Genomic DNA, 115,343 nt, shown 5'->3' on the forward strand with positions numbered 1-115,343 from the left:
GTTCTTTCGAAGAGACTTGTTGTCTACCGTAGACTTTAAGGCTATAAATAGCTTTGCCCGGGTCCTACCAATCTGCTTCAAGAAAGCGAGACAACCTTATGAAGATCAAGGAATTTGGCGTCGAGATCTGGATGAACGCCTATGAGACCCAGTGCCGCTACAACCTGGCGGAGACCTGCGTCGACTCCATAACCATCGGCCAGTTGCTGGAGTTCGGCGGCAAGACCGGGACCATCCTCGGCGAATTGCTGCCGATGAAAATGACCTACGGCGCCATCGAAGGCTCGGAGCGCCTGCGCGACCTGATCGCCTCGCTCTACGACAATCAGCAACGGCACAACGTGATCGTTACCCACGGCGCCATCGGCGCCAACGCACTGGTCTATGAAACCCTGGTGGAGCCTGGCGACCATGTGGTGTCGGTCGCACCCACCTACCAGCAGCACTATTCGATTCCGCAGAGCTACGGTGCCGAGGTGTCGATCCTGCGCCTGCGCGAAGAAAACGCTTTCCTTCCGGATCCCGACGAGTTGCGCGGTATGGTCAGGGCCAATACCAGGGTCATCGCCCTGAACAATCCAAACAACCCGACCGGTTCGCTGATGGACCGGTCGCTGCTCGAAGAGGTCGTCGAGATTGCCCGCTCGGTGGACGCCTGGCTCCTGTGCGACGAGGTCTATCGCGGTACCGATCAGCACGGCGATGGTTTCACCGTATCGATCGCCGACCTGTACGAGAAAGGCATCAGTACCGCGAGCATGTCCAAGACCTACTCCCTGGCCGGGCTGCGCCTGGGCTGGATCGTCGCGCCGCAGGCGCTGATCCATGCCGTCTCGATCCATCGCGACTACAACACGATCAGCGTCGGCATGCTCGACGATCACTTCGCCTGCATCGCCCTGGAGAACCGCCGGCACATTCTCGATCGCGCCCACGCCATCACCCGGGAGAACCTGGCGCTTCTGGAGGCCTGGGTGGAGAACGAACCGCGGGTGTCCTGGGTCAAGCCCAGTGCCGGCACCACTGCCCTGCTCAAGATCGACGTGGACATGCCGTCACGAGCGTTCTGCGTGAAGCTGCTGGAGACCAAGGGGGTGATGTTCACACCGGGCAGTGCCCTGGATATCGAGGGGTATGTGCGCATCGGCTTTGCCAATGATCGACAGGTGATGGAGCAAGGGCTGGCGCTGGTATCGGAGTTCCTCCGGGAAATCTGAGCCATCGGGTTCCAGGACCGCCAGGCGGCCCTGGAATCGTCCGCCTCACGGCAACGGATTACCCCCGGTCACCCCGAACACCTCCCCGGTGATATAGCTCGACTCCTGCGACGCCAGCAGCACGTACAAGGGGGCGCATTCGGCCGGCTGGCCGGGCCGTTTCATCGGCACCTGCTCGCCGAAATGCGGGATCTTTTCCGCAGGCTGGCCGCCGCTGGGCTGCAGCACCGTCCAGATCGGCCCCGGCGCTACCGCATTGACCCGGATACCGCGCTCGACCACCTGCTTGGCCAGGGCCTTGGTGAAGGCGACGATGGCCGCCTTGGTCGTCGCGTAGTCCAGCAGCGTCGCCGAAGGCTGGTAGGACTGGATCGACGCAGTGTTGATGATGGTCGCCCCCGCCGGCATCAAGGGCACGGCCGCCTGGCAAAGCCAGAACAGTGCGTAGACATTGGTCTTCATGGTCGCGTCGAACTGCTCGCTGCTGACCTGCCCTACGTCCTTGCGCGCCACCTGCTTGCCTGCCACGTTGACCAGGATGTCCAGGCCGCCCAGTTGCTCATGGGCCTGGTCCACCAGGCTCTTGCAGAACTGCTCGTCCTTGAGGTCGCCGGGAATGGCGACGGCGCGACGGCCTTCCGCTTCGATCAGCTTGACCACTTCCCTCGCGTCGGCCTGTTCGACCGGCAAGTAGTTGAGCGCGATATCCGCCCCCTCGCGGGCAAAGGCAATGGCCACCGCGCGACCGATGCCCGAGTCGGCACCGGTGATCAGCGCCCTGCGCCCGGCCAGGCGACCGAAGCCCTTGTAGGTCGCCTCGCCGTGGTCCGGTTCGGGATTCATCTTCGCATCCAGCCCTGGCGCCGGCTGCCCCTGGGCCGGAAACGGCGGCTGCGGGTATTGGGTCAGCGGGTTTTGCATGCTGAACTGATCGTGTTTTTTCGTCGACATCGGAACACCTCCACGGAACGGAAAACGTCAGGTTCGTGGAGGTGAGAGCGAATGCGGCCGGGGAAGGTTTGTCCGGGCCGGGATCAGTACCGACAGGCGGTCAGTCTGCGGCGTTGCGCCATTCGCGGATCTGCTCGATGGATGCCGTGACGCCGCCGCAGACCACCACCAGCACGCGCCGATACCGGCGTAGCGCTTCGCTCGGGGCATAGGCCAGGGCCAGGGCGGCGCCACAGGCCGGTTCGACCAGCACGCGGTGATCGGAGAGGAAGCGTTCGCAGGCATCCAGCGCCTGAACGTCGCTGACCACGTGGCTGATCACGTTCATCTGCTGGCTGATCCGGAACGCCTCGTCGCACACTCGCTTGGCGCCAAGGCTGGTGGCCACGGAAGCGATGCTGTCGATGCTGACCAGTTCGCCCTTGTCCATGGCCGCCGCCAGGGATGCAGCGCCGCGGGTTTCCACCGCGAAAACCGGCACATCGGACCAGCCATTGCGCCGCAATCCTTCACCGACGCCCGACAGCAGGCCGCCGCCGCCGACCGCCACGACCACGGCATCGGGCTTCATTCCGGCCTTCGCCACTTCATCCACCAGGCTGGCATGCCCCTGCCAGAGCAGCGGGTTGTCGAACGGATGGATGAAGGCATCATCGGCGCCCACCAGCGACAGCGCCAGTTCATTGGCCTCCTGCCACAGCTTGCCGTGGACGATCACCTCGGCGTTTTCCTGGCGGATCAAGCGGCGCGCGCGTTCGGTGGTGGTTTGCGGTACGACCACGGTGACCGGCAAACCCAGGCAGCGCCCGGCGTACGCCACGGCGATCCCGGCATTGCCACCCGACGAGGAGACGAAGCGGCGCTTGCCCTGGCGGACATAATGCTCGCAGGCCAGGCCGATCCCGCGCAGCTTGAACGACCCGCAAGGCTGCAGGGCGTCCATTTTCAACCAGATCTGCTGCCCGTTCGCCAGGCTCAATGGCCGCGACTCCAGCAACGGCGTATCGATATGCAGGCTCATTCGGCCGCTCCCAGGTACAAGGTGCCGCGCATGTACAGCGCGCCCCGTCCACTGATGATGATCCGGCCGTTGCCCGGCAGCTCGCAGTGCAACTGCCCCTGGCGTGCCCCGCCCTGGCGGGCGTTCAGGCGGGTCTTGCCCAGGCGCTGCGACCAGTAGGTCGCCAGCGAGGTATGGGCCGAGCCGGTTACCGGGTCTTCGTTGACCCCGACCTGCGGCCCGAACCAGCGCGAGACGAAATCGAATTCACCGACGCCCGGCGCGGTCACGGCCACACCCCGTACGTCATGACGGCTCAGTGCCGCGAAGTCCGGTTGCAGTCCTTCGACCACCTCGGCGCTTGCCACCACGGCGATGTAGTCGTCGCTGCGGTGCAGTTCCAGAATCTCGCAGCCCAGGGCCGCGGCCAGCCCCTCCGGCAGTGGCGCCGGTTGCGGATGCTTGAGCGGGAAGTCCAGCGCCAGGCGCTCGCCGTCACGGCTGACGCGCAATTCGCCGCTGCGCGTGAAGAAGCGCAGGGTCTGCTCGGTGGCGCCGAGTTCGTTGAAGAGCACCCAGGCCGAGGCCAGCGTGGCATGGCCGCACAGGTCCACTTCGGTACCCGGGGTGAACCAGCGCAGCCGGTAGTCCTCGCCCTCGGCGACGAAGTAGGCGGTCTCCGAGAGGTTGTTTTCCTCGGCGATGCGCTGCAGGGTCGCGTCGTCCAGCCAGTGCTGGAGCGGGCACACCGCGGCCGGGTTGCCGCCAAAGATGCCGTCGCTGAAGGCATCGACCTGATAGATCGGAAGTTGCATGGGATTCCTCATCCGTTGCGGATTTCTTCGAGATAGTTGTAGACCGTATAGCGGCTCACCCCGAGGGCTGCGGCGGCCTTCTCCACCGCGCCCTTGACGATGAACAGCCCGCCGTCGTGCATCTGCCGCACCGCTTCGAGCTTCTGCGCCTTGCCAAAGCGTACGCCGCGGGCACGGGCGTCCTGCAGGGCGCCGTCGATGATGCGGGTCATCAGCTGTTCCAGGTCAGGGGTTTGTGCTGGGGGCTGGGCAGGTTCCTCGGCGGTAGCCAGCAATTGCTCCAGGCAGGCCTGAGCAGCGGCGATGCCGCTCAGATCGGTGTTGACGCACAGGCTGGCGAAGGGCTCGCCGGCAGCATCACGAAAAACCACGGTGGCGCTGCGAAAGGCTTTGCCGTCGTGGCCCAGGGTCGGGTAATTGCCGATCACCACCGGGGCCTGGCTGCTCTTTTCCAGGGCGGCGTGGAGCACGGCGTCGAAACCGCGGTCATGGCGAGGTCCGGCCAGGATCGGACTGCCCACCTGACGGCCGCTGAGATGACCATTGACGATGGCCAGCACCGAGTGTTCAGGGCGCGTCAGGTCGTGCAGGACCACCTCGGTGTTACGGCCCAGTACGGTGCCAAGCATGCGCACCGTGGCGTGGAGGACGTTGAGTACCAGTTGGCGTTCGGGGGGCATGGGGAAACTGTCCGTTGCAGGCGGACAGGGAAAATATCAACACCAAGTTGATATTTCAACAGAAAGCCAGATGTGTATGTCCCCATGCTGCCGAGGCGAGTCTGTTCGTCACTTCGGATTAACAATTAATGCAGAGTTGACACGTTATACGCACGCCGGGAAATTGGTGTTGTGCGAAGTGAGTGGTGCACGGCCCATTTATCTTCGGGAGTATCTCGGATGGCTCGCTCACGCACTCTTCCAATTGCAATCACCATTGCCCTGGCTTTTGGCCCGACAACATTTGCTCTCGCCCAGCTCGGCGACGAATACGAGCCTGAGTGCAAAGAGAAGTTCGACCAGTCCTCCGCCCGTGGTAGTTGTTCAAATATGGGCGTCAGGCAGTCGCCGAAAGGCGTATGTATTCTCCAGGCGATTTGCTGGAACGTGAAACAGCAATCAGTTTCGAGCATAACCTCCTGGCAACTCGACAGCATGTCCAAGCTGGTCAATAGCGATGGCGTCCTGACTGGCGGCGTCCAGGTTGCCAATCCCGCAGGGACTCCAAGTTCGTTGCTGACTCCCTACCCCTCGGGGAAACCCTATCTTCCCCCTCCCGAGAGCCCTTGGTTTGGCAAGTAAACGACGACCCTGGATCTTCATCGCTTGATGTCAGCAATGCAGATCGGGGGGCATAGAAGTTTCTCTTTGTCATTGATGCGCCTCGTACGTTGGTCGAGCGCCTTGAACCGGGGCAGTAACGCTCTGCAATCTGTGCTGAAGCAGTCACAGACTAGGATCGTTTCATCTGGCGGCCAGATAACCGCACCAGGAACGTTCGGGTTTGCTCGGCAAACTGACCCTCGGCACGCATCAATCGCCAAGCCACTGCACAAGCCTGACTTGCGATGAGCAGTCGCTTGAACACGGCCTCACCACTTTCCGCTGCCAGCTTTCGAGCTGTTGTCCGCCTTCCTTGAGCAGTTTGAAGCCAGCGATGAACTCCAGTGAACAGACGTTGGGCGGCGATAAAGCCAATGGCTTCACCGCCGCCAACGCCTGCTGCGCACGCACTACCGAACCCTTTGGGGGCGGTGGGGCCTACTTCTCTGCCTCGACCACCTGGTTCAGCACCTTGCCGTCGATGGTCAGCGACGCCGTGTTGAACATGCCTGCGACGTAGTCCTTCGCCGCCTGCTCCTGGCGCTGGGCACGCAGGGCATCGCGCAGTTGCGCGCGCATCTCGTCGAAGGTGGCGGTACGCGCCGGCATTTGCTCGGTGAGCTTGATGATATGCAGGCCCAACGAGCTTTGCAGCGGCTCGCTGACACTGCCCACCTTCATTTTCGCCACCGTGCCGCGCACTTCCGGCAACAACTGGTTCAAAGGTTGCAGGCCGGTATCACCACCGCGGGTGTTGCTACCGGCGTCCTGCGAGTAGGACCGCGCCAGTTCGGCGAAGTCGGCATCGCCGGCCTGGGCCCGCTTGGCCAGGGACAGGGCCTGCTTGCGCACCGATTCCAGGGCGTTTTCATCCGGCACGGCAAGGAAGATCTGGCTGACGCGGTACAGCGCCGGCACCTGGAAGCCCGCCTTGCCGTTTTCGTAGGCCTGTTTCAGCTCCTCGTCGCTGGGATAGTCCTGTGGCACCGCGGTCACGCTGTTGAGGTAGCTACGCAGCACGATCTGCTCGGTCGCGGCGCGGGTCTGGGCTTGCACTTCCGGACGCTTGGACCAGCCTTTGGCTTCGGCCTGCTGGTACAGGGCCTTTTCCGCGAGCCGGGCGCGAATCCAGGTTTCCAGGGCCGGCCGGTCGTTGCTCAGTTGCTGACGCGCTTGCACCGGCAATTGTGCGAACAATGCCTTGAGCTCCTCGGCGTCGATCTTCTGTTCACCTAGACTGGCCAGCTCGGTGCCGCCCTGCCCTGCTTCAGGTACCGCGCGACTGGCCGCGACCGGGTCGGTACCCGGGCGCAGCGCCAGCCCCACTGCCAGTGCCAGGACGGCCAGGGCCCCGACTCCGGCCCAGAGCTTGCGGCTCACGACGCGCTGGCCGTTTCGGCGGCGGCCTGGGTGGCAGCAGCGTTGCGGCTGAAGTCACGCAGGTAGGTGACGAACTCCTGCAGCACGCGGTCCCACAGCAGCAACGAGCCTGCCAGATGCTGCGCACTCACGCCGTCGGCGACCACCACGTCCTGCTCCAGGACCAGGAACTCACCCTGGACCGACAGGCGCGAGAAGCGACGGGAATAGTTCCATTGGTTGGCCAGGTTTTCCGGCAGTTCGCCTTGTACGCGCAAGGCGCAGCTGAAGGTGAAGTCGAGGAACTCGCCCGTTTCCTTGCCCTGGTTGCCGAAGCGCACCGAGTAACCGATGCCCTGGCTTGCGGTCTGCAACTGCACGACCTGGTTCTGTTCGATGCGATTGACCCGGCACCCCGCGTCCTGCAGCAAGGTGGTCAGGGAATCGGCGGTTACGAACTGGATCAGGGTGGTTTCAGTCATGAATCAACTTCCTTGTGCGGTTAATGGTTTGAACTGCAAGGCAAAATTTGTAGCACATTGATAGTAGTCGGTATAGCGCGTACGCAAACCTTCCCTGCGCCGATCCAGGCTGCCGCTCATCCATTTCGTGGGCCATCGCCCAAGCGCCTGAGCAATCCGTCCTCGGTCAGCAACGGCGCGAAATAGCGCCCCTGGCCCTGAAGGCAGCCCATTTCCATCAGTAGCAGATGCTGTTCGGCGCTCTCCACGCCGGTCACGGTGATTCCCAGGCCCAGCCTGCCGGCCATATTCAGAGAGGTCCTGAGGACAGCACGATGGCGCGGGTGGTTTTCCAATTCGTGCATGAACCAGGCTGAGGTCCTGATCTCGTTGAACGGCAATTGGCACAGGCGCTGCAGCGAGCCGGCGCGGGTACCGAACTCGCCCAGCACCAGTGCGCAACCGAGCAGGCGCAAGCGAACCAGGCCTTCGAGGTGAATCATCGAGGGCTCCGCCGGGCCATCGAACACCAGTTCGAAACCGATACCCTGCCCCATCGAGCGCTGGAACTGCATCAGCGACTTGATCCTGCGGGTCAGGCTGCGATTGCCCAGTTGCTTCAGGTGCAGGGCGAAGCACATGCGCAGTACCTGGCCGCGCGACATCAAGGCCCGTTGCAGTTCCAGGCCTTGTTCAAGCAACACCACCAGCAGGTCGTCGAGCAGGCCGCAGTGCTCGACCATCGGCAGGAAGCGGTTTTGCGCCAGTGTGCCGAGGTTCGGGTGCTGCCACTGGGCAATCACGTCGACGCCGCGAATCTCGCCGTCGCCCAGATCACAGCGCGGCAGGTAGCAGGCGACGAACTCGTTGTACGACAGGCCGCGGCGAATATCCGCCTCGCTGATCCGCGCTGCCCGCTGCGGCGCAGGCAGGGAAAGCACGACGGGCTGGCGGCCGAGGTCCAGGGCCTGGCGCATGCTGCCCAGTTGCAGCGGCTTGCCGACATCGCCAAGAAAGGCCAGGCCCAGGCCGTTGACCAGTTGTGCCATGGCCCGACGTACTTCCGGGTGCAGGCCGCTGCTGACGATCACCCCGCCGATCAGCGCCGCCTGCGCTGCGCGATGGATGAATTCGAGGCCGTCCATGCCCTCCATGCGCACATCGCAGACCACCAGGTCGACCCGTCCGATGCGCTCGAGCAAGGCCAGGGCCTCGCCACCGCCGCAGGCTTCGAAGATCTCCCGGCACCCCAGCTGGCCAAGGATCTTCACTGCAATGGCGCGTTGGAACGACTGGTTTTCTAGAATCAAGACACTCAATGACTTGGCAGGCACATCCACTTTCCTCACAAAGGTCCCAGGCCTCATGGTGCTACCGCTTCGCTGCGTTTGAATCAGGCGGCTTCCCGGCAGCAGCCGGAAATTTCCTGCGTGCGCTTACGCCTGGCACACCTGTTCCAGGCGCTGGCCAAGGCTGGTCATGGCCAGGCGCAGGTCGTCCACCAACGGATCGATGGGCTGGACCGGGCGCTGGCCGTTGACCGCCTGCTCGATGTTCTCGCAGGCGCGCAGCAGACGGCGGGCCTTGATGATCCGTGCGCCGCCCTTGACCCGGTGCACCAGGTCGGCCAGCCCGCCGAGGTCGTCAGGGTGCAGCTGGACCAGGCGGGCAAGGTCGTCACGGTTGCTGACCAGCAGATCGCGCAGCAGGTCCCTGATCGCCTGGTCGTCACCGCCCGTAAGCTGGCGCAGGCCCGACAGGTCGTGGCCTGCTCCCAGTCCGCCTTCGGCACCGGGTTCGACGGTCCGTCGGCCCCTGGCACAAGGTGCCAGCCTGGCGGCCAGTTCCGTGAGATCGAGTGGTTTGAACAGGCAATCGTCCATCCCCGCCTGCCGGCAGCGCAGACGTTCCTCCGCCTGTGCGTTGGCGGTACAGCCCAGCAGCAGCGCGGCCGGCCTGGCCTTGCGCCGCTGGTCCTGGCGAATCGCCCTGACCAGGGCGTAGCCGTTCATGCCAGGCATGTTGCAGTCGGTGATCAGCACATCGAAGTGCTGGCGCAACCAGGTGCGCAAGCCTTCGTGGCCGTCGGCTGCGGTGGCCACGCGGTGACCGAGGTAGCTCAATTGCTGTTGCAGCAACAGGCGGTTGGGTGGGTAGTCGTCCACCACCAGAATATCCAGCGCGGCCATTTCCCCGGCCTCGGGCTGCGGCAGGCTGGCCAGCACCGCCGGGCAAGGCTTCAGGCGCGGCAGGTCGAGATGCAAGCGCGCCTGCGTGCCGACGCCAAGGGTGCTGCACAGCTGCATCTCGCCGCCCATCATGGCGCACAGCGCATGGCTGATGCTCAGGCCCAGCCCCGATCCGCTGCGCGCGCCCTGCTGGTTGTTGCTGGCCTGGCGGAACGGACGCCCCAGTTGCTCCAGTTCGTCGGCCGGAATGCCGACCCCGGTATCTTCCACCGAAAGGTGCAGGCCAACCCGTTCGCCGCCGATGTCCAGGGCCAGGCTTACGCAGACCTGGCCCTCGTCGGTGAACTTGATCGCATTGCTGATCAGGTTTGAGAGTATCTGCTTGAAACGCAGCGGATCGAGCAATACCTGCACCGGCCCCTGGCCGTCCATGTCCAGCTTCAATTGCAGGCGTTTTTGCCGGGCCTGGCCCTCGAACAGGCGTACCGTGCTTTCCACTTCGCGATACAGGTCGACCTGCTGCGGTGACAGGGTCAGATGGCCCGACTCGATCCGCGTGATGTCGAGAATGTCACCGACCAGGTCACGCAACCCACGTGCCGCGCCGGAAGCGACCTCCAGGGCCAGGCGGTCGAGAACGCCCTCGTCGGACTTGCGCAGCGCCAGCTCCAGCATGCCCAGCAAGGCATTGAGCGGATTGCGGATTTCGTGACTCATGGTCGCCAGGAAGTTGGTCTTGGCCCGGTTGGCCGCCTCCGCCTCGTCCTTGGCCACTTGCAGTGCATCGTAAAGTTGCTGGCGCTCGGAGATATCGATCCAGCCACCGATCAGTCCGTTGACCTCGCCGTCGCTGCCGCGATACGGCAACATCCAGTGGTAGATGGTGATGCGCCGGCCGCCCAGCACCAGCTCGCGATCCTCGACCACCGCCTCGCCGAGGGCAATGACCTGACGGTAGGCCTCGCGACAATGCCTGGCCTGGGCAGCGCCGATCAGCCATTCCGGCAGTGCCTGATCGATTACCGCCTCGAAGGAAACGCCAAGGGCGTCGAGGTAGCTGACGTTGCAGGTGATCAGATGGCCCTTGCGGTCGCGCACGTAGATCGGGTTGGGCGTGCCGTCGATCATGACCCGCATGAATTCCACCTGCTCGTTCAGCGCCTTCTCCGCCGCCTGGCGCCTGCGCACCTGGCGGCGCAGGCCGCGGATCCAGTACACCGCGAGAAACAACAGGGCCGCGGCCATCAGGAACGTCTGCAGGATCATGCCGCGGTACTTGCGCCAATAGGTGTCGGCGACGATCACCTCGTTGCGCCAGCGATTGGTCAGCTCGTCCATTTCCTGTGGGCTGATGCTCAGCAGTGCCTTGTTCAGGATCGACAGCAGCTGGTGGGCATCGCGCCGGCCGGCGAAGGCGAAATGCAACGCCGGCACCGGCAGCGCGGCACTGATCTGCAACTGTCCGCGGTAAAAGCGCGCGATGCTGTAGCGCGCGCCTATCAGGCTCACTACCGCCCCATGGGCTTCACCGCTGGCGACCCGCTCCAGGGCCTGCAGCGGGCCGTCGTTCCACAGCGGGCGAATACCCGGGTGCTGCTCGCGCAGGTAGTCCTCCAGCACGCTACCCTCGACCAGGGCCAGGCGTTTGCCCTCCAATTGGTCGAGGCTGTCCAGGCGGGTTCCGTCACGGGTTACCAGGACCAGGCTGTTGCTCAGCCAGGAGCGGGTGAAACCCACCTGCTGCTGGCGGCGCTGGCTGAATGGCAGCGCCGCCAGCAGATCGATCTCGTTCGCCTCCAGGCGCCGGGCCATGTCATAGAAACCACCGTTATCGACGATATCGAAGGCCAGTCCGCTGCGCTGGGCGATGAGGTCCAGCAGGTCGGCCGTGATACCGCGAAACGTACCGTTGTCGTCGCGGTAGCTGATTGGCAGGAACTGGTCGTCGATGGCCACCCTGACCCGCGGATTGCGGCGCAGCCAGTCCTGCTCGGCGAGGGTCAGGTCCAGTTGCTCGCGCTCGATGAACTCGCTGGTGCCGGCGTTCCAGCGTTGCAGGATGTCCAGGCGGGTCAGTTCGGGAATCTGGGCCAGCGCCTGGTTGACCAGATCCTTCAGACGCCGGTTCGCGGGGTTCAGGGCAAAACCGTAATGGCCATCCTGAAAGGGGTCGGCCGGCGTAAGCTGCAACTGGTTCAGGTAGCTCTTGTGCAGCAGGTAGCGGGTGCCCAGGGCGTCGCCCAGAAACACGTCGGCCTGACCGAAGGCCACGGCGCCCAGGGCGTTGAGCATCGATGGGTAGAAGGTTGGCAACGCCTGGGGGAACAGCTCGCGCACATGCGCCTCGGACAGATAGCCTTCGCGCAGGGCCAGGCGCACGCCGGGTTTGCGCAGGTCCGGGGCAGCGTCGCTATCGCTGCGACTGGCCAGCATGGGCCGGTTCTCCGCATAAGGGCGTGACAGCAACAGACCGCTGCGCGCTGCCTCGTCGGCATTGGCGGTGCCGAGCAGGTCGATTTCGCCGCGGTTTAGCGCATCCAGGGCGGCGCTTCGGCTGGCATAGCGGCGTACACGTATCTCCACGCCGAGCAGTTCTCCCAGCAGGCCGGCATAGTCGGCGGTCAGGCCCTCGTAATCGCGTCCGGTGGTGGTGATATCGAACGGCACCCAGTCCGGACGGCTGACGCCCACCCACAGGGTGCGTCGTGCCCATAGCCACTGTCGATCATCTTCCTCTAGCTGCAAGTGCAGGCCGTCACCGAGGCTGGAGCGGGCCAGCAGGCTCGGCGTTTCACCCCAGGCCAGGGCTGCGCCAAGCCACAGGCAGGGACCGAGCACGAGCAGCCACCTGAGGATGCGTTTTATCGGCCTGCACCCGTCAGATAAGGTCATGACGCCTGGCCAGATCGGCCAGGTCGACCTGGGAATCGACCCGCAGCTTCTCCAGCAGGCGGGTCTTGTAGGTGCTGATGGTCTTGTTGCTGAGCAGCATGGCTTCACCGATCGCCTTGTTGCTCAGGCCACGGGCCAGTTGCTGGAGAATCAGCAACTCGCGATCGGTCAGGCGTTCGATGCGTTGCGACTCGGTGGCCTGGCAGTCGTAGCGGTTAACCGAGCTCAGGGATACCTCGGGAAAGTAGGTGTAGCCGGACATCACCGCCATCACCGCCTTGCGCAACTCGGTCAGGTCGTCATTCTTCGAGACGAAGCCCGAGGCCCCCAGGCGCATGCAGCGCAGGGAGAAGTAACCGGGAACCTGGGAGGTCAATACCAGCATCTTCATGGACATGTTCGCCGCCTTGACCCGGGTGATGATTTCCAGCCCGTCCATGCGTGGAATGGAAATATCGAGAATGGCGATATCCGGTTCGTGCTCACGGATCATGCGCAAGGCATCGACGCCGTTATCGGCCTCGGCAACGATGGTGATGTTCTCCTGGCGCAGCAGCATCCTGACGCTGGCGCGAATGAACGGGTGATCGTCCACGATCATGGCTCTGTACATGAATCCCTCACTTTCTGGCGTGACGTACCTGTCGGCGGGTAATACTGAATGGCAACAAGTCGCAATAGCGTCAAAGTGCCACCACTCTGTGGCGCGCAGTATCGGTTGCCGGACAGGTACATGTGCATCGGACAATTCCCAGCTGATTGCGGGAAATTTCCGATAGCGCGCCTCAACCCTTGATTTCGATGCGTCGCCGCTCTCCTCCCTCGATCAATTCGAAGCGGTACACCCGGCCCGGCGCCCGCGCAAACAGCCGGGATACGCCGGGCCGGATATGGTGCTTGGTGGCTACGGCACATTGCTTGCCGCTGCGATCGCAGTCATTGAAGTGATCGAGCACCACGGTGGCGTTGCCCTGGTTGCTGACCCTGAACTGCGAGTCCAGCTCGGCGATATCCGTGTCGTAGCGGGTTTGCTGGGGACGGATGAACAGCAGCGACCCGTAGCCGGCCAGGATGTTGACCCCGGCCTTGAGTTCCTGCTCGTAGCGCTCGGCCTCTTCATCGCTGATGGCGAAGCCATCGCCGTGCTCGGGCAGCACCGGTACGAAGCGCAGGCGGAAGTAGCGCTCCTGCTCGCGTGCGCCGCGGTAGAGCAGGCGCACGGCCTGCATGCCTCCGGCCGGAACGATCAGCCGGGCCGGGCTGGCGATCAATGGGCGCTCGGCCACGGGCAGGTGTTCATGGGAGATTTCCCGGGCGGGCCCCTGCCCGTCATGGATGACCTCGACCACGCTGACCTTGACGAAGGCGGTGGTGTCGCCCAGGTTGCGCACGCGCTTGAGCAAGGTGCTGGTACCTCCGTCGAGGTAATCGTAGAGGCCGCCGACATTGATCTGCGGGCCAGCCTGTGCTGTGCCCGCCAGAAAGACCAGGACCAGAGTGAACAGCAGTTTTTTCATGGGAGCTCCTGAGCAAAACCTAGAAGTCGGCATCGAACACTACTGTGACATCGCCCTCGTAGCGGGCGCCGGGATAGCGGGTCATCTCGCTGACTGCGCTCTTGTCTACCTGGAAGTGCAGGCTGCCACCGCGGTTGATCGCCGGTTGCGTGGCATCCATCTGGATTGCCGTGGCCTCCCCTACCGGCAACGGCAGGCGGCTGACCAGCTGACCGTTATGCAGAATGACGCTGGGCAGGGTCAGGGCGACCTGTACCGGTACCTGGTGGTCGTTGGTGCCGTTGCGGATGGCGCATTGGCCGCCCAGCGGGTACTCGCAGCGGGTGTGCACGGTGAACGGCCCCGACGACCAGATGCGCAGCGGCAGGTCGCGGTACAGGCGTTCGGGCACACGTTTATTGTTCAGCCATTGCGTCCAGCCGCCCGGTGGTTCAAGCACCACTCGCTCGGAACCGGCCGGGAAATCGATGACGAAGGCGTGGACCACGTCCAGTTCGAAGTTGATGGTCAGGGTATTGCTATTGAGGTTGCTGACGTCGTTGCCGAAGTCGAAGTCGGCGCCCGGGCCCACCTGGTAGGTGACCTGGCCGCGGTACATGCCCTGTTTCATGCGCAGTGGCGACGGGGTCACCAGGCGATAGGCCACGCCGAAGTCCCGGACCGCCACGTTCCGCTCCATACCAGGGTTTCCGGGGCTACCGACGGGATAGCAATAGTCCGGATTCCCGGGGTTTTTCACACTCCACAGGTAAGATGCCCAGGCTCCCGTCCCCAAGGTGTACAGGTAGTTGCAGCCGCCCCGTACATAAAGCGTGTACACCGGGCTGTTGCTGGTCGTTGCAACGTACTGGCTGATGGCGAAGATTTCGAACGTCAACTGGTACGCCTCCCCCGTCAGCTCATGGGTCACCGTCACCGTGCGGCGCCCGGGAACCTTGATGTAGAATAGGTCGCGATGGTCCGGTGCACTGTGAGTGGTCTTCTTGTCATAGGTGAGCGGGATCCCGACGGTTTCCACGCCATTGCAGTAATGCGGCCAGCGCCCGCAGAACGCGGCCTGTGGCGTTGTATTGATGAACTCGTTGCCGCCACCGCGGTACTCGGCCGTGATGGTCACTTCCTCGGCCGTGGCCGGTGCGGGCAATGCGAGCAGCAGCACCAGCAGAGCGAGGCTGATCAACAGGTTTCGGGTCATGGTGGATTGGTTGCAAGGCATCAGGCGTCACCTCCCTGGGCGCGTGGGTCACGGGCAGCGAGGCTGTCGGGCGAGCAGACCTGGTCGCCGGCCAGCACGACGTCGTCCTGGCGCTGGGCACCGGTGTCGAGGCGCAGCAGGCACAGCCGCTGGCCGCCCTGGCGGACCTCCAGGGTCGGCGTCGATTCGCTCATTTCGACGGCGAAGAAGCCGTCGGCTTCGCTGACACTGCGGCTGGCATGGTTGATGACCATGGCACCGCGCAGCGGCTGGCCATGGTGGTCGAGCAGCCGCCCCAGCACGGTCACCGTGCGCATTACCCGCAGCGTGCGGTAGTCGACACCGCCACGGTTGAGGTGATAGCTCAGCGATGACGGCTGGATCACCGCCGTCGGTGCGCCTTCACCCTCGAAGTCCAGTTGCACGCTCCCGGACTTGTAGGCACTCACCGGAACGACGTTGCGCCCCGGCCTCAGAAGGCTGGTGTGGCCGTCCATGTCGTCGACCCGCAACTTCAGCTCCGGATAGTCCGATTCCACGTCGACGATCAGCCCCGCTTCGTAAGGCAGGTACTGGCCGCTCAGCGCCGCCTTGCCGCCACCGATGGCCAGGGTGCTTTCCAGGTTGAGCCCGCCGCTCACCTGGTTGTTGTAGGAGGAGTTCTGCACATAGGCGTCGCCATGCAGCGCGCGATTCTCGAACTGCGCGTTGGCAGCCAGACCGACACCGTAGCGGTCGCCGTTGAGGGTCCCGCCGACGCTGCGCAGGGTGCTGCCTTCGATGTCCTGCTGGTAGGTCAGCGACGTGTTCAGGTCACGCCCGCCATCGCGCGAAGTGCGGGTGCCGACACTGCCGGAAATGCGCCGGCCGGGGCCGCCCAGGCTCATGCTCAGGCTGAAATTGACGCCACGGTTGCGTTGGTTGCCGCTGCTGGAGTTGCCCGGGCGGTCGAACAGCGCCACCCGCCAGTTGGCATCCGAGCCCATCACCTGGCCATGATGCGACCAGCCCAGGTCAAGGGCCACGCCGCTGTTGCCGTAGCCTCCGTCGCTGTGGCTCAGGCGCACGGTCGCCGTACTCTGGCGGGTAACGCGCTGGCTTACCGACAGGGATGACTGGCGCATCTCGCGACTGCCGGACTGGTCGGGGTCGCGCCAATACTCCTCGCTGTTCTCATAGCCATCCAGGCGGCGCTGTCGCGGGTATTCGATCCAGGAGCGGTTGTGGCTGAGGACCACACTGCCCGACGCGTGGTGCCACACACCTTGCAGGTCATAGCCATTGCCGCGCTGTTCGGTATGGAACACATTGCCGAACACCTTGAGGCGGTCAAGCGCATCCCAGTCCAGCGAGGTGCCGTACTGCATCTGTCCATCGATGCGCTGGGCCGAGGCCCCGGCCACCAGGCGCGGGTGCAGCAGGTAGTTGGTGATGACACCGGCGGCCAGGCCGCCGTAGTCCTCGTCGTCCCAGTTGCTGAGCAGTTCGCTCTGCTTGCCCAAGTACAGGTTGTAGCGCCAGGGCGAGGCGTTGTTGCTCCAGTTATTGGGCTTGTAGATGAATTCCTCGTTGCGCGAAGTGACCTGACCATCCTCGACCAGGCGCACTTCTACCTCGTAGATGCCCCCCGGCAGCACGCGCGTATCGATGGCCTGCAACCCGGGCTGCACCGGCTGGCTGTTGATCAACTGGCCATTGCGGTAGATCTCGACGATGCCGGGACGGTTGGGGGTGACATAGATGGGCGTGGCGCTGGCCTTGCCGTTGTCGATCGCCAGGCTGTCGCTGCTGCCGTACATCAGGCCCAGAGTGGTGTCCGGACTGTTGCCGAGCAAGCGCGGTTGGCGACTCATGGCCTGGGCGCCGGGGGTGAAATAGCCCAGCCGGAAGAAGTTGTCCTGGTGCACGCGTTCGGCGAACAGTTCGTCGACCCGGTGCCGGGTTTGCGGCCGGTCTTCGTTGCTGCGGTCGACCTGGGCCTCGGCCACGGTGGTCCAGTTGCCGACGCTACCCTGCCCGCGCAGGGCGTAGCGGCCGACGGTTTCCTGGCCGTCGCGGCTGAGGTTGAGCTGGTTGCGCATGATCACGCCCTGGCTGCCTTGTTCGGGCAAGGCGTGCCACGCCGCCTGCTGGTCGCGTTCGGCATTGCGGGTCAGGATCGACAGCTGCGAATTGACCAGGCTGTAGTGCACTGCCACCAGGTCCTGGGGGCAGGCCTTGATGCAATTGCCCAACGCCTGCCCGGCCTGCAGTACCTCACCCCAGCGCTGGCGCACGGTTTCCGGTTCGCGGCTTTCGTGGGTTTCGGTGAATTCCAGCAGTTGAACCCGTTCGTCACGGCTCAGTACCACCATGGCTTCGCCGAGCAGGCGACCGTCAAGGTCGATGCGCACGGCAAGGGGTACATCGAAAAAGTGTTCGTCGAATTCCTTCGGCAATCCTTCGGCCTGTCGCAGGATGCCAAGCTGACTGGTATTCCCCGTCTCTTCCCTGGCGCTGACGTCGGTCAGCCAGACGGCGGCCACGCAGCAGCCCACCGCCATTCGTATGGATGTCGCAAGAGACATGTGTGATTGCTCGTCGCGGATGAAAGCATGACCGATCACCCCCGGCCCGACATGGGGAGCGCCGGACCGGGGACGATCGGAAAGGGAGGGACTGGCCCGGGTTTACTCGGCAGTGGTCTCGAACATCATGTTCACCACGCCCAGGTAGTTGCCCGGGACATAGCCTCCGGTACCTGCGGCCTTGGCAGCCACCTCGAAGCCGACGATGGCGCCGGGAGCGGCCAGTTCCTCGCTGATCACCTCGGCGGAGGTGAGGGTCAGGGACTTGCCGGCGACACTGACGTCCAGGCCGATGGTGTCGGCGCCGCTGGTGATGGTCGCCGGGTTGGTCAGGTAGGCCGAGATCGGTCCGGTGGTGCTGCGTACCTGGAGCTGCTTGCGAATCGGTTGCAGGGTTTGCTGGAAGGAGTTCCAGGCCATGTCCTGCGGCTCGTTCATCCAGTTGCCGCCTACCGGCTCGACGTAGAAGCTTTCGGTCGGGATGCTCGCGGTCACGGTGACCTGTTTCTCGATCGGGTCGGCGGCCACGGCGGTACCAGCCGCCATCATCAATGCCAGTGGGAGTGCGAGAACGCTGTATTTCATGACCAATTTCCTTGTTGGGTGGCAAATTTTCCGATCGCCCGGCGAGAGCGCCGGACGGGGCGAATTATTTGCCACCAGGGAAATGGCTTACATCAGACGTATCCCAGCGAGAGCAGGAAATTTCCCACCGTCCTCCGTTGGACGGCGATGAGGGACTACCCCCGGGTTGGCAGGAAGATGCTAAACCGCGCCCCGCCCAGTGCCGACTGCCCTACCGTCAACAGTCCGCCCTGGCTCTCGATCACCCGCCTGCTGATCGCCAGGCCCAGGCCAAAGCCGCCAGTGGCCCGGTCCCGGCTACGATCCAGGCGATAGAACGGCTGGAAGATTCGCTCTCGCTCCTGCTCGGGAATGCCGATGCCGTCATCTTCAACGCTGATCAGGCAGTTACCCTGCCCGTCCAGGCCCAGATCCAGCAACAGGCGCCGGTGGCAGTAGCGCATGGCATTGCGGATCAGGTTTTGCACCGCCCGTGCGGTCATCCGCGGGTCGAGGGCGAAACGCTGGTCGCCGCCGCGTACTTCCCAGCAGATATCCCGGCTGTCCAACTCTTCGGCAAAGCTGCCGAGCACGCTGTCGACGAACTCAAGCAGCGACACTTCCACCCGCTCGACGCTCTGCCCGGGCGTTTGCAGGCGGCTATAGGACAGCAGTTCGAGCACCAGTTCATCGAGTTCGCGGACGTGCCCGACCAGTTGCATGAGGCGCTTGCGGCTGGCCGCCGGCAGTTCGTCGTATAGCAGCACCAGGCCGAAATCCAGGCGGGTCAGCGGCGTGCGCAGCTCGTGGGACACTGCGTTGAGCAGCTCGCGCTGCTGGGTGAGCAATTGCTCAAGATCATGGGCCATGGTGTCGAACACTGCGGCCAACGCGCCGATATTCGAGCGCGGCGAAATCAGCGTACGTTCGGAGAGCTGGCCCTGGCCAAGCAACTGCGCCGTGGCCTTGAGCCGCTGCAGGTCGCGCCAGTGCGGCCATAGCCAGAGCAGCAGGCAGCCAAGCAGCGCGGCGCCGATCAGCACGGTGATGCCCCAGGACAGCAGGTTGATGTCCAACGGGTCCGGCGGATTGCGCAGGGCCACCAGCCATTCGCCGCCAAGTGGGGCGATGGCGGTCTCGTAGTAGCCCCAGTCGCCCAGGCGCACTACGTTGTCGCCGGCATCGAGACGCTCGCGTTCCGCCTCGCTCAGGCCCATTTGTTCGCGTGTGCGCAGTTCGATCGCCAGCGGTGCGAAATCCGCCGCCAGCGCTTGCGCCACCCGGGGCCATTGGTTTTCCGGGACCTGGCGAAACTGCTTGACGATCAGGCTCTGCACGCCCCGGGCCTGGTCGAGGTTGTAGGCGACGTAACGCTCGTTGAACAGGTGCAGGATGGCGTCGGGGATCAGGAAAATGCCGCCGGCGTAGGCAACGATGGTCAACAGGTACAGGCGAATCAGGATCTTGAGCATGGCCGGGCCTCAGACTTCCCATTCCACACGGCTGAACAGGTACCCCTTGCCCCACACCGTCTTGATCTTGCGCGCTTCGCCGGCGTTATCATCGAACTTGCGCCGCAGCTTGGAGATCGCCACGTCCACCGAACGGTCGGTACCGTTGAACTCGATCCCTCGCAGGTGCTGGAGGATATGGTCGCGGCTGAGTACCGTTCCGGCATTGCGGGCCAGCACCACCAGCAGGTTGAACTCGCCACTGGACAGCTCCACCGGCAGGCCGCGCCAGGTCACGGTGCGTTCGGCCAGGTCGATGCACAAGGCGCCGACCAGGATGCGATCGCTTTCCAGATGAGGCTCGGCAATGCTGCTGCGGCGCAGCAGGGTACGCACCCGGGCCAATAGCACCCGCGGTTCGCAGGGCTTGGTCACATAATCGTCGGCGCCCATCTCCAGGCCCAGGACCTGGTCGTGGCTGTCGTCGCGGGCGGTCAGCATGAGGATCGGCAAGGTCTGCGACTCGCCGCGCAACAGCCTGCACACCTGCAGGCCATCGAGGCCCGGGAGCATCAGGTCGAGAATCACCAGGTCGGGCTTGTCCCGGCGCACCTGCTCCAGCACCAGGTCACCGCGGGCGATGACGCTCACGGTGAACGCATTGCGTTGCAGGTAGCTGGCGATCAGTTCGGACAGGGCGCAGTCGTCTTCGACCAGTAGGATAGTGGGCATGGTTCGGCTTGTTCGGTGGGCGTGGAAAGTCGGCAGGATATAGAAGCGGCAAAGGTAAGAAGTTATTTCTTCACACTTTTTAACAGACGTTCTACAGAGCTTCACAGCCCGGGGCCGCGTGCCTGCGTACCATGCGACGGTCATTTATGGAAGATCCCTATGTTTCCTTCAAGCCCCGCCCGTCTGCGCCTTCTCCCCCTGGCTGGTGCCGTTCTCCTGCTTGCTGCCTGTGGCGCCGAAAAGGCCGCCGAGGATGCGCAGATGCCCGCCCCCAACGTTTCGGTGGAAACCGTGCAGGTCCAGGCGCTGGCCATCAGCAGCGAACTGTCCGGTCGTATCCAGGCGCCACGCATTGCCGAAGTGCGGGCACGGGTGGCCGGTGTGGTGCTCAAGCGTGAATACCGCGAGGGCAGCGATGTGAAGCAGGGCGATGTGCTGTTCCGTATCGACCCGGCCCCCTTCCAGGCCGACTACGACAGTGCCCGCGCGACCCTCGCCAGGGCCGAGGCCAATCGCTACCAGGCCAGGTTGCAGGACCAGCGCTACGCGGAGCTGATCGCAATCGACGCGATCAGCCGCCAGGACCGCGACAACGCCCGCGCTGCGGCGATGCAGGCGGAGGCCGACGTGGCCGCGGCCAGGGCGGCGGTGGAACGGGCCAGGCTGAACCTCGGTTATGCAACGGTCACCGCGCCGATTTCCGGGCGCATTGGGCGCGCGCTGGTAACCGAGGGCGCGCTAGTGGGCCAGAACGAAAGCACCGCGCTGGCGACCATCCAGCAACTCGACCCGATCCATGCCGACGTCACCCAGTCGACCCGCGAAATCAATGCCCTGCGCCGCTCGCTGCGGGCCGGCCAATTGCAGCAGGTCGGCCAGGAGGAGGCCAAGGTCACCCTGATCCAGGACGATGGCACGCCCTACCCGCTGCCCGGCAAGCTGCTGTTCTCGGATATCGCCGTGGACCCGGGGACCGGGCAGATCACGCTGCGCAGTGAATTCCCCAACCCCTATCTCGACCTGCTGCCGGGCAGCTTTGTCCGCGTGCGCGTCGAGCAGGCCGTGCAGCCCCAGGGCATCAGCGTGCCACAACAGGCGATCCTGCGCGACAGCGCCGGCCAGCCACGGGTGCTGGTGGTCGACGACGAACAGCGCATCGTCGAGCGTGCGGTGGTCCTGGGGGCTGCGCAGAACAATCGCTGGATTGTCAGTGACGGCCTGAGCCCGGGCGAACGGGTGGTCACCGAAGGCCTGCAGCACGTCAAGGCCGGTGACCAGGTGCAGGTCACCCCTGCCGCTTCCGTCCACCAGCCCATCGTCCAGAATTCCGGCCAGTGAGGGCCTGATCCATGCCACGGTTTTTCATCGAACGCCCGGTATTCGCCTGGGTGGTCGCCCTGTTCATCCTTCTCGCCGGCGCCCTGGCCCTGCCCAAGCTGCCGGTGGCCCAGTACCCCAACGTCGCGCCGCCGCAGGTGGAGATCTATGCGGTGTATCCCGGCGCATCGGCACAAACCATGGACGACAGCGTGGTCAGCCTGATCGAGCAGGAGCTCAACGGCGCCGATCATCTGCTGTATTTCCAGTCCCAGAGCAGCCTGGGCAGCGCTACCATCACCGCCACTTTCGAGCCCGGGACCAACCCGGAACTGGCCCAGGTGGACGTACAGAACCGCCTGAAGATCGTCGAGTCGCGCCTGCCCCGGGCCGTGACCCAACAAGGCCTGCAGGTGGAAAAGGTGTCCACCGGTTTTCTCCTGCTGGTGACCCTCAGTTCAGAGGATGCGCGGCTCGACGAGACGGCCCTGAGCGACTTTCTCGCGCGCAACGTGATGAACGAGATCCGCCGCCTGCCCGGTGTGGGCAAGGCGCAGCTGTATGGCTCCGAGCGGGCCATGCGCATCTGGATCGACCCGCGCAAGCTGATCGCCTTCAATCTTACGCCCGAGGACGTCAACGCTGCGGTTGCCGCGCAGAACGCCCAGGTGGCGCCGGGCAGCATCGGCGACCTGCCCGGCCGGCCAGGCCAGGAAATCACCGCCAACGTGCTGGTCAAGGGGCAGTTGTCGAGCCCCGAGGAGTTCGCCGCCATCGTCCTGCGCGCCAATCCGGACGGCTCCAGCGTGACCGTCGGCGATGTCGCCCGGGTCGAGATCGGTGCCCAGGAATACCAGTTCGGCACCCGCCTCAACGGCAAGGCGGCCACTGCGTTCAGCGTGCAATTGGCGCCTGGGGCCAACGCCATGCAGACCGCGACCCTGGTGCGCGAGAAGATGGACGAGCTGTCGCGCTACTTCCCGCCAGGTGCGAAATACGACATACCCTACGACACCTCGCCCTTCGTCAAGGTCTCCATTACCCAGGTGATCCATACCCTGGGTGAAGCCATGGTCCTGGTGTTCCTGGTGATGCTGCTGTTCCTGCAGAACATCCGCTACACGCTGATCCCGACCCTGGTGGTGCCGGTGGCATTGATGGGCACCTTCGCGGCCATGCTGGTCCTGGGGTTCTCGATCAACGTGCTGACCCTGTTCGGCATGGTCCTGGCCATCGGCATCCTGGTGGACGATGCCATCGTGGTGGTGGAAAACGTCGAGCGGATCATGATGGAGGAAGGCCTGCCGCCGAAGGAGGCAACGCGCAAGGCGATGGGCCAGATCAGCGGTGCCATCATCGGCATTACCGTGGTGCTGGTGGCTGTGTTCCTGCCAATGGCCTTCATGAGCGGCTCGGTGGGCGTGATCTACCAGCAGTTCTCCATGTCCATGGCGGTGTCGATCCTGTTCTCGGCCTTCCTCGCCCTGAGCCTTACCCCGGCCCTCTGCGCCACCTTGTTAAAGCCAGTGGCCAAGGGCGAACAGCATGCGCGCCGCGGCCTGTATGGCTGGTTCAACCGGCGTTTCGAAGCCATGAGCGACGGATACCAGCGCTGGGTGGTGCAGGCCATCGCCCGTAGCGGCCGCTACCTGCTGGTCTACGCCCTGCTGTTCGCCGCGCTGGTGTTCAGCTTCGGGCAGTTGCCGTCATCGTTCCTGCCGACCGAGGACCAGGGCTACACCATCACCGACGTGCAGTTGCCGCCGGGCGCCAGCCGCGAGCGGACCGAGCAGGTGGCCGCGCAGATCGAGGAGCACAACGCTGCCGAACCCGGAGTGGGCGATACCACGGTGATTCTCGGTTTCAGCTTTTCCGGCAACGGGCAGAATGCGGCGCTGGTGTTCACCACGTTGAAAGACTGGTCGGAACGGGCAGCCGGTGACGCTGCAGCGGCCATCGCCGAGCGCGCCACCATGGCCTTCAGCCAGTTCAAGAATGTCATCGCCTACTCGGTGCTGCCGCCGCCGGTGGATGGCCTGGGCACCTCGACCGGTTTCGAATTTCGCCTGCAGGACCGCGGTGGCCTGGGCTATGCCCGGCTGATGGCGGCGCGCGACCAGTTGCTGGCCGCTGCGGAAAAAAGCCCGGTGTTGGTCAACGTGCGCGAGAGCGCCCTCGCGGAAAGCCCGCAGGTACAGCTGGAGATCGACCGCAAGCAGGCCAATGCGCTGGGTGTGTCCTTCGCCGATATCGGCACGGTGCTGAACACTGCGGTGGGTTCCAGCTACGTCAACGACTTCCCCAACCAGGGCCGCATGCAGCGCGTGGTGGTGCAAGCCGAGGGCGACAGCCGCAGCCAGGTCGAGGACCTGCTGCAGATCCATGTACGCAACAGCAACGGCAAGATGGTCCCGCTGGCAGCCTTCGCCAAGGCAAGCTGGGTATCCGGGCCGGTGCAACTGACCCGCTACAACGGCTATCCGGCGATTGCCGTGAGTGGCGAACCGGCACCAGGCTACAGTTCGGGCCAGGCCATGGCCGAGATCGAGGGACTGGTGGGTGGGCTGCCGCTGGGCTTCGGCCTGGAGTGGACCGGATTGTCCTTGCAGGAACGCTTGTCGGGTAGCCAGGCGCCATTGTTGATGGCCCTGTCGCTGCTGGTGGTGTTCCTCTGCCTGGCAGCCCTCTATGAAAGCTGGTCGATCCCGACCTCGGTGTTGCTGGTGGTACCGCTGGGAATCCTCGGCGCGGTGCTGGCCGTGACCCTGCGCGGCTTGCCCAACGACGTGTTTTTCAAGGTCGGCCTGATCACCCTGATCGGTCTGTCGGCGAAGAACGCCATCCTGATCATCGAATTCGCCAAGAGCCTGGTGGATGAAGGGCATGACCTGGTGGACGCGACGGTCCAGGCGGCACGCCTGCGCCTGCGACCGATCGTGATGACCTCGCTGGCGTTCATCCTCGGGGTGGTGCCGCTGGCCCTCGCGACCGGAGCCAGTTCGGCCAGCCAGCAGGCGATCGGCACCGGGGTGGTCGGCGGCATGCTCAGCGCGACCTTGGCGGTGGTGTTCGTGCCGGTGTTCTTCGTCGTGGTGATGCGGGTGACGGGGTATCAGAAGAAGAAAGCCGGGACTGAGGGGCCTGCGGGCGAAGTGAACTGTTGAAGATGTTGGCCAGCTCCCACAGGCGCCGCGTACCCTGTGGGAGCTGGCTTGCCAGCGATTAGGCCCTCAAGAACAACACAGTTGAAACCTGCCTGCCGCCCATGGGATGGTGCCACCCTCGTCCAGCCGGAAATCCCGCTCATGACCCTCGTCCCTCCCTGCTCCATCCTCATCCTCGCCGGCGGCCGCGGCCAGCGCATGGGCGAGCGGGACAAGGGGTTGCTGGAGTGGCGCGGCGAGCCGATGGTCGCCCATCTGCATCGCACCCTGCGCCCGCTGACCGACGACCTGATCATCTCCTGCAACCGCAATCTCGACCGCTACCGCCCCTATGCCGATACCCTGGTGCAGGATGCCGAAGGCGATTTCCCCGGCCCCTTCGCCGGTGTCCTCGCGGGCCTCGCGGTGGCACGGCACAACTGGTTGCTGGTGCTGGCCTGTGATGCACCGAAAGTCGATCGCCCCTTGCTGGAGTCGCTGCTGAAGCTGGCAACCGATGCGCATACGCCGGTAATGGTCCGCCAGGACGGCCACTGGCAACCCATGTTCAGCCTGATCCCGCGCGCACTTGCACCCACACTTTCAGCCGCCTGGGAAAGTGGCGAACGCAGTCTGTCGTGGGTGTTGCGCGGCGGGCCTTTGCTGGCCCTGGACTGTGCCGGGGACGATCCCCGACTGGCCAATTTCAATACGCCGGATTGCCTGGACGACGCCGCTTCAGCGCAATCGTGAGCGGATCTGTCGGCAGGTGTCGAGCATCTGCTGCATGTTGCCGGGCTCCAGGCCAAGCTTGCCGTTCATGCAATCGAGCAGTTGCGCGGCTTCTAGCTTGAGCGCCCTGCCCTTTTCGGTCAGCAGTACCTTGCGTCGACGGCGGTCGCCGGGGTCCAGGTAGACCGTGATGAAGCCGGCGTCGCTCAAGCGACGAATGATCGGCGTCAGGGTACCAAGGTCGAACAGGGTCACGGCACTCAGGGAACTGATGGACATGTCGTCCTCGCCCCACAGCCCGATCAGCACCAGCAATTGCGGGTAGGTCACGCCATGTCGGCGCAGCGGCTCGCCATAATCGCGAACCATGGCATTGGCCGTGGAGTACAGGGTGAAGCACAGCATTCTGTCGAAATCGAAGGTAGGTTCTTCCATAGGCGTCTCTCGTGCGGTGTTCATGCAGCCACCGCGGCTTGCTCGTAGCGTGCCCGGTTCCGCAGCAGAACCAGATCCACTGGCCTGCGACCCGTGCCGGGCATGGTTGTGGTGAGTGTTGCCCGCTTCCCGCGCGCCAGCCTCGGGCAGGCGCGGCACTCGCCCGGAAACAGGCGGTGCAGGGTCGTGGTCGGGAAGTGGGGGTACGGGCTGTTCATCCTTGATGTCCGGTGGCGATGCGACCCGGGATGCGGGGGGGCATACGATGCCGCGCGATGCTGTCCTTCGATGGCGCGGACAATGGCAGGCGTCCCGGGGCCTTGTCAGTGACTTCGCGGGCCAGATTAATGCGCAACGAGTCCATTACCGAAACACCCTTCATGGGTCGCCTCATTGGTTTGTGTAAAAAGTAAAGACGCAGTTGGTCGGAAATGTCTTGAAATGTGAACTGGATCCGATTTTTCCCAAGATTGCCCCATCCGAACGAATATAGCCAGTTGCCATTGCGGCGAATAAATGACGTCAAGAAACGGCGAAAGCCCGTCTGGGACGGGCTTTCGGGGTCATAGGGAATGACTCGGTGCGTTCAGCCCAGGCTATGCCAACTGCGCTTGTCCTTGGCTAGCAGATCGTCCGCTGCCGCCGGGCCATCTTCTCCGGCAGCGTAACTGTGCACCTCGCCAGCGTCTTTCCAGGCGTCGAGGAAGGGTTGCACCGCGCGCCAGCCGTTCTCGATATTGTCGGCACGCTGGAACAGGGTCTGGTCGCCGGTCAGGCAGTCGTAGATCAGGGTTTCGTAACCGGTGGCCGGCTGCATCCTGAAGAAGTCCTTGTAGGCGAAACCCAGGGCGATGGTTTCCATTTCCAGGGCAGGCCCAGGACGCTTGGCTTGCAGGTCGAACCACATGCCTTCGTTGGGCTGGATCTGGATTTTCAGGTAGTTGGGCTTGGGCCGTTCGGCATCGCTGTCGCGAAATTGCGCGTACGGTGCCGGCTTGAAACAGATGGCGATCTCGGTGTCGCGAACGCTCATGCGCTTGCCGGTACGCAAGTAGAACGGCACGCCTACCCAGCGCCAGTTGTCGATCATCACTTTCAGCGCCACGTAGGTTTCGGTCTGGCTGTCCGTCGCGACCCGCGGCTCCTGTCTATATCCCTTGAGCTTCCTGCGCCCTTGCTTGCCCTCGGTGTATTGACCGCGTACCGAGTTCTTCAAGGCCATGGCTTTGGACCAGGGACGAATTGCGCCAATGACCTTGGCCTTTTCGCTGCGCACCGCATCGGCGCCGAAGGCGGCCGGCGGCTCCATGGCCACCATCGCCAGCAACTGGAACAGGTGATTGGGCACCATGTCGCGCAAGGCTCCGGTGTGGTCGTAGAAGGCGCCGCGTTCTTCGACACCGACGGTTTCCGCCGCAGTGATCTGCACGTGATCGATGTAATGGTTGTTCCAGAATGCCTCGAACAGACCGTTGGAAAAACGGCTGACCAGGATGTTCTGCACCGTCTCCTTGCCCAGGTAGTGATCGATCCGGTAGATCTGCTTTTCGCTCATCACGCGCAGCAGGCTGGCGTTGAGCATCTCGGCGCTGGCGAGGTCGGAGCCGAACGGCTTTTCGATCACCACCCGGCGAAAACCCTCGGTTTCGCTGAGCAAGCCGGCGTCGCCGAGACGTTGAACCACATCGGTGAAAAACCGCGGCGCCGTGGCCAGGTAGAAGATCGCATTGCCGTTGCGCGACTTGCCGATCTGCTTGCCGATGGCCTGGTAGGTGGCCGCCTCGAGAAAATCTCCGGTCAGGTAGTCGATGCGCTTGGCCAGGCGCGCCCAGCGCTTCGGGTCGAAGCATTGCGCGCCTTCGCCGGAGCCCTTGTCGCGCTCGCGCATGAAGCCCTCCAGGCGCTGGACGAATTCGCTGGCGCTGGCCGGGTTGTGATCGACCCCGACGATGCGCAGGTTGTTGTCCAGCAGGCCGTCGCGACTCAGGTTGTACAAGGCCGGCATCAACAGGCGCTTGACCAGGTCGCCGCTGGCGCCGAACAGGAACAGGGTGCAGGGTGGCGCGGTTTCGACGTTGTACTGGTTCATTCAGGACGCTCGACATGGCCGCCGAAACCGAAGCGCATGGCCGACAACAGCTTGTCGCCATAGGTACCTTGCTGCTGGCGCGAGCGGAAACGGGCAAACAGTGCACTGCTCAGCACCGGCACCGGCACCGCCTGTTCGACGGCTGCATCGATGGTCCAGCGGCCCTCGCCACTGTCGGCCACGGCGCCGCTGTAATGCTCCAGGTGCGGGTCGGCCGCCAATGCGTCGGCGGTCAGGTCCAGCAGCCATGAGGTGACCACGCTGCCACGCCGCCAGACTTCGGCGATCTGCGCCAGGTCCAGCTCGTAGCGCTGGTCTGGCGGCAATTCCTCGCTGGCCTTGCTCCGCAGGATGTCGAAACCTTCGGCGTAGGCCTGCATCAAGCCGTACTCGATGCCATTGTGGATCATCTTGACGAAGTGCCCGGAACCGGCCGGGCCGGCATGGATATAGCCCTGCTCGGCGCGCCCCGGTTCGCCGCTGCGACCGCGGGTGCGAGGAATGCTGCCGATTCCCGGGGCCAGGCTGGCGAACAGCGGATCGAGGCGTTCGACCACTGCCTGCTCGCCGCCGATCATCATGCAATAGCCGCGCTCCAGGCCCCACACGCCACCCGAGGTGCCCACGTCGATGTAGTGCAGATGACGTTTTTTCAGCTCGCTGGCGCGGCGTATATCGTCCTTGTAGAAGCTGTTGCCACCATCGATCAGCACATCGCCGGCGTCCAGCAGGTCGGCCAGTTGCGCCAGGGTCTGCTCGGTCGGCTCGCCGGCGGGCAGCATTACCCAGATCGCCCTGGGCCTGGCCAGATGGCCGACCAGGGCTGGAAGATCATTCGCGCCCTGTGCGCCCTCGACCGCCAGCGCGTCGATCGCCGTCGGGTTGCGGTCGTTCACCACCACCTGGTGACCGTTGCGCATCAGCCGCCTTGCAATGTTGCCGCCCATGCGGCCCAGTCCCACGATTCCCAGTTGCATGTGCCGATGCTCCAGTCCGAGGCAGAAGTCCTCAAGGTTAGTCCAGCATGGGCGGCGATGGTTTCACGACGAACGGCGAGACAGCGGCCAATAAAAAAGTTCCCTTGGCGGAAAAAAGAATTCAGAATCCCGCCCCGTCAAGCGTCTACGCTTCAGTTGTGTGACAAGCCATTAGTGAGGTGCCCTATGCAAACCCTGATCTCGGCAGCCCCGCCCCAGACGCTCTACGTCTCGATCCGCCGTGACGAACTGCAGCGCCTGAAGCAGGAGCGCGACGCCCTCCAGGAACAGGTCGCGCAACTGAATCTTCTGTTACAACAGGCCAACACCCACAGCGCCGCGGCCACGCGCTAGGCGCAAATATTCCAAACATTTTTCCGATTTCCAGGGGCCCGGTGCGCCGCCAGACTGCGCGCCGGTGCTGACACACAGGGTGTCAGCCACATGCCGAGGCCCCTCGATGAAACGCGCCGTACTTGCCCTTCCCCTTCTCGCCTTGTTCGCCACCCAGGTTCACGCCGATGCTCCGATGTGCGCGAGTACCAGCGAGGCCGAGATCCTGGCCCTGTTCAACCAATGGAACGACAGCCTGCAAAGTGGCGACCCACGCCAGGTCGATGCGCTCTATGCGCCCGATGCCGTGCTGTTGCCCACCGTATCGGCGGTGCCGCGCCTCGATAGTGCGGCGCGCATCGATTACTTCGAGCACTTTCTCAATGACCAGCCCAAGGGCCGACTCGATACCCGGCATGTCCGGATCGCTTGCGACAGCGCCTTGCTCAGTGGCCTCTACACTTTCGACTTTGCCCGCACCGGTGCCCAGGTCGCTGCGCGCTATTCCTTCGCCTACACCTGGACCGGTGAGCGCTGGCTGATCAGCGCCCACCACTCCTCGGCCCTGCCAGCCAGTTGAAATCAGGCCAGCAGCACGCGGCCCCAGTACGCCGCACCTGCTGTCGCCAGCAACAACAGCATCCACGCTGACACGCGCGAAACCCACGCCCTGTAGCGTTGCGCCAGGGCGTGACGCATCAGGCCGATGTACAGGGCCAGTATCCCCAGGTCGACAAGCAGCCACAGCAAGGCCAGGAGGCCGATGCTGGTGCCGAAGGACCCGGTCACCGGAATGAACTGGGGAAACAGGGCAACGAAGAACAGGATGTCCTTGGGGTTGGAGATCCCGATCAGAAACCCCTGGCACCATCCATTGGCCTTCCGGGCAGGGCTTGACTCCCCCGCCCCGCAATCGCGCAGACCACTGAAGCCCAGCCAGCCGATGAACAGGCATCCCGCCAGGGCGCCCCACTGCAACAACTGCGGGCTCAACGCCAGGGCCCCCGCCAGTACGCCCGCCGCCGCCGCCACCAGCACCAGCGACGCCGCATTGGCGCCGAGCGCCGTACGAATTGCACTGGCGGTCCCGCTACGACTGGCCGCATCCACGACCAGCAGCACGACCGGCCCGGGTGTCGCGATCAACAGGACAATGGTGCCCAGATAAGCAATCAGCAAGGTGGTGTTCATCTCATATCCCGGATCCTTTGGTCGCGTGCATTCTGGTTAGTCGAAGGTCCCTTGAAAAACGCAAAATGCGCAGGCCTACTATGACTCCAGCTCATGATGGACTCTGTTCAGTGGCCGATCGCCTGCCTCCCCTCTACGCCCTGCGCGCCTTCGAAGTCGCGGCACGCTCCTGCTCCTTTACCCGTGCCGCCGACGAACTGGCCCTGACCCAGAGCGCGATCAGCCGGCATATCCGCAGCCTGGAAAGCCATCTCGGCTGTCGTCTGTTCGAACGCCAAGGGCCACGCTTGCGCCTGACCGATGTCGGGCAAAGCCTGGCAAGGCAGCTCAATGCCGGTTTCGGCCTGATCGAGCAAGCCTGCCAGCCGTTTCGCGACGGCGCCCGGCAACTGCGCCTCAAAGCTCCCTCGACACTGACCATGCACTGGTTGCTGGACTGCCTGGCGCTTTTTCGCCAGGAGCCGGAGCCGATCAGTGTGCAGCTCGCCAGTGTGTGGATGGATCAGGACAGCGTGGACTTTTCCGGCGAGCCCTACGATTGCGCGGTATTGCTGGGAGACGGCCGTTTCGGCGAACGGGTGAAATGCCGCTTGCTGTTCGAGGAGTGGCTGATTCCCATCTGTTCACCCTCTCTGCTGGGGGATCGGGCGTGGGACGCCGCGCATCTGGGCGAATCGCCGCTGGTGCATCCCTCGGCAGATCGACGTGACTGGCATCGCTGGCTGCAGGGCGCCGGCCTGGGCGCGCAGGTGCAGCTGGACCGCGGTATCTGTTTCGATACCCTGGACCAGGGCATGGGGGCGGCAATGGCCGGGCATGGCATATCGATCGGGGACCTGGCGCTAGTTGGCCGGCATGTACGCGACGGGCGCCTGGCGCTGCCGTTCAAGCAGGCGGTGGCAACCGGGGACGGCTATTACCTGGTGTGGCCGCAAGGCAGTGCCTGGGAGCCTGCAGTGCAGAGGCTGGGGGACTTTCTGCTGGAACACCGCCCGGAGTCGGCATCGGTACAAGAACCCGGGTAACATGCCCTCATGCAAATCGACCTCTTCACCCCAGCGCCAACAAGCGCACCGCAATGGCTCGGCCAGCAGGTCGCCCTGTTGCCGGGTTTCGCCCTTGACCGGGTCGAACTCCTGCTGCCTGCCTTGCGCCAGATCGTCCTCGCTGCCCCATTTCGCAACATGATCACGCCTGGCGGCCGGACCATCGCCGTGCGCGTAACCAACTGCGGCGAGCTGGGCTGGATCAGCGATCAGCGGGGCTACCGCTACAGCCCCGTAGACCCGCTCAGCGGCCAGCCCTGGCCAGCGCTGCCACCCGTATTCATCGACCTGGCCCAGGCCGCTGCGCAGGCAGCCGGCTTTGCCGATTTCATCCCGGACGCCTGCCTGATCAACAGCTACCTGCCAGGCAATCGCCTGACCCTGCACCAGGACCGCAATGAACGTGACTTCAGCCAGCCAATCGTTTCGGTATCCCTCGGCCTGCCCGCTACCTTTCTCCTCGGCGGTCATGAACGGGCCGAGCGCACCCAGAAAGTCGGCCTGCAACACGGCGATGTGCTGGTCTGGGGCGGTGAAGACCGCCTGCGCTTCCATGGAATCCTTCCACTGAAGGACGGCACTCACCCGGTGCTGGGGTCGCGCCGGATCAACTTCACTCTGCGCAAGGCCGGTTGATGACCATTCGCCCTGCCCGTCCCGACGATGCCGTGGTGCTTCCCGCCATAGAGCGCTCGGCGGCACAGTCGTTCGCTGCGATCGCCCACCTCGCCTGGCTGGCCAGCCATGAGGTGCTCGGCGTCGAGCAGCACCTGGCCTTTATCGCCAATGGCCTGCACTGGGTGGCGGTGGATGATGAGGATCGCCCCGAGGGCTTCCTGTGTGCGAGCGCGCAGGGGCACGCGCTTCATATCGAGGAACTGTCGGTTGCCCGAAGCAGCCAGGGACGAGGCTTGGGGCGTGAGCTGATCACGCACGTCCAGGATAAGGCCGCCGCCGCAGGCTTCCAGGCCTTGACCCTGACCACCTTTGCCGACGTGCCCTGGAATGCACCCTTCTATGCCCGGTTGGGCTTCGAACGCGTGGGCGCGCATCAAACCAGCGACTTTCTTCGCCAGCAGTTGCAGCATGAGCACGCGCTCGGGCTGCCGGGGCGCTGCGCCATGGTCAAGCGCCTGTAGCCGTTACGCCTGGGTAGATTGCTGCTGCGTCGCACGCAGTGCTTCGATGCCGGCTTGCAGGTCCTTCACCTGGCTGGCCAATTGCAGCCGTTCGGCGTCGACCTGTACCAGTTGCACCGCCTGATCCTGCATCTGCCGCTGCAATTCGTCCCGGGCGCCCTGGGACTGGGCCAGGTTGGCGCTCAGGGTGCGGGTTTCGAGCACCTGCTGTTCACACTGGTCCTTGAGCTGCTGGATTTCGCGCTGGATATGGCGCGCCTCCACCAGCAAGCGTTCGTTGTCACGGTTAAGCCGAGTGGTTTCGTCCTGCTTGACGATCAGCGTCTGCTGCAATTGGCGCAGCTCGACCTGCAACTGCTGCACCTGGGCTTCGTGGCGGCGCTGATCCTGCTCGCGTTGTTCGCGACTGGCGCTGCGGTAATGTTCAAGGGCATCACGCGCATGCTGATGCTTGTCTTCCAGCGAAGCGATCTGTTCGTCCTTGTCGGCCAGGCGCACGTTCAACTCGCCCACCGCCTGGCTTAGCGTGGCATTGCGCGTGTGCTCGCTCTGCAAGGTGCTGCGCGTGGTCGCCAGTTCGGCGGACTCGGCCGCCAGCGCCGCGCCCTGGATCTGCAACTGCTGCTGCGCCGCAGCCAGTGCCTGCTGGCTTTCCTGCAACTGCGCCTTGAGCGCTGTGGTTTCTACATCGAAAGATTTCTGCGCCTCATCGATCTTCGCATCGCTTTCTTCTTTGAGTTGCTCGGCCAGTTGGCGCACCAGCCCGCTGATGGACTCGCTCAGGTCCGGCACGCTGGTGGTGGCGGGCGGCTTCTGGATGTCCAGTTCCTTCAGGTACCGATGAATGGTGGTTTTCGAACCGGTATTTCCCAGTTCAATGCGCACCGCATCGATGCTCGGGTGCTCTCCCCGGGCAAGGATCGCCTGGCGAGCCTTGTGCACTACCGCCTTGTTGATACCACCACGCGCCATATTGCATTTTCCTGCGATTTCATAATGTGGTACGTATCATGTACTTACATACTAATTTGGTCAATTTGTAAATTATGAATTTTTCAAATTAAAGATCAAATAATCACGAATTATCAGATGTCAGAGTGTTTTTGGTCGTGCCGAAGCGCGCAAAGGGTGTACCTGCGTGTCCTGCAGCCCGTCCGGCGAGATGCGCTGTTTTTACAAGCGTCCACGCTCATCGCTGCACAACACTCGCGGCTCCCACTGCTCTGGAGCCGCGAAATGCGCTTTATCTACGCCCCGCTGTTTTTCTTCGTGTTCATCTGCGCCGCCGTGATCATCGTCACCATGAGCGGCGGCTTCGTCTGGCTGCTACCGCTGCTGCTGGTGGCGATCGGCATCAGCGCCTTCTGCGAATGGCGCTGGCCTTACCGCGACCGATGGAACCGCGACCATGGCGACCGCCTGCGCGACGTGCTCCATGCCAGCGTCAATGAATCCTTGAATGTCCTCAGCATCGCGGCGATTCCGCTGATCGCTCCCTGGCTCCCCGATCTCGGCATCTGGCCCACGCATTGGCCGCTGGGCCTGCAATTGCTGCTGGCGATCCCGATTGCCGATCTCGGCATCACCCTGGTCCATTACGCCAGCCATCGTTCGGCGCTGTTATGGCGGCTGCATGCAGTGCATCACAGCGTCGCCCGCATGTACGGCTTCAATGGCTTGATGAAACATCCGCTGCACCAGTTGCTGGAGGCCCTGGGCGGCACCCTGCCCCTGCTGCTCTGCGGCATGCCCCAGGACGTCACGGCACTGCTGGCGTTCAGCATTGCCATCCAGTTGCTGTTGCAGCACAGCAACGTGGACATGCGCCTGGGCGTGTTGCGTCATGTATTCGCCTGGGCGCCGCTGCATCGCCTGCATCATCTGAAATACGGCCATCATGGCGATGTGAATTTCGCCCTGTTCTTTGCGTTCTGGGATCGGCTGCTGGGGACGGCACTCTACCTGCCGGACTATGAGCTGGCGGACGACGACCTGGGCATCGGAGATCAGCCGGATTACCCGTCGGGCTACGCTGCACAGTTGCGTCAGCCGTTCAGCGCTACCCAGGCCAGCCATCCGCCGGCCGTGTTGCCGGCGGGCCTGCGCGATGCGCTAGCCGATTACGCGGAGCGTTAAGTGACGCAGGTTGCGATCAGCGCGGATACCGAAGTGCTGGCGAATGCTGCGGGAAAGATGGGCGGAGTCGGCGAAACCGGCGGTAGCCCCGGCATCGGTCAGGCTGTAGCCCGACAGCGCGAGTTGCAGGGCGAAGCGCAGGCGTTGCCAGAGCACCAGGCGACGTACCGACAAACCCAGTTCGCCGGTGAACAGGCGTTCCAGCTGGCTGAGGGACAGCGCCGCTTCCCGGGCGATCTCGGCGGCTGGCAACGCATCGGCATCAAGTTGGCGAATGCGCAGCAGGGCCTTGGCCAGGCGCGGCTGCAAGGGGCGGCGTGGCAACGTGGCTAGTGCTGCGATCAAACGTTCGGCGTCCGGCCCGGTTTGCCTACAGAGCTGACGCAATTCGGGCAGGTCGAAGGCCAGTGGCTCGGCGTAGAGGGTCAGGGTGGGCTGGCCGGTCGCAATGATTGCATGGGGCTGGCCCGAGGTGATGGACAGCACCGGGCCGCGCGCAGGGACACCGTCAATCAGGGCCTCGACTTCGCAGCTGCGGGCGATCAGCAGTTGGTGCGGGTAGTGGGCATGGACGCCGGTCTCGCCTGCGCTGCCGGCGATCAGGCAGTAGTCGGTGGCCAGCCAGAGCTGGCCTTGCCAGGGTTTGGGCATGGGGGCTCCATGGGTGGCTTGGTGGGCAGAGTAGCACTGGAGATCGTGCATTGGCTTTCAGGACCTCATCGCTGGCAAGCCAGCTCCCACAGTGTACTGAGCTGCGCCGCCACACCTCCCCCATGTCACGCACAGTCAAACCCGCTGACACGCAGGCTCAAGACTTGCCTACCGATCGTTAGCAACACTTCCCTCCATTGCTCCGCACGCCATACCGGCGGCGCAGAGCCCTTCACCTGTCCTCGCCGACAACCAGAACAACACCCGCCGTACACGAGATCGTGCCATGACTACGAAAATCGACTTCATCTACCTTTCCGAGCAGGACATGATCCGCGCCGGCGTTACCGATATGCCGGCCTGCGTCGACACCATGGAGGAAATGTTCGGGCTGCTGTATCGGGGCGATTACCGTATGGCCGGGCCGAACAACGATTCCCACGGGGCGATGATCACCTTCCCGGAGCATTCGCCCTTCCCGGACATGCCCAAGCCCACCGCCGACCGGCGCATGATGGCCATGCCTGCCTACCTCGGCGGCAACTTCCGCACCTCCGGCTGCAAATGGTATGGCTCGAACATCGCCAACCGCGAAAAGGGCCTGCCCCGTTCGATCCTGATGTTCACCCTCAACGATGCCGACAGCGGCGCGCCGCTGGCCTACATGTCGGCCAACCTGCTCTCGGCCTACCGCACCGGGGCGATCCCGGGCGTCGGCGCACGCCACCTGGCGCGCAAGGATTCCAGGGTCATCGGCCTGCTCGGCCCCGGCGTGATGGGCAAGACCACCGTCGCCGCGTTCATGGCCGCCTGCCCGCAGGTGGACACCATCAAGATCAAGGGCCGCGGCCAGCGCAGCCTTGACAGCTTCATCACCTGGGTCGAGCAGACCTACCCGCAGATCACCACCATTCGCATCGTCGACAGCCTGGAAGAGGTGGTGCGCGATTCCGACCTGGTCACCTACTGCAGCACCGGCGAAGTCGGCGACCCGAGCACCTACCCGCTGGTCCGCCGCGAGTGGGTCAAGCCCGGCGCCTTCCTGGCCATGCCGGCGCCGTGCAGCATCGATGCCGGCATGGAGCAGGACGACATCCGCAAGGTGGTGGACAACACCGGCCTGTACGAGGCCTGGTTCGAGGAACTGCCCAAGCCTGCACACAACCATGTGCCGCTGGTGGGCGTGCGCTTCATGGACATGATCGCCGAGGGCTCGCTGCAGGCCGGGCAAGTGGAAGACATCGGCAAGATCGTCGCCGGCGACGCCCCGGGCCGCCTGAATGACGAGGAAATCATCCTGATGTCGGTTGGCGGCATGCCGGTCGAGGACCTGGCCTGGGGCACCGTGGTGTACCGCAAGGCCGTGGAGCTTGGCATTGGCGTGAAGCTCAACCTGTGGGACGAACCGGTCCTGCGCTGATACCCCTTCCCTGATAACGAGGATTTCCCCATGACCCGCATCATCAAAGTCAAAAGCGGCTCCATCTTCGAGGAAAAGGCCAGCTACTCGCGGCTGGTTGCCGTCGATAACTGGATCCATGTGTCCAATACCGCCGGGCGCAACCCGGACACCAAGCTGATTCCGGAAGACGTGATCGAGCAGGCCGAACAGGTCTTCGACAACATCGAGCGGGCCCTGGCCGCAGTCGATGCGACCCTTGCCGACGTGGTCTGCTCCCGCGTGTTCATCCAGGACCCGGCCGACGTGCCCAGGGTCATGGACTACATCGGTACCCGGTTCCGCGGTATCGACCCGGCCTGCACCGCGACCTGCCCTCCCCTGGGCTCCACGGTCTACAAGGTGGAGCTGGAGGTCACCGCCTATCGCGGCGCCTCGCAAGCCGAAGTCGTGCAGATCAATCTCGGCCAGTAACGTCCTCTATAGAGCCTCGCCCATGTCGCCCAGCATCGACCCCGTACAAACCAGCCAGCAACTGCCCGCCGCTACCGGCGTGGTGATCATCGGCGCCGGCATCATCGGCCTGACCGCCGCCCTGACCCTCGCCGAGCGCGGAATCCCGGTAGTGGTCGTGGAAAAAGGCCGGATCGCCGGCGAGCAGTCGTCGCGCAACCTCGGCTGGGTGCGCAAGACCAGCCGCCATGCCGATGACATCCCGCTGGCCCTGGCCGCAGATCGCCTGTGGACAGGGATGCCGGAACGGGTCGGTGCCGACGTGGGCTACCGTCAAGCCGGCATCATGTTCATCGCGCGCAACGAGGCGCAGATGGCCATGCATGCCAACTGGCTGAAGACCGTCGCGCACCTGGATCTCGACAGCCGCCTGCTCGGCAGTCGGGAAATCGCCGAGATGGTGCCTGGCGGCAAGGGCAACTGGGCCGGCGGGATCTTCACCGCGTCCGACGCCCGCGCCGAACCGACCCTGGCCTCCAGCGCCATCGCCAGGGCGGCGATGGCCAAGGGCGCGGTCATCGTCGAGCACTGTGCGGTGCGCAGCCTGGTCACCTCGGCCGGCAGGGTCAGCGGTGTGCTGACCGAGCGCGGCGAAATCCGTTGCGACCAGGTTTTGCTGGCCGGTGGCCTATGGTCGCGGCGTTTTCTCGGCAACCATGGCGTAGACCTGCCGACCTTGCCGTTGACCTGCTCGGTGCTGCGTACCGAACCTATGGAAGGCCCCACCGGGATCGCCGTCGGCGCCCCGGACTTCTCCTTCCGCAAGCACAAGGACGGTGGATTCATCATCACCCAACGCGGCAAGCTGGACGCCTTCCTCACCCTCGACCACCTGCTGCTGGGCCGGCGCTACCTGCCACAGCTCAAGGCCCAGCGCGATTTCCTGAAGATTTCCCTGGGCAAGTATTTCCTCGATGACCTGAAGCTGGCCCGACACTGGAAAGCTGGCGAGGTCAGCCCTTTCGAAAAGGTCCGGGTGCAGGATCCGGCGGCCAATGAAACGCTCAATGGCGATGCCCTGCGCAACCTGCGCGCCGCCTGGCCGGTGTTCGAACAGGCGCGGGTCGCCCAGAGCTGGGCCGGCACCATCGATGTCACCCCGGATTCAAATCCGGTGATCGGCCCGGTCACGGCCATTCCCGGCCTGACCCTGGCCACCGGTTTCTCAGGCCATGGTTTCGGTACTTCGCCCGCTGCGGGCCATCTTGCGGCCGACCTGGTGTCCGGAAATACCCCGATCATCGATCCGGCGCCCTACCGCTTCGAGCGCCTGGCCTGAGTGTTCACGCCGTGCCCTAGGGAATAGCGCTAGGGCCCTGGCGTAAGGGGCTGAATCGAATCACTCATTTGAAACATTCATTCATCAATAAGGGGTAACCTTGGGGAACGATGTCTAACTGACATCATCGAAGAAAGGCGCCAGCGCATCGGTCCGTCACGACAAGGTCCGACGCTGCGTGACCTGGCGGTCGTCCGGTGACTGCCAGCTTTTTCCCAAGGAGTACCCATGCAGTTCAGGCAAATGAAAATCGGCAAGCGGGCCGCCAGCATGTTCACCCTGCTCGGCCTGTTGGTTCTGGCCCTCGGCCTGGTGTCGTTGTACGAGACCCGGCAGATGGACAAGGCCTCTTCGGAGATCCGCGAAACCTGGCTGCCCTCGGTGGTCGCCATGGGCCAGGTCGGCACCGACCTGAACCGTATCCGCGCCATCACCATGCGCAGCCTGCTCGAAGACCAGCCGCAGATCCGCGCGGCGACCCTCCAGCGCGCCGAGCAGCTCAACCAGGCCTTGCAAAAGCCGCTGGACGACTATGAAAAGACCATTTTCGAAGCTAGGGATCGCACGCTGTTCGATACCTTCATGAGCGCCCGCGAGCGCTACAACAGCATCCAGGCCAGCGTGACCGATGCGGTGATCAACAACCGCATGGACAATGCCCGGCAATTGATCAACGGCCCCTTGGCCGACGCCACCGACGCCATGCAAGGCAGCCTGCGCGAACTGGTCAAATACAACGTCGACGGTGCCGATCAGGCAGCCCAACGCAGCGCCGATGCCGCCGAGGAATCCTTCCTGCTGATCACCCTGGTCCTGGTGGTGATCATGCTCGCCCTGGCCGCCATCGCCACCTTGCTGACGCGCAGCATCGTCGTGCCCCTGGCCGACGCCGTGGCTGTGGCCGAACGGGTCGCGACCGGCGACCTGACCAAGGACATCCAGGTCGTGGGCAAGGACGAGCCGGCGCTGCTGCTGGGTGCCCTGGGCCGCATGCAAACCAGCCTGCGCTCGACCCTGGCACGCATCAGCGCCTCATCCGACCAACTCGCGTCGGCCTCGGAAGAGCTGCATTCGGTTACCGAGGACACCAGCCGTGGCCTGCATCAACAGAGCGCGGAAATCGAACAGGCCGCCACTGCGGTCAACCAGATGACCGCCGCCGTGGAGGAAGTGGCGAACAATGCGGTGAGCACCGCCGATGCGTCCAAGGGCGCCGACCAGACCACCCGCGACGGGCGCGACCAGGTCAACCAGGCCTTGCAATCGATCCGCGCACTGGTCAGCGAAGTGACCAGCACGGCGGGCGACATCGAACAACTGGCGGCCAGCGCCAATGAAATCAGCCGGGTGCTGGATGTGATCGGTTCCATTGCCGGGCAAACCAATCTGCTCGCCCTCAACGCCGCCATCGAGGCTGCCCGCGCCGGCGAAGCAGGCCGCGGCTTCGCCGTGGTCGCGGATGAGGTACGAGCGTTGGCGCACCGCACCCAGGAGTCCACCGGCGAGATCGAACAGATGATCGCCGACATCCAAAGCGGCACCGAACGTGCGGTCGGTGCCATGCGCAGCAGTCAGGGACGAGCCAGTGGCACCCTGGACATCGCCCAGGCCGCCGGCGAGGCACTGGAACTGATCGCCGAGGCCATCGCCTCGATCAACCAGCGCAACCTGGTGATCGCCAGCGCGTCCGAGGAACAGGCCCAGGTGGCCCGGGAAGTGGACCGCAACCTGGTCAATATCCGCGACCTGTCGATGCAAACCTCGGCCGGGGCCAACCAGACCAGTGCCGCAGCACAGGACCTGTCGCGGCTGGCGGTGGAACTGAACGCGATGGTGGCGCAGTTCAAGGTCTGAAGGTTGACGTCCAACCCTGTGGGAGCTGGCTTGCCAGCGATGAGGCCAGACCTGACAACATACTGGTCAATGCCGGCCAAATCGCTGGCAAGCCAGCTCCCACAAGGTTCCTCGGTGCATTCACTATCCGATTTCGGCAAACCCTGCTTCCGGTAACCGGCGACGGAGCAAAACTTGCTTCATCAGCACTTTCCCGCAAAACGGTTACCGAAATGCCCAGCAGCGTTCTGCACCACCAGACCCTGGATATCGAGGAGCACGCCAAGCGTCTGGCCGGTTGGCAGTTGCGCTATGACCAGCTCACCCCCGGGCGTTTCGCCGGCCAACTGAGCGAGCTGCGCCTGGACCGTATGCAACTGGTCCGCGACCGGGCCAACCAGGCCATGGTCAAGAACGGCTCGACCTGGCCCGGAGCGGTCAGTTTCAGCATGCCCCTCGATGCCCACTCCGGAGATTTCCACTGCGCCGGCCATGCCATCAGCGGCCAGAACCTGCTGGTGGCACGCGGACAGAACCTGCCCGAACTGCGTGCCCCGGCCGGGCTCGACCTGCTCAGCGTCAGCATCGACGAAACGCTGCTTGAACAGACGCTGCACCAGCAACGGCACAGCTTCGACCTGGATGCCCTGCCACGCTGCTACCGCCTGCAGGAAGGTGGCAGCCAGACGGGCCTTATCGAGCTGTTCCAGGGGCTGTTCGCCGAAAACGCCCTGCAGGCGTCATTGCTGGGGCACCAGGCCATCCGCGACGGCATCCGCGATACCGTGCTGATGCACCTGCTCGACCTCGTCGACCAGGACGCTGTCCAGCCCCTGCCGCCGAGCGCCCGCAAGCGCATGGTCGACCGCGCCCGCGAGGTGCTGCTGGCCACGCCGGACAATCCACCCTCCATCGTCGAACTGTGCAACCGTATCGGCGCCAGCCGGCGCAAACTGCAGTACTGCTTCCAGGAAACCCTCGGTATCAATCCCCTCGCCTATCTGCGCGCCCTGCGCCTCAATGCCGTGCACCGCGCCCTGCTCGAAGACCACCCTGCACCGGTACAGGACGTCGCTGCCCACTGGGGTTTCTGGCACCTGAGCCGCTTCGCCAGCGACTATCGCCAGTTGTTCGGCGAGCTGCCTTCGGAAACCCGCCGGCGCAACCGCGGTTGTGCCGATTCCGGATAACCCGCCAGCGGTCCCCGGCCCCAGCATCGAGGCACAACAACGCCAACGACCGGGGATCATCATGTTCACCAGACCGACCACAGCGCTGCTCGCGCTGTGCCTTAGCAGCAGCGCCATGGCCGTGGAAAACGGCTCGCCCACCACACCCAATGGTGTCTACGACTTCGGCGCCGGCTTCACGCCACCACCCACTCCGACAGGCACCTTCGGCCTGCGTACCGCCTTCTACTCCGCCAATCGCCTGATGGATGGCGACGGCCACAAGGCGCCCGTGGACTTCTCCATCGACGTGCTGTCGATCGGGGCCTTCTACGGCCGCATGACCGAGCATGAACTGTTCGGCGCCCGCTACGGCTTCGCCGCCGTAATGCCGTTCTTCAGCATGAGCGCCTCGCTGGACGTACCGACGCCTTTCGGCACCTTGTCCCGGGACGCCCGGGTGTTCCGCCAGGCCGACGCCCAGTTGATTCCGCTGATCCTGCAATGGACCCCGGCGCCGAACCTGGGCATCAACGCGCAACTGCAGATCCAGGCGCCGACGGGCGACTACGACAAGGATCGCTTGGTCTCCCCGGGCCTTAACCACTGGACCTTCTCGCCGATCCTCAATGCCACCTGGATCAGTCCGACCGGCCTGGAGCTGTCGTCGAGCTTCGAGGTGGACATCAACACCCGCAACCACGCGACCGACTACCGCAACGGCGTCGAGTACCGTCATGAGTTCGCCGTCGGTCAGCACGTCGGCCCCTGGACCCTGGGCATCGGCGGCTACTACTACCGCCAGTTGAGCGACGACGATGCGCCAAATCTCACCGGTGGCAACCGCGCCCGGGTGCTGGCCGTGGGGCCGGCAATCGGGTGGTTCAAGCCGGGGATGCCGCCGGTCTGGTTGCATGCCTACAAGGAATTCGACGCGGTCAACCGCGCCGAGGGCTACACCGTCGCCCTGCGCTTAGCCCACAGTTTCTGAGGATCCGACCATGCATGCACACATCCCCCGGGTGGGCCGCGAAGGCACCGTACTGGTACTCGGCAGCAGCCTGACGATCATGGGCGCGGTGATGGTCGCGCCGATCCTGCCACGGCTGGCGGCCGAATTCGGGCCGGTCACGGCCCATGCCGAAGCCCTGGTTCCGCTGGCAATCACCGGCCCGGCGCTGGCCATCGCCCTGTGCGCGCCTTTGGCCGGCTGGATTGCCGACCGGGTCGGGCGCAAAGCCCTGTTGATCGTCGCCACCGTGCTCTATGCATTGTTCGGCGTCTTGCCGGCGCTGCTTGACGACCTGCCTTCCATCGTCGCCAGCCGCCTGCTGTTCGGGTGTGCCGAGGCGGCGATCATGACCTGCTGCGCCGCCTTGATCGCCGATTACTGGAAGGGTGAACAGCGCCTGCGCATGATCAACTACCAGGTGGTCAGCATCGGCCTGGTCGGCGCGCTGTTCTTCGTGATCGGCGGCGCGGCGGGCGAGCATGGCTGGCGCACGCCCTTCTATCTCTACCTGCTGCCGCTGCTGCTGGTCCCGGCGATGCTGCGCTGGTTGTGGGAGCCGCAGCGACAGGCGCACGCCGGGCCGGACGATCCGGCGCGCAGCGCCATCCCCAGCATAGCCCTGGGCTACCTGCTGATCTTTTTCGGCATGGCGCTGAACTTCATCGTACCGGTGCAGGCACCAGCCTTGCTGGTGAGCATCGGCGTCAACTCCAGCACCCTGATCGGCCTGGCTGCCGGGCTGGGGCTGCTGGCCAGCCTGGCCGGTTCGCTGCTGTGGCCGCTGGTGCGCAGCTACCTGGGCATTCGCGGCGGCAATGCCCTGCTACTCGTCCTGCTGGCCGCCGGCCTGTGGTGGCTGGGCGCTGCACGCAGTTACGCCGACGTGCTCTGGGCCGTGCTGATCCACGGGGTCGGTGCTGGCCTGCTGGTGCCCAATGCCATGGCGCCGGTAATGAACGCCCTCAGCGCTCGAGCCCGGGGCCGCGGCCTTGGCGGCTTCACCGCCTGCCTTTATCTGGGCCAGTTCGCCAGTCCGCTGCTGGTCATGGCCCTCGGTGCCGATCTGCGCGGCGCCCTTCACTGGCTGGCCTTCGCCAGTCTTGCCGGCGCCCTGGCCTGGGGCCTTGGCGCAACCCTGACCCGCTCCGACGCTTCCTCAACTGCCCAATGATCCGGACATCACCATGCACGACATTCAAGCCCTGATGGACCAACACGACGCCACCGGCCTGGCCGGTCTGATCCATGATCGAGAGATCAGCCGCGAGGAACTGCTGGAGGCTGCCATAGCCCGCCTCGAACAGGTCGAACCGCAACTCAACGCTGTCGCCGAAAGGCTCTATGACAGCGCCCGCTGCGCAGCCCCCGTGGACGGAGCGTTCTCTGGCGTGCCGACCCTGGTCAAGGACCTGTTCTCGCCCCTGCGCGAGGCGCGGATGAGCAACGGCTCCCTGGCGCTGGGCGAAGCGCGCCCGGGTCTCGACGATGCGCTGGTCGGCCGCCTGCGCGAGGCCGGTTGCCAGTTTATCGGGACCAGCACCTCGCCAGAGTTCGGCACGTCCTACACCACCGAATCGACCCGTTTCGGCGCCACCCGCAATCCGTGGGATACCCGGCGCAGCGCCGGCGGCTCCAGTGGCGGTGCGGCAGCGCTGGTCGCGGCGCGGGTGGTGCCCTTCGCCCATGGCAACGATGGCGGCGGCTCGTTGCGCGTGCCGGCCTCCTGCTGCGGCGTGTTCGGGCTCAAGCCCAGTCGCGGGCGCATGCCCAGCGGTCCGCTGGTGGGTGAAGGCTGGGCCGGGATGGGCACACCCCATGCGATCACCCTGTCGGTGCGCGACAGCGCCGCCTTGCTGGATATCACCGCCGGCGCGGATCTCGGCGCGCCTTATGCCGCGCCCTGGCAGGACATGCCCTTCGTCGACACCCTGCACCAGCCGCTGCGGCCGTTGCGCATCGCCCTGGTGGAGCACCTGGCACCCTGGACCAGCAGCCCGCAAGCCCTGGCGGCGGTACGGCATGCCGCGCGCTTGTGCGAATCACTCGGCCATAGGGTCGAACCGGCGCAGTTGCCGGTGCAGCCCCTGGCGTTTCTCGACCAGGTGTTCGATGTGATCGGGGCCAGTACCCGCAGCTATGTCGACCTGCTGGGTGAGCTGCGCGGCCGGCCCGTGGCGCTGGAAGAACTGGAGCCGCGAACGCGGATCATCCTGCGGGAAAAAGGCGGGATCAGTGGTGCGCAGTATTCGGCGGCGGTGGCAGGGATTCATGCGCTGGGGCGGCAGCTTGCCGGCTTTCTGCAGGACTACGACCTGATCCTGACGCCGACCTTGACCCGCGAGCCGCCGCTGATCGGCAGTCTCGACCGCTTCGACGACAGCCTCGATCTCGCCACCTTGATCGATGACTTCCACAGCTATTCGCCGTTCACCGCGCTGTTCAATGCCAGCGGCCAGCCGGCGATGTCGGTGCCGCTGTACTGGACGCCGGAAGGATTGCCGATCGGGGCGCATTTTGCCGGGCGCTTTGCCGAGGAAGGGACATTGCTGGGGCTGGCGGCGCAGTTGGAGCGTGTACAGCCGTGGCGTGACAGGGTACCGCTGGTCAACGCCCGGGAGATTGCAGGCTGGTAACGAGGATGGGCAATCACTACCATCGCGGGCCTGTTCCTTGAGTCCGCATCCATGCACTTCACCTCAAGCACCCGCAAGAACCTTGCCCGCTGGCTGCTGCGCGTTGTCGCCGACCGCAGCCTGCCCCGGCGCGAGATGCGCCAGCCCTTGCACATCGTGGTTCCGCGCTGGGATGCCAAGCTGGGCGATGCCATCGTCTCGTCGTTCTTCTTCCGCGAGGCACGCAAGCTGGGGGCACGTGTCACGGTGCTGACGGTGGCGGAACTGGTGGATCTGCACCGCATCGATCTCGGCGTCGAGCGAGTCATCACGATAGAGGCAAAGCCCTCGCTCAGGCGACTTGTGGCCCTGGCGCGGGAACTCGGCCCCGTGGATGCCCTTGTGCACCTGGTCGAACGTATCCAGCCGGCGGAGCTGCTGTTCATCCGCCTGCTGCAACCGGTCCGGGTCTACTCGCTGGATGACCCGCTGCGTTGCGTCAACCGCAAGCTGGGTAGCGCCACTGCGCAGTTGCCGGTAGCCGAGCGTTTCGCCCGGGTCCTGGCCGACCTGGGTGCTTGCGGGATCGACCGGCGCTACGTCGTGCCGCTGCCAAAGCGGCCGGTTGATGACGGTAGTGTGCGGGTGTTGTTCAATCCCTATGCCAGCCGTGCAGACAAGAGCCTCGGCTTCGACAGGGCGCTGGCGCTGGCACGAGCCCTGGCCGACGCCTGGCCGGACGTTGCCATCGGCATCCTGTGCAGTCCGCAAACCCGTACCGAGGCGGCGCGGTTGGCTGATGCCGTCGCGTGCTGCAGGGTACGGGCAATGATCGAACTCGATACCCCGCAGCTTGTCGCCGGCGCGATCCAGCAGGCGCTCGCAGTCGTGAGCGTCGATACTGCGATCGTGCACATTGCGGTGGGCCTGCAGGTGCCGCTGGTGGCGATCTATCCGTTGACGGGAGATGCCTTCAATCCGTGGTTGCCACCCGGGTCGCCTTTGGTCCGGGTGGTCTTCAGCCGCCAGGACCCCGGACATTACCAGCGTAGCGGACGCAAGGACATGAATGCGTTCAGCGATGCCGAGGTACTCGGCAGCCTGGCTGCGATAATGCCCCAGGTGACCATTACCCCAGCCCCTCGCTCTCTCCCAACCAATAACCACGGTCCTTCTCGATATGCAGGAACAACCGGGCCAGCAGGGTCCCGCCATCGAGAAACTCCTCCACTGACTGCTCCTTCACCGCCGTGCGCTTGAACCAGGTGTTGTAAAGCTTGAGCGCACTCACATCCCGGCGCAGGAAGTCTTCCACTGCGATGTCCGTGCGCCGCATTACTTCGCACCCGGCGAAGTTGTACAGCGGCCGGTATCCCGGATCGAACAGGCTTGCAGGAATCGGCACCAGCGCCTGCGGATGCCGGGCAACGATGTCCTTGATCCCGCCCGGATTGCCCCAGGCGTGGATCTGCCGCGCCAGCCCGGCACCCAGCGCCTCGGCCAGCAGCGGATTGCCCGGTCGCGCAGCGAACAGGCATTCGCTGTGCCAGTGCAGGCGCCTGCCCAGGCCGCGAGGGAACAAAACCGGGGTGGGATCGCGCAACAGCAGGCTGTCGGCATCGATCCACACACCACCGTGTTCATGCACATAAGCCATGCGGATGAAGTCGCTTTTCGCCACGATGGCCTCGATGCCCTTGTCCATGCTGAAGGCCAGCGGCTCGAAGCCCCAGGTGCGAGACAGGATCGCCGGGTCGACCCGTTGCTGAACGCTGTCCGGGTTCAGCAAGGTGAAGCGCTCGCCCAACGCGCGTCGAAGGGACACCAGGGCCAGCGCGATCCACGGCGGCATGCACTGCCCGACGGCTGTTTCCCAATAGCTGACGTAGTTCAACGACATGACATGCCGTTGGCGTCCAACGCGCCCGCTTCGGTGAGATAGTGCCGCAGCAACAGCAACGATGGCCGGCACTCGGCCTGGCGCAGGAACTCGTTGCCCAGCGCGGCCTTGTACAGGCGCAGCCAGGCGCCAACCGGCACCCTTGGCAGGAACGCCGGCAACTGCGGGTAGTTGCTGGCCGAGAACAGCAAGCGCAGGGTGCGCAGGATCGGCTGGTAGTCCGGGTTGCCCAGCAGGCGGACCAGGTTGTCATCCAGGCAACGGCTGATGACCTGCATGTTCAGGCGCTCCTCGACGGTGGCGTCGCGCAGGGCGACACGCGGGTCGATGGCCACCGGGTACAGCGCCTGGAAAGAGCGGGCGCCGGCCAGCAGGGATTCGCGCAGGACCTTGTCGGCGGTCGAGCCCGTCACCAGTACATCGTCGCCGAAGATCACATGCACCCCGCTCCAGCGGTAGAAATTCTCCGCCGGGATCACATGGTCCTGCACCAGGTTGACCCGCTCGCGCTCCTCGGTGCTCAGGCTCGCGTAGTTCTCGCAGGGCGGCGCGATGCGCGGCAACTTGACGTTGATCACGGTGGGCAAGTCCCGGTGCGCCAACTGCAGGTTGATCTCCTCCACCACCAGGTCGTAGAGCACGTTGGCCGTGGACGGCACATTGCGCCAGCCGGTGGTCATCAACACCACGTTTTCATCCTCGGCCCGTGCCTGGTGGAACAGCCGTGACCAATGCGAGCCAGGGTCGTCAAGCTGCTGCGTCAGGTAGTCGATCAGCAGGTCGGCCAGGTGGCGGATATCGGCCAGGCTGCCGTACTTGGCACGGCTGTAGATGGCCGCCAGCGGCGCCGCATCCTCGCCGCTGGCCATGTGCCGGAAGCCACCCGCGCTATCAGGACCCAGGTAGTTCAGGGCATGGCCGCCGAACACCGCGACATAGCCGTCCATATCGATCAGGCCCTGCTCCAGCAAGTCGCTGGCGAAGGCCCGCAAGCCGCCATTGACATCATGCGGGCTGGGCCAGACCAGGGCTTCTTCGTAACGCGCCAGTTTTTCGCGGGCTGGCGCGGCTGCGAAGGTTTTCCAGTCGTTTACGGGATGAGTCACAGGACAGTCCTTGTTCCGGTGGCAGGCGCCGGGTTGAAAAAATCCAGGGGCAGGTCGATGCGTCGCCGCCCTTCGAAATAACAGACGCGCTCCAGCCCCAGGGGCCGCAGTTCATCCAGCAATGGGCGGATACCAGCCCCGGCGTCTGCCGGATCATGGGCATCGGAGCCAATGGTGAAGGCTGCGCCGCTGGCAATCAGTTGCGGTAGGATCCCACGTGACGGGTAGTTCCACACACCCTGCACCTCCGTGCTCGAACCCGGCGCCAGGCTGGACTTGCGCAGGCCCGAGGCATTCAGCTCATAGGCCACGCCATGCCTGGCGAACAGCGGCAGCAACGGCTCCATGCGGCGCTGCACCTCGTCCTCGGGCACTGCACGCAGAAGCGTGTCGGCATGCCCCACGGCATCGAATAGCCCGCATTCCAGCAGCTCGTGCAAGTGCGCGAAATAGCGGTCGAGAAAGGCCTTGCCGGCCAGCCGTGGCAATTCCCAGACCTTGGCCAAAGGCTCTCCGGGCAACTCGACGTAGTGGATCGAGCCGATGGCGAAGTCCAGGTCGTAGCGATCCAGCAGGCCGCGGTTATAGGCCTGCGCACCCGGCATATGGTCGAACTCCAGGCCGCGCAGGATGCGGATCTGCCCCTGGTAAGCCTGGCGCGCCCGCTCGATATCGGCGAAATAGCGGTCCAGTTCGGACTCCAGCAAGCGGTTGTCGCGGTCAACCGTGAACGGCGCATGGTCGGTGATGGTAAGGATCTTCACCCCGGCAGCAATGGAGGCGCGCACCAGTTCATCCACGGTGCCCACGGCGTGCTTGGAGTAGAACGTGTGGCTATGGGAGTCGATCATGCGGGCACCATGCGTTCCAGAAGGCCATCGTGGTGGGCCAGCTCCCTCACCAGCCAGTACGGGTTGTTCGCCTTGCGCAGGATGGCGTGTACCGGTTCCAGACCGTCGAGCCGCGCCAGCAGTTCCTTCAGCGGCTGGCTGTACAGCGCCCGGACCAATGGCGTTTCGCGGATATGGGTGGCCAGGTGCTCCCAGCGGATCCGGTCGAAATGGATATTGCCCAGGCGCTGGTGCTCGATGCCATACAGGTACACATCGCCGTTGGGCTTCACCGTCAGGTCCATGCCGTTGGCCTGGGGCGGCGGATTGAGGCTGCCGAGGGTGAAGCGCTTGTTGACCTTGGCCTCGATGGCCTCGATGTAGCCGTGCAGGTCCAGGTAACCGGGCGGCGTGTCCGCCGCTGGATGGACCAGGTTCTTGTAGTCGATGCCGAAACGCAGCTCGCCAACCTGCAGCACATCCTCCAGCTCGTTGCGCGAAACCACGGTTGCCTCGAGCCCCCAGCGGGCCAGCTCGTCCACCAGGAAGTCGCGGGTGAAGCGGCGATCGGTGTCGATCGAGCGGAACGAAAAGCTCAGTCCGGCCGGCTGCTGCTTGCGCAGGTAATCGAGGCTGAAACCATGGGCCCGCCATTTGACCTGGGCGATGTGGTGGCTGTCCGAGCTGAGGCGGATATTGCAAGTGTCGCCGTTGCCGACCACGATGCGATTGGTAGTGTCGTAGAACGCCGCCATCCTGTCGTGGGGGAAGAAGCCGCTGGTGATGAATTCGAAGGCTTTGCCGCCCTCGGAAAGTTCGAGGATCTCGTGGAAGACCCGGGCGTTGTTCAATGGCTCGCCCTCGCCGCTGATGGAGATGCGCTTGACCTCGGGCGCATTGATCAACGCCGCAAGGTTGCTCCGGGCCAGGGTCGACAACTCCATGCTCATGCCCGATCTGTGCTTGTCGGCATACATGCAGAAAGCGCAGCCAATCCCGCAAATCTGGGTGATATCGATGTACAGCAGGTGTCCTTGCAGATCCATCTTGTCTGACTCGTTAGGGCCTGCGGCTGGCGCAGGCGGGATGATGAGGGAATTCAGCAAGGCACCAGCACCTGGAGCTGCGGGACCTGCACCGAGTCACGGTGCAGCAGTGCATGCAGCACCCGCTGCTCGCGGACGACCGCCATGTCGGGAAACTCGCCGAAGTGGTCGTTGCTGATGACGTAGGTCTCGGCATCGAACTCGGCCGCTGCCAGGACCGGATGGTCCGCACCGACCGTGCGTGGCATGACCAGCACCCGAGCCTGAGGAAAAGCCGACTGCAACGCGCTGTCAGTAAGGCCGAGCTGGCTACGGATGCCCGGGTCGAACACCAGGGTGACACCGTAGTTCAAGGCCAGTCGGGGAATCAGCGCGCGCAGCGCATCCAGCCCGATGAAACGCTGCTTGCCGCCCTCTTCGTTGAAGTAGCAAAGGTTGTTGCCATCCACCACCAGGTTGCGGATTTCGTTGTCCAGCAGACGGACGATATCGCGCAGGCGGCGCTTGAGCTTTTCTTCGTCGCGCAACAGCTTTCGCTGCTGGCCCTGGCGATCCCTGAGGACCCGGTCCGGGCTGCCCTGACCATTGCCGAAGCGCTCCTCGCAGCGGGCATGAATAATGGCCCGCTCGCGCCCTGTTGCCGCATTGGCCAGCGCATCGATATAGCACTCGGCATCGACGATATCGGTTTCCAGGGCCTGCAACTGGTCATGGGCGGTTTTCCAGTAGCGGAACACTTCGCCCGCCGCCGCTTCCCAGCGTTCGCTGGCCTGACGGACCTCTTCGCTAACACCCTGCAGGCGATGCAGTTCCTCGCTCATCAGGACGATCGTGGATCTGGCCTGCAGCGAATCGAATGCACGGTAGCGCTGCAGATCGGCCAGCAAGCGCAGCTCCAGGCGCTCGCTGTCGTCCAGGCCGCTGGCCAGGCCTTTGCGTCGCTGCTCCAGCTGGCGCAGGCGAACCTCCACCGTGTCGACCTGGCGCTTGGCAACGCTACGCTCGCTGGAGAACCAGTGCAGCGGCGACCAGCCCGCCTCTGCGGTACCGCGGGCCTGGGTCAGCTCACTGCGGGCGGCGCTCAGGCCGGCCTCGACCTGGGCGAGTTGCTCGCGCAGCACCTGTCCGTCGCGCTGCACCTTGGCCAGGCGGGAATGATTGGTTTCCTGGTCGAAGCTGTCGAACCAGTCGATCTCGGCCTGCAGGTGCTGGATATTCGAGGCTTTCTGCTCGGCCTCGCGCTTGAGGGAAGCCAGGCGCTGGGCATGATGGTTTTTGTACATGATCGTCACTCCTGTTCGATCCGTTGGCTCAGGACGCGGGCTGCGCGGCGCACTTGCCCGAGGCATGCACGGCCTTGGCCGCCAGGTTCAGGGCGACCACCGTCGCTGCGCCGGCGGCGAAGCAGATGACATTGGTCAGGAGAAACTCAAGCGGGGAAATCACCGGGTTCATAGTCAGGCTCCTTGCTGTTGATCGCGGTATCAGGCGCCCAGGCGCATACCGCATTTGCCGCAGAAATTGGCATCGGTCGCGACCTCCGCGTGGCAGCCGGGACAGGTGGACTTGAGCATCATCTTCTGGCGCATATGGCCGATCTGGATCACGCAGGGCACGGTGACCCGGTAGGCCGGGCTGGCCAGGTCGAAGGCGGTCCAGATGCCGGTGATGGCCCAGCCGAGCGGGCCGGCCAGTACCGCCAGACCGCGCCCCAGGGTACTGGAGCCGGCCAGCATCACGCCGCGTCCGAGGAGGCTGGTCATGGTCGCGCTGGCCACCACCGCCGCCAGGTTGTAGGAGGCCACGCCCGAGCTGCCCAGCGACGCGAGTCCGGCTGCCAGGGCTGCTGGCCCCATGCCGGGGCGGTAGCTCATGCCACCGAGGGACTCGAACAGGGTGCTGCGGTCCTGCTCGCTCATTTTTTCCAGGGACTGTGCGAAAACCTTGGTAATGACCGCCATCTCCATTTCCGCGCAGGAGGTTTTCGCCTTGGCCTCGGCCCCCACGTGGCCGGCCACGTCGGACAGCAGTTCGCGGTAGGCCACGCCACTGCCGCCGCGGAACAGGTTGACCAGCGAGTTGCCGCCAAAGCGGGTAAGCTCCTCGGCCAGGATCCCCCGAGCGGTTTCGTCGGCACCGCATTCCTTGGCGGCGGTCAGTTGTCGACACACCGACGAGGACAGGGAAATCCGGCCCTTGCCGCTATCGGTGATTACATCGATCAGCAGGCCGACATCGTCGCTGCTGGCACTCATCAAGACATCGGCAAGATCGGGATCGTGGATGATCGGCATTGTCGGGTTCCTCAGGATTGCGGGGTGCAGGAAGGGTCGTGCGGAGTGTTCTGGCCGACCAACGCACCGGCGATGGCGGCCAGGACCTTGCGTGTAGCGGGATTCGATATTTCGCGCAGCATCAGGGCATCGAGCGTGTGGCTGGCGCGTCGGCGCCACTCGTCGCGGGCCAAAAGACGGGCAACTTCCGGTGAGGCGCCAAGGCCCCAGGGGCGCTGGTCAGGATGGACCTTGCACTCGCGCAGGACCTTGACCACCGGATTGCTCGCCTGCAAACGCTCTTCTTCCTCGAGCTTGTGGGCCGCAGCCAGGTAGTACTCGCTGTTGCTCACGGCATTGGCCAGAAGCGACCAGTCCTGGGGACGCATCAGCAGAAAAGCCGGCGGTACGCCCAGGGCCTCGGCGAGCCGGTCGAGGGTATCGAGGTCCGGGTTGGCCGCAGGGGTTTTCAGGGCGCGGAGCGTGCTGCGGGCGATTCCGGTATCGCGTTGCATCTGTACCGAGGAAAACGGACCGGGAGCATCGGGGTCACGCTCGGTCTCGCGCTGCGCGCCGGCCACGGCGAGCACGGCGGACAGGTTGCGACTGAAGTATTGGCCCAGGGAATCAGGTGGGAGTTTTGAGTTGCCGGTGTTCATCGCCATCATCTCGCCATTAGATGGTGGCACTTTAACCGCGAGCGGCCCTATTCGATAAACAAAATGGATCACATGCACTCCATGCTATTAATTGACTGGAGCTCGCATGATCCACCCTATAGTTCAGTCAACGGCCAGAGCCCGATCCACCAGCACCTGCAGCCTGTTCCGGGAGCAGCGCTCGACCCGTGCCTCGACCCCGTAGACACGGGCCAGTATTCCCGGCTCCAGTACCTCCTGGGGTGTTCCACAGGCGACCACCTGTCCCTGATGCAGCACCACCAGCCAGTCGGCATGACTCGCTGCCAGGTTGATGTCGTGCAGTACGGCCACTGCCAGCAACCGACGCTCCAGGACCCGCTCGCGCACGGCATCCATCACCCGCAATTGGTAATGCAGGTCCAATGCACTGGTCGGCTCGTCCAGCAGCAATACCCGAGGGTTGCGCGCCAGCAATTGGGCCAGGGCGACCAACTGACGCTGCCCGCCGGAAAGACTGTCCAGGGGATACTCCGCCAGGTGCTCGATGCCCAGTCGCCGCAACGCCTCGTAGGCAGTGCCGAGCAGGTCCTCGCTGCCACTGACGCGCAATGCGGCGACGATGCTCTCCAGCACTCCCAGGGCGATCCCCGGCGGCAGTTGTTGTGGCATGTAGGCCAGGCGCCGGGACCGCTCGGCGAAGCTCAGTCGCGAGACGTCCTCGCCCTCCAGGCTGACCCGCCCCTTCATCCGCTCCAGTCCGGCGAGGGCCCGCAGCAAAGTGGATTTCCCCGCGCCATTGGGCCCGATCAGCGCGACCAGGCTGCCGGCGGGCAGGTCCGGCAGGCTCAGGTCGCGGATGACCGAACGGGCGCCATAGGCGACGGACAGTGTGTCGATCGACAAGCTCACGGTTTTCTCCCCCGACGGAACACCAACACCACGAATACCGGTACGCCGACCAATGCCGTGACAATGCCCACCGGCACGATGACGCCGGGCAGGATCAGCTTGCTGGCAATGGACGACAGCGATAGCAGCAAGGCACCGACAAGGGCACTGGCCGGCAGCAGGAAACGCTGGTCTTCACCCACCAGCAGGCGGGCGATGTGGGGCCCGACCAGACCGATGAAACCGATGGTGCCGACGAAGGCCACGGCCGTGGCCGAGAGCAGGCTGATACGCAACAGCGAGGCGAGACGCAGACGCCTGGTATCGACGCCGAAACTGCGCGCCCGGTCCTCGCCCAGGCGCAACAGGGTCAGGGCCGGTGCGGCGCGCAGGGAAAACGGCAGGAGCACGGCCAGTACCACGGCCAGGATGCCCAGTTTTTGCCAATCGGCCCGTGCCAGGCTGCCGAGGGTCCAGAACACCAGTTGTTGCAGCACGTCCTCGGTAGCCAGCAGTTGCAGCAGCGAGACCAGCGCATTGCAACTGAACACCAGGGCAATACCGAACAGCACCAGGCTCTCCACCCCTGCCCCGCGCAAACGGGCCATGGCCTGCAACAGCAGCACCGAAAGGCAGGCAAAGACGAAGGCCATGACCGTGATCTGCACGCTCGGCTCGATCCAGGCAACACCCAGCGGATAGGCGATCGCCAGCGACGCGCCCAGCGCTGCGGACGAAGACACCCCGAGGGTAAAGGGACTGGCCAGCGGATTATCGAGGATCGCCTGCATCTCGGCACCGGCCAGGGCCAGCGCGGCGCCCACCAGCACTGCCATCAGCGAATATGGCAGGCGTACGTTCCAGATGATCACCCGGTCGGTGGCGCTGAGCATCGACGGGGTGAAGATCCCCTCGAGCAAGCGCCCCAGGCCCATGCCCGAGGCGCCGCTGGCCAGGTCACCAAGGACCGACAGGCCGAGCAACAGGGCCAGACCGATCACCAACCCGGCCCGCCGCCACAGCAGACGACGGTAGCGCTGGGTGGCCAGGGCCACCCCCGCCTGTGCCATGGCGGTCATTGGGCGTCGATCCAGTACTGACCATCCAGGCCGACCTTCAGCAGTCCATTGATTTCGGCCATGGTCGCCCGGGGGTCCAGGTCGGCGAACTGCTGCGGGTGGATCCAGCGTGCCAGGGCTTCCACCGCGAGGATATTGAACGGCGAGTTATAGAAGTCATGCCACAGGCCATGGGCCTGGCCGGCCTGGATCGGGCGCAACGGCGCGAACTCGGGACGTGCGGTGATCTTCGCAAGGCTGTCGCGGGCGGTCTGCTCGCTCACACCTGCGCCCAGCAGCACGCCGGGGGCGCGGTTGCCGGTGGCGATATACACGTCCGGGTCGGCCTTGAGCACGTACTCGACGCTGACATCCCCCAGCGCGCCGGGAACCACGGCGGCACCAATGTTATGTCCGCCGACGGCCTCGACCACGCTGCCCAGGCCACTCTTGCCGGTGGTATGCCCCGGTGCCTGCCAGACACCCGGCAGCAGTTCCAGGAAGACCCTGGGCCGTTGCATGTCATTGAAGGCCGCCACGCGCTCGGTGATCTTCGCCAGATGGCGATCATAAAGGCTCAGGTATTGCCGGGCCTGGGCTTCGCGGCCGAGCAAGGTACCCAGCGCTTCCAGGCTGACCCGGGTATTGCGGATCGGGTGCACGCGGAAATCGATGAACAGCACCGGGATCCCGGCCTTTTCCAGCAGGTCGGCCACCGGGCTGTGCTGGGTCGGGCCTTCGCCGGCGATGCTGAAGATCGCCAGGTCGGGTTTCAGGGCCAGGATCTGCTCGGCGCTGACGCTCTGTTCAGAGGCCTGGCCAATCAAAGGCAGCTTGGTGATCTGCGGGTACAGCTTGGCGTAGACCTCGTAGGTGTGCGGGTCGAGCAGGCGCATATCGTTCTGCCAGCCGACTACGCGCTGGAACGGGTTATCGCGGTCAAGCAAGGCCAGGGCGAAGAACAGCCGGCCCTCGCCGAGGACAATGCGTTGCGGCGCATGCTCGACCTGGACCTTGCGTCCGAGCACGTCGGTGACTTCGACGGCGCTGGCGCTTTGGCACAGGCCGAGAAGCAGGAGCAAGCAGGATAGAAGTCGGATCACGTAAAGCCTCCTCAGTTAAAAACAAAATTCGCCAGGCTCACGCCGCCCCCTGTAGGAGCTGCCTGCGATGGAGCGCGTCAGCGGTCCCAAAACCTGCCACGCCGTATATCTGGATAACTGCGGTCTGGCAGGCGCCGAATCCGTAATCGAACAAGGCGTCGATCCGTGCTGGATGGTTGTGGGACCGCTTCGCGTTCCATCGCAAGCAAGCCAGCTCCTACAGGCGGGTGCGGCGCTTTCAGGTATCGCCCCAGCGGCGCAGCAGGTTGTGGTAGACGCCGGTCAATTCGAGCAGCGAGCCCTGGTCGGCGCCCTGCCCGCTCAGGCGCTGGATCGCCACGTCCATGTCCAGTAGCAGGCTGCGCAGGCTGTCCTCGCGCACCAGGCTTTCGATCCAAAAGAACGCAGCGATGCGCTCGCCACGGGTCACCGGCTCGACCCGGTGCAGGCTGCTGCCCGGGTACAGCACCAGGTGCCCGGCCGGCAGCTTTACGCTGCGCTCGCCAAAGGTGTCGCGGATCACCAACTCGCCGCCGTCGTAGCTGTCCGGCTCGGCCAGGAACAGGGTCGCCGAGAGGTCGGTACGCACCCGTTCGCGCACGCCCTTGATGCCGCGAATGGCGTTGTCGACGTGGAAGCCGAAGCCTTCGCCGCCGCCATAACGGTTGAACAAGGGCGGATAGATGCGCTTGGGCAACGCCGCCGACATGAACAGCGGGTTGTCCGAGAGGCGCCGCAGGATCAGGTCCCCCAGTTGCCGGGCAACCGGGTTGTCCTCGTCGAGCTGGCGATTGCGCTTGGCCTGGGCCGACTGCACGCCAGCGGTGGCCTTGCCGTCGATCCAGGGTTGCGCCAACAGTTGTTGCCGCAGGTCGTCCAGCTCGGCGGCGCTGAACAGCCGGTCGATTTCGATCAGCATCAGAAGCTGTAGTCCACGCTGGCGGTCAGGGTCCGGCCGGCACCCGGTACGCCGTACAGCTGGAAGCCGTCGAGCGAGGCGCCGACGCGGCTGTAGTAGAACTTGTTGAACAGGTTACTGACGTTGAGGTTGACCGTGGTCTGGCTGTCCACCTTGTAGCGCGCGGCCACACTGTGCAGCCAGTAGGACGGGGCCTTCTCGTGGTCCCGGGTGTAAAGGGTGTACACCCCGGACGGGCCATTGGCGTAGCTGCTGTTGTTGTTCAGGCCACCGACATACTTGTTGTCGCTGTAGCGGCGCCGGCCCACATAGTCTGCGCCGTAGCTGACACCGAGCCTGTCGGTGAGCTGGTAGCTGGTCCACAGGTTGGCGGTCAGGTCGGGAACGTTCTTGGCTTCCTCGCCCTTGTTGGCACCCTTGGTCTGGCGGCTCTTCAGCGCCGAGAAGCCGGCGTAGGCCGACCAGCGCGCGGTGATATCGCCTTGCAGACCCAGCTCCACGCCATCGACGCGCTTGGCCGGCAGCGCCCGCACTGGCGAGGTTTCGCCTTCGCTGTATTCCCAACTGTCTTCCAGCTCGGTACGGAAGATCGCGGCAGTCAGGTTCAGGCTGTCATCGAACAGCTCCCACTTGGTCCCGATCTCGTAGGTCCTGGACCTGGCCGGCTTGTAGTCCTCGACGCTGGCCGCGCCGTAGATCTGGTTGTTGGTGGTAGCGCCAATCGCCGAAGGCTGCGCTGCCTCGCTGTAGGACACATAGAGGCTGCCGTTGGGCTGCGGCTTGTAGACCACGCCGGCACGCCCGCCGATGGCGTCGTCGCGGCTGCTGCTGTTACCGGTGGCGCGAGTACTCTCGGCTTCCCAACGGTCGTAACGCAGGGCCAGCAGCAGTTGCCATTGCGGATCGAGGGTCAGGGTGTCGGATGCGTAGATCGCGGCGTTCTTCACCACGCTGCGCGGATCGCCATAACCCTTGTCGGTGTAGGTCGAGGCAAAGTGATGAGCTGGATCGGACAGGTCGAAGAACATCGAGCCATCCGGCACTTCCATGGTCTTGTGCAAGCCGCCGTAGGACTCGCGGTACAGCTCGAGGCCGGTTACCGCATCGTGATGGATGCCGCCGGTATCCAGCTTGAAACGCAGGTCGGTCTGGTTGTCGAAGATCTCGTAGCGCTTGGACAGGCCGAAGTCGCTGCCGCGCAGGATGCCGTAGCCGGTGCCGTTGCTGTTGGCGTATTGGGTGTAGGCGTTGATGCCATTGACCGGGCTCAACGGGCCGAGGCCGACATAACCAAGGCTGGCGCAACGGCTGCCGGTGCAGGTGCGGCTGCCGTCGGCATTGGCAGAGACGAAGCGGGCCGGCGACAGCACCGCCCAGTTGTCGGTCTGCTGCCAGCGCAACTGGTTGCGCAGGGTCACGTCATCGTTGAAGTCGTGTTCGACCAGGCCGGTCAGGGAGCGGGTTTCGGTGCGCTGGGTGTACAGGTCGGAATCGCCGTACCAGGCGTCGCGGGACACGCCAGGCATGCGCTTGCCATCGGTGCCGCGCTGGATCGGCACGCCGCCGTCCGGGGTGTTCTTGTCCTTCTGGTAGAAGGCATCCAGCCAGACCCGGGTGTCGGTACCCAGGCCGAAGCCCACGGACGTGGCGAAGCCCCAGCGTTCGTAGTCCACCTCGTCGCGTTCGGACACGGCGTTGTAGTGCTTCATCAGGTTGACCCGCACCGCCGTGGTCTCGTTGAGTTGCCGATTGACGTCGGCGGTCAGGCGCTTGTACTCGTCGGAGCCAATGCCAGCGGAGAGCTGGCCGGAATCACCGAGGTGGGCGCGCTTGCTCACCAGATTGACGCTGCCGCCCACCGCCGACACGCCGGACTCCACGGAACCGGTGCCCTTGAATACTTCCGCCTGCTCCAGGTTGAAGGTGTCGTTGCGGCTGGACATGCCGGCGTCACGCACACCGTCGACGGTCAAGCTCTGCTCGGCGGCGAAACCGCGGATGGAAAACAGATCCCCCCAGCCAAGGTTGCCCTCACCGGACATGAAGGTGATGCCCGGCACATTGCGCAGGACATCCTGCAGGCTCTGGGCGTTCTGCTCTTCCAGGACAGCCTTGGGCACCACGGTGATGCTTTGTGGCGCATCCAGCAGCGGCGTGGTGATCTTGCTGGAGGTGACTTCATCGACCTTGTAGGCCGATTGCTTGCCGGTGACGTTGGTGGCCGGCAGTTCGAGTGCCAGGTCATCGGCGTGCGCCGCTGGCAGGCAGGTGCTGAACACCAGGCCGACAGCAGGCGCCAGGGTAGCGGGCAAGCGCTGGGAGAGAGCGAAGGACATCGGGGATTTCCTTAAACTGAATCAGTCGCATTTGTATCGGCGGATTCTATCCATGCGTCTGACGGCACTCCTTGCGCAAATGTAATGCTTCACCCTCTTCCGTCGGTTCCAACACATTCCATTACATTTGCCTGGTCCGCCCGGTGTAAAGTCCGCCAATTCCACTTGAGAAGCATTCCGATGTCCGTCCCCGAGCATATCCTGATCGTCGATGACGACGCCGAGATCCGCCAGTTGCTCTCCACCTACCTGGAGGAAGCCGGGTTTCGCACTTCGATAGCGGCCGATGGTCGGGAAATGCGCCGGCGTCTCGATGACCAGTTGATCGACCTGGTGGTGCTCGACCTTATGCTTCCCGGCGAGGATGGCTTGAGCCTGTGTCGCGACCTGCGGGTGCGCAGCAACATACCGGTGATCATGCTCACCGCCCGGGGCACCCTGGTGGACCGCATCGTCGGCCTGGAAATGGGCGCCGACGACTACCTCGGCAAACCTTTCGATCCCCGTGAACTGCTGGCCAGGATCAAGGTGGTGTTGCGCCGTACCAATGCGTTTCCGCAGCGGGCGCGGATGGACGATGTTCGTTACCTGGCCTTTGCCGGCTGGCAGCTGGATACCAGCAACCGCCAGTTGCGCTCGCCGCAGGGTCTGGTGATCAGCCTTGGCAGCTCGGATTTCCGCCTGTTGCGTCTGCTGTTGCAGCACCCGAACCGACCGCTGAGCCGTGATTTCCTGCTCAACCATGTGTTCGATCGCGAACGCACGCCCTACGACCGCAGCATCGACGTGTGCATCAGCCGCCTGCGCCAGCACTTCAACGACGACGCCCGCCAGGGCGGCGCGCTGATCCGCACGGTACGCAACGAGGGCTACATGCTGAGCGTGGACAAGGTTGTCAGCGAATGAGGCAGTTATGGCCGCGTTCGCTGCAAGGTCGCCTGGTGCTGATCCTGGTGGGCGGCATGCTGGTCTCGCAGTTGCTGACCAGCAGCATCTGGCACGAGGTGCGCCAGACCCAGGTCCTGGAAATCCCCCTGCGCCTTGCGGCCGGGCGTATCGCCGATGTGTTGCAGGTGGCGCGGCAGCATCCGCAGCAACTGGAGGCGGTACTCGACGGTTTCGAATCTTCGCGCTGGCAGCGCCTGGAAGAAGTACCGGACCAGGCCGATATCGACCCCCTGTATGAAACCCTGCTGCGCCGGCTGGTCGCCGAACGCCTGGGCCAGCCGGCATCGATCCATGTGCTGGGCCTGGAGTTGCTGGCAGCCAATGACACCCCGGCAGGCCCATCGACCCTGTTCGACGGCGAGCAGGCCCGGGTGCGCCTGCGCTTCTCCATGCATATCCCGGACGGCCGCACCCTGTATTTCCAGGCCACGGAAAGCCAGGGCTGGAGTAGCGGCTCGATCAGTTCGCTGGTGTTCGACTACATCCTGCGCATCTACCTGGTGCGGATTCTCGCGGTAGTGCTGGTGGCCCTGCTCGCCGTGCGCCTGGCCCTGCGTCCGCTCAAGCAGATGGCCGCTGCGGCCGAGGCACTGGGGCGGGATATCCATCGCCCGCCGCTGAGCCTGGATGGACCGCAGGAAGTGCGGCAGGCGGCGCAGGCCTTCAATGCCATGCAGCGCCGGCTGATCGACAGCATCGCCGAGCGCACGCGGTTCTTTGCCGCTGTGTCCCATGATCTGCGCACGCCGATCACCCGCATGCGCCTGCGGGCGGAGATGCTGCCGGAAGAGCACCTGCGCCAGCGTTTTCGCGATGACCTGGGGCATATGCAGGAGATGGTCACGGCCAGTCTCGATTTCCTGCGCAATGCCGAGCTGGAGCCTGCGCGGGAGCCGGTGGCGATCGATGCGTTATTGCAGGGGTTGCAGGCGGATTTCGAGGATCTGGGCGGGGAACTGCGAATTCATGGCAGCGCCCGGCCGTTGCTGGCCCACCCGGGAGGACTGAGGCGCTGTTTGCAGAACCTGCTGGACAACGCCCGCAGGCATGCGCCGGGGCCGGTGGATATCGAGGTGGTCGATGAGGCGCAGCGGTTGTTGATCAAGGTCGGCGATCGTGGGCCGGGGATCGGGGCGGAACATCGCCGGCGGGTGTTCGAGCATTTCTACCAGGTGGATCCGTCGCGCAGCAGTGGCGGTCACGGACTGGGGTTGAGCATTGCGGCGAATATCGCCCGTGGACATGGCGGGTCGCTGGAAATGGCGGAGCGGCAGGGTGGTGGGCTTTGGGTAATACTGGAATTGCCGCGCTGATTTTCCGGGCCTCATCGCTGGCAAGCCAGCTCCCACAGGTTCTCTGTGCGCCTGAGTGGGAGCTGGCTTGCCAGCGATGAGGCCTTGGAAAACACCGCAGGATCCGGCTTAATGCCCACCTCCTCACCCGGGCACACCCATGCTTTCCAGCTGGCGCATCCACATCCTCCTGCTCGCAGGCTTCGCAGTGCTGTTCAACCTGCTGGCCATGCCGCTCGACCGTGCCCTGCGCCGTGCCAGCCCGATCGATGAGTCGCTGATCCTCGGCAGCTTCTGCACCCTCCACGGCGTGCAGAGCCTGCCCAACTCCCTGCTGGCCGAGCTCAAGGCCCAATTGCCCGACCTCGGCGAGCAATCGTCCGGCAAAGTGCAAAGCGGTGATTGCTGCTGCGGCCATGCCGGCCAGTCCGCCTTGCCGGGCGACTATTTCAGGCATCTGTTCCCGCGCTACTGGCCTGAAAGCCTGCTGCTCGGCCAGAACCCTCCGTTGCCCTTGCCCCGGGAGCAATGGCCAAGACTCAACCCCCGCGCCTCCCCCGCTTTCCTTGCCGTGATCTGACATCGCCCGCGCCCGGACGGCGCGTGCCTCTCGAATCCGTACAGGAAGCTTTTGCATGTTTCGCCTGACCTCCCTGGCGCTGCTGATCGGCGGCGCCTCGACCTGCGTCCTTGCCCAGGACGCCAGCCTCACCCTGCCTGCCAGCACCATTTCCGCCGAGGGCGAGGTGCCTGCCGAAGGTACCCGCCTCAACCTCGACAAGCCCGCTGAAGCCGGTTCGCGCCTGAACCTGACGCCACGGGAAAATCCTGCCTCGGTCGCCGTCGCCGATCGCGCCACCATGGAGCGCATCGGCGCGCGCACCTTCCAGGACGCGGCCAATGCCCTGCCGGGGGTGAACGCTTCGGCGCCGCCCGGCTGGGGCGGCTATGTGTCCTATCGCGGCTTCAACGGTGCGCAGATCGCCCAGTTGTTCAACGGCATCAATCTGCAATACGGCGCCGCCGCACGCCCCGTGGGCGCGTGGATCTATGACCGCGTCGAACTGCTCGGCGGCCCTTCGTCCTTCCTTAACGGCAGCGGCGCGGTGGGCGGCAGCCTGAACATGGTGACCCGGCTGGCCGACCGGAGCGAAGACCGCGTCGAAGGCCGTATCAGCTACGGTCGCTACGACACCCTAGAAACCGCCTTTGGCATCAACCAGGCGCTCAACGAAGGCGACGGCCCGCGCCACTATGCCCGCCTCGACTACAGCCGCACGGGCAGCAACGGCTACATCGACCGCCAGGAAAACAACGCGGGCAACCTGGCTTTCTCCCTGCTCAGCGACTTCAACGAGCGGCTGTCCCACACCCTGGCCATCGAGTACCTGGAAGAACAGGAAGACAGCCCCTACTGGGGCTCGCCGGTGCTGCGCCCGCTGAGCGGCGAGCTGCATATCGACCGGCACGATCGCTTCGCCAACTACAACGTCGAGGACGGCCGCTACGAGCAGCGTACCCGCTGGCTGCGTTCCATCACCGAGTACCGCTTCGATGACGCGACCCGGCTGCGCAACACCTTCTACCACTACAACGGCCAGCGCGATTACCGCAACCTCGAGGTCTACCGCTACACCGCCGATAACAGCGCGGTGCTGCGTTCCGGAGGCTATCGCCAGCGGCACGACCAGGAGGTCAATGGCAACCGCCTGGAACTGACCCGTCAGGACCAGCTATTCGGCTTGCCCAGCGACTGGGCTTTCGGCCTGGACTACAACCGCAACCAGCAGACCAACTACCCGCTGTCCATCGGTGGCACCTTCGACACGGTGACGCCGGGCAACTACCAGCCCGGACATTTCCTCGATATACCCGGCATGGCTGCGCCCCGGCGCAAGGGCCGCAGCACCTGGACCGACACCCGTTCGGCCTTCGTCGAAAACCGTACCCGCCTTAGCGAACGCCTGGCCTTGGTCAGCGCCCTGCGCTACGACCACCTGGACTTCGAAGTGCGCGACCATGTCGTCGGCACTGGCCTGGAGCGGCGCTGGGATGCCCTGACCGGCCGCCTCGGCCTGGTCTATGACCTGAGCGAAAGCCTCAGCCTTTACAGCCAGTTCAGCACCTCGGCCGAACCACCGGGCGGCACCCTGACCAGCGCCTCCATCGCCCAGGTCCGTGATATGGACCTGAGCAGCGGCCGGCAGATCGAGGCGGGCAGCAAGTTCGACTTCCTCGACGGCCGCGGCAGCGCCACGGCGGCGGTGTATCGCATCGTGCGCAAGAATATCTCGGTGCCCTCCTCGACCCTGGCCAACGTCACTGAGCAGGCCGGGCAACAGACCTCCACCGGGGTCGAACTGGCGGCCTCGTTCAAGATCACCCCGCAACTGCTGGCGGCGGGCAACTTCGCCTGGGTGCGGGCGGAGTACAACGAGTTCAACGAGAGCGTGGCTGGCGTGGTGTATTCACGGGAAGGCAAGACGCCGGTGAACATCCCCGAGCGCACCGCCAACCTGTGGCTGACCTGGGATTTCGCCCCGGGCTGGCAGGTAGGGGCCGACGCGCGCTATGTGGCGTCAGTGTATGCCGACACGGCGAACAGCATGTGGGTGCCGTCCTACACCCTGTACGGGTTGTCCATGAGCCACGACCTGGACCGGCACACCAAGGTCAGTGCACGCCTGCGCAACCTGACCGACGAGGTGTACGCGCGGTTTATCCACCAGAGCAATACCCAGTACTACCTGGGTGAGCCGAGAAGTCTTGAGGTGGCGGTGGACTGGCGGTTCTGAGCAGAGGGATTCAGAACGCGGGACGGTTTTCCGGGGATGTGTCAGGACCGACAAAGGTGAAAAAGCTGGCTACAGTCATTTTGATATCACTCAGTCGTCCTACGGATTCACGGAGGAACCATGCACGCAAAGCATCTGATGGCCTTGATCACCCTGGGTGCGGCCCTTATAGGCTGCACTTCCACGGAACGGGTCATGACGCCCTATGAAGAAGAACTGGCCGTCGATAGTCCGAACGCGGTGAATTTTCATAGCATGCTGTATTTCCCTTCTGGAACAGCGTTGCACTACCCGGGCTATGTGGTGGCACTGGAGAAAAGTCCGCAGGCCATCATCGGGGGCCCAAAATTCAATCCACGAGCTTCATTTCTCGATGCCAATGCCTCGTACTTCAAGGGCGAAGATGGCAGCTACAACACTACCCGCGAACATATCGAACGTTTCCAGGGCTCGGACTGGAAGGCCATGTTCGTGTCACACATCCTGAAGAACGATATTTACCAGGACACCAGCGTCAGTTACTTCGCCAAGAGTCATTGTTTCGTCTACAACGCCTACGCGGCACGGCGCTTGGCCGGCACGAGCACCGACCATGATTTGCGCAAAATCAGCGATTGGAACGCCTGTAAAACATCAATGAATCTGGAGGAGCATCCGGTCAGGCTCAATCAACTCTACGAATACGGCAGGCCTGCCCTCGATGCCCTGCAACTGAACCTGATACAGGATCTGCGTGGTGACCGTTATACCCACGTACTGATCGTGGTAATGGGTTGGAACACTGCCCAGGATGAGGCGATCCGCAATATCAACGACATCACCGGCAACCTGATGGCCGCAGCCGAAGAAGCCCGCGGCGCGCAAATCAACGACCTGGCCACCAGCCCGAAGCCCGAGAAAGTTTCCAAGAGCCGTTTCCGGCCACTGGTGATCGGGGTGACCTGGCCTTCGTTCTGGACCAATTCGTTTACCAATTTCTTCAGCTACGGAAACAAGGCGAACGACGCCGACGAAATCGGGCTGTCCTGGCTCAATAAGTTGATCAACCAGACCGTACCCAACGCCCTCGACGCGTCCGGGAGCCAGGCCCGGGTCGTCGCCATCGGCCACAGCTTCGGTGCCCGGGCCATGACCCGGGCCTTGTTCAGCTCGCCCGCACTGGATCCGGGTTCGGATGGCCCCAAAAGCCGTGTCGACCTGGCGATCGGTCTGCAAGGCGCCGTCAGCATCAATCGCTTCATGCCGGGAAAAGGTATCGAGGGCGCGCCGTACCGCGACTTCGCAAAACTCGGCAAGACCCATATTGCCCTGACCGCGTCGCAATATGACGGCGCTGCCGGAGGCCGGGTGTTCTGGTACGACCCGTCCGGCTCGATCAAGTCCTGGCACCTGGCCTGCGACGGCCGCGATGCCCAGATGGCCGCGACCTTCGACTGCCTTAACGCCAGCGATACCTCGGCATCGCCCGGAGGTGGCTTCAGCCTTTGCAAGGCCGGCGACGACCGCTGCAGCACGACGCCGGTCAGCCAGGGCAAGGTCAGCTATATCGACGCCTCGAACGGGATTACCCAGTTCAACTCGCCCGGCTCCGGCGGTGGCGCGCACAGCGATATCTACCGCTTGCCCATGGGCAGGCTGTTATGGCGGCTCGTGGAGGAGTACGCTCTGGCGCCATGAACAAGATCGACCACTACCTCCAGGCCGCCGTGCGCGACAACACGCGGCGCAGCTACCGCGCCGCCGTCGAGCATTTCGAGGTGACCTGGGGCGGCTTCCTGCCGGCCACGGCAGACAGCATCGCCCGCTACCTGGCTGATTTCGCCGCGGAGCATTCGCTCAACACCCTGCGCCAACGCCTGGCGGCGCTGGGGCAATGGCATGTCAGCCAGGGTTTTCCCGACCCGACCAAGGCGCCGCTGGTACGACAGATGCTCAAGGGTATACGTGCCATGCACCCGGTGCAGGAGCGCCAGGCCACGGCACTGACCCTGGAGCATCTGCAGCGCACCATCAGCCATCTTGAACAGCAGGCGCTGTTTGCCCAGCGTGAGCACTGCCTGCCCGACCTGCTGCGCGCGCGGCGTGATGCAGCGCTGCTGCTGATCGGTTTCTGGCGCGGATTCCGTGGCGACGAGCTGGCGCGGCTGCGGGTCGAGCATATCCAGGCCCTGGCCGGTGGCGGCATGCAGCTGTACCTGCCACAGAGCAAGGGCGATCGCCAGGGGCGCGGCGTTACCCATCGGATGCCGGCATTGAAGAGCCTATGCCCGGTACAGGCGTATCTGGAGTGGATCACGGTAGCCGGGATCGCCCGTGGGCCGGTGTTCCGCAAGCTGGACCGCTGGGGCAATCTTGGTGAGGAGGCGCTGAACAGCGGAAGCCTGATTGCCCTGCTGCGCCGGATCTTCGCCGGCGCCGGATTGCCGGCCGAAACCTACAGCGCCCACTCGCTGCGACGCGGCTTTGCCACCTGGGCCAGCAGCAACGGCTGGGATACCAAGGCGCTGATGAGCCATGTGGGCTGGCGGGATGTGAAGTCGGCGCTGCGCTATGTGGATGCCAGCGCTTCGTTCGGGGAGCTGGCCTTGCCGGTACCCTCTGAGCCAAAACAGATCAATTGAACCTGCCGGCCTCATCGCTGGCAAGCCAGCTCCCACAGGGACCGCGTGCACCGCCGAACCCTGTGGAAGCCGGCTTGCCGGCGATGAAGGCACCCACAGGTTCAGCGGGGGTCAGCGACCTGCCACAAACGCACGATATCGCCGGCCCGTTCCGCCAGTAATTGCGCGGCATTGCCACACGCCTGCTGCAAGGTCATCGGCCCGTTGGCGATGGCGAAGGCGGCATCGATGCCATGGCCGTACAACGCTTGGTAACCCTCACCCAGCGTTCCGGCCAGCACCACCACCGGCACACCATGGCGCTTGGCGATCCGCGCGACGCCGAACGGCGTCTTTCCGCGCAGGGTCTGGGCATCGAACCGGCCTTCGCCGGTAATCACCAGGTCAGCGCCCTGCACCGCCGCCTCCAGACCGGCCAGTTCGGCCACTACTTCGATTCCCGGACGGAACTGCGCATCGAAAAACGCCTTGGCCGCGAAACCCATGCCGCCTGCAGCACCGCACCCGGGGAAGTCACGCACATCACGGCCCAGCAATTGTGCGCAGTGATCGGCGAAATGCCCCAGCGCGTGGTCCAGCAGTTGCACCTGCTCGGGGCTGGCGCCCTTTTGCGGGCCAAAGATCGCCGAGGCGCCGTTGCTGCCGCACAGCGGGTTGTCGACATCGGCGGCGACCTCCAGGCGTACCCCGGCCAGGCGCGGATCGAGCTGGCTGGCATCGATACGGCCGACATTGCACAGCGCCAGGCCGCCTTCTTCCAGTTCCGCACCCTGGGCGTCGTAGGTGCGCAAGCCAAGGGCACGTAGCATGCCGCTGCCAGCATCGTTTGTAGCGCTGCCGCCAATGGCCAGGATGATCCGCTCGGCACCGGCGTCCAGCGCTGCGCCGATCAATTGACCGGTGCCGTAGGTGCTCGTGCGGCAGGCATCGCGCGCGCTCGGTTCGAGCAGTTGCAGACCGCTGGCCTGGGCCATCTCGATGATCGCGGTACGGGACTCGGCGAGCCAGCCCCAGTGGGCAGTCACTTCGCGGCCCAGCGGACCGCGCACGCTCAGGCGGCGTTGCTCACCGTGGCAGGCCGCGACGATCGCTTCCATGGTGCCCTCACCGCCGTCGGCCATGGGGCAGCAGACTACCTCGGCATGCGGCAATACCCCGTCAATGCCCTGGGCGATGGCCGCGGCAACCCCCTCGGCGCTGAGGCTGTCCTTGAACGAGTCGGGGGCGATGACGATCTTCATGTGGGGCTCCTGTTGCAGATGCCTGCATGCTGCCAGTTGTCAGGCTGGCTCGCTTCTGTCGCCTGCACAAGTCGGGGTGTGGGTTGTTTGGTCAGTTGGACAATGCAGCGGGACCTGTGGGAGCTGGCTTGCCAGCGATGAGGCCCTTAAGAACGACAACTATTCGGCAGGCAACAACTGCAACCCGAGGTACAGACTCAACATCCCCTCCAGTCTCAACGGATCCACCCCGCTCAACTCACCGATCCGTTCCAGCCGGTACCTCAGGCTGTTGCGATGGATGCCCAGCGCCTCGGCACACGCCTGGCTCTGTCCGTCATGGCTGCACCAGGCGCGTAGGGTGGCCAGCAGTTGCCCGCTGACATCCTTGGCACGAATGCGCTGCAAAGGTTCGAGCAACTCGTCCAGGGCGTCATCCTGGCGATGACGCCAAAGCAGGGCCGGCAGGCGATAGCGGCTCAGGCTCAGCAACTGTTCACCGGGCAGCACCTCTCGCCCGTAGGCCAGCAGGTCGCGCACCCGGCGATAGCCCCGGCGCAGCTTTTCTACGCTGTCCGCAACCCCGCCCAGCGCCAGGCGCTGCACCTGCCAGCCCTGGATGCGCAAGCGCTCCAGCAGCCTGGCTTCGTCCAGCGCCAGTCCGGCAGGGCGACACCAGAGCAGCGAATGACGCGCCGGGCTGACGCACCAGCTGTCCGGGTAGCGCTGCATCAACCACACCGCCAGGGCCTCCGCGCCCTGCCCTTCATCCAGTTCGAACAGGCACGGCACTCGCGGCAGCTGCGGCTTGAGGCCCAACTGCCGGGCTTCATCCACCAGGCGCGGGGCATCGCCACTGCCGCCCAGCAGCAGGGCCAGCAGATCGTCGCAGCGCTGCCGCCGCCATTGCTGCTCCACCTGGAGGTGACGCTGGGCCAGGAGCATTTCCGCGGTCATCCGTACCAGTTCGGCATAGGTGCGCAGTTGCGCAGGCTCCCCGGTGATGCCGAGCACGCCGATCAGCCGGCCATCGAGCATCAACGGCAGGTTGACGCCGGGCTGCACGCCCTTCAGGCACTTGGCCGCTTCACTGTCGATCTCGACGATGCGCTCGTTGGCCAGCACCAGTTGCGCGCCTTCGTGGCGGGTGTTGATGCGCTGGGCCTCGCCGCTGCCTAGAATCAAGCCCTGGCTGTCCATGACGTTGACGTTCCAGGGGAGGATGGCCATCGCCCGGTCGACGATATCCTGCGCCAGGTCATGGTCCAGTTCGAACATTGGGGGTTCCTTGCAGGTCCACAGGTTGGTCGGCGGCACAGCCAGGCGCCGCGAATGCTGTGCAAAAGCACAAAGACAGGCATCCCGCGCTCGTCGAGACTTTTCACCAGCGCCCGCCTCGACGCGGGATGCCGCACAACCATAACAACAGAGAGAGAATCATGTCATCCAGCCCTGCCCCTGACCAAGGCCACGGCATCGACCGCGACGCGCTGTACCGGCGCATCACCCTGCGGTTGATCCCGTTCATTTTCGTCTGCTACCTGTTCAACTATCTCGACCGGGTCAACGTCGGCTTCGCCAAGTTGCAGATGCTCGACGCGCTGAACTTCAGCGAGACCATCTACGGCCTCGGCGCCGGGATCTTCTTCATCGGCTACGTGCTCTGCGGCCTGCCCAGCAACCTGGCGCTGAACAAATTCGGCCCGCGGCGCTGGATCGCGCTGATGATGATCACCTGGGGCACGCTCTCCACCTGCCTGCTGTTCGTCACCACGCCGACCCAGTTCTACGTGCTGCGCCTGTTCACCGGTGCCGCCGAGGCCGGCTTCTTCCCCGGGATCGTGCTGTACCTCTCGCAGTGGTTCCCCGGCCAGCGGCGCGGGCGGATCATGGCGCTGTTCATGTCGGCCATCCCGGTGTCGGGGTTGCTTGGCGGGCCCTTCTCCGGCTGGATCCTTAACCATTTCGCGGCCGGGCAAGGCGGCCTGGCCGGCTGGCAGTGGATGTTCCTGATCCAGGGCTTGCCGACGGTGGTGCTGGGGTGCCTGGCCGTGTTCCTGCTCAGCGACAGCTTTGCCAAGGCCGGCTGGCTCAGCGCAGCCGAGCGCCAGGCGGTGGCCGATGACCTTGCCGCCGATGCCGCCGGCAAGCCGAAGACCGTCAGCGACAGCTTGCTTTCGGTGCTGACCAACCCGCTGATCTGGACCTTCGGTTTCGTGTATTTCTGCATCCAAAGCGGCGTCTACGCCATCAACTTCTGGCTGCCCTCGATCATCAAGAACCTCGGTTTCAGCGACGCCCTGCTGATCGGCTGGCTGAGCGCCATTCCTTACCTGCTGGCGGGCGTGTTCATGCTGCTGGTGGGCCGCTCGGCAGACCTGCGCAACGAACGGCGCTGGCACTTGGTGGTACCGATGCTGATGGGCGCCCTCGGCCTGCTGATCGCGGTGAACTTCGCCCATAGCCCGGTGATCGCCATTCTCGGCCTGAGCATCGCGACCATGGGCGCACTGACCGGACTGCCGATGTTCTGGCCGATGCCGACCGCGCTGCTGACTGCCGGAACCGCGGTGGCTGGCCTGGCGATCATCAACTCGGTCGGGCAGATGGCCGGCTTCCTCAGCCCCTACCTGGTGGGCTTCATCAAGGACCAGACCGGCTCGACCGATGCCGCGCTGTATTCGCTGGCGGGGTTGATCGTGTTTGGTAGCCTGGTGGCGTTGCGGGTTTCGCGGCAGCGTTGAGTCATCAAGCCTGTTGGGGGCTGGGCGGGCCTCATCGCTGGCAAGCCAGCTCCCACAGGGTTCAGCGGTGACACCACAAATTTGCAGTCAGCCTTTCCCACCTGTACAAAAGTCCCTTCCACCTGACGCGAAGGGATTTCCGACCATGATCTACCGTCCACTGGGCCGCAGCGGCCTGCAAGTCTCCGCCCTGACCCTGGGCAGCATGATGTTCGGCGAGCAGACCAGCACCGAAGAATCGCTGCGCATCATCGACAAGGCCTGGGACCAGGGCATCAACTTCATCGACACCGCCGACGTCTACAACGGCGGGCGCTCGGAAGAGATCGTCGGCGAAGGCATCGCCGCCCACCGTCATGACTGGATCCTCGCGACCAAGGTCGGCTACGGCCCGGCGGACGGGGTGCCGAACCGCAGTGGTCTGTCGCGCAAGCACATCTTCAATGCCATCGAAGCCAGCCTGACCCGCCTGGGTACCGACTACATCGACATCTATTACCTGCACCGCGAAGACCACGCCACCCCGCTGGACGTCACGGTCTCGGCCATCGGCGAGCTGCTGCGCCAAGGCAAGATCCGCCATTGGGGCGTGTCCAACTTCCGCGGCTGGCGCATCGCCGAAATCTGCAACCTGGCCGAACGCCTCGGCGTGCCGAAGCCGGTGGTCAGCCAGCCGCTGTACAACATCGTCAACCGCCAGGCCGAACCGGAACAATTGACGGCTGCGGCGTACCACGGCCTCGGCGTGGTGCCCTTCAGCCCCTTGGCCCGCGGGGTACTCAGCGGCAAGTACGCACCCAACGTCGAACCCGAGGCCGGCAGCCGCGCAGCGCGCCAGGACAAGCGCATCCTCGAGGTGGAATGGCGCGCCGAGTCCCTGGCCATCGCCCAGAAGATCCACGCCTATACCGAAGCCAAGGGCGTGGGCATGGTCGAGTTCGCCATCGCCTGGGTGCTGAACAACCAGTCGGTCAGCTCGGCCATCGTCGGCCCGCGCACCGAGGCGCAGTGGGACACCTACGGCGGCGCGTTGCAGGTGAAGATCAGCGCCGAGGACGAAGCCTTCATCGATTCCCTGGTCACCCCGGGCCATGCCTCGACCCCGGGCTTCAACGATGTCGCCCACTTCGTCAGCGGGCGTGCAGCACGCTGAGTTCGTTACCGAGCAGGTGGCTGATGGCGGCCTTTAGCTTCATCGGCCGCACCGGCTTGTGCATCAGGGTATGGCCCAGCTCGCGCACCTGCTGCTTCAATTCGTTGCTGTAGTTGGCGGTGATCATCAGCGCCGGCAGGGGTGAGACCCGCCGCGCGTTGATCGCCGCCACCGCGTCCAGGCCATTGCGATCGTTGTCCAGGTGATAGTCGACGATCAGCAACCCGGTTTCCTGCGCGGGCAACTGTCCGGCCAGTTCCTCTTCGTTCAGCGCGGTATTGACCCGGCAGCCCCACTGCTCCAGCAAGGTCCGCATGCCGGCGCAGATCGCCGCATCGTTATCCAGCACCCAGATCCGCGCCCCTTCCAGACGCTCCAGCGACGGCATCGGCTCCGGCACCGTGACCAGGGCCTGGGGCGGCTGGCGGCTGAGCGGCACCTCGATGGCGAACACCGAGCCCTTGCCCGGCGTCGAGCGCAACTGGATGCGATGGCCGAGAATCCCGGCAATCTTCTCGACGATGGCCAGGCCTAGCCCCAGGCCCCGGTCCTGGTCGGGCCGCTGGGAGTCGCCGCGCTTGAACTCCTGGAAGATTTCCTCGCGCTTGTCCGGGGCGATGCCGATGCCGGTGTCCCAGACTTCGATCCACAGGCGCCCCGCCCGGCGCCGGCAGCCCAGCAGCAGGCGCCCGCTCGGTGTGTAGCGAATGGCATTGCTCAGCAGGTTGCGCAGGATCCGCGCTAGCAGTTGCATATCGCTGCGCACCCGCAGGCGGGTCGGCACATAGTCCAGGCGCAGGCCCTCGCTGGCGGCGGTGGCGGAATATTCAGCGGCGAGATTGTCGAGCAGGTCGCTGACGGCGAAGGTGGCGATATCGGCCTTGATCACCCCGGCGTCCAGCTTGGAAATATCCACCAGGGTGCCGAGCAGGCTTTCTACATCGTCGAGCGCATTGCTGACGTTGCGCACCAGCGCCGGGCTGTCGCTCTGCTCCTGCAAGGCGCTGGTGAACAGGCGTGCGGCGTTCAGCGGCTGCAGCAGGTCATGGCTGACGGCGGCAAGGAACTTGGTTTTCGACAGGTTGGCCTGCTCGGCTTCCTGCTTGGCATCGCGCAGCCGCGACTCGGCACGGCGGCGCTCCTCGATCTCGCGCAGCAACTGCTGGTTGAGCTGGGTCAGCTCGGCGGTGCGCTCGCGTACCCGCAGCTCCAGGTGTTGGTAGGCCTGGTGCAGCGCCTCGGCGGTCCGCCGGCGCTCGGTGATATCGCGGATCATCACGAAGATCCCCACCACCTCGCCGCTGGGCAGGCGATTGGGCACATAGGAGCGCAGCATGTAGCGTTCCTGGCCATGGGCGTTGGTTTCGGCGAACTCGAAGGTCACGGCCTCGCCGGCCAGGGCCTGGGCGATATAGCTTTCCAGGCGCTGGTAATGCTCGGCGCTGTGCACGTCGCGCAGGCGCTGGCCGAGCATCGCCTCGTGGGGCCAGCAATACCATTGTTCATAGACCTTGTTGGTGAACTCATAGACCAGGTCGGCATTCAGGTAGGCGATCAGCGCCGGCACCTGGTCGGTGATCAGGCGTATCCAGCGCTCGCTCTCGCTCAGCGCTTCGGCATGCTGGTAGCGCTCGGTGATGTCGGTGAAGGTATTGACGAAGCCACCGGTGGGCAGCGGGTGCGTGCGGATCTCCAGCATGCGCCCGTCATACAGGCGTTGCTCCAGCTCGCGCAGCGGCCGGCCGTTGGCATCGCGGCTGGCGGGGGTCAGCAGGTCCAGCTCGCTGTCGCCGATGACGTCGGCAAACTGTCGGTGCGCGGCGATGGGCGCCAGGCCGCTGAGTTCGAGAAAACGCCGGTTCCACAGCTCAAGCACGCCATCGGCATTGACCATGGCAACGCCCTGGGACAGGTTGTCCACGGCACGTTGCAGCAAGTGCGACTTCTGCGCCACGGCCTGCTCGCGGCGCTGGGTTTCGCTGTGCTTGACCTCGGTGATATCGGTCAGCAACACCACGCGCCCGCCGCCTTGGGTCGGGCGTTCGGAAACCTGCAGCCAGCGGCCGTCACGCAACCGGTAAAGCAGGTTTTCGTCGTTGATGCTGCGCGGCTCCTCGGTAAACAAGCCGGTACGCAGCATCAACCGGCGCACCTCCGAAAGGTGCATGCCGCTGATGATACGGATCCGGCTATTGGCCCAGAGCGCCTTGAAACGCTGGTTGAACAAGACGATGCGCAGGTCGGCGTCGAACAGCACGAAGGCATCCGAGATGCTCTCGATCGCATCCACCAGGTATTGATGAGCGGTTTCCGCGCGGTGGCGGGCGTCGCTGAGCAGGTGGTTGCTCGCCTTCAATTCGGCCATGGCCTGGTTCAGCGCGTCGGTGCGCTCGCGCACCTGCTCGGCCAGCACCACCGAGTGCTGGAACGCCGCATAGGAATCGTCAGGGCGCGCCGCACCGGATTCCAGGCGCTCGATCAGCGCTGCGTTGATCCGGCCGAGCTTGTGGTTTTCATGACGCAGTTGCGCGATCAGCGCCTGGGCTTCAGTCGAATCGGCGGGCACGGGAACGTCCGATGGCAACGCCGGTGAAGGTCTGGTTGATGTGCATGCCATTGAACTGTTCCCCGTAGGTGTTGAACCCCACCACCGCATGCCGGCGCAGGATCGCTTCGACCTGGGCTTTTTCCGGCTGGCCTTCCAGCTCCAGGCGGCGCAGGAAACAGTCGCAGCCGATGGTCAGGACCAGCGTGCCAAGCCGCTCGCAAAGGCCGTCGAACAGCGCGTTCAAATTGGGCACCAGCGGCCCCGGATGCATGGCGGTAAGGACGATGCCGTTTTCCACGGCGCAATAGAAACTCAGGCTCAGGTCGTCGTGGACCTGCTGGATCGCCCGCACGTAGTAGCGCTCGTTGATGCGCACCGCCAGCGGATGGGCAGCGAAGGTGCGCTGGTCGATCTGCGCCACTGGCACGCCGAGCAACTGTGCATAGGCCAGGGCGGCGGGCTCGGCATTGAGTTCGTAGACCCGGCGCAGGGCGCGGTCGGCGCGGGTTACCACGAGCTTTTCCTCGCGGGGCTGGATGTGATGGGTGGTGAACACCTCGAAGTCCAGCCAGGTGTTGACCAGCAGCACCACCGCCGCACCGCTGTGGAAGGCGCCGTCGTAGTAGACGTGGGTATGGTCCAGGTAGTTGTCGTCGCCGGCCGAGCCGCCGAAATGGGGAATATCGCCAAGGGCCGCGTTAAGGGCGGCAAGCAGCATTTCCTCGCGGCTCGACAGGCCATCGAGCAGGGTCAGGGCGAAGCTGTGGCCCTTGATCGGCGCCAGGGTGTTGCCGCGGCATTCGTTGACCAGGCGCTCGACGCAGCGCTGGGCGTCGATCAGGGTGAAATCGTGGATCGGCGCGATCAGCTCGGCGGCGATGGAGAAATGCCGGTGATCGAAACCCAGGGCAGTGATGCACCCGCGACCATAGCCTTCCGGGGTGATTTCCCCGGCGCTGGTGCAACCGGCCAGGCGGATCCCGCCGAGGCTTTGCTGCAGGGCCTCGGCCAGGGCTGGAAGGTCGTACTCGGCGGAGCAGAAGAACAGCACGAAGCCCAGGTGCGGGTGCATCAGTTGCCGGGCGAGGTCCTGGGCGGCCTCTTCGGCGACCACGGCGCGGGACACGGCACTGAGAACGCCTTCGGCGTTGGACTGCGGCATGGCAGCCTCCAGCGTTTTAATGGATGTATGGCGCAATTCTAGGGGGCGGCGGGAGGGGCTCGAATGCTACTTGGGTAGTGGGTGGTGGTGGCATTGGTTGTAGATTGTGAATGTGTGGTGTTGCTGATGGCCCTATCGCTGGCAAGCCAGCTCCCACAGGTCCAGCGGTGCACGCGGTCACTGTGGGAGCTGGCTTGCCAGCGATAGGGCCCGAAAGGCCACCGCAAGACAGGGCTCTTGAGCCGGCAGGATGCGCCTTGCCGACCGAAAGGCCCCGCCCAGCGATGGTGGGGTTCACCAGGTGAGCACGGCACCCAGGGCCAGGGTGTCGGTGTCTTCGTTCTGTGCATCGCCGTGATGGCCGTCGATCTCGAACTGGTTGTACTCGGCCACCAGCTTGAGGTTGTCGTTGATGTCGTGGAACAACGCGATGCCGCGGGTTTCATAGTCCGCGCCGGTGTTCACCGCGCCGTTGCCGTCGTCCTTGGTCTTGCCATAGGACAGCGCCAGGCGGTTCTTGCCGAACTTGTACGAGCCCTGCACCAGGTAGCCCTTGCTGTCCACCTCGCGCAGGGTCGCTTCGCCGGCATTGTTGGTGAAGAACGGGTTGATGCCCTTGGCGGTGAAACCCGAGCCGGTCAGGGAGAAGGCGCCCATCTTGGCCTGCACGCCATAGCCCAAGCCCTTGGAGGTGACGCTGTCGACGTTGTGGTCGGTGTTGTCGGAGGTCTGGTAGCTGCCGTTGATCCAGCTATAGATCTGCGCGCCACCAAGGTCGAACTGGTAGGTGATCTCGCTCTCGGTACGCGGGTTCTTCTGGTAGGCCTTGCCCACCGCGCTGTCGTCGTTGGTGTCCACCGGGTCGAGGACGCCCACGGCGATGCGCAGGCCATCCATCACCGGGGTGCGGTAGGTGATTTGCGCCGACGGGAACGGGTACGGATAACCGCTGCCGATGTTGCCGAACGACACCCCGCCGCCATCCACCAGGCCCAGGGTGTCGCTGACCTGCCCGTAGCCGGCCAGCAGTTCGTCGAGCAGGATGTTGGAGCGGGCGAACAGGCCGAAGTCCTTGCCGATCAGCACTTCGCCCCACTCGGGATTGGCTACGGTGCCGTAGAACTGGCGCACGTCGATGGCGGTGTCGGTGCCGTTCTGCTCGCTATCGTTGATGGTGACCCAGAACGAGGCGCGGCCGCCGAGCTTGAGGTCGCCCATCTGCTTGGTCATGTTGAAGCCGAGGGTGTTGGGCAGGAAGCCCATCTTGATCCGCGATTGACGGCGGTCGTACTGCTCGCCGGCGCGGTCGATATCGCTGTTGACGTAGAAGGCGTTGACGTAGCCATCGGTGGAGAAAGTCGTTTCATCCTTGTCGTACAGCATGATTTCCGCCTGGGCCAGCGGGGCGAGCCCGACGCTGGCGAGGCCGGCCAACAGCGGCAGGAAACGGGCATTGGCATTCTTATTGTTGTGCATGACGCTCTCCGCGAACGGTGGGGACGGTTGTCGGAGCCGATTATCGAAAGCCCGGACGCCCTGCCCTACGCTGCCTTGGACGCGGATTCGCGGTGCTTTGGCCGCGGCCATGGGCCGGGCGGTCGAGGGAACTAAGCCCCTGTGCGGGCGGGTCACAAGGCTAAAGTGTCGAGTGCGGGGCCCAAGGTCGGGGTTGCCCATGCAAATTTGCAGATTGGCCTTGCAGTTTTGTCGATTGAGCTTGGCAAATTTGCACTGCTACGATCCGGGCGATCCTTGGCCAACATTCCACGCCTCGATAATTCATGTGGAAAATCAATAACAAAGCAGGGAGACAGCGATGACTGCGCCAGCTTCGACTACCGATACTTCTCACGCGCAAACCGCTCAGGTCCTTTCCGAAGTCCGCAACCATATCGGCCACTTGACCCTCAACCGCCCCGCCGGCCTCAACGCCCTTACCCTGCAGATGGTCCGCGACCTGCGCCGGCACCTGGAGGCCTGGGCGGCGGATGCCGATATCCATGCCGTGGTCTTGCGCGGCGAAGGCCCGAAGGGCTTCTGCGCCGGCGGCGATATCCGCTCGCTGTACGACAGCTACAAGAGCGGTGCCACCCTGCACCATGATTTCTTCGTCGAGGAGTACGACCTCGACCTGTTCATTCATCACTACCGCAAGCCCATCGTCTGCCTGATGGACGGTTTTACCCTGGGTGGCGGCATGGGCCTGGCCCAGGGCGCCGAACTGCGCGTGGTCACCGAGCGCAGCCGCTTGGCCATGCCGGAGGTGGGCATCGGTTACTTCCCGGATGTCGGCGGCAGCTACTTCCTCTCGCGGGTGCCGGGTGAACTGGGCACCTACCTGGGCGTGACCGGTGTGCAAATCCAGGCCGCGGACGCGCTGTATTGCGGGCTGGCCGACTGGTACCTGGAGAGCGACAAACTGGACGATCTGGACCGGGCGCTCGATCGGTTGAGCTGGGGTGAATACCCACTGAAGGACCTGCAAGGCGCCCTCGCCCGCCTCGGTAGCCAGACCCTGGCCAACCCGCCATTGGCCGACCTGCGCCCGGCCATCGATCACTTCTTCGCCTTGGCCGATATCGCCGGCATTCTCGAGCAATTGCGCACGGTGAACGTCGCCGACAGCCATGAATGGGCGCTGAAAACCGCCGACCTGATGGAAAGCCGCTCGCCGCTGGGCATGGCGGTCACCCTTGAGCTGCTGCGCCGCGGGCGCGGCCTGTCGCTGGAGGACTGCTTCAGGATGGAGCTGCACCTGGACCAGCAGTGGTTCGAGCATGGCGACCTGATGGAGGGCGTGCGCGCCCTGCTCATCGACAAGGACAAACAGCCGCGCTGGAACCCACCGACCGTCGCAGGCCTGGACCGCCAGCGCGTCGACCAATTCTTCGAAGGCCTCTGAGAGCCGGAGCACCGCTATGCAAGACCTGGAACTGACTGAAGAACAGACCATGATCCGCGACATGGCCCGCGACTTCGCCCGCAACGAAATCGCGCCCCATGCCCAGGCCTGGGAAAAGGCCGGCTGGATCGACAACGAGGTGGTGCGCAAGATGGGCGAGCTGGGCCTGCTCGGCATGGTCGCGCCGGAAGAATGGGGCGGCAGCTACACCGACTACGTGGCCTATGCCCTGGCCGTGGAAGAAATCGCCGCCGGTGACGGTGCCACCGGGGCGATGATGAGCATTCACAACTCGGTGGGCTGTGGCCCGCTGCTGGCCTACGGCAACGCTGAACAGCAACAGGCCTGGCTGCCGCGCCTGGCCAGCGGCGAAGTGATCGGCTGCTTTTGCCTCACCGAACCGCAGGCCGGCTCCGAAGCGCACAACCTGCGCACCCGTGCCGAACTGCAGGACGGCCACTGGGTGATCAATGGTGCCAAGCAGTTCGTCAGCAACGCCCGCCGCGCCGGCCTGGCCATCGTCTTCGCCGTAACCGACCCGGAACTGGGCAAGAAAGGCCTGTCGGCGTTCCTGGTACCCACTGACAACCCCGGCTTCGTGGTCGATCGCAGCGAGCACAAGATGGGCATCAAGGCGTCCGACACCTGCGCCGTGACCCTGAACGACTGCCGGATCCCCGAGGCCAACCTGCTGGGCGAGCGCGGCAAGGGCCTGGCCATCGCCCTGTCCAACCTCGAAGGCGGGCGCATCGGTATCGCCGCCCAGGCGCTGGGCATCGCCCGCGCCGCCTTCGAAGCGGCACTGGTGTACTCCCGCGAGCGCATCCAGTTCGGCAAGCCGATCAACGAACACCAGAGCATCGCCAACCTGCTGGCGGACATGCAGGTGCAGATCAATGCCGCACGCCTGCTGATCCTCCACGCCGCACGCTTGCGCACGGCCGGCAAACCGTGCCTGAGCGAAGCCTCGCAAGCCAAGCTGTTCGCCTCGGAAATGGCCGAGCGGGTGTGCTCCATGGCGATCCAGGTGCATGGCGGGTACGGGTATCTGGAGGATTACCCGGTGGAGAAGTATTACCGGGATGCGCGGATCACGCAGATCTACGAGGGCTCCAGCGAGATCCAGCGCATGTTGATTGCCCGGGAATTGAGGAACTATCCGTTGTAAGTGCGGCTCCCACAGGTTCAGGTCGCTGCGAACCCTGTGGGAGCTGGCTTGCCAGCGATGAGGCCTCCAGCTACCCCACCTTCCTGGTCGTGCACCGCTCAGTCAGCATCGCGGCCAGTGAACGTCACCCGCGCGGTTCCCTTTGGCGGGGCGATGACACCGTAAACGTTCTGGGTACCGTGGCAGATGACCCGCACATGGGTCGCCTGGAAGGACTGCGGTACGTTGAAGTGGAAGCGGTTTAATTCATTAGTGTTCAAACGGGTGCCGTGAAGCACGAAGTACAGACGTTCGTTCTTGGCATTACTGATCCACGCATAGCATCGAGCGGCGTCAACCTCCGCAGCGCTGGCAGCCGGATGAACAACCCCGTAGGCGCAATGCAGGGCTGGGTAAGCGATTCCGGCCCGCTGCAGGTCGGGATCGTAGAAGCCAACCAGCGTAGTGGCTGGCACACCGATCTGCTGCGGGTGGCCAGCGACATGCTCGGGAAAGTCGTCATACGGCTCCCAGGCCCTGCCATCCGAGACGAAATTCAGCACATCGCCCTTTTTCAGTTGCAGGGTGGTGCCGTTTAAATGAAGCGTGGTCTCGTAGGTTGCCTGGTGAATGATGCGCACGCCTTTCCCTCGATTGGCGGTTTCCGGAATGGGCAGGAAGATCTCTGCAGCCCAATGCCCGTCGAAAATATCCACTTCCACCCGCTGGAAACTTCTCAGCAATGGCATAAGCCCGCCCTGACCCGCCTCTTCGGGGGCGGCACGATACAACTCGCCCCACTCGACCATGTTTTTGCGGCCTTCATCCCACTTCATATAGCCGGTCGAGGATGTCTTGCTGAACACCGCCTTGCCCTCGATGAAGCCCTGCGCGATCTTCATGCTGTACGGGGTGAGCATGGTGTAGCGGTTGGTGTCAGGGTACAGCGGGTAACCGTCCGCCATGGTGTCCTTGCCGAAGGAATGGCCATGGAAGGGCTGTTCACATCGGCCACTCTGGCACGTCGGCACGCCGGTTATGGCTTTTTCGAAATTGGGCAGGAAGACGTTCCTGTCGCTGTCCCAGCCCCAAGTCGAATTCGGTGAAAAGGCGGCGCGGTGGATGGACCCATCGAAGCCGCCGGGGTAGTGATTGATTCCGAAGTTATGCCCTAGCTCATGGCTGAACTCGTTCCCGTCGCAACCATACAGCGTCACGATGCTGCCTCCACCGGAAAGACCGTGCACTACACGGCCATTGCTGTAGTTGCCCACCGAGCTGTGCGCCGTCAGCTGCGCCACTACCCAATGTCGGTTGAGCCCGTCTTCGCCACTGCCGGGTGAGCTGTGCACGCCAACGGCCGCGTTATTGATTCCCAGGGAGATCAGCTCCTTGCCGATGCGTTGGCGCAGATCACCGCCATGCACATCGCCCTTTTCCGCGGAGTGGTCGGTGTAGTGGGTGCCGTCGGCCATTTCAATGACCTCGCAGTGCACCGGCTCGTACTGGTTGACGATCAGGCGAGAGCACGGAATGGTCTGGTAGTACTGGCGTTGCAGCTCATCGGTGAAATCATCGATGAACACGCGTTGGTTGGGAGTGAGCATGCCGATATCGATGGTGTTGAGCAGCAGCTCGCCAGCGGCGCCGACATCCGGGGAATAGCTGCCTTCACGTCCCAGTGCCTTGAAATCGAGCCTTAGACCCGGCATCACGAAGCGATCAGGCAGGAAGACGGACCAGTACCAACTGCTATAGACGATCCTGGCATACTCGTCATCGCTGGAGCGCTCGGTGACGGGCGGCACATATTCGGGCTTCCCCATCTGGAGTTCCTGATCACCGACCCACACTTGCACGCGGTCAACATAGAGGCCATCGAGGTTCGTCGGTTTGAACAACACCAAGGTATGGCGGTTCGCCACAAGCCGGGGTTTGAATTCGTCGGGAATCGGCTCGTTGGGCTGGGGCAGCGTCGAAGCCTGGGCGAAGACCACCGCCCCCTCGAGGTTGCCTCCGGTCAGGTTGTTTCGCGCTACGGCCTGGTTGAAATACAGCGGGGTCTTGACGGTAGACATGTTGATACGCCTCCTGGGCGGATAGGACGTCGAACGTGGTCAATCACAGTCAAAAAACCTCCCGGCTGGATCAGTCCCGGCCAGTGAACGTCACCCGCGCAATCCCCTCGGGCGGGTCTATCCCCCGCGAGGCGTTCTGGGTGTCGGCGCAGTAGACCGCGATGTAGGTGGCCTTGAACGCCTGCGGAATGTTCAGGTGCAGGCGGTTGAGTTCGCCCGGATTGACCCGGCTGTTGCGCAACGGGAAGTACAATCGCTCGTCTTGCGCATTGGTCACCATGGCATAGGCGTGCAACTTCAGGGAGATCTCCTCGGGAACGCCGGGATAGGTCATGCCCCAGGCACAATGCAACGCCGGGTAGATAATGCCGGCGCGCCCCAGCTCCGGATCGTAGTAGCCGAGCACAGTGGTGACCGGAACCCCCACCTGCTCCGGCTGGCCGGCGACGTTCACGGAGAAGTCCTCGACCCGGGTCCAGGTGCCGTCCATTTCGTAGTTCAGGAAATCGCCCTTTTTCACCGTTACGCGGGTGCCATTGACATGCAGCACGCTGTCGGCCGCCGCCGTGCTCAGGATGCGTACGCCCCGCAGCCTGTCGGTCGTCGCGGGCAGGTGGATGTCGGCGGCCCAGTGCCCCTCGCCCAGGTCTACCTCGATCCGTTTGAACCGCTTGAGCAGCTCGGTCATCGAGGCCAGGTCCAGTTCATCCACCCCGGCGCGGTGCAGTTCGCCCCACTGCAACATGGCCTTTTGCTGTTCGTTCCATTTCAAATGGCCGGTGGTCGAAGTGGTACTGAAGATTGCATTGTTCTCCAGATAGCTCTGGATGGTCTTCAGGCTCCAGGGGGTGAACTGGGTGTAGCGATTGACCGAGGGATAGTGGGCATAGCCACTGGACATGGAATCGCGACCGAACGGATGGCCATGGAATGGCGGCTCGCAGGTGCCACTCTGGCAGGTATCTTCACCGCTGCGGCTCTTGAGGAAATTGGGCACGAACACGTTCTTGTCGCTGTCCCAGCCCCAGGCCGAGTTGGTGCCCCGGGCTGCGCGATGCACCGAACCGGCGAAGCCGCCGGGATGATGGGACAGGCCATAGTGATGGCCGAATTCATGGCTCAGTTCGTTGCTGGCGATGTATCCCAGCGTCACCATCCCGCCGCCGCCCGAGCCGCCATGCATCACCACGCCGTTGCGGTAGTTGCCGACCGATGTGTGCGCCGTCACCAAGGCGATCACCATGTGCTTGTTCAGGCCGCTCTCGCCGCTGCCGGGCGAGGAATGAATGCCCTGGCTGGCATTGTTGATGCCCAGGCACACCAGTTCCTTGCCGATGCGCTGGCGCAGGTCACCAGCGTGCCAGGTGCCTTCATCCTGCGAGCGCTCCAGGTACAAGGTGCCGTCGGCCATCTCGATGAACTGGAAGTGCATCGGCTCGTACTGGTTGACGATCAGGCGGCTGCACGGAAGGGTCTGGAAGTACTCGCGATGCAGTTGGGTGATGAACTCGTCGGTAAACTTGCGCCGGTTCGGGGTGAGCATGCCGATATCGATGGTGTTGACCAGCATCTCGCCTGGCGCACCGACATCGGCGTCGGCGAAGGTCCCCGAGCTGGCCCCGGCCCTGAACACCAGGTCCATGCCGGCAACCACATGCTGCCAGGGCAGGACCGCGCTCCAGAAGTTCTCGCCGTAGACGATGCGGCCATACTCGGCGTCGCTGTCACGCTCGGCGATCGGCGGCAATTGCTCCGGCGGCGCCATGGCCAGGGTGAAGTTGCCGACACTCAGCTGGATACCCTCGGCAGCGTCAATGACACTGACGGGTTTGAACATCACCAGGGTATCGCGCAGGCCGGTCAGGCGCGGCTGCACATCGCCGGCAATCGGCGAACTGCGCGACGGCAGCACCGAGACCTGAGCGAACAGGACACTGCCCTTGAGCTCGCCGACCAGGTCGTTGCCCAGCTCGCGGTCGTTGAAATACAGCGGGGATTGGCTGCTGGACATGGTGACGGGCCTCGTGGAGGAAAGACATGGCTGTACGAGGCCCATTCGAACACCGGTGGGAAAAGCCAACAACTGACAGAAATATCAGGTACCCGGGCTCGGGATACCTGCTTCCTTTTGCCCGGGATCCTGCGCATGGTCAGCCTGTTCAACGCCGGCCCGACTGGTAATATCCCGCGCCAATGAACAAAGGCCCCGCCATGAACGGCGTCCCGGTTCCAGCCCGCCGGACGCCACTCGACACTGCGGGCCTCACTCCCCCGACAAAGGACTCCACCATGGCTCGCCTGGCCGTACTCGCCTTTGCAAGCGCACTCGCCCTCATCCCCACCCAACCGGCCCTGGCCGTGGATGCCAGTGCAGGCAGCTTCACCGTCACCCAGCGCTGCGAAGCCTTCCAGTCCTTCAAGAACCAGACCAATCCCGGAGGGGTGTCCGTGCAACCGGGACGCTCGTACGCCATTGCCGAGGTCAACCGCGAAGCCTACCAGTGGGTCCGGATCGATGTCGGCGGCGGCAGGAAGGACCTGCGCTGGGTCGCCGTCGAGTGCGGCCGGGTCGAGGGGCTGCAAATTGCCCAGCCAGGCGCGCGTGCCTGCAGCGTTGCCGACCAGTACGACAGCCACGTGCTGGCGCTAACCTGGCAGCCGGGGTTCTGCGAGCACGACCGCAACGGGCCGGGCAAGCCGGAATGCCAGGCCATGGGCAAAGGCGAGCTGAAGGTCGATCACTTCACCCTGCACGGCCTGTGGCCGAACAAGCAGGCCTGCGGCATCGACTACGGCAGTTGCGCCGGCCCGGCGCTGGAACTGGACCAGGCTACGGTGGACTACATCAAGCCGTGGATGCCCAACTTCCACTACGACACCCGGTTCGGCAACCACGAATGGAAGAAACACGGCGTCTGCCAGACCGCCATGGACGATGACCAATACTTCAGGCTCGCGGTGGACCTGGTGAAATCCTTCAACGACTCGCCCGCCGGCGCCTACATCCGCGAAAATGCCGGCGGCTCGGTGTCGAGGACGCAGTTCTATGAAAAGCTGGCGGACGAGCATGGCAACAAGGCCGCCGCCAACAACTTCCAGCTGATCTGCACAGGGGATTACCTGAAAGAGGTCCGGGTCGCGCTGCCCAGGGACTTCAAGGGCGAACGCAGCTTGAAGGGCGTGCTCGGCCAGGATTTCCTCGCCGAGCGCAGGAGCGCCCGCAGCGAGTGTCGTGGCGAGCGGATCCGGATCGAGGCCAGTGGGATGGCGGGGTAATGAGGTGCCGACGAAAGGGGCACTTGGCCCCTTCGTGGCGGGCAATCCGCTTATTTGAACAGGTCCTCTCGCCCCGGCATGTCCATGCCGACCAACGACCTTATTTCCGTTTCGCTGACCTTCGGTGGAATGAACTTCTGAACCAACACATTGGGGCCCGTGTAGAAATCCAGGGTGTATCCCAGCAAATCGAACAACGAGTCATCGAACTGGCGAACCGTGCCCTTGTACAGGTTGCGGGTGGTGGAACTGATCTGTTGCTTGAAACCACCGCTCAAGAACAATCCTCCCGCAGCCTCCGTACCGTTGTTCAGGTAGGCTGCCTTGAACGCATCGAACTTACCGGCAGCCTTCGCCTCGTCCATGTTCTGGATCAACTGGGTCAGGGCCTTGGCCCGTGCCTGCTGGGCAAGCCGCAGTTCACTGGGCACCGTGGGCCACTTCACCGGAACCTTGGACAGCGACCCGCCCCGAGCACGGAACCAGTTGCGCGGAAGCCCCTTTATACCGTGGAGGCCCATGGAGATCCCGGCTGCCGCGCTGGCGATACCGAACGCCTGTCCCCAGGCTTCCAGCGTCCTGGAGAGTTGGGGATCACTTTCCGCAATGATGATCGAGGCCACATCGAAGGCGAAGGAAATCGCAGCCAGGGCCGTGGTCGCGACCGCCAGTAGCATCGAGGTGCCCGCAGTGAATGGCGCCAGCAGCACTCCCACCGCACCTGCCACGATACGGAACGCCATGCTCTGGATGCCTGGCGCATTGCTCCAGCGCGAATACTGGGCGACCACCGCCCGGCCACTGGGGTCTGCGTTATTGACCGGATCGGCATTGCCGAACACATAGCCTCCGGCACCGCCGATACCGAACGGGCTGTTGCTGTCGCGAGAGAGGAACCGGCACAGGGCCGGGTCGTACAGGCGATAGCCATTGCCCAGGTGATATAGCCCCAGACTGTTCAACGGTTCGCCCTTGAAACCCAGCCAGTTGGTCGCTTTCGTGCCGGAATAACGCTTGCCATAAGGTTCGTAGCGGAAATAGGTAATGGCCTTGGTCGCCAGATCGATGCTGGCGAACACCGTACCGTTGGCATCGCGCAGTTCGAAGGAACGGCTTTCGCTGCTGTCGGTGATGGCGTCCTGCAGCAGGCAGGCACGGCTTTCGTTACGTACGATGAGCGAGCGCTTCTTGAAACTGGCACCTGTCGTGCTATCCGTCTGCACCAGCGCATACACGCAATCACCCCGATAGTGGTAGGTGTCCGTCTTGTTGCCGATACTGCCGCCGCGTACCCGGCCCTCCTTGTCATAGCTGAAGGTGTACTTGGTCTTGTCGCCGTCGGTGGAATAGGTGTTGACCTGGCCGTTGCCGTGGTAGCCAAGCCTGCGGGTGCCCTCGATAGTCAGCCGCCCGGTGTTGTCGTGGGTAAACGCGGTGCCGAGGGCCGTGGCCGGCACTGCGAGACTGGTCTTCTGGGTGACGACATTGTTCAGCACACCGGGCTTGTAGTCATCGAGATAGAACAGGTCACTGTTGCCGCTGGATGAGTTGGCGTGGCTGAGTGCGTTGCCCAGTGCATCGTAGGTCCAGGTATCGGTCCTGGAGGACGGGCCGATCCACTTGGTCAAGCGCAGGGTCTTGTCGTACTCGTAGCTGTTGACCTCCTGCTCGGTGACCGTGACGACCTGTTTTGCATCGGTCTTCGCCGATTTCAACGTGCTTTTGCTCAGGCGCCCGTCCCCGAGCAAGGTGCGGTCCAGGGTCAGGGTATCAACCCCTGGGCAGGTAAAGGTGCGCTTGGTTTCCTGCCCTAGCCCGTCATAGGTGTAGGCCACTGTCATCACCAGGTTGGCGGACTTCACGGCAGTGATGGTTTCGCTGGTCAGCAGTCCGTTGTCGGCATAGGTCCAGGTGCAGATGCAGTGGTCGCTCTTCGACCTGGTCAGGCGGTCGAAGAAATCGTACTCGTAGGTCGTCACCGCGCCGGTCAGGTCAGTGAATTTCAGTACCCGCCCGCCGGTGCTGAACTCCAGGGTGGACGTCTCGGTGCCCAGTTTCTGCGAGTGGATCCGCTTTGCCTTGTCGGGATCACCGGAGTAGTCGCTCAGAGCAGTAGGGCCGGTCACTGCGATCTTGCGCGTCGCGGTGGTCGAAGCGCCGTTGTAGCTGAACTCGATGGTGTGGTCATTGATCGTCTGGCTGGAAGCACGCCCGAGCATATCGACGCTCTGCCTGCCCAGCTTGACCGCACTCGCCGCACCGTTCTTGACATACGCCTCCCCTGCGATCGGAGCCAGCGTGGCAGGGTCGTAGCTGTTTTCCAGGACAATGCCTTCGCGGGTGGTCTTCAGCAGCCGCCCTGCGCAATCGTATCTGTAGCTGATGGCACCACCGATCTTCGGCGTAACACTGATGAGCTGACCGTACTTGTCATAACCGTACTCGATCTTGTCCTGTTCGGTTTCCTTGTTGCCGCTCTCGACCTTGAGGTAACGGACCGACTTGACCTGCCCGTCGGCGGACATGATTTTCTCGATCTTGCAGCCTTCGCTGCCGGACTGGCTGTAGAGCTCGGTGAGGGTGCTCTTGTTGGCATTGAACTGACGGTCGATGCTGAACTTGCCCTGGGTGAAACGTTCGCCACGCACGCCCGGGGTCCGCTCCTGGATCACCTTGCCCAGTTCCTTGCCATCCTTGTCCTTCAGGAGGTTGGTTGTGGTGATCTTGCCGCTGACGTCATAGACGCGCTTGCTTTCTCGCTGGCTGATCCTGGCGTTGCCGGTGCCATAGTCGGTTTCCACGGTGCTGGTGATCCGGCCTTGGGTGTCGTAGGTCCAGCTGTGGGTTTCCAGGAAGCTGGTGGCGCCATTGGGCTTGAGGTGCTGGGACTTCCTGCGGCCGAGGATGTCGCGATCGATGCGCGTAGTGGCTCCGTCCTCGACCATCTCGTATTGCCAGACCAGGCCGCTGGCCAGGGTGCAGGTAGTCTTGCGCAGGTCGCTGCCGCCCTTGCTGAGCGTCTCGCTCTTCAGGTTGCCTTGCGGGTCGTAGGTTCGCACGGTCTTGTAGCCTTCGCTGTCCGTGCTCTCCAGCAGGCGACCGCTCAGGCGCGAGCGGGTCTGGCTGGAGGTGATGTCCGACTGTCCGGTCTGGGAAATGGTGGTGGTGATGGTCAGCTTGTTGGTATCGGCGGTGTCCACTTTATAGGTGTATTTGGTAGTGACCCGTGATGCTTCGTATACCCCCCAGACTCCGGCGGAGAGAACGATCTGCGCGACCGAGCTCGAACTGACCATGCCATAGCCTGGTTTGTCTTTCTCGGTGTGATACTCAAAGGTTTCCAGGGTCATGGAGGCACCTTTCTTCGAATTCAGCTTGAAGCCTTCGTTGTTGGCTTTGCTTTGCGCCTTGAGGCTGGCAGTCAGATCGTCGAGGGTTTTCTGGTAGGCCGGTTTTTCCTTGTCGCTCGCGGCCTTGATCTGGTCCTCCAGGCTTTTGGTGAAGGCCTTGGCTGCTTCGGTGGCCACGGCCAGTTGCTCTGCCTCCACATTGACTCTGCTGCAATCGGGCTGGAGTATGGTCAACTTATGTTTGGCCCTGACCCGACCGTCAACCTTGTCATAACCAAAAAAGGTCAGGCGTTGGGGTTCTTCTTTATCACCTACTTTACGAGAGACCAGTTCCGACTCAACCTCGCTGGAAAATGGCTTGTCACTACCACAGTGGCTTATATCCACAGGCAGGCTGAAAGCCTTTTTCGCATAATTGTTGACGGCTGGCGTCATGTGGACGGTCGTATCGATGCGCGTACCCCATGTCATGCCGCCGGAGCCGCCTACTGCGAAGACGGCTCCAACAACGTTTGCATAATCCAGCCCTTTGAAAAGACAACCGAAAAGGCTCCAGTCCTGGACTTTGGTTTCGGTTTCCGTAACCTTGAATTCCTGATAGTTGTTGTAATAGGTCAAGTCTGTTATTTCGCCGTTATCGACACGACGAACGGGATTGCCAACGGCATCAATCGTCAGGCTGCGCTGGTCGACAGAGACCTCTCCATCCCAGATACTGGTTTCTGAAATCACGGTCTTGGTCGCGGCATCCAGCCGATGGCTGCTTTGCTTGCAAGCAGGTGCCGTTGCAGTGCCGTGATTCTCGATAGACGACAGCCCATTGTACGGGGTATGGCCGCCTGGTAATAACCCACCAACGTTGTGGTATTACTCCCGTAGGTGTAATCGTGTACCAATGTATCCATTCCGCTGCCAGGCGAAATGGTATGGCGACGAACTTTATTATCACCGGTATAACTCAAGGACTCACAGCACCTTTCACAACTATCCACGCCGGCAAAGGGGTGCCGGTATTCAATATTTACTCCAGCCAGCTTGCCCGCACTATTCTGCTTTACGGTGTATTGGGTTTTTCCGGAAACACCATATCCATCTACCTCCAGCTTTGTCTCCAGATCGCTGGTTTTCTTCTTTGTGAACGTGAATGTTCTTTTTTCAGCGGGGTTTGCCGGGGATACAATTATTGATTCGGGAATGTCGGCATAAGTGCCGTCAGTCTTCAAGCCAGGCGCGATAAACCACTTGACCTGCACGACCGTTTCCGCGCCTCTTTTTATCTTCAGTAGTTTCCCCAGGGAGTATTCCAACTCCAAGCTCAATCCGGAGGGTGACTTGTACCTTACAAGGTCGACATTCATTGTTTTTTCGTCTTCCTTGTCCAGCTCGAATGTTTCAGCACTTCCATCCTTATAAGTCACTTCATACCCGGAGATGCCTTGGACATTTGATAAAGTTCCTGGAGACATCGCCGTAAACACAGGCTCAATCCTGAAATCCCCGCCGTTCAGCGACATCGATCCCGAACGGATACGCACAGTTCGCCCATCCCTGAGGACAAGGGAGAGTTCAGTATCCGCAACCGACCGTTTGATCGGGACGTAGCTGCTCGAATCGCCCAGCTTTACATAGACACCAACGTTCTCCTGATAGGAAATTCTGACTTTCAGGGGATCCTTGAAACCATCATCGGGAAACAGATCAACCACAGGGATCATCAATGTTCCGTTCCCGGTATTTGTATCAACGGTTATATGTTTTTTTGACTCAATACACTGTTCGAACAACTCCTTCGTCTCACTACTCATCCCCGGCAACGGCCAGGAAATCCCCGAGATGATCTGCATCTCCACTTCCAACCCGGACGCCTTGGGCACCCAGAAGAAGTTCACGTTGTTTTCGTGCCAAGGCTCCATCTCACCCTTCGTGGCGTTCTCCCGCCCGGCCCTGATGAACCTGCTGCGTTTATTGATCCTGCTGGCGAAGTCCTTGGCCCACAGTGCGTGGCTCAGCCGGCCGTCTTCCGGGATAAAGGCCATGGATTCCAGGATTCGCCCGGTTTTTTTACCCTTGACGACCAGCACCACCTGTTCGTTCTCGACCAGGGCCCGGTTACCAATGCACGCCCCCTTGTCGAAGTTCTTCAGGCTGACAAGGGTGGTGAAACAACGGACATTGTTCGCACATGACCAGATTTTGTTCGTATAGGTACTCGACGCCGGTACCGGCGCACCGTCCTTGTTGTTCGACCGGTCTCCCGCCATGACCAGCTCGGTCTTCTGGTTGATCAGCCTGGCCAGGTCGATCGCTACCGAACACTTGCCATTGCGGTTGTTGCCGGGGGTGAAGGTGAACTCGCGCAGGATGGCGTCGGTGGTGTCGTCCATCACATAGGCGCGGCAGGACTCGGTCACGCCCTGGTCACGCTCCGACGAGATATAACCCAGCTCCTTCATCTGGGTCTTTTCCCAGCCCACCTTCAGCTTCGAGCCCTTGGGCAGCCAGATCACGTTGGTGCTGGCATTCTCGGTCGGGTCGATGGTCTTGTTGGTGGCGTGCTTGACCCCGGCCTTGAGGAATCGGCTGTGGCCGTTGATATGTTTCGCCAGGTCCTTGGCCCATTGCGCTGCCGTGAGCCGCGCAGGATCCGGCGTGAAGGTCACGACCTCGCAGAAATTGCCCTTGCCTGCCGTGGATACGGTGACCACGATCCGGTCGGCCGCGGTCAGGCTGGCGGTGGCGGCGATGGTACTGCCCTGCTCCCAGTTATCCACGTGCAGCGCGGTAGTGAACATCCGTAGCTCGCCAAACTTCTGGTTGATGGCAGTGCTGGTCGCCGTCGCGTGAGCGGACGAGGCATTGATCTGCTTGGCCAACTCCGCCGGCCATTGGGCCTTGGTCAGGCTGTTCCTGGCCTTGGCGGCTTTCAGGGTAATGCGATCGAGCAACTTGTCGGACTTGTCATCGAAGACGAACAAGGAGATCTCCTCACCCTCGGCGGCATCGCGGTCAGCCGGGATCTTGCAGGCTTCCTTCACTTCGTCGACCAGCCAGGTCACGCTGAGGTCGGAGCTCTCCGGGGTCCAGATCCAGTTCAGGGTTTTGTCGGCAATGGGTGTGATCAGTTCACCGTCCTGTTTGCCGGCTCGAACGTAAAGGCTGGTGCGATTGATCTGCGCAGCGAAATCCTTGCTCCAGAACCCCGGGGTCAGGCGGCCGGCGGTCGGGGCGAAGATCACCGTTTCCAGAAGATCACCGACGCCGTTGCGCACGTTCATCCGTACCCGGGAGCTGGTAGTGAGGTCATAGGTCGGCTGCAGGGCCAGGCGCTTGGTGGTGCTCCAGTTGTTCTTGCTGACCACCGTGGTCACCACCTTCAGGGCGCGGGAGGTGACACCCCAGAATTTGTTGCCATCGCCGCTGTCGTCGATCTTCCAATCGAAGGTGGCGGTTTCCATGCCCGCGCGGATCAACGCCAGGTTGCCGTTGACATGCCGGCACAGGTCCATCACCCAGAGCAACTTACCGGTGTGCCCGCGTAGTGGCACGAAGGTGGTCTGTTCCAGCAGGGTCTTCAGGGTCCTGTCGAACACACTGACCGTGACCCGCTCGCCCTCGGCGAGGTCGCTGCCGGAATACACTTTGCCCAGGTCGGTCCAGTTACGTGATGGCATTTGCGCATGCTCCTCGGAAAAGCATCGGAGGGCAGCTGCGGGATGCAGCGTCGGGCCGACGCGGAAACCACAAGAAAGGGAGAGATGCGCTTAACGCTAGAGCGGGCCGGACACGCTCACAACTGACAGAAATATCAGGTGGGTGGTTATCCAGTGATGGTCGCGGGCAGGGCTTCTCGCGGTAATGAAGTGCGCCGCGGACCTGCTCCTATGGAACAGAACATAACTCCAAGATTTGCAACGATCTTGTGGGAGCGGGTTCACCCGCGATTATTGGAGTGGCTACACCACCGCAATTCCGGGTGCCCCCACAGGTACGCGCAGGAAGGAGTTATATCCCGCCCGCGCTGCCAAGGGCCGCAAAGCGGCCCCCTTCAGCAAGGACACCGACTATTTGAACAGCTCCTCCAGCCCCGGCAACGGCAACGCCACCAGCGATTTGATCTCGGTTTCACTGACCATCGGCGGGACGAACTTCTGCACGATCACATTAGGGCCGGTATACAGGTCCAGGATATGCCCCGGGAAATCGAGCAACGCGTCGTCGAACTTGCCGACGGTACCCTTGTACAGGTTCTTGGCTGCATTGCCTGCACGCCGGTGGAAGCGCGTATTGAGACCCAGGCCCGGGGCCACGCTGGCACCCACCATGCTCGGCTCGGCATCCATGTACATGGCACTGAGCGTCCGGGTTTTGCCTGCTGCCCTGGCATCCTGCACCAACATTTCGGTCAGTTCCTTCATAGCGCGCTGCGTTCCGGCGCTCAGCTGGCGGGTCGCCGAACCCAGCGGTTTCACCGGAGCCCGCGACGACGGTCCGCCCCGTGGGCGGAACCAGTTGCGCGGTATGCTCTTCCAGCCGTGAACGGTCATGGCGATGCCGGCGGCGGCCCCGGCGATGCCGAAGGCCTGGCCCCAGGCCTCCAGGGTCTTGGCCAGTTCCGGGTCGCTTTGCGAAACGATGATCGAGGCCACGTCGAAAGCGAAGGAAATCGCCGCCAGGGCTGTGGTGGCTACTACCAGCAGCATCGATGTACCCGCCGTGAATGGCGCCAGCACCACGCCAATAGCCCCGATCACGATACGGAACGCTGTGCTCTGGATCGCCGGCACCGTTCCCCAGCGGGAGTACTCGGCAACTACTTCGTGTCCGCTGGGGTCCTTGTAGTTCACCGGATCGCCGTTGCAGAACACATAGCCAGCGGCGCCACCGATACTGAACGGGGCCTTGCTGTCCCGGGTCAGGAAGCGGCCGAGGATGGGGTCATACAAGCGGTAGCCATTGCCAAGGTGGTATAGGCCAAGCGCATTGAACGGCTCTCCCTTGAAGCCAAGCCAGTTGTTTTCATGCTCACCTTCGTAACGCTCGCCATAGGGGCCGTAGCGGAAATAGGTGATGGACTTGGTCGCCAGGTCGACACTGGCAAAAACCGTGCCGCTGGCATCGCGCAATTCGAAGGACCGGCTGGCTGTGCCATCCCGGTCGGTGTCCTGCATCAGGCAGGAGGGGCTTTCATTGCGCAGTACATGGCTACGTTGCCTGGGGCTGGCGTTGGTATCGGAGTCGCTGACTTCCAGGGCGTATACTCTGTCGCCGCAGTAATGATAGGTATAAGTGAAGTCGCCATAGACGCCACCACGCACTCGCCCTTCCTTGTCATAGCTGAAGGTGAATAATTTGAATTTCTGTAAGGTGTCGATCTGTCCGTTGTCGTAATAGCTGTACCTACGTTTTAAGGAGTCTCTGATCGTCCGGCCGGCTTCGTCATACTCGCACTCGCTGCCAACATCCCCGACCGGCTCACTCTCGTTCGCCAGGAAGCCTTCGCTTTTTCTCAGTTGGTCTTTTTTCGTTTCGTCGTACTTAAAGGTTTCCGTGAAGTTAGCGACCGGGTCGATCTTCTTGGTCACGTTCCCTAATGCATCGTAGGTCCAGGTTCTCCAGCGTAATTGAAGCGATGGACGTTCGCGCTCGCTCTCGTCCCACTTACATAGCCGCAACGCATTGTCGTACTCGTAGGAGTCGGTGTACTTATCCTTGTCTGCTACCTTGAGCACGCTTTTTTTCAAGCGCCCGTCTCCAAGCAGCGTGCGATCCAGTTGCAGCCTGTCTACACCAGGGCAATCAAAGGTGCGCCGGATTTCCTGCCCAAGGCCGTCATAGGTATATCTCACGGTCATGGTCAGATTCTTCTCCTTCACCGCCGTGATGGTTTCCTGCCCCAGCAGGCCATTGCCGTGATAGGACCAGGTGCAGATGCAGTGCTCACTGCTGGACTTGATCAGGCGATTGGAGAAATCATACTCATAAGTGGTTTTCGCCCCCGTCAGGTCGGTGAAGCTGACGACCCGTCCACCGGTGCTGAAGACAACGGTGGAACTTTTGTTGCCAAGCTTCTGTGTCATCGTGCGGGTCTTCTTATCGTGGCTGGATTCATAGCCGCTCAATGCAGGGGGGCCGCTCACTGCGGTCTTGAGCGCTGCCTGGGTGGAAGCACCGGTGTACTTGAATTCGGTTTTCCGGCTGGCAACCGTCTGGTTGAGAGGACGCCCCAGCAAATCGACATCCTGCTTGCCCAGCTCGTATGCGTAGTCCCCACTTTTTACGGAGCTCTCGCCCGCCACCGGAGCAAGCGTGGTGGGCTCATAGGCGTTTTTGAAATGCACGCCGTCCCGGATCGTACTGCACAGGCGGCCGGCACTGTCGTACTTATAGGTGGTAGCAGCGCCAAACGTCGGCGTGACCTTGGTCAACTGGCCGTACCCGTCGTACTCGAAGTCCTGCTTGTCCTGCTCCGTTGCGGTATTCGCTTCGTCGATCGTCAGGTAGCGGACCGACTTCGTCAGCCCCTCGGGCGACATGGTGCGCTCGATCTTGCCGCTGTCCATCCCCTTGTAGGTGTAGAGCTCGGTCATGATGCGCTTGTTAGGGTTGTACTGGCGTTCCACGCTGAAGGCCGCCTGGACGAAACGCTCACCCCGCAGCAACGGCGTCTGCTCTTGGTAGATCTTGTCGACCGTCGCACCAGCCCCGTCCTTGAGCAGGTTGATGAGGGAAACCTTGCCCGTCAGTTCATCGTAATCCCGAGTACTTTCACGAATGGCGATCCTCGCGTCGTCAGGGCCGTAGTCGGTTTCCACGCAATTGGCGATGCGTCCCAGGGGGTCGTATGTCCAGCGCCTGGTTTCGAGGAACTTGCTGTCGGGCTTCACCGCCTCGGCCACCTTGCGACCGAGTACATCGAGCTCGATACGGGTGGTGATGCCGTCCTGGACCATGTCGTGTTGCCAGAGCAGGCCACGCACCAGGGTGCGGGTGGTTTTGCGGGTGGCGCCGCTGGGGTCGGTAACTGTCTCGCTGGTCAGGTTGCCTTGCGGATCATAGGTCCGCACGGTGACATTGCCCTCGGTGTCGGTACTGCCCAGCAGGCGTCCGGTGAGCCGCGAGCGGGTCTGGCTGGAGGTGATGCTGGTATCACCCTTGCGCGAGACCGTGGTGGTGATCGTCAGCCGGTTGGCATCAGTGGGGTCAACCGTGTACGCAAACTCGGTCTTGACCCGGGAAGACTCCACCAACTCTCCCGTAGAGTCGATCTGCACCGTCTCGGTGGACTTGACCGTGCCATAGCCCGGCTTGTCCACCTCGGTGTGGTACTCGTAGGTCTCCAGGGTCATTGAGGCCGTTTTCCAGCTATTGAGCTTGAGGCCCCGGGCGTTGGCCTCACTTTGCACCCTAAGACTGTAGGTCAGGTCCTTCAACATCTTTTCGAAAGCTGTTTTGGTCTCGCCTTCGGAGTCCGCGATCTGCTTCTTCAGGCTTTCGATGAAGGGTTTCGCGGCTGTTTCAGCGACCTTGTACTGCATTGCAGTGACATCGATCTCGGTGCAATCGGGCTGGAGAATCGTCAGCTTCTGCTTGGCACGGATCTGGCCAGCGACTTTGTCGTATCCGTAGAAAGTCAGGCGCTGGGGCACTTCCTTGTCGCCGATCCTGCGGCTGACCAACTCGGACTCCGCCTCGCCGGAGAAGGGTCGGCGACTGCCGCAATGGGTGATCTTCACCGGCAGGTTGAACGCAGTCTTCGCATAGTCATTGAGTGCCGGCGTCATACCGACCGTGCTGTCGATGCGTGTGCCCCAGGTCATTCCGCCCTTGCCGCCGATCGCGAATGCTGCACCGATACCACTGGCGTAATCGACGGGCATGAACAGACAGGCGAAGAAGCTCCAGTCCTGGACCTTGACCTCGGTCTCGGTGACGGTGAATTGCTGGTAATTGTTGTAATAGGTCCAGCGCGTGATTTCATCGTTTTTGATGCGTTCGACAGGATTACCGACGGCGTCCACGCTCAAGGTCTGGCGATCGACCAGAACATCGCCTTCCCAAATGCAGGTTTCGTTAATGACGCGGTTCTCCGTGGTGTCGAGTCGTTGGCTGCGTCGCTTGCTGTAGGGCGCTGCCGTGCTGCCATGGCTTTCGGCAACGGAGTGATGATCAAGAAACTCGAATTGACGCACGTAGCTCGTTCGGGGGGAAGCATTCTTGAAATAGCCGCTAAGCGTGGTCAAGGTTCCGCTGTAAATATATTCCTGAACGAGTGAATCCAAATCTCCACCTGGGGAGATGGTATGGCGACTGACTTTGTTCTCAAGGTATTCCAGGCTTTCTTGATAGAGACTTTTTTCGATGAATTCATTGTTATCGGCCACAACAGCGTATTGCTGCTCTATATCAATGCCAGTTAACATTCCAGAGCTATTTCGCGTTACCACATAAGACACTTTTGCGAGTGCTTTGTCTCCTTTTATCTCAAACTTTACTTCCTCCGACGAAGGCTGCACTGCAGTCAGCGAATATTCTATTTTTTCGGCAGGAACATCTGGAAAAATCGTTATTGCTTTGATCTTGTGCGAAATTTCCTGAACATCCCAAGAGGACGTATCTTTCTCCGAATCATCCTCAAACCACTCTACCTTCACTAGGGTATTGTTGATGGACTTTATCTCTTTCAGCTTAACCCCCTCATAAGCAAGTGACAGAGTCGCTCCTGAAGGGAGTGTGACTTTTTTAAGAATTAAAATATACCAAGCAGTGTGGACCTTGATAAAGTCATACCATTCAATCAATCCATCTTTATAGGTTATGCTCGCGTAAGGCCCAAAGGGGCTCTCAGGATATTCCTCATGTACGTCATACTTGAAGTCGCCACCATTGAATGGATCCGTTGACGGAGCGATCGTAATTTTTCGGCCGTCTCGCAAAGTCAAAATGTTCGTCCCTCGCATAAACTCCGCTCGACGAATTCCTTCGCCTAGTTGTATTTTCATACCTGAAAGCTTGTCGTATACCAGGGAGACTTTCAACGGATCTTTAAGGCTATCATCGGCATATAAGTCGACTACCGGGACCCGCAAGATTCCCTCCCCTGTCTGCGCATCCACCGTAATATACTTCTTCGCCTCCACACACTGCTCAAACAACTCCCGTGCCTCATTGCTCATCCCCGGCTTAGGCAAGGCAAACCCGGTGTAAACCAGCATCTCCACTTCCAGCCCCGAACCCTTGGGAATCCAGAACGAGTTCGCGTCCGCCTCGTACTTCGCCTGTATCCGATGATCATCCGGGTTTTCCCATCCGGCCCGGATGAACTTGCTGCGCTCGTTGACCTGGCCTGCCAGATCCCCGGACCACTTCGCCAGGCTCAGCCTGCCGTCCTCGGGGATGAAGGCCATGCTTTCAAGGATACGTCCGCTTTTAATGCCCTTGACGATCACCGTGACCTGCTCGTCCTCGAACAGGTCACGGTCACCGATGGCGCTGCCCTTGTCGAAGTTCAACATATCGTTCAGCGTCGTGAAGGCGCGGACGTTGCTGGCATGGCTCCAGATCTTGTTGGCGTGGAAGCTGGCTACCGGTGCCGGCATGGCATCGCCGTTTTTCTGCCCTGCCCTCACCAGTTCGGTGCGGCTGTTGACCAGTGCGGCCAGATCACTGGGTACCAAATAGCGGCCGATACGTCCCTCTTTGGGTGTAAAGGTCATCTCCCGCAGGACGGTATCGGTCGCATCGTCCAGCACCAAGGCCTTGCACGACTCGCTTTTCGCCAGGTCGTGTTCCAGGGAAATCGGCGCCAGTTCCTTCAGCTGGGTTTTCTCGAAGGTGACCTTCAGCTTCGAATCCTTGGGTATCCAGATCACGTTGTTGCTGACGTGCTCGGCGGGGACGATGGTTTTTTTCGTGGTGTCCTTGACCCCGGCCTTGAGGTACAGGCTGTGCCCGTTGATATAGGTTGCCAGGTCCGCGGCCCATTGGGTCGCGGCCAGCCGGGCGGGAGCGGGAGTGAAGGTTACCGCTTCACAGAAGTTGCCCCGGGCCGTCGTCGCTACCTTGACCACGATACGGTCGGCGGCGGTCAGCGCGGCGCTGGCGGCGATCGTGGTGCCCTGCACCCAGTTGTCCAGGTGCAGCGCGCTGGTGAACAGGCGCAACTCGGCGTATTTGCGGCTGATCGCGGTGGCCGAGGCCGTGGCATGGCCGGACGACGCATTGATCTGCTTGGCCAGCGCTGCCGGCCATTGGTCCTTGGCCAGGGTCTTGGTGCTGGCGCGGGCGGTCAGGACGATGCGGTCGAGGAAACGGTCGGCCTTGTCATCGAAGGCGAAGAAGGTGATGCGCTCGCCTTCCAGGGCATCGCGATCCACGGGGATCTTGCAGGCCTCCGCCAGCGTGTCGGTGGTCAAGGTCACGGTGAAAGCGGAGTTGGCGGGACTCCAGATCCAGTTCGAGGACTGCCCCTCGTCGGGACTGATCAGGCTGGTGTTGCCCGGGCTTTGCACGCCGGCCCGCAGATAAAGGCTGGTCTGGTTGATGTGGGTCGCCAGGTCCTTGCCGCACAGCCCGGCGGTATTGCGCCCGGACGCCGGGGTGAAGGTGATGGTTTCCAGCAGGTCGCCGACCTTGTTGCGCACATTGACCCGCAGTGCCGCGTTCGTGGCGACTGTCTGGGTGATGTCGATCTTCACCCGTTTGTCGCTGCTCCAGTTTTTGTTGCTCGCCACCGTGGTGACGACCTGGAGCTCGCGCGTGACCCAGGTCCAATACTTGTTCAGGTTAGCGCCATGCATAACGCCCCAGTTGTCGGCATCGTCCTTGGCGCCGGCGCGGATCAGCGCGAGGTGTGCATTGATATGCCGGCACATTTCCATTGGCCACAGGTGCTGCCCGGTGTGGCCCGGCTTGGGTACGAAGGTGGTCTGCTCAAGAAGCACCTGCAGGTCCTTGTCGAAGACACTGACGGTCACCCGCTCGCCCTCGGCCAGATCGCGTCCCGACCAGACCTCGCCCAGCTCCGTCGCGGTGTCCACCACGTCGATCACCCAGTCTTCGTCCTGCTCTTGCGACTCGATCGACCAACTCACCCTGAAATCGGCGTTGAACGGAATCCAGATCCAGTTTCGCAGGTGTTCCGCATAGGGCTTGATCAGGCTGCCTTCCTGGTGGCCTGCGCGCACATAACGGCTGGTCTTGTTGATCTCGAGCGCGAAATCCTTGCCGCAGAACCCGGGGGTATTACGTCCGGCGGTCGGCGTGAAGCTCACGGTCTCCAGCAGTTCCCCCTTCGAATTGTGAACCTTGAGTTCGAGGGTGGCATCCATCGGGACTTCCTGGGTGAGGCCGATGTTCAAGCGCTTGTCGGTGGTCCAGTTCTTATCGCTGGCGGTGGTGGTGATGACCTGCACCTCACGGTCAGTGATGTTCCAGAACTTGTTCATATATGAACTGCCCGGGATCTCCAGCTTGTTGCCTACCGGAACGCCGGCACGAATCATCTTCAATTGGGCATTGACCTGCGCGCACAGGTCCATCACCCAGGTGTATTGGCCCAGGCGGCCAGCCTTTGGCATGAAAGTGGTCTGCTCCAGTACGGTCTGCGTCGCCCTGTCGAACACGTTGACCGTGATCCGCTCGCCCTCGGCCAGGTCGCGACCCGACCAGACCTGGCCCAGCAACTGCAAGGAGGAGAGGTCGATCGACCAGCTCACGGTGAAATCAGCGTTGAACGGAATCCAGATCCAGTTCTCCAGGGCTTGCGGGTAGGGCTGGATCAGGGGCCCGCTATTGAAGCCTGCACGCACATAAAGGCTTTTCTTGTTGATCTCGATGGCGAAGTCCTTGCTGCAGAGCCCGGGCGTGGTACGCCCGGCGGTCGGCTTGAAGCGTACGGTCTCCAGCAATTTGCCATTGGCGTTATGCACCTTGAGCAGGAGGGTGGCACCGAGCAGGACCTCCTCGCGCAGGTCGATATGGACCCGCTTCGCGGTGGTCCAGTTCTTACCGTTGGCGGTGGTGGTAGTGACCTGCACCTCGCGATCAGAGACGTTCCAGAACTTGTTCAGATAGGAACTGCCCCGGATCTCCAGCTTGTCCCCCACCTGGACACCGGCACGGATCAGCTTCAACTGGGCATTGACCTGCTCGCACAGGTCCATTACCCAGGTGTACTGGTCCAGGCGCCCGGGCTTGGGCACGAAGGTGGTCTGCTCCAGCACGGCCTGCGTGGCCTTGTCGAACACATTGACGGTGACCCGCTCGCCTTCGGCCAGATTACGGCCTGACAAGACTTGACCCAGATCGATCAAGGAAGACAGGTCGATCGACCAGCTCACGGTGAAATCCGCGTTGAACGGCATCCAGATCCAGTTCTGCAAGTGTTCCGCATAGGGCTTGATCAGGGCTCCTTCCTTGTAACCTGCTCGCACATAGAGGCTGGTCTTGTTGATCTCGAGCGCGAAATCCTTGCCGCAGAAACCGGGGGTATTACGCCCGGCGGTCGGCTTGAAGCTTACGGTCTCCAGCAATTTGCCCTTGGCGTTGTGCACCTTGAGCTGGAGGGTGGCACCGAGCAGGACCTCCTCGCGCAGGTCAATAAGGACCCGCTTTTCGGTGGTCCAGTTGTTACCGTTGGCAGTGGTGGTGATGACCTGCACCTCACGCGGGGTGATGCCCCAGTATTTGTTGAGGTAACTGCTGTTGCGGATCACCCACTCGCCGTTGTCGCCGTCCCCGGCACGGATCAACTGCAGTTCGGCATTGATCTTCTCGCACAGGTCCATCACCCAGGTGTACTGGTCCAGGCGTCCAGCCTTGGGCACGAAGGTGATCTGTTCCAGTACGGTTTGTGTCGCCTTGTCGAACACACTCACCGTAACCCGCTCGCCTTCGGCCAGATCGCGGCCCGACCAGACTGGACCCAGTTCCGTCCAGCCTTGCGACTCGTCCACTGCCCAGGTCACGGTGAAATCGGCGTTGAAGGGTATCCAGATGAAGTTCGATCCTGGGTCCCAGAAGGGCTCGATCAGTTGGTTATTCTGCCTGCCCGCCCGCACATAGGCGCTTTTCTTGTTGATCTCGATCGCAAAGTCCTTGCCGCACAGGCCGCCGGTGTTGCGGCCCGGGCTCGCGACGAAGGTGATGGTTTCCAGCACGCGGCCCTTGGCGTTGCGCACGTCGAGGCGAAGGGTGGAACCGATCTTGATGGTCTGGGCAATGTCGATATTGACCCGCTTGTCGGTGCTCCAGTTGTTCTTGCGTGGCGCCGTGGTAATGACCTGCACATCCTTGTCGGTAATACCCCAGAACTTGTTGAGATAGCCGCTGTTCTGGATCTCCAGCTTGTCGCCCACCTGGACACCGGCACGGATCAGTTTCAACTGGGCATTGACCTGCGCGCACAGGTCCATCACCCAGGTGTATTGGTCCAGGCGCCCGGGCTTGGGCACGAAGGTGGTCTGCTCCAGCACGGTCTGCGTGGCCTTGTCGAACACGTTGACAGTGACCCGCTCGCCTTCGGCCAGATCGCGGCCCGACCAGACTTCGCCCAGATCGATCAGGGAAGACAGGTCGATCGACCAACTTACGGTGAAGTCCGCGTTGAATGGAATCCAGATGAAGTTCGATCCGGAGTCCCAGAAGGGCTCGATGAGTTGGCTATTCTGCCTGCCCGCCCGCACATAGGCGCTTTTCTTGTTGATCTCGATGGCGAAGTCCTTGCTGCAGAGCCCGGGCGTGGTACGCCCGGCGGTCGGCTTGAAGCTTACGGTCTCCAGCAATTTGCCCTTGGCGTTGTGCACCTTGAGCAGGAGGGTGGCACCGAGCAGGACTTCCTCGCTCAGGTCGATATGGACCCGCTTCGCGGTGGTCCAGTTGTCATAGCGTGCGGTCGTGGTGATGACCTGCACCTCGCGCGGGGTGATGCTCCAGTATTTGTTGAGGTAACCGCTGTTGCGGATCACCCACTCGCCGTTGTTGCCGTCCCCGGCACGGATCAACTGCAGTTCGGCATTGATCTTCTCGCACAGGTCCATCACCCAGGTGAACTGGTCCAGGCGCCCGGGCTTGGGCACGAAGGTGATCTGTTCCAGTACGGTTTGTGTCGCCTTGTCGAACACATTCACCGTAACCCGCTCGCCTTCGGCCAGATCCCGGCCCGACCAGACTTCGCCCAGTTCCGTCCAGCCTTGCGACTCGTCCACTGTGTAGGTCACGGTGAAATCGGCGTTGAAGGGTATCCAGATGAAGTTCGATCCGGGGTCCCAGAAGGGCTCGATCAGTTGGTTATTCTGTCTGCCCGCCCGCACAAAGGCGCTTTTCTCGTTGATCTGGATGGCGAAGTCCTTGCCGCACAGGCCGCCGGTGTTGCGGCCCGGGCTCGCGACGAAGGTGATGGTTTCCAGCACGCTGCCCTTGGCGTTGCGCACGTCGAGGCGAAGGGTGGAGCCGATCTTGATGATCTGGGCAATGTCGATATTGACCCGCTTCTCGGTGCTCCAGTTGTTCTTGCGAGGCGCCGTGGTAATGACCTGCACATCCTTGTCGGTAATACCCCAGAACTTGTTGAGATAGCCGCTGTTCTGGATCTCCAGCTTGTCGCCCACCTGGACACCGGCACGGATCAGCTTCAACTGGGCATTGACCTGCTCGCACAGGTCCATCACCCAGGTGTACTGGTCCAGGCGCCCGGGCTTGGGCACGAAGGTGGTCTGCTCCAGCACGGCCTGCGTGGCCTTGTCGAACACATTGACGGTGACCCGCTCGCCTTCGGCCAGATCGCGGCCCGACCAGACTTCGCCCAGATCTTTCCAACTAGAGCCCATTGCACACACTCCTCGGATAAGCATCGGAGGACGGCTGCGGAAGGCATCGTCGGGCCGACGCGGAAACCACAAGAAAGGGAGAGATGCGCTTAACGCTAGAGCGGGCCGGACAGGCTCACAACTGACAGAAATATCAGGTGGGTGGTTATACAGTGCCTGTGCGGGAAGGGCAGCGGCCTGCCGGTGCCCGTCACCGGATCGCTTCGCCCCAGGCCCGCTCAAGCAGGAACAGGAACATCTCTTCGGCGCTGGCGAACGACTTCCATACCGGCATGCCCACCATTTCAATAGCCTGGTAGTGCCCGGTACGGGTGTCGCATACGTAGAACTCTTCGTCGAGCTGCGCCAGGTACAGCAAGTTCTCGTCGAACAGGTCGCGACGGTCGCGGTTGGCATCGATCAGCGTTTGCTGGAACGGGAACCCGAGATGCCGGGCGGGCCAGATCGTCAGACCGTTGTGATTGACTCCGTCGGCCACCCCCCATACCTGCCGATACACGGCCGGCAATGGGCTGCCGAAGGCCTGGTCGAAGCGCATGAAGGTCTCTTCCACCACCGCAGGCGGGCAAGGCGGCGGACGCATCGGCTCAGGCAGGTAGTCGGTCATCAGGCGCACGTAGCGTTCGATACGGTCGTCGCTCATTTATAGATCTCGTAAAGCTGAATATTGGGTACCCGCTCCGAGACCCATTGGCGGCTCGGGTCCGGATAGATAAGGGCGCCCTGGGGTGGCAGCGGCATCACGGCGGTGACCATGTCCCCATAGGCGGTGGCATGGATCAATTTCTCCCCCGGGTTGTAGCGACCATGGACAGCGATATGCTCGATGTCGTTGCGCATCAGGATCAGGTTACTGAAGGCGTTGGTGCCCCCGTCATCCAGCGGCAACCGGTGATGGACCTCGTAGCCCGGTGGAACCTTGCCGTCCTTTTCCATCCTGTCGACGACGGCGGCGCTCAAGCCGGCATCAAGCAATTCCTGGCGGTGACTGAGCGCGACGCTCTTGAGCCATGCCGGCCTTACGCTATCGAATCTGGCGCGCTCGCTGGCATAAAGGGCTCGATCCAGCTTGCGGGTATAGGGGACTGCCTCGATGGTGAAGCCGTGCAACATGCACGCGCCTTTGGGGTGATAGACGATTGCAGCGTCCGCCAGGCCGCTTGCCTTGCGTGCATTGAACCAGTCCAGCAACTGATCGTTGGGTCGTTGCAGCGCGCTGGTGTTCGCCAGTTCCCGGGTGCGGGCCCTGAGGAACTCCTTGACGTTCACCAGCACCTGCTTCTGGCGAATCTGATCCAGTACGGCGTCGTAACCCGATTTCAGCAGCGCGGCCAGCTTGCCTGCGGTCCGGGGATAGGAAATCATGCAGGAACCTCCTTGTTGGTGAGAGGCCACAGTGTCAACCGTGAACCAAGATCGATGATCAGCGACTGCAGCGCCGGGCTCTGTTCAAGGTCGATACAGGGCCAGCCAGCCACCTCTGCTTCCTTCAGGGCGGGCTCCTGGGGGGACAGGTCGATCCACCAGCGCAGCAACAAGTCGCGTGATGCGGCAGCGATCCAGGTCTCCAGCCTTCCCTGTTGACTCAGCACGCGTAGACGCCGCGCCGCGCGCTGACGCCCGTCAAGCCGTTGCCAGGCGCGCCGATCCGGCGTTGCAAGGTGGTGATCCAGTTGCTCGCGAGCCTGCAGCAGCGCGTCGAAGTCGGCACCGAACGCCTTGGGATTCAAGCCCTCGGGTAGCTGTACCGTCTCCCAGCTATCGGCCACCGGCAAACTGCGCTCGGCCCTGGCCAGCGCCTCGTCGAGGCTTTCACCCTCGATTTCCAGAGCATCCAGCCAGTCCGCCAGCGCTGTCGCTTCGACACCCAGGGCACGCTGGCTGAAGCGCCTGAGGGTGGCACCAGCCAACCGCGGATCGCGCTCGATCGCCTCCAGGGCCAGTGCCAGGTCGCGGCTGAAATCGGCATCGACCTGGCCACCGGTTTCCTGCGACGCGCTCGCTGCCACCCGCTGCAGCAGCTTCTCCCCTGCGCTCGTCAGCACCAGGTGCGCATCCTCCACTTCGCAGTCGAGCAATTCACTGCCAAGCGCGCTTTCAATGCCCGATGCGTAGGTCGAAGGGCGCCCGACCTGTTCTGCTGCCATATCGTGCAGCAGTCGATCATAGCCATAGACCTCGCTGCCGGGGCGAATGACCGCGCGCCAGGTGGACGGGGTGCCGAGCAGGGCCTTGACCGGTGCACAGGCTGCGTCACCGTGCACCCGCCGCCCCTGCGCATCGAGCTGGCCGGTACCGAGCGCATCGATCGCCTCGCGCAATGCCGCCGGCAGCGCCTGGCCCGTCAGGCCCTCGAGACGGGCCTGGGCCATGACCTCCTCCGGCAGCAACAACCCCCAGCTGCCGTCCTCCCCGCTCGGATACAGCGGGTCCAGCCCCTGGATGCGCAAACGCACATCGGTTGCCGAAGGTTCAGCGCCGGTCCCCGCCACCAGGTCGATCACCGTCTCGACCAGTACCGGCCCTTCCGCCAGGGTCGCCACCGCGGCGCGCCAGACCAGCGAATACAGGGCCAGGTCTTGACCATCCATGCGCTCGGTGGCCAGCTCGGGCGTCAGCTGATAATCCAGCGGTTCGATCATCGGGTGCGCGCTATCGCTTGAAACCGCCATGTTCAGTCTCCTTCCTTGTCCGGCGCGCCGGCCGCTGCCACATGGCCTTCATACAGGCGTTGCAGGTGTTCCATTGCCACACCGGGCTCGACGTATCCGGCGCGCCAGGCCAGCGCCAGCAAGCCCGCTGTATCCAGGCCCGGATAGGCCGGCATCTGATGGATTTGTCGGCGGATGCTCATGGCGCGGATATGAGCCTGCCCCAGGCGCTCCTGGCAGGCGCTGGCATAGCCTTCGGCCTTTTCCGGTGCGACGGCGGCAATCTCCTGCGCAGCCGATGCGCTGTCCTTGGGCAGGATCACGGCTTCGACGGGCTGGGCGAAGTCCACGGGAATCTCAACCCGCACCCGTCTGGCAGTCTTGCGCGCCGAATGGCGCCTGACAAGGTCAAGAATCCCCAGTTGCAGGCGCCCCACTCCGGCGGCGTAGCCGGCCTCGCCCGCCTGGACACCCAGGCGGGCGGGGTATTCGACAGCGATAAGCGCATCGAGCAAGGCCCGTGTCAGCGCACTTTTCACCCTGCCGGCGTCCAGCCCTTGCCCCGCCTGGTCCCTGGCGTAACGGATGTCTTGCTCAAGCAGTGAATGGAAACGCATGCGACGGATCGCCGGTGCGCCCTGGATGTCAGCCGCAGCCACCTTCTCCTGCAGGATACGCAGCAGCTGCCAGGCGATCTGCTCGCCCTCGGTGTCCGGGTCGGTGGCCAGGTAAAGGCTTTGCAGGCCGGGCCACAGCCGTGCGACCCGGGCCAGGGTCTGCTCGGCGGGCGGGGTCAGGGCCTGCCACTGCGGTAATGCGGCGTCACGGATCGACCATTGCCGGGCGTCTGCCAGGCCGGTGATGTTGCCCTGGGTTGCGCACACCACCCATTCGATGGAATTGCCCAGTGCCTGATGAATGACCGCGCACTTTTTCGGCGACTCCACCAGTACCAGGTGCCGGCCATTCAGCCGTGAGCCCTGGTGCACCGTGGCGTGCCACAGGTAGTCGCTGGCCTTGAACGAGCGGGCCTGGTCGCTTGTCGGGTCCGGCAAAGCGCGAGCGTAGTCCACCGCGGCCTGGCTCATGGCCGTAATGAAGAGGTCCTTGGCGCGGGAAATCGCCACGTTGATCAGATTGCAGCCACGGTCATAGAACTGCGCCTGGGACGGCTGGCTCGACTCGACCATGGAGAACAGCACTACCGGTTTCTCCGCGCCCTGCAGGGAGTGCACGGTGTCGATGGTCATACCGTGATAGGGCTGGCTTTCGTCCTTGGGGTCGAAGCGCGGGAAGCCCCAGGCCGCCGCCATGGCCGCCTGCACCACCGATATCTGTCCGGTGAAGGGTGTGATCACCGCCACCACATCCTTCAAGCGCAGGCCCTTCTTGCCCTGGGGATCATAATGGCGAACCAGGGCCCCGGCGTTCTCCTTGATCCAGGCCGCTATCAGGGTCGCCTCCTGGCGGTTGCGCCGTGACCCACCGGGGTTGCGCGTGTCCACCGCATCCTCGACCACCAGGCAGGCCAGGCGCTTGAGCTCGGGGCGGAACAGGCTGGCCACTTCAGGTTCCTTTCGCGACGGTACCAGGGCACCGTGGTAGACCAGGTCGTTGCACACCTCGATGATCGGTTTCAGGCAGCGGTAGTGGTTGGTCAAGGTCAGGCCCTTGACCCCGAAGCGCGGGTCGCTCCAGGCCGATGCACGCTGGGCCATGCGCATCACACTGCCGTTGGACATCAGGTTGCCGGAATCGCCAAGCCGTTGCAGGGCACTGCGCTGGCTGTCATCCGCGGCCAGTTCGGTGTCGAGCCGATAGTGCCCGGCATGCACGCCATCGGCTGCGGCGCTGATCGACCAGACCGGTTCCAGTTGTTCTATATCACCGACCACAATCGCACGCCGGGCAAACAGGAACGGCGCGGCGCCGATTTCCGGGCTGCCCTGCCCGGCTTCGTCGACGATCAGCAGGTCGGCCTCGCCGAACAGGTAGCTGGAGGCGCCCTTGGCGAAGCCGGAGAGTTGGGCACGCATCAATTTAGGTACGGAGAACGCGGTGACCACGAAGACCGGGGCAAGCATGGCCAGGGTACGCAACTGCCGGGCGCTGGACGCCCGCCAGGCCGGGTCGTCCTTGCCCTGCTCACGCTCGTCGCGGCGGGCCAACAGGTAGCGACCTTCCCAATAGCGCGCCGCCAGATGAAACAAGCGCGAACGCACCTCGGTGTCGAGCAGGTCCTGGACACGCTTGACCAGTTGCCTGCGGCAGGCATCCAGGTCGTCATCGTCAATGGCATCCAGCAGCCATTCCTGCAGCGGGCTGTCATGCAAGTCGATACCGAACCGGTCGTCGATCTTCTCGCTGCTGATCGCCGCAGTGGCCAGCGCCTTGCGCAGGCTGGCATGGGCACCATGAGCGGCATCGCGATTACGCAGCCAGGCCTTGCGTTGCTGCTCGAGTGCCGCCTGTTCGATCTCGACGCAGCCATGCTGGAACTCGGCCCTGGCCAGTTCACGTTCCGCAGCGCTCAATTGCGTGCATACCCGCACGGCGCAGGCCTCCAGCAGGGCATCGTCCGGTAATGCCTGGGGATCATTGTCGAGCAGGTCAGCGCAACTGTCGCCCAGCAGCAACGACAGTTCCAACCCCAAAACGCGGCCCGCACGGACCTGCAATTCGCGGGATTCGTCCGCCAGGCGGCTAATCGCGACCAGGCGCGTCTGTTGCGGCGCCGAGGGGTCGAATTCGATGTCCAGCCCGGCCAGCCCGACCCGCAGGCTGGCCAGGTCCTTCTGCTCGCTGTCCCAACCCAGCTTGCGGGCGATGGCACTGCTCAGGCCAGGCCGGGGACGCGCCTGCCACTGCTCGATACCGGCAATGGCCTGCTTGAGCGCGTCGACCCTTGCCTGGCAGTGATCGAACAGAGCGCCGGCCTGCAACAGTGCCGGCGCACGATCTGTCCCGGACGGCACGACCAGAGCGAGACGATCAGGGGTTTGCCGGATCGCGGCGAGACGGCCTTTCTGCTGCCTTAACCGCGCAACCTGGCGCGCTACCCGCTCCAATGCCAGCGCACGGGTCGCCAGTTCGCTGTCCAGCAGATTCAGGCGCTGCTCCTGGTCGTCCGTCCACCCGGGCTCGAGGCTGAAGCGCGGCACACAGTCCAGCCACTGCTGCGCAGCCTTCTGCACGCCACCCATGGCGATCAAGTCTTCCAGCGCCCGGCGGTGCAAACGCAGAATTGCCTTGTCCAGGCTCAGACGCTGTCCGAAATGATCGCTGGCACAATCCAGCCAGGCGTTTTCCAGCAGCACAGGGTCAAAGGACTGCAAGCGCTCGCTGCACCCATGGAAGCTCCAGCTCTCGCCGGGATGAGCCCGATGGATGATCTGGAACGCGTCATGCCCGGCCTTCTTGCCGTCGTCTTCGTTCTTGCCGAGGCTTGCCGGCGCGTACCAGCCGTAGGAGGTCAATGCCGGCAACCAGCGGCTTTCCAGGGTGACACTGCTGTTGGCCAGACGCTCGCCCGTTTCGTCGAACAACGCCGGGCCGGGGGTTTCGTTGAAACTGGAAATGACGTTGGTCACCGCCTGGTTGGTCGCTGCGCAGGCAACGATCATCGGACATTCGGGATGTTCGCCAAGGCGGGCCAGCAACAAGGGCTTCACCCAGACACTGGCGATCACGCCGCGCAGCAGGCTGGTCTTGCCGGTGCCCGGGGGCCCATTGACCGCCAGCACGCCGCCATGACCGGTCTCGACCAGCGCCAGCAAGGCATCGCGCTGGGCGACGTCCAGGGGATAGGCACTGCGCTGGGCTGGCTGACGCTCGTCGCGGGAATCCATATGCCCGAAGTAGGACAGGATACGCCGGCCCTCGGTTGCCACCCTGGCCACATCGAAGCGTTGCTGTGGACCTCCGGCCAGGCTCGCGATGCTGTCGAAGAGCGCGCGCTGGCGCGGCTTCAGGTTCTTGGCTGAATCAAGAAAATGCCGGTAGGCGTTGCACACCGCGGCCGTCGCGCCGGTCACCGCGCTGGCGTCGACCAGGGTGAAGACGGCCTGCCACCTGGCGACCTGCCACACATGATCCGGGTTTTGTCCGCGCTTGCCGCTGCCCCGAGAGCGCGCGGCCAGCTCCTTGAAATGCGTCAGCCAGCCGACGACACCGGCCATGCCCTGGGCCGGCCACTTTTCCACGAGGGTATCGAAGGCCCGGTCCCAGAGTTGCAATGCGCCAGCCAGGTCGAGGGATCGGGCGGCACTGGCGAGATGTCGCTCGATCATCCGGTCAAGGTCCTCGACCTTTTCCAGCATCAGTCCGGGAATAGTCGCCGCCGGGCCCAGTTGCTGGCGATTGAACGCCGGAGCACTCTTGTCTGCCAGCTCCCAGCGATGGCCCGGGCCGCTCTTGTCACTGTGCTCCCGGGCCGCCAAAGGCAGGGCGGCGATCACCACCGGTGGCTTTTCCTGAGCACCCGGCGAGGCTGGCTTGTAGATCTTCAGCACCAGGGTGCGTACCGGCGGATTGCTTTCGTCCAGCTTGAGTTTTTCCATCGGCGTGTTGCGCAAGGCATCGTACACGGCACCTAGGCTGGTGAAATGTCGCTGCTTGCCAAGGCAGTTCTCCAGGTTGCCAAGCGAGTCGAACGCCGTGCTCTGCAGCCCCTCGATCCAGTAGGCAAGCAGTTTGTCCTGGATGCTGTGCAGCGAGTCGGGGCGGATGCGCGAATAACCGACCCGCTTGTCCTTTACCCGCTCGCGCAGGTACTGGAAGCGGGCCTCGGGGCCTTCCTCGGCAAGAATCTCCTCGAACAGCCCTGCTGGTACCTGGCTCATGCCATTGATCAATGCCGCCAGCAACGCCTCGGAATGTTCCTCGAGACAGCGGCGGCGCAATGCATCGGCGAGGGTGAAGGAAGTCAGCGCCGAGTCTCGCTCCGCCTGGCTGACCACGCCTGGCAAGGCGGCTGCCAGGTCGCTGACATCTTTTTTCAGTGCCCACCAATGCTTCCGATCGACGGCGCGCCACTCGTTGATGAACGCGCCACACGCCTCGCGATCCTCCTGCTGCTCCTGACCCAGCGGCACCTTGAAGCGGCTGGCCAACACTTTCGCGTAGTTGAGGGCCTTCTCCGAAGGGGCCTCGGTTTTGCTGTTCGACATGCCTGTTCCTGATCAGAGCCGTTCCATCGCCTCGCGGCAGCCGGGATCATACCCCTCGAGGAGCCAGACCGTGCAAGAATGCGGGCCCAGAATGATATCAATCAGCCATGTCGCGCCACTGCGACACTCTGCCACACCCCCTTACATCTGTTGGCGCAGTGGGCAAAACCAGTAGAATTCGCCGCCCCTTTTTCGCCTCATCGCATCGAGCAGCGATAACCCCAACAAAAACCAGCAGCCCCGGCCCGCAACGGTCCGGCTGACATGCGCGCGCGTCCCGAGGGTGTCTGTCCGCTGTTCAATCGACTTTCGAGGTAAGTATGTCTCCGCGTTTGCTGGCGATGGCGCTGGCACCCCTGCTCGGGTTGTTCATCATGGCCCTGGGCAACGGCTTCCTGTCTTCCCTGACCACCCTGCGCCTGGATGAGGCCGGCGAGTCGGCCACCCTGATCGGCATGGTGTCGTCCGCCTACTTCATCGGCCTGACCCTGGGCGCCGTATTCAACGACCGCCTGATCCTGCGCATCGGCCATATCCGTGCCTACAGCAGCTTCGCTTCGCTGATTGCCGTGACCATCCTGCTGCAAGGCCTGTTCGTCGATACCTGGGGCTGGATGCTGCTGCGCCTGATCAACGGCTGGGCCACGGTCGGGGTGTTTCTGGTGATCGAGAGCTGGCTGCTTATGGCTGGCGATACCAAGGTGCGCGGACGCCTGCTGGCGCTGTACATGATCGCCTTCTACGGCGCCGGCGTACTCAGCCAGGCCGGCCTGGGCGAGTTGGCCAATATGGGCGACATGGCGCCGTTCATGGTCGCCGGCATGCTGGCCTCGCTATCGGTGCTGCCGATCGTGATCCTGCCCCGTGTGTCGCCGATACTCGAGCATGTCGAGCCACTGAAACCACGCCAGTTGCTCAGCGTCACCCCGACCGGCCTGTTCGGTTGCTTCGGCTCGGGCGTGACCATCGCTGCGATCTACACCCTGCTGCCGCTGTACCTGCAACGCATCGGCCTGGACGTGGGTGAAGTCGGCCGGATGATGGCCTGGGTGATTCTCGGCGCCATGCTCCTGCAATATCCGGTGGGCCGCTGGTCCGACCGCAAGGACCGCCAGGACGTGCTGATCGCCCTTGCCGCGCTGTGCGTGGTGCTGTCGGTGGTGATCGTGCTGCTGCCGTCCAATTCGGTGCTGTTGCCGGCCATGCTGTTCCTGCTCGGCGGCGGGGTGTTCGCGGTCTACCCGGTATCGGTCAGCCATGCCGCCGACCGCGCCCCGGTGGAAGCCCTGGTGCCGATGATCCAGGGCATGCTGCTGATCAACTCGCTGGGCTCGGCCTTGAGTCCGCTGGCGATTTCGCCGGTGATGAACAGCTACGGCGCGGCCGGGCTGTTCTGGGCTTTCGCTGCGGTCAACCTGGCGATGGTCGGCTTCTTCGTGCTGCGTCGCGGCAAGCGGCCGGTGCCGGCCAACCCCGCGCCGTTCGTGCCTTCGGCCACCTTCTCGCCGACCGGCGCGGAACTGCGGGTTACCGACGACCTGCGCCACGCCGCCCAGGAGCACCCGCCGGTGCCCGAGTGCGACAACGCCCACTCGCCGCCCGTGCCCCGCGCCGGGGTGGAGTGACGCATCGCGCGGCCGTCTGCCCCGCCTTGGTCAGGGCGTGGTCTTCGGCCGCGGTACCAGCCAGCCGAGAATCACGCCTTTCTTCGGCGCCGCCTCGATCAGTGGTCTGGCGTCGTACCAGCGCACACGATCGAGGGCATCCTGCTTGTCGCCCCAGCTGTTGCGCAGGCGCAAGCCGTAGCGGCACTCTCCCGAGGCTTCGCACAGCCTGGCGTAGCCATAGATCACGTAGGAATGGGCGAAGTCCTTGCTGCAGCCCTTGGCTCCGGTCTTCTTCAGCGCGCATTCCACTTCGAGGATCAACGGCGAGCCGCCGTCGATGGCCTTTTTGATCACGGCCAGGGCGCCGGCATAGGTGTGGGGCTTTTTCTCGCTGTCCGGGTATTCCACCAGCTTCATGTCGCGCTCGAACAGCACATGGTTGGGCAGACGCTTGCAGCGATCCGGGATCACCACCCGGAACAGGAATTCACCGAATTTCCTGCCATTGAGGCCCTTGGTCATTTGCGGGTTATCGACCGAGGGCACGATCTGGCGCAGTTCGGTCATGGCAGTCTCGGGAATGTCGGCGGTAGTGGCGAACTTACCGTTGTACTTGCGGTAGAACGCTTGCAACTGCCCGAGCAGTTCGCGCTGTGCAGCCACCGAGGCCTCGCTGATGCTGCCGTCTTCCACATAGCGGCTGCCCAGGAACGCCCGTTCATCGATGCAGGCCTGGTCGATGGCCGAACCACGGATTACCGCGGTATTGAATAGCGCCAGGATCGCGCTGCCGCCTTCGGTGAGTTCCTCGGGTTTGTTGAAGCTGTAGCCGCCATCGCCGTAGACCGGCATCTCCTGGCCCCAGACCGCCACGCCCAGCGGTGACACCAGGCGATTGGGCTCCACCGCCGTGCAGCTTTCCTTGTAGGCCTGGCAGTTGTGGTAGTTGAACACCGTAGCGGCAGAATGCCCGTAGCAGAAACCGAAGCCCTGCTGGCTGGTGGGCGCGGGCATATTCTCTAGAACCTTGATGTCCTTGTCCGAGACGGTCCATTGCTCGTCGAAATACAGGTCGGCGCGCACGTATTGGTACTTTTCTTCGGCATGGGCGAAGACCGGCAGCAGGCACAGGGCAATCGGCAGGAGGCGCTTCACGGCAGGAATCCCCGAGAGGAGGCTATCAAGCGAAGCGTACAAGCAGGTATGTCGTTACGCCACTAGTTGAAGTGCCTGCCTTGCGATGTCAGGTCAAACCGGCCCCCAGGCGGTCATCAACGGGCCCTCGACACCGCCCAGAGGATCGGCCTCCGGCAGCGGCACCCGGGCGATACGCGCTTGCGAACCGGCATGCCCGGCGCTGCCGGGGCGCTGGATATCGTAGTCTTCCTGCCCGCGCGGGTAGGCGCCGACCACCAGGAAATCCTTGCTGCACTCGACGCAACGGTGGCCGGTGCCTGCTGGCAAAACCAGCACGTCCCCCGGTTCCAGGCTCAGGGTCTGCCCCGACTCGCCGCCCAGGGTGACCCGCGCCCTGCCCTGCACCACGGCCAGCGCTTCATGGGCCGTGGAATGGTAATGGTGATAATCGAAAATGCCGTCGCGCCACAGCGGACTCCACTGGTTATCCCGGAACAGGGCCTCGAAGGCGGCGGCTGCGTCGCTGCCCGGCCTGGGGCGCAGGTGGTAGCGCAATACCGGCAGGTGGCTGTTGGGCGTGGCGCCGTCGTCATGGAAGTACAGTTGCTGGACCTTGGGCAGAGCGCCGGGCAGGTCATCGAAAGCGTGCATGGTTCACCTCTTCTTGCGCGAACCCAGTTCGATCCAGGTTGGCGCATGGTCGCTGGCCTTGGGCTCGTTGCGCACCCAGGCATCGACCCCGGCGTTCTTCAGATAGGGCGCCAGGGATGGATTGAGCAGCAGATGGTCGATGCGCAGGCCAGCGTTCTTTTCCCAGTGCTGGCGGAAGTAATCCCAGAAGGTGTAGATGCGCTCCTCGGGATAGACATGACGCAGTGAATCGACCCAGCCCTGTTCCAGCAGGCGCTGGTAGCAGGCACGGCTCTGCGGTTGCAGCAAGGCGTCCTTGAGCCAGGAACGCGGGTTGTAGATATCCTGGTCGGTGGGTACCACGTTGAAATCGCCGGCCAGCACCACCGGGTGTTCGCTGTCGTGCAGCCCCCGTGCATGCTCGATCAGGCATTCGAACCAGGCCAGCTTGTAGTCGAACTTGGGACCCGGCTGCGGATTGCCATTGGGCAGGTACAGGCAGGCGACTATCACGCCATGGGCGGCGGCTTCCAGGTATCGGCTCTGGGCATCGTTTTCCATGCCCGGCAGGCCGCGGCGGATCTCCAACGGCTCAGCGTCGCGGGCGAGAATGGCCACGCCGTTCCATGAGGGCTGCCCCAGGAACAGGCTGCCATAGCCGGCTTCGGCGAGCTGCTGGGTAGGAAAGTCGGCGGCCTTGAGCTCCTGCAGGCAGACGATGTCGGGTTTCTCGCGTTCCAGCCAGGCCAGC

83 protein-coding genes and 2 pseudogenes (1 of these 85 running past the window's edge) are annotated in these 115,343 nt (G+C 63.5%); 33 read left to right on the plus strand and 52 right to left on the minus strand.

The window, feature by feature from the left end; translation table 11 throughout:
• Positions 1-98: 98 nt before the first annotated feature.
• Complete coding sequence (locus N7650_RS06035; protein ID WP_279897400.1) at positions 99-1,217, plus strand: aminotransferase; 1,119 nt, start codon at positions 99-101, stop codon at positions 1,215-1,217.
• 45 nt (positions 1,218-1,262) lie between these two features.
• On the opposite strand, the gene N7650_RS06040 is transcribed toward N7650_RS06035, so the two are convergent.
• The 4 genes from N7650_RS06040 to N7650_RS06055 all read right to left on the minus strand — a co-directional run bounded on the left by N7650_RS06040 (position 1,263) and on the right by N7650_RS06055 (position 4,663).
• Complete coding sequence (locus tag N7650_RS06040; protein WP_009402199.1) at positions 1,263-2,168, minus strand: SDR family oxidoreductase; 906 nt, start codon at positions 2,166-2,168, stop codon at positions 1,263-1,265.
• 100 nt (positions 2,169-2,268) lie between these two features.
• Positions 2,269-3,189 (minus strand): pyridoxal-phosphate dependent enzyme, encoded by a 921-nt coding sequence (locus N7650_RS06045; RefSeq protein WP_279897402.1) that lies wholly within the window; start codon positions 3,187-3,189, stop codon positions 2,269-2,271.
• A complete protein-coding gene (locus N7650_RS06050) occupies positions 3,186-3,983 on the minus strand; it encodes a PhzF family phenazine biosynthesis protein (RefSeq protein ID WP_279897404.1) in 798 nt (265 codons plus the stop codon). Before N7650_RS06050 ends, N7650_RS06045 begins: the two co-directional genes overlap by 4 nt.
• Positions 3,984-3,991: 8 nt before the next feature.
• Positions 3,992-4,663, minus strand: coding sequence for a PAS domain-containing protein (locus N7650_RS06055; RefSeq protein WP_279897406.1), 672 nt, complete (start codon positions 4,661-4,663; stop codon positions 3,992-3,994).
• 219 nt (positions 4,664-4,882) lie between these two features.
• On the opposite strand from N7650_RS06055, the gene N7650_RS06060 reads away from it, so the two are divergent.
• On the plus strand, positions 4,883-5,284 hold the full coding sequence (locus tag N7650_RS06060; protein WP_279897407.1) for a hypothetical protein: 402 nt from the start codon (positions 4,883-4,885) through the stop codon (positions 5,282-5,284).
• A 231-nt stretch (positions 5,285-5,515) separates the two neighbouring features.
• On the opposite strand, the gene N7650_RS06065 is transcribed toward N7650_RS06060, so the two are convergent.
• The 12 genes from N7650_RS06065 to N7650_RS06120 form a co-directional block, all read right to left on the minus strand.
• Entirely contained in the window at positions 5,516-5,716 is a 201-nt protein-coding gene (locus tag N7650_RS06065; RefSeq protein WP_279897408.1) for a hypothetical protein, read from the minus strand.
• Between the two features lie 27 nt (positions 5,717-5,743).
• Positions 5,744-6,685, minus strand: coding sequence for a peptidylprolyl isomerase (locus N7650_RS06070; protein ID WP_009402207.1), 942 nt, complete (start codon positions 6,683-6,685; stop codon positions 5,744-5,746).
• Positions 6,682-7,146, minus strand: a complete 465-nt coding sequence (locus N7650_RS06075) for a YbjN domain-containing protein (RefSeq protein WP_009402208.1) — start codon at positions 7,144-7,146, stop codon at positions 6,682-6,684. The genes N7650_RS06070 and N7650_RS06075 overlap by 4 nt, the downstream gene beginning before the upstream one ends.
• A gap of 116 nt (positions 7,147-7,262) precedes the next feature.
• The gene (locus N7650_RS06080) at positions 7,263-8,459 is read right to left on the minus strand and encodes an EAL domain-containing protein (protein WP_279897411.1); all 1,197 of its coding nucleotides are present in this window, start codon (positions 8,457-8,459) and stop codon (positions 7,263-7,265) included.
• A gap of 102 nt (positions 8,460-8,561) precedes the next feature.
• Complete coding sequence (locus N7650_RS06085) at positions 8,562-12,152, minus strand: transporter substrate-binding domain-containing protein (protein ID WP_279897413.1); 3,591 nt, start codon at positions 12,150-12,152, stop codon at positions 8,562-8,564.
• 40 nt (positions 12,153-12,192) lie between these two features.
• Positions 12,193-12,819, minus strand: a complete 627-nt coding sequence (locus N7650_RS06090) for a response regulator transcription factor (RefSeq protein WP_009402213.1) — start codon at positions 12,817-12,819, stop codon at positions 12,193-12,195.
• A 172-nt stretch (positions 12,820-12,991) separates the two neighbouring features.
• Positions 12,992-13,723, minus strand: a complete 732-nt coding sequence (locus N7650_RS06095) for a molecular chaperone (protein ID WP_279897414.1) — start codon at positions 13,721-13,723, stop codon at positions 12,992-12,994.
• Positions 13,724-13,742: 19 nt separating this feature from the next.
• Positions 13,743-14,939: a hypothetical protein gene (locus N7650_RS06100; protein WP_279897415.1), complete on the minus strand. Its 1,197-nt coding sequence runs from the start codon at positions 14,937-14,939 to the stop codon at positions 13,743-13,745.
• Positions 14,939-17,485, minus strand: a complete 2,547-nt coding sequence (locus N7650_RS06105; RefSeq protein WP_037061111.1) for a TcfC E-set like domain-containing protein — start codon at positions 17,483-17,485, stop codon at positions 14,939-14,941. The genes N7650_RS06100 and N7650_RS06105 overlap by 1 nt, the downstream gene beginning before the upstream one ends.
• 102 nt (positions 17,486-17,587) lie before the next feature.
• Positions 17,588-18,070 carry a CS1 type fimbrial major subunit gene (locus N7650_RS06110; RefSeq protein WP_009402219.1) on the minus strand — a complete coding sequence of 161 codons (483 nt, stop codon included), beginning with the start codon at positions 18,068-18,070 and terminating at the stop codon, positions 17,588-17,590.
• 155 nt (positions 18,071-18,225) lie between these two features.
• The gene (locus N7650_RS06115; protein ID WP_279897417.1) at positions 18,226-19,521 is read right to left on the minus strand and encodes an ATP-binding protein; all 1,296 of its coding nucleotides are present in this window, start codon (positions 19,519-19,521) and stop codon (positions 18,226-18,228) included.
• 9 nt (positions 19,522-19,530) lie between these two features.
• Complete coding sequence (locus tag N7650_RS06120) at positions 19,531-20,232, minus strand: response regulator transcription factor (protein ID WP_009402221.1); 702 nt, start codon at positions 20,230-20,232, stop codon at positions 19,531-19,533.
• A 159-nt stretch (positions 20,233-20,391) separates the two neighbouring features.
• Here N7650_RS06120 and N7650_RS06125 point away from each other — a divergent pair, with 159 nt between their 5' ends.
• The 3 genes from N7650_RS06125 to mobA all read left to right on the plus strand — a co-directional run bounded on the left by N7650_RS06125 (position 20,392) and on the right by mobA (position 25,445).
• The gene (locus tag N7650_RS06125) at positions 20,392-21,570 is read left to right on the plus strand and encodes an efflux RND transporter periplasmic adaptor subunit (protein WP_279897421.1); all 1,179 of its coding nucleotides are present in this window, start codon (positions 20,392-20,394) and stop codon (positions 21,568-21,570) included.
• 11 nt (positions 21,571-21,581) lie between these two features.
• Positions 21,582-24,713: an efflux RND transporter permease subunit gene (locus N7650_RS06130; RefSeq protein ID WP_279897422.1), complete on the plus strand. Its 3,132-nt coding sequence runs from the start codon at positions 21,582-21,584 to the stop codon at positions 24,711-24,713.
• A 141-nt stretch (positions 24,714-24,854) separates the two neighbouring features.
• On the plus strand, positions 24,855-25,445 hold the full coding sequence (gene mobA / locus N7650_RS06135; protein ID WP_279897424.1) for a molybdenum cofactor guanylyltransferase MobA: 591 nt from the start codon (positions 24,855-24,857) through the stop codon (positions 25,443-25,445).
• Here the strand turns inward: mobA and N7650_RS06140 are convergent.
• The 3 genes and pseudogenes from N7650_RS06140 to gnd all read right to left on the minus strand — a co-directional run.
• Positions 25,431-25,859 carry a MarR family transcriptional regulator gene (locus N7650_RS06140; protein ID WP_009408122.1) on the minus strand — a complete coding sequence of 143 codons (429 nt, stop codon included), beginning with the start codon at positions 25,857-25,859 and terminating at the stop codon, positions 25,431-25,433. The genes mobA and N7650_RS06140 overlap by 15 nt on opposite strands.
• Positions 25,860-26,445: 586 nt before the next feature.
• Positions 26,446-27,948 (minus strand): glucose-6-phosphate dehydrogenase, encoded by a 1,503-nt coding sequence (gene zwf, locus N7650_RS06145; protein WP_009408120.1) that lies wholly within the window; start codon positions 27,946-27,948, stop codon positions 26,446-26,448.
• Positions 27,945-28,958 (minus strand): annotated as a pseudogene (gene gnd / locus N7650_RS06150) (phosphogluconate dehydrogenase (NAD(+)-dependent, decarboxylating)); the annotation flags it as partial. The pseudogene gnd and the gene zwf, both read right to left, overlap by 4 nt.
• 153 nt (positions 28,959-29,111) lie before the next feature.
• Between gnd and N7650_RS06155 the strand changes: the two are divergent.
• Both N7650_RS06155 and N7650_RS06160 read left to right on the plus strand, forming a co-directional pair.
• Entirely contained in the window at positions 29,112-29,279 is a 168-nt protein-coding gene (locus tag N7650_RS06155) for a DUF6026 family protein (protein WP_009408116.1), read from the plus strand.
• Between the two features lie 106 nt (positions 29,280-29,385).
• On the plus strand, positions 29,386-29,838 hold the full coding sequence (locus tag N7650_RS06160; protein WP_009408114.1) for an SgcJ/EcaC family oxidoreductase: 453 nt from the start codon (positions 29,386-29,388) through the stop codon (positions 29,836-29,838).
• A 2-nt stretch (positions 29,839-29,840) separates the two neighbouring features.
• Here the strand turns inward: N7650_RS06160 and N7650_RS06165 are convergent, their stop codons facing one another.
• Positions 29,841-30,449 (minus strand): LysE family translocator, encoded by a 609-nt coding sequence (locus N7650_RS06165; RefSeq protein WP_009408112.1) that lies wholly within the window; start codon positions 30,447-30,449, stop codon positions 29,841-29,843.
• A 110-nt stretch (positions 30,450-30,559) separates the two neighbouring features.
• On the opposite strand from N7650_RS06165, the gene N7650_RS06170 reads away from it, so the two are divergent.
• Genes N7650_RS06170 through N7650_RS06180 form a run of 3 tightly spaced genes read left to right on the plus strand, consistent with a single transcriptional unit; the run spans position 30,560 to position 32,634 of the window.
• Positions 30,560-31,474, plus strand: a complete 915-nt coding sequence (locus N7650_RS06170; RefSeq protein WP_279897427.1) for a LysR substrate-binding domain-containing protein — start codon at positions 30,560-30,562, stop codon at positions 31,472-31,474.
• A gap of 9 nt (positions 31,475-31,483) precedes the next feature.
• Complete coding sequence (gene alkB, locus N7650_RS06175) at positions 31,484-32,131, plus strand: DNA oxidative demethylase AlkB (RefSeq protein WP_279897428.1); 648 nt, start codon at positions 31,484-31,486, stop codon at positions 32,129-32,131.
• Positions 32,131-32,634, plus strand: a complete 504-nt coding sequence (locus N7650_RS06180) for a GNAT family N-acetyltransferase (protein ID WP_279897429.1) — start codon at positions 32,131-32,133, stop codon at positions 32,632-32,634. Before alkB ends, N7650_RS06180 begins: the two co-directional genes overlap by 1 nt.
• 3 nt (positions 32,635-32,637) lie before the next feature.
• Here N7650_RS06180 and N7650_RS06185 read toward each other — a convergent pair whose 3' ends face one another.
• Positions 32,638-33,606 (minus strand): DNA-binding protein, encoded by a 969-nt coding sequence (locus N7650_RS06185; protein ID WP_009408103.1) that lies wholly within the window; start codon positions 33,604-33,606, stop codon positions 32,638-32,640.
• Positions 33,607-33,870: 264 nt separating this feature from the next.
• Here N7650_RS06185 and N7650_RS06190 point away from each other — a divergent pair, with 264 nt between their 5' ends.
• Positions 33,871-34,770, plus strand: a complete 900-nt coding sequence (locus N7650_RS06190) for a sterol desaturase family protein (protein WP_279897431.1) — start codon at positions 33,871-33,873, stop codon at positions 34,768-34,770.
• On the opposite strand, the gene N7650_RS06195 is transcribed toward N7650_RS06190, so the two are convergent.
• Positions 34,747-35,421, minus strand: coding sequence for an AraC family transcriptional regulator (locus tag N7650_RS06195; protein ID WP_009408099.1), 675 nt, complete (start codon positions 35,419-35,421; stop codon positions 34,747-34,749). The genes N7650_RS06190 and N7650_RS06195 overlap by 24 nt on opposite strands.
• Positions 35,422-35,707: 286 nt before the next feature.
• Between N7650_RS06195 and N7650_RS06200 the strand changes: the two genes are divergently transcribed.
• From N7650_RS06200 to N7650_RS06240, 9 genes and pseudogenes are all read left to right on the plus strand, one after another.
• The gene (locus N7650_RS06200) at positions 35,708-36,841 is read left to right on the plus strand and encodes a tyramine oxidase subunit B (RefSeq protein ID WP_009408097.1); all 1,134 of its coding nucleotides are present in this window, start codon (positions 35,708-35,710) and stop codon (positions 36,839-36,841) included.
• 30 nt (positions 36,842-36,871) lie between these two features.
• Positions 36,872-37,294: a RidA family protein gene (locus N7650_RS06205; RefSeq protein ID WP_064304533.1), complete on the plus strand. Its 423-nt coding sequence runs from the start codon at positions 36,872-36,874 to the stop codon at positions 37,292-37,294.
• Positions 37,295-37,316: 22 nt separating this feature from the next.
• Positions 37,317-38,612 (plus strand): FAD-binding oxidoreductase, encoded by a 1,296-nt coding sequence (locus N7650_RS06210; RefSeq protein WP_279897435.1) that lies wholly within the window; start codon positions 37,317-37,319, stop codon positions 38,610-38,612.
• A gap of 228 nt (positions 38,613-38,840) precedes the next feature.
• Positions 38,841-40,466 carry a methyl-accepting chemotaxis protein gene (locus N7650_RS06215; protein ID WP_279897436.1) on the plus strand — a complete coding sequence of 542 codons (1,626 nt, stop codon included), beginning with the start codon at positions 38,841-38,843 and terminating at the stop codon, positions 40,464-40,466.
• 212 nt (positions 40,467-40,678) lie between these two features.
• Positions 40,679-41,635, plus strand: coding sequence for a helix-turn-helix domain-containing protein (locus N7650_RS06220; RefSeq protein ID WP_279897437.1), 957 nt, complete (start codon positions 40,679-40,681; stop codon positions 41,633-41,635).
• Between the two features lie 61 nt (positions 41,636-41,696).
• Positions 41,697-42,605 carry a transporter gene (locus N7650_RS06225; protein ID WP_279897438.1) on the plus strand — a complete coding sequence of 303 codons (909 nt, stop codon included), beginning with the start codon at positions 41,697-41,699 and terminating at the stop codon, positions 42,603-42,605.
• Between the two features lie 10 nt (positions 42,606-42,615).
• The gene (locus N7650_RS06230; RefSeq protein WP_279897440.1) at positions 42,616-43,797 is read left to right on the plus strand and encodes an MFS transporter; all 1,182 of its coding nucleotides are present in this window, start codon (positions 42,616-42,618) and stop codon (positions 43,795-43,797) included.
• Positions 43,798-43,810: 13 nt separating this feature from the next.
• The gene (locus tag N7650_RS06235) at positions 43,811-45,259 is read left to right on the plus strand and encodes an amidase family protein (protein WP_279897442.1); all 1,449 of its coding nucleotides are present in this window, start codon (positions 43,811-43,813) and stop codon (positions 45,257-45,259) included.
• A 135-nt stretch (positions 45,260-45,394) separates the two neighbouring features.
• Positions 45,395-46,219, plus strand: a pseudogene (locus tag N7650_RS06240) (glycosyltransferase family 9 protein); the annotation flags it as partial.
• A 148-nt stretch (positions 46,220-46,367) separates the two neighbouring features.
• On the opposite strand, the gene N7650_RS06245 reads toward N7650_RS06240, so the two are convergent.
• From N7650_RS06245 to N7650_RS06305, 13 genes are all read right to left on the minus strand, one after another.
• Positions 46,368-47,138 carry a glycosyltransferase gene (locus N7650_RS06245; protein WP_279897444.1) on the minus strand — a complete coding sequence of 257 codons (771 nt, stop codon included), beginning with the start codon at positions 47,136-47,138 and terminating at the stop codon, positions 46,368-46,370.
• Entirely contained in the window at positions 47,129-48,244 is a 1,116-nt protein-coding gene (locus tag N7650_RS06250; RefSeq protein WP_279897446.1) for a hypothetical protein, read from the minus strand. The genes N7650_RS06245 and N7650_RS06250 overlap by 10 nt, the downstream gene beginning before the upstream one ends.
• Positions 48,241-49,095 (minus strand): histidinol-phosphatase, encoded by an 855-nt coding sequence (locus N7650_RS06255; protein WP_009408085.1) that lies wholly within the window; start codon positions 49,093-49,095, stop codon positions 48,241-48,243. Before N7650_RS06255 ends, N7650_RS06250 begins: the two co-directional genes overlap by 4 nt.
• Complete coding sequence (locus N7650_RS06260) at positions 49,092-50,120, minus strand: radical SAM protein (protein WP_279897448.1); 1,029 nt, start codon at positions 50,118-50,120, stop codon at positions 49,092-49,094. The genes N7650_RS06255 and N7650_RS06260 overlap by 4 nt, the downstream gene beginning before the upstream one ends.
• Positions 50,121-50,173: 53 nt before the next feature.
• Positions 50,174-51,403, minus strand: a complete 1,230-nt coding sequence (locus N7650_RS06265; protein ID WP_009408083.1) for a hypothetical protein — start codon at positions 51,401-51,403, stop codon at positions 50,174-50,176.
• Positions 51,404-51,431: 28 nt separating this feature from the next.
• The gene (locus N7650_RS06270) at positions 51,432-51,575 is read right to left on the minus strand and encodes a hypothetical protein (RefSeq protein ID WP_279897449.1); all 144 of its coding nucleotides are present in this window, start codon (positions 51,573-51,575) and stop codon (positions 51,432-51,434) included.
• A gap of 29 nt (positions 51,576-51,604) precedes the next feature.
• Positions 51,605-52,414: a ubiquinol-cytochrome C chaperone family protein gene (locus tag N7650_RS06275; protein WP_009408081.1), complete on the minus strand. Its 810-nt coding sequence runs from the start codon at positions 52,412-52,414 to the stop codon at positions 51,605-51,607.
• Positions 52,415-52,425: 11 nt separating this feature from the next.
• Positions 52,426-53,052 carry a helix-turn-helix transcriptional regulator gene (locus N7650_RS06280; RefSeq protein WP_279897450.1) on the minus strand — a complete coding sequence of 209 codons (627 nt, stop codon included), beginning with the start codon at positions 53,050-53,052 and terminating at the stop codon, positions 52,426-52,428.
• A gap of 123 nt (positions 53,053-53,175) precedes the next feature.
• Positions 53,176-53,943, minus strand: a complete 768-nt coding sequence (locus N7650_RS06285; RefSeq protein WP_279897451.1) for an ABC transporter ATP-binding protein — start codon at positions 53,941-53,943, stop codon at positions 53,176-53,178.
• On the minus strand, positions 53,940-55,001 hold the full coding sequence (locus N7650_RS06290; RefSeq protein ID WP_009408078.1) for an iron ABC transporter permease: 1,062 nt from the start codon (positions 54,999-55,001) through the stop codon (positions 53,940-53,942). Before N7650_RS06290 ends, N7650_RS06285 begins: the two co-directional genes overlap by 4 nt.
• Positions 54,998-56,083, minus strand: coding sequence for an ABC transporter substrate-binding protein (locus tag N7650_RS06295; protein WP_009408077.1), 1,086 nt, complete (start codon positions 56,081-56,083; stop codon positions 54,998-55,000). The genes N7650_RS06290 and N7650_RS06295 overlap by 4 nt, the downstream gene beginning before the upstream one ends.
• Positions 56,084-56,321: 238 nt before the next feature.
• Positions 56,322-57,002, minus strand: coding sequence for a Fe2+-dependent dioxygenase (locus N7650_RS06300; RefSeq protein WP_279897453.1), 681 nt, complete (start codon positions 57,000-57,002; stop codon positions 56,322-56,324).
• Positions 57,002-59,338, minus strand: coding sequence for a TonB-dependent siderophore receptor (locus N7650_RS06305; protein WP_279897455.1), 2,337 nt, complete (start codon positions 59,336-59,338; stop codon positions 57,002-57,004). Before N7650_RS06305 ends, N7650_RS06300 begins: the two co-directional genes overlap by 1 nt.
• Before the next feature lie 180 nt (positions 59,339-59,518).
• Here N7650_RS06305 and N7650_RS06310 point away from each other — a divergent pair, with 180 nt between their 5' ends.
• The 6 genes from N7650_RS06310 (at position 59,519) to N7650_RS06335 (ending at position 66,994) form a co-directional block, all read left to right on the plus strand.
• On the plus strand, positions 59,519-60,244 hold the full coding sequence (locus N7650_RS06310; RefSeq protein WP_009408072.1) for a response regulator: 726 nt from the start codon (positions 59,519-59,521) through the stop codon (positions 60,242-60,244).
• The gene (locus N7650_RS06315; RefSeq protein WP_279897458.1) at positions 60,241-61,599 is read left to right on the plus strand and encodes an ATP-binding protein; all 1,359 of its coding nucleotides are present in this window, start codon (positions 60,241-60,243) and stop codon (positions 61,597-61,599) included. The genes N7650_RS06310 and N7650_RS06315 overlap by 4 nt, the downstream gene beginning before the upstream one ends.
• Positions 61,600-61,738: 139 nt before the next feature.
• Positions 61,739-62,158 carry a DUF2946 family protein gene (locus N7650_RS06320; RefSeq protein WP_009408008.1) on the plus strand — a complete coding sequence of 140 codons (420 nt, stop codon included), beginning with the start codon at positions 61,739-61,741 and terminating at the stop codon, positions 62,156-62,158.
• A gap of 55 nt (positions 62,159-62,213) precedes the next feature.
• On the plus strand, positions 62,214-64,373 hold the full coding sequence (locus tag N7650_RS06325) for a TonB-dependent receptor (protein ID WP_279897459.1): 2,160 nt from the start codon (positions 62,214-62,216) through the stop codon (positions 64,371-64,373).
• Positions 64,374-64,493: 120 nt separating this feature from the next.
• Positions 64,494-66,050 carry an alpha/beta hydrolase gene (locus N7650_RS06330; protein WP_279897461.1) on the plus strand — a complete coding sequence of 519 codons (1,557 nt, stop codon included), beginning with the start codon at positions 64,494-64,496 and terminating at the stop codon, positions 66,048-66,050.
• Positions 66,047-66,994: a site-specific integrase gene (locus N7650_RS06335; protein ID WP_009408005.1), complete on the plus strand. Its 948-nt coding sequence runs from the start codon at positions 66,047-66,049 to the stop codon at positions 66,992-66,994. The genes N7650_RS06330 and N7650_RS06335 overlap by 4 nt, the downstream gene beginning before the upstream one ends.
• 101 nt (positions 66,995-67,095) lie before the next feature.
• On the opposite strand, the gene N7650_RS06340 is transcribed toward N7650_RS06335, so the two are convergent.
• Positions 67,096-68,235 (minus strand): glycerate kinase, encoded by a 1,140-nt coding sequence (locus N7650_RS06340; protein ID WP_279897463.1) that lies wholly within the window; start codon positions 68,233-68,235, stop codon positions 67,096-67,098.
• 159 nt (positions 68,236-68,394) lie between these two features.
• Positions 68,395-69,492 carry a sugar diacid recognition domain-containing protein gene (locus N7650_RS06345; RefSeq protein ID WP_064304544.1) on the minus strand — a complete coding sequence of 366 codons (1,098 nt, stop codon included), beginning with the start codon at positions 69,490-69,492 and terminating at the stop codon, positions 68,395-68,397.
• Between the two features lie 161 nt (positions 69,493-69,653).
• Between N7650_RS06345 and N7650_RS06350 the strand changes: the two genes are divergently transcribed.
• Both N7650_RS06350 and N7650_RS06355 read left to right on the plus strand, forming a co-directional pair.
• A complete protein-coding gene (locus N7650_RS06350) occupies positions 69,654-70,958 on the plus strand; it encodes an MFS transporter (RefSeq protein ID WP_009408002.1) in 1,305 nt (434 codons plus the stop codon).
• Between the two features lie 145 nt (positions 70,959-71,103).
• Entirely contained in the window at positions 71,104-72,111 is a 1,008-nt protein-coding gene (locus N7650_RS06355) for an aldo/keto reductase (RefSeq protein ID WP_279897465.1), read from the plus strand.
• Here the strand turns inward: N7650_RS06355 and nahK are convergent.
• The 3 genes from nahK to N7650_RS06370 form a co-directional block, all read right to left on the minus strand.
• Positions 72,089-74,728: a hybrid sensor histidine kinase/response regulator NahK/ErcS' gene (gene nahK, locus N7650_RS06360; protein ID WP_279897467.1), complete on the minus strand. Its 2,640-nt coding sequence runs from the start codon at positions 74,726-74,728 to the stop codon at positions 72,089-72,091. The genes N7650_RS06355 and nahK overlap by 23 nt on opposite strands.
• On the minus strand, positions 74,658-75,821 hold the full coding sequence (nosP, locus tag N7650_RS06365; RefSeq protein ID WP_279897469.1) for a nitric oxide-sensing protein NosP: 1,164 nt from the start codon (positions 75,819-75,821) through the stop codon (positions 74,658-74,660). The genes nahK and nosP overlap by 71 nt, the downstream gene beginning before the upstream one ends.
• 294 nt (positions 75,822-76,115) lie before the next feature.
• A complete protein-coding gene (locus N7650_RS06370; RefSeq protein WP_009407998.1) occupies positions 76,116-77,297 on the minus strand; it encodes a porin in 1,182 nt (393 codons plus the stop codon).
• Between the two features lie 340 nt (positions 77,298-77,637).
• Here N7650_RS06370 and N7650_RS06375 point away from each other — a divergent pair, with 340 nt between their 5' ends.
• Positions 77,638-78,723 (plus strand): enoyl-CoA hydratase/isomerase family protein, encoded by a 1,086-nt coding sequence (locus N7650_RS06375; protein ID WP_279897470.1) that lies wholly within the window; start codon positions 77,638-77,640, stop codon positions 78,721-78,723.
• Positions 78,724-78,739: 16 nt separating this feature from the next.
• Positions 78,740-79,891, plus strand: coding sequence for an acyl-CoA dehydrogenase family protein (locus N7650_RS06380; RefSeq protein ID WP_064304550.1), 1,152 nt, complete (start codon positions 78,740-78,742; stop codon positions 79,889-79,891).
• 98 nt (positions 79,892-79,989) lie between these two features.
• Here the strand turns inward: N7650_RS06380 and N7650_RS06385 are convergent, their stop codons facing one another.
• Together N7650_RS06385 and N7650_RS06390 are read right to left on the minus strand one after the other, a co-directional pair.
• On the minus strand, positions 79,990-81,948 hold the full coding sequence (locus N7650_RS06385; protein ID WP_279897473.1) for a M66 family metalloprotease: 1,959 nt from the start codon (positions 81,946-81,948) through the stop codon (positions 79,990-79,992).
• 70 nt (positions 81,949-82,018) lie between these two features.
• Positions 82,019-83,959 carry a M66 family metalloprotease gene (locus tag N7650_RS06390; RefSeq protein ID WP_279897475.1) on the minus strand — a complete coding sequence of 647 codons (1,941 nt, stop codon included), beginning with the start codon at positions 83,957-83,959 and terminating at the stop codon, positions 82,019-82,021.
• A 278-nt stretch (positions 83,960-84,237) separates the two neighbouring features.
• Here N7650_RS06390 and N7650_RS06395 point away from each other — a divergent pair, with 278 nt between their 5' ends.
• Positions 84,238-85,224, plus strand: coding sequence for a ribonuclease T(2) (locus N7650_RS06395; protein WP_279897476.1), 987 nt, complete (start codon positions 84,238-84,240; stop codon positions 85,222-85,224).
• A gap of 50 nt (positions 85,225-85,274) precedes the next feature.
• Here the strand turns inward: N7650_RS06395 and N7650_RS06400 are convergent, their stop codons facing one another.
• Complete coding sequence (locus tag N7650_RS06400; RefSeq protein WP_279897478.1) at positions 85,275-88,751, minus strand: RHS repeat-associated core domain-containing protein; 3,477 nt, start codon at positions 88,749-88,751, stop codon at positions 85,275-85,277.
• A 60-nt stretch (positions 88,752-88,811) separates the two neighbouring features.
• On the opposite strand from N7650_RS06400, the gene N7650_RS06405 reads away from it, so the two are divergent.
• Positions 88,812-89,300, plus strand: a complete 489-nt coding sequence (locus tag N7650_RS06405) for a hypothetical protein (RefSeq protein WP_279897479.1) — start codon at positions 88,812-88,814, stop codon at positions 89,298-89,300.
• 2 nt (positions 89,301-89,302) lie between these two features.
• On the opposite strand, the gene N7650_RS06410 is transcribed toward N7650_RS06405, so the two are convergent.
• From N7650_RS06410 to N7650_RS06435, 6 genes are all read right to left on the minus strand, one after another.
• The gene (locus N7650_RS06410) at positions 89,303-92,245 is read right to left on the minus strand and encodes a hypothetical protein (RefSeq protein ID WP_279897480.1); all 2,943 of its coding nucleotides are present in this window, start codon (positions 92,243-92,245) and stop codon (positions 89,303-89,305) included.
• Positions 92,246-92,635: 390 nt separating this feature from the next.
• Positions 92,636-103,399, minus strand: a complete 10,764-nt coding sequence (locus N7650_RS06415; protein WP_279897481.1) for an RHS repeat-associated core domain-containing protein — start codon at positions 103,397-103,399, stop codon at positions 92,636-92,638.
• Positions 103,400-103,589: 190 nt separating this feature from the next.
• Positions 103,590-104,042: a hypothetical protein gene (locus tag N7650_RS06420; RefSeq protein WP_279897482.1), complete on the minus strand. Its 453-nt coding sequence runs from the start codon at positions 104,040-104,042 to the stop codon at positions 103,590-103,592.
• A complete protein-coding gene (locus N7650_RS06425; protein ID WP_279897483.1) occupies positions 104,039-104,764 on the minus strand; it encodes an HNH endonuclease signature motif containing protein in 726 nt (241 codons plus the stop codon). The genes N7650_RS06420 and N7650_RS06425 overlap by 4 nt, the downstream gene beginning before the upstream one ends.
• On the minus strand, positions 104,761-106,071 hold the full coding sequence (locus N7650_RS06430; RefSeq protein ID WP_279897484.1) for a hypothetical protein: 1,311 nt from the start codon (positions 106,069-106,071) through the stop codon (positions 104,761-104,763). The genes N7650_RS06425 and N7650_RS06430 overlap by 4 nt, the downstream gene beginning before the upstream one ends.
• A gap of 2 nt (positions 106,072-106,073) precedes the next feature.
• Positions 106,074-111,218 carry an AAA domain-containing protein gene (locus N7650_RS06435; protein WP_279897485.1) on the minus strand — a complete coding sequence of 1,715 codons (5,145 nt, stop codon included), beginning with the start codon at positions 111,216-111,218 and terminating at the stop codon, positions 106,074-106,076.
• Positions 111,219-111,538: 320 nt separating this feature from the next.
• On the opposite strand from N7650_RS06435, the gene N7650_RS06440 reads away from it, so the two are divergent.
• On the plus strand, positions 111,539-112,843 hold the full coding sequence (locus tag N7650_RS06440; protein WP_279897486.1) for an MFS transporter: 1,305 nt from the start codon (positions 111,539-111,541) through the stop codon (positions 112,841-112,843).
• Between the two features lie 30 nt (positions 112,844-112,873).
• Here N7650_RS06440 and N7650_RS06445 read toward each other — a convergent pair whose 3' ends face one another.
• The 3 genes from N7650_RS06445 to xth all read right to left on the minus strand — a co-directional run.
• Complete coding sequence (locus N7650_RS06445) at positions 112,874-113,980, minus strand: hypothetical protein (protein ID WP_279897488.1); 1,107 nt, start codon at positions 113,978-113,980, stop codon at positions 112,874-112,876.
• Positions 113,981-114,073: 93 nt separating this feature from the next.
• On the minus strand, positions 114,074-114,613 hold the full coding sequence (locus N7650_RS06450) for a cupin domain-containing protein (protein WP_279897489.1): 540 nt from the start codon (positions 114,611-114,613) through the stop codon (positions 114,074-114,076).
• Positions 114,614-114,616: 3 nt separating this feature from the next.
• Positions 114,617-115,343, minus strand: partial view of an exodeoxyribonuclease III gene (xth, locus tag N7650_RS06455; protein WP_279897491.1) — the 3' portion only. The gene runs 62 nt beyond the window's last position; the window shows 727 of its 789 coding nt (coding positions 63-789); its start codon lies beyond the right edge, outside the window; its stop codon occupies positions 114,617-114,619.

It is taken from the genome of Pseudomonas sp. GD04058, from assembly GCF_029836855.1.
GTDB classification, from domain to species: domain Bacteria; phylum Pseudomonadota; class Gammaproteobacteria; order Pseudomonadales; family Pseudomonadaceae; genus Aquipseudomonas; species Aquipseudomonas bharatica.

Excerpts from the sequence above, each read along its gene's own strand:
- N7650_RS06120 (WP_009402221.1), bottom strand. The coding sequence starts at position 20,232 with ATGCCCACTATCCTACTGGTCGAAGACGACTGCGCCCTGTCCGAACTG.
- N7650_RS06115 (WP_279897417.1), bottom strand. The coding sequence starts at position 19,521 with ATGCTCAAGATCCTGATTCGCCTGTACCTGTTGACCATCGTTGCCTAC.
- zwf (WP_009408120.1), bottom strand. The coding sequence starts at position 27,948 with ATGAACCAGTACAACGTCGAAACCGCGCCACCCTGCACCCTGTTCCTG.
- N7650_RS06105 (WP_037061111.1), bottom strand. The coding sequence starts at position 17,485 with ATGTCTCTTGCGACATCCATACGAATGGCGGTGGGCTGCTGCGTGGCC.
- N7650_RS06355 (WP_279897465.1), top strand. The coding sequence starts at position 71,104 with ATGATCTACCGTCCACTGGGCCGCAGCGGCCTGCAAGTCTCCGCCCTG.
- N7650_RS06195 (WP_009408099.1), bottom strand. The coding sequence starts at position 35,421 with ATGCCCAAACCCTGGCAAGGCCAGCTCTGGCTGGCCACCGACTACTGC.
- N7650_RS06425 (WP_279897483.1), bottom strand. The coding sequence starts at position 104,764 with ATGATTTCCTATCCCCGGACCGCAGGCAAGCTGGCCGCGCTGCTGAAA.
- N7650_RS06290 (WP_009408078.1), bottom strand. The coding sequence starts at position 55,001 with ATGACCGCCATGGCACAGGCGGGGGTGGCCCTGGCCACCCAGCGCTAC.
- nahK (WP_279897467.1), bottom strand. The coding sequence starts at position 74,728 with ATGGCATGCACATCAACCAGACCTTCACCGGCGTTGCCATCGGACGTT.
- alkB (WP_279897428.1), top strand. The coding sequence starts at position 31,484 with ATGCAAATCGACCTCTTCACCCCAGCGCCAACAAGCGCACCGCAATGG.
- N7650_RS06320 (WP_009408008.1), top strand. The coding sequence starts at position 61,739 with ATGCTTTCCAGCTGGCGCATCCACATCCTCCTGCTCGCAGGCTTCGCA.
- N7650_RS06100 (WP_279897415.1), bottom strand. The coding sequence starts at position 14,939 with ATGCCTTGCAACCAATCCACCATGACCCGAAACCTGTTGATCAGCCTC.
- N7650_RS06450 (WP_279897489.1), bottom strand. The coding sequence starts at position 114,613 with ATGCACGCTTTCGATGACCTGCCCGGCGCTCTGCCCAAGGTCCAGCAA.
- N7650_RS06210 (WP_279897435.1), top strand. The coding sequence starts at position 37,317 with ATGTCGCCCAGCATCGACCCCGTACAAACCAGCCAGCAACTGCCCGCC.
- N7650_RS06110 (WP_009402219.1), bottom strand. The coding sequence starts at position 18,070 with ATGAAATACAGCGTTCTCGCACTCCCACTGGCATTGATGATGGCGGCT.
- N7650_RS06075 (WP_009402208.1), bottom strand. The coding sequence starts at position 7,146 with ATGACTGAAACCACCCTGATCCAGTTCGTAACCGCCGATTCCCTGACC.
- N7650_RS06090 (WP_009402213.1), bottom strand. The coding sequence starts at position 12,819 with ATGTACAGAGCCATGATCGTGGACGATCACCCGTTCATTCGCGCCAGC.
- N7650_RS06225 (WP_279897438.1), top strand. The coding sequence starts at position 41,697 with ATGTTCACCAGACCGACCACAGCGCTGCTCGCGCTGTGCCTTAGCAGC.
- N7650_RS06315 (WP_279897458.1), top strand. The coding sequence starts at position 60,241 with ATGAGGCAGTTATGGCCGCGTTCGCTGCAAGGTCGCCTGGTGCTGATC.
- N7650_RS06160 (WP_009408114.1), top strand. The coding sequence starts at position 29,386 with ATGAAACGCGCCGTACTTGCCCTTCCCCTTCTCGCCTTGTTCGCCACC.
- N7650_RS06395 (WP_279897476.1), top strand. The coding sequence starts at position 84,238 with ATGGCTCGCCTGGCCGTACTCGCCTTTGCAAGCGCACTCGCCCTCATC.
- N7650_RS06410 (WP_279897480.1), bottom strand. The coding sequence starts at position 92,245 with ATGCCATCACGTAACTGGACCGACCTGGGCAAAGTGTATTCCGGCAGC.
- N7650_RS06270 (WP_279897449.1), bottom strand. The coding sequence starts at position 51,575 with ATGAACCCGGTGATTTCCCCGCTTGAGTTTCTCCTGACCAATGTCATC.
- N7650_RS06370 (WP_009407998.1), bottom strand. The coding sequence starts at position 77,297 with ATGCACAACAATAAGAATGCCAATGCCCGTTTCCTGCCGCTGTTGGCC.
- N7650_RS06385 (WP_279897473.1), bottom strand. The coding sequence starts at position 81,948 with ATGTCTACCGTCAAGACCCCGCTGTATTTCAACCAGGCCGTAGCGCGA.
- N7650_RS06235 (WP_279897442.1), top strand. The coding sequence starts at position 43,811 with ATGCACGACATTCAAGCCCTGATGGACCAACACGACGCCACCGGCCTG.
- N7650_RS06405 (WP_279897479.1), top strand. The coding sequence starts at position 88,812 with ATGTTTGGCCCTGACCCGACCGTCAACCTTGTCATAACCAAAAAAGGT.
- N7650_RS06200 (WP_009408097.1), top strand. The coding sequence starts at position 35,708 with ATGACTACGAAAATCGACTTCATCTACCTTTCCGAGCAGGACATGATC.
- N7650_RS06050 (WP_279897404.1), bottom strand. The coding sequence starts at position 3,983 with ATGCAACTTCCGATCTATCAGGTCGATGCCTTCAGCGACGGCATCTTT.
- N7650_RS06125 (WP_279897421.1), top strand. The coding sequence starts at position 20,392 with ATGTTTCCTTCAAGCCCCGCCCGTCTGCGCCTTCTCCCCCTGGCTGGT.
- N7650_RS06265 (WP_009408083.1), bottom strand. The coding sequence starts at position 51,403 with ATGTACAAAAACCATCATGCCCAGCGCCTGGCTTCCCTCAAGCGCGAG.
- N7650_RS06350 (WP_009408002.1), top strand. The coding sequence starts at position 69,654 with ATGTCATCCAGCCCTGCCCCTGACCAAGGCCACGGCATCGACCGCGAC.
- N7650_RS06440 (WP_279897486.1), top strand. The coding sequence starts at position 111,539 with ATGTCTCCGCGTTTGCTGGCGATGGCGCTGGCACCCCTGCTCGGGTTG.
- N7650_RS06375 (WP_279897470.1), top strand. The coding sequence starts at position 77,638 with ATGACTGCGCCAGCTTCGACTACCGATACTTCTCACGCGCAAACCGCT.
- N7650_RS06420 (WP_279897482.1), bottom strand. The coding sequence starts at position 104,042 with ATGAGCGACGACCGTATCGAACGCTACGTGCGCCTGATGACCGACTAC.
- nosP (WP_279897469.1), bottom strand. The coding sequence starts at position 75,821 with ATGCCGCAGTCCAACGCCGAAGGCGTTCTCAGTGCCGTGTCCCGCGCC.
- N7650_RS06095 (WP_279897414.1), bottom strand. The coding sequence starts at position 13,723 with ATGAAAAAACTGCTGTTCACTCTGGTCCTGGTCTTTCTGGCGGGCACA.
- N7650_RS06260 (WP_279897448.1), bottom strand. The coding sequence starts at position 50,120 with ATGGATCTGCAAGGACACCTGCTGTACATCGATATCACCCAGATTTGC.
- N7650_RS06280 (WP_279897450.1), bottom strand. The coding sequence starts at position 53,052 with ATGAACACCGGCAACTCAAAACTCCCACCTGATTCCCTGGGCCAATAC.
- mobA (WP_279897424.1), top strand. The coding sequence starts at position 24,855 with ATGACCCTCGTCCCTCCCTGCTCCATCCTCATCCTCGCCGGCGGCCGC.
- N7650_RS06215 (WP_279897436.1), top strand. The coding sequence starts at position 38,841 with ATGCAGTTCAGGCAAATGAAAATCGGCAAGCGGGCCGCCAGCATGTTC.
- N7650_RS06415 (WP_279897481.1), bottom strand. The coding sequence starts at position 103,399 with ATGGGCTCTAGTTGGAAAGATCTGGGCGAAGTCTGGTCGGGCCGCGAT.
- N7650_RS06255 (WP_009408085.1), bottom strand. The coding sequence starts at position 49,095 with ATGATCGACTCCCATAGCCACACGTTCTACTCCAAGCACGCCGTGGGC.
- N7650_RS06435 (WP_279897485.1), bottom strand. The coding sequence starts at position 111,218 with ATGTCGAACAGCAAAACCGAGGCCCCTTCGGAGAAGGCCCTCAACTAC.
- N7650_RS06345 (WP_064304544.1), bottom strand. The coding sequence starts at position 69,492 with ATGTTCGAACTGGACCATGACCTGGCGCAGGATATCGTCGACCGGGCG.
- N7650_RS06325 (WP_279897459.1), top strand. The coding sequence starts at position 62,214 with ATGTTTCGCCTGACCTCCCTGGCGCTGCTGATCGGCGGCGCCTCGACC.
- N7650_RS06300 (WP_279897453.1), bottom strand. The coding sequence starts at position 57,002 with ATGCTGATCGAAATCGACCGGCTGTTCAGCGCCGCCGAGCTGGACGAC.
- N7650_RS06335 (WP_009408005.1), top strand. The coding sequence starts at position 66,047 with ATGAACAAGATCGACCACTACCTCCAGGCCGCCGTGCGCGACAACACG.
- N7650_RS06305 (WP_279897455.1), bottom strand. The coding sequence starts at position 59,338 with ATGTCCTTCGCTCTCTCCCAGCGCTTGCCCGCTACCCTGGCGCCTGCT.
- N7650_RS06340 (WP_279897463.1), bottom strand. The coding sequence starts at position 68,235 with ATGAAGATCGTCATCGCCCCCGACTCGTTCAAGGACAGCCTCAGCGCC.
- N7650_RS06230 (WP_279897440.1), top strand. The coding sequence starts at position 42,616 with ATGCATGCACACATCCCCCGGGTGGGCCGCGAAGGCACCGTACTGGTA.
- N7650_RS06310 (WP_009408072.1), top strand. The coding sequence starts at position 59,519 with ATGTCCGTCCCCGAGCATATCCTGATCGTCGATGACGACGCCGAGATC.
- N7650_RS06040 (WP_009402199.1), bottom strand. The coding sequence starts at position 2,168 with ATGTCGACGAAAAAACACGATCAGTTCAGCATGCAAAACCCGCTGACC.
- N7650_RS06140 (WP_009408122.1), bottom strand. The coding sequence starts at position 25,859 with ATGGAAGAACCTACCTTCGATTTCGACAGAATGCTGTGCTTCACCCTG.
- N7650_RS06180 (WP_279897429.1), top strand. The coding sequence starts at position 32,131 with ATGACCATTCGCCCTGCCCGTCCCGACGATGCCGTGGTGCTTCCCGCC.
- N7650_RS06190 (WP_279897431.1), top strand. The coding sequence starts at position 33,871 with ATGCGCTTTATCTACGCCCCGCTGTTTTTCTTCGTGTTCATCTGCGCC.
- N7650_RS06155 (WP_009408116.1), top strand. The coding sequence starts at position 29,112 with ATGCAAACCCTGATCTCGGCAGCCCCGCCCCAGACGCTCTACGTCTCG.
- N7650_RS06275 (WP_009408081.1), bottom strand. The coding sequence starts at position 52,414 with ATGCCGATCATCCACGATCCCGATCTTGCCGATGTCTTGATGAGTGCC.
- N7650_RS06055 (WP_279897406.1), bottom strand. The coding sequence starts at position 4,663 with ATGCCCCCCGAACGCCAACTGGTACTCAACGTCCTCCACGCCACGGTG.
- N7650_RS06185 (WP_009408103.1), bottom strand. The coding sequence starts at position 33,606 with ATGGCGCGTGGTGGTATCAACAAGGCGGTAGTGCACAAGGCTCGCCAG.
- N7650_RS06380 (WP_064304550.1), top strand. The coding sequence starts at position 78,740 with ATGCAAGACCTGGAACTGACTGAAGAACAGACCATGATCCGCGACATG.
- N7650_RS06330 (WP_279897461.1), top strand. The coding sequence starts at position 64,494 with ATGCACGCAAAGCATCTGATGGCCTTGATCACCCTGGGTGCGGCCCTT.
- N7650_RS06035 (WP_279897400.1), top strand. The coding sequence starts at position 99 with ATGAAGATCAAGGAATTTGGCGTCGAGATCTGGATGAACGCCTATGAG.
- N7650_RS06430 (WP_279897484.1), bottom strand. The coding sequence starts at position 106,071 with ATGGCGGTTTCAAGCGATAGCGCGCACCCGATGATCGAACCGCTGGAT.
- N7650_RS06220 (WP_279897437.1), top strand. The coding sequence starts at position 40,679 with ATGCCCAGCAGCGTTCTGCACCACCAGACCCTGGATATCGAGGAGCAC.
- N7650_RS06390 (WP_279897475.1), bottom strand. The coding sequence starts at position 83,959 with ATGTCCAGCAGCCAATCCCCGCTGTATTTCAACGACCGCGAGCTGGGC.
- N7650_RS06165 (WP_009408112.1), bottom strand. The coding sequence starts at position 30,449 with ATGAACACCACCTTGCTGATTGCTTATCTGGGCACCATTGTCCTGTTG.
- N7650_RS06245 (WP_279897444.1), bottom strand. The coding sequence starts at position 47,138 with ATGTCGTTGAACTACGTCAGCTATTGGGAAACAGCCGTCGGGCAGTGC.
- N7650_RS06205 (WP_064304533.1), top strand. The coding sequence starts at position 36,872 with ATGACCCGCATCATCAAAGTCAAAAGCGGCTCCATCTTCGAGGAAAAG.
- N7650_RS06045 (WP_279897402.1), bottom strand. The coding sequence starts at position 3,189 with ATGAGCCTGCATATCGATACGCCGTTGCTGGAGTCGCGGCCATTGAGC.
- N7650_RS06060 (WP_279897407.1), top strand. The coding sequence starts at position 4,883 with ATGGCTCGCTCACGCACTCTTCCAATTGCAATCACCATTGCCCTGGCT.
- N7650_RS06130 (WP_279897422.1), top strand. The coding sequence starts at position 21,582 with ATGCCACGGTTTTTCATCGAACGCCCGGTATTCGCCTGGGTGGTCGCC.